100 protein-coding genes, 1 tRNA gene and 2 pseudogenes (2 of these 103 cut by a window edge) are annotated in these 115,343 nt (G+C 46.2%); 37 read left to right on the top strand and 66 right to left on the bottom strand.

The window, feature by feature from the left end; all coding sequences use genetic code 11:
• The 3 genes from DW039_RS05485 to DW039_RS05495 all read right to left on the bottom strand — a co-directional run.
• On the bottom strand, positions 1-2,023 hold the 5' portion of the coding sequence (locus DW039_RS05485; protein WP_118132268.1) for a S46 family peptidase. It extends 137 nt beyond the left edge of the window; the window shows 2,023 of its 2,160 coding nt (coding positions 1-2,023); the start codon lies at positions 2,021-2,023; its stop codon lies beyond the left edge, outside the window.
• 139 nt (positions 2,024-2,162) lie between these two features.
• Positions 2,163-4,328 carry a S46 family peptidase gene (locus DW039_RS05490; RefSeq protein WP_120381784.1) on the bottom strand — a complete coding sequence of 722 codons (2,166 nt, stop codon included), beginning with the start codon at positions 4,326-4,328 and terminating at the stop codon, positions 2,163-2,165.
• Positions 4,329-4,380: 52 nt separating this feature from the next.
• Positions 4,381-5,616 carry an anaerobic sulfatase-maturation protein gene (locus tag DW039_RS05495; RefSeq protein WP_057088086.1) on the bottom strand — a complete coding sequence of 412 codons (1,236 nt, stop codon included), beginning with the start codon at positions 5,614-5,616 and terminating at the stop codon, positions 4,381-4,383.
• 133 nt (positions 5,617-5,749) lie between these two features.
• Here DW039_RS05495 and DW039_RS05500 point away from each other — a divergent pair, with 133 nt between their 5' ends.
• Positions 5,750-6,499, top strand: a complete 750-nt coding sequence (locus DW039_RS05500; RefSeq protein WP_008663699.1) for a DUF4369 domain-containing protein — start codon at positions 5,750-5,752, stop codon at positions 6,497-6,499.
• Between the two features lie 83 nt (positions 6,500-6,582).
• Here DW039_RS05500 and DW039_RS05505 read toward each other — a convergent pair whose 3' ends face one another.
• The 7 genes from DW039_RS05505 to DW039_RS05535 all read right to left on the bottom strand — a co-directional run bounded on the left by DW039_RS05505 (position 6,583) and on the right by DW039_RS05535 (position 12,974).
• Positions 6,583-7,341, bottom strand: coding sequence for a 1-acyl-sn-glycerol-3-phosphate acyltransferase (locus DW039_RS05505; protein ID WP_005826706.1), 759 nt, complete (start codon positions 7,339-7,341; stop codon positions 6,583-6,585).
• A 49-nt stretch (positions 7,342-7,390) separates the two neighbouring features.
• Positions 7,391-8,566, bottom strand: coding sequence for a metallophosphoesterase (locus DW039_RS05510; protein WP_005826704.1), 1,176 nt, complete (start codon positions 8,564-8,566; stop codon positions 7,391-7,393).
• Complete coding sequence (locus tag DW039_RS05515) at positions 8,554-9,180, bottom strand: hypothetical protein (RefSeq protein ID WP_005826703.1); 627 nt, start codon at positions 9,178-9,180, stop codon at positions 8,554-8,556. Before DW039_RS05515 ends, DW039_RS05510 begins: the two co-directional genes overlap by 13 nt.
• A gap of 4 nt (positions 9,181-9,184) precedes the next feature.
• On the bottom strand, positions 9,185-9,670 hold the full coding sequence (locus DW039_RS05520) for an RNA polymerase sigma factor (RefSeq protein WP_005826701.1): 486 nt from the start codon (positions 9,668-9,670) through the stop codon (positions 9,185-9,187).
• Between the two features lie 209 nt (positions 9,671-9,879).
• Positions 9,880-10,794: a vitamin B12 dependent-methionine synthase activation domain-containing protein gene (locus tag DW039_RS05525; protein ID WP_005826699.1), complete on the bottom strand. Its 915-nt coding sequence runs from the start codon at positions 10,792-10,794 to the stop codon at positions 9,880-9,882.
• Positions 10,795-10,827: 33 nt separating this feature from the next.
• Entirely contained in the window at positions 10,828-12,174 is a 1,347-nt protein-coding gene (locus DW039_RS05530; protein ID WP_057252650.1) for a dihydroorotase, read from the bottom strand.
• A gap of 44 nt (positions 12,175-12,218) precedes the next feature.
• On the bottom strand, positions 12,219-12,974 hold the full coding sequence (locus DW039_RS05535; protein WP_005836010.1) for a polyprenol monophosphomannose synthase: 756 nt from the start codon (positions 12,972-12,974) through the stop codon (positions 12,219-12,221).
• Between the two features lie 653 nt (positions 12,975-13,627).
• Between DW039_RS05535 and mfd the strand changes: the two genes are divergently transcribed.
• The 3 genes from mfd (at position 13,628) to DW039_RS21230 (ending at position 18,558) form a co-directional block, all read left to right on the top strand.
• Entirely contained in the window at positions 13,628-17,017 is a 3,390-nt protein-coding gene (gene mfd, locus DW039_RS05540; RefSeq protein ID WP_120381825.1) for a transcription-repair coupling factor, read from the top strand.
• An 82-nt stretch (positions 17,018-17,099) separates the two neighbouring features.
• A complete protein-coding gene (locus tag DW039_RS05545) occupies positions 17,100-17,396 on the top strand; it encodes a nucleotidyltransferase family protein (RefSeq protein WP_044467457.1) in 297 nt (98 codons plus the stop codon).
• Positions 17,374-18,558: a HepT-like ribonuclease domain-containing protein gene (locus DW039_RS21230; protein WP_119958020.1), complete on the top strand. Its 1,185-nt coding sequence runs from the start codon at positions 17,374-17,376 to the stop codon at positions 18,556-18,558. Before DW039_RS05545 ends, DW039_RS21230 begins: the two co-directional genes overlap by 23 nt.
• A gap of 44 nt (positions 18,559-18,602) precedes the next feature.
• Here the strand turns inward: DW039_RS21230 and DW039_RS05555 are convergent, their stop codons facing one another.
• The 7 genes from DW039_RS05555 to DW039_RS05585 form a co-directional block, all read right to left on the bottom strand.
• A complete protein-coding gene (locus DW039_RS05555; protein ID WP_044468383.1) occupies positions 18,603-19,247 on the bottom strand; it encodes a hypothetical protein in 645 nt (214 codons plus the stop codon).
• A 35-nt stretch (positions 19,248-19,282) separates the two neighbouring features.
• The gene (locus DW039_RS05560) at positions 19,283-21,121 is read right to left on the bottom strand and encodes a YgiQ family radical SAM protein (RefSeq protein ID WP_005826685.1); all 1,839 of its coding nucleotides are present in this window, start codon (positions 21,119-21,121) and stop codon (positions 19,283-19,285) included.
• Positions 21,118-21,336: a sulfurtransferase TusA family protein gene (locus DW039_RS05565; protein WP_005826683.1), complete on the bottom strand. Its 219-nt coding sequence runs from the start codon at positions 21,334-21,336 to the stop codon at positions 21,118-21,120. The genes DW039_RS05560 and DW039_RS05565 overlap by 4 nt, the downstream gene beginning before the upstream one ends.
• Positions 21,337-21,651 (bottom strand): hypothetical protein, encoded by a 315-nt coding sequence (locus DW039_RS05570; RefSeq protein WP_009036810.1) that lies wholly within the window; start codon positions 21,649-21,651, stop codon positions 21,337-21,339.
• Positions 21,652-21,767: 116 nt separating this feature from the next.
• Complete coding sequence (locus DW039_RS05575) at positions 21,768-24,698, bottom strand: xanthan lyase (RefSeq protein ID WP_120381785.1); 2,931 nt, start codon at positions 24,696-24,698, stop codon at positions 21,768-21,770.
• 148 nt (positions 24,699-24,846) lie between these two features.
• Positions 24,847-25,725, bottom strand: coding sequence for a DUF4886 domain-containing protein (locus tag DW039_RS05580; protein WP_005836017.1), 879 nt, complete (start codon positions 25,723-25,725; stop codon positions 24,847-24,849).
• 169 nt (positions 25,726-25,894) lie between these two features.
• Complete coding sequence (locus DW039_RS05585; RefSeq protein ID WP_005826674.1) at positions 25,895-27,886, bottom strand: glucosamine-6-phosphate deaminase; 1,992 nt, start codon at positions 27,884-27,886, stop codon at positions 25,895-25,897.
• Positions 27,887-28,383: 497 nt separating this feature from the next.
• Here DW039_RS05585 and DW039_RS05590 point away from each other — a divergent pair, with 497 nt between their 5' ends.
• Entirely contained in the window at positions 28,384-29,085 is a 702-nt protein-coding gene (locus DW039_RS05590) for an SIMPL domain-containing protein (protein WP_005826670.1), read from the top strand.
• Here DW039_RS05590 and DW039_RS05595 read toward each other — a convergent pair.
• From DW039_RS05595 to DW039_RS05605, 3 genes are read right to left on the bottom strand one after another with little or no spacing between them, the layout of a single operon-like run.
• Positions 29,057-29,863: an amidohydrolase gene (locus tag DW039_RS05595; RefSeq protein ID WP_117887548.1), complete on the bottom strand. Its 807-nt coding sequence runs from the start codon at positions 29,861-29,863 to the stop codon at positions 29,057-29,059. The genes DW039_RS05590 and DW039_RS05595 overlap by 29 nt on opposite strands.
• A gap of 22 nt (positions 29,864-29,885) precedes the next feature.
• Entirely contained in the window at positions 29,886-30,440 is a 555-nt protein-coding gene (locus DW039_RS05600) for a 1-acyl-sn-glycerol-3-phosphate acyltransferase (RefSeq protein WP_005826663.1), read from the bottom strand.
• Positions 30,437-30,712 carry a hypothetical protein gene (locus tag DW039_RS05605; protein ID WP_120381786.1) on the bottom strand — a complete coding sequence of 92 codons (276 nt, stop codon included), beginning with the start codon at positions 30,710-30,712 and terminating at the stop codon, positions 30,437-30,439. The genes DW039_RS05600 and DW039_RS05605 overlap by 4 nt, the downstream gene beginning before the upstream one ends.
• 303 nt (positions 30,713-31,015) lie before the next feature.
• Here DW039_RS05605 and DW039_RS05610 point away from each other — a divergent pair, with 303 nt between their 5' ends.
• Genes DW039_RS05610 through DW039_RS05620 form a run of 3 tightly spaced genes read left to right on the top strand, consistent with a single transcriptional unit; the run spans position 31,016 to position 36,802 of the window.
• Positions 31,016-32,290: an efflux RND transporter periplasmic adaptor subunit gene (locus tag DW039_RS05610; RefSeq protein ID WP_120381787.1), complete on the top strand. Its 1,275-nt coding sequence runs from the start codon at positions 31,016-31,018 to the stop codon at positions 32,288-32,290.
• A gap of 7 nt (positions 32,291-32,297) precedes the next feature.
• Entirely contained in the window at positions 32,298-35,408 is a 3,111-nt protein-coding gene (locus DW039_RS05615) for an efflux RND transporter permease subunit (protein WP_005826654.1), read from the top strand.
• A gap of 17 nt (positions 35,409-35,425) precedes the next feature.
• Positions 35,426-36,802, top strand: a complete 1,377-nt coding sequence (locus tag DW039_RS05620) for an efflux transporter outer membrane subunit (RefSeq protein ID WP_005826651.1) — start codon at positions 35,426-35,428, stop codon at positions 36,800-36,802.
• A 90-nt stretch (positions 36,803-36,892) separates the two neighbouring features.
• Here DW039_RS05620 and DW039_RS05625 read toward each other — a convergent pair whose 3' ends face one another.
• Both DW039_RS05625 and DW039_RS05630 read right to left on the bottom strand, forming a co-directional pair.
• The gene (locus DW039_RS05625; RefSeq protein WP_005826650.1) at positions 36,893-37,390 is read right to left on the bottom strand and encodes a cold-shock protein; all 498 of its coding nucleotides are present in this window, start codon (positions 37,388-37,390) and stop codon (positions 36,893-36,895) included.
• A gap of 79 nt (positions 37,391-37,469) precedes the next feature.
• Positions 37,470-37,775: an RNA-binding protein gene (locus DW039_RS05630; RefSeq protein ID WP_005826648.1), complete on the bottom strand. Its 306-nt coding sequence runs from the start codon at positions 37,773-37,775 to the stop codon at positions 37,470-37,472.
• Positions 37,776-38,082: 307 nt separating this feature from the next.
• On the opposite strand from DW039_RS05630, the gene DW039_RS05635 reads away from it, so the two are divergent.
• Both DW039_RS05635 and DW039_RS05640 read left to right on the top strand, forming a co-directional pair.
• Positions 38,083-39,729, top strand: a complete 1,647-nt coding sequence (locus tag DW039_RS05635; protein WP_005826644.1) for a diphosphate--fructose-6-phosphate 1-phosphotransferase — start codon at positions 38,083-38,085, stop codon at positions 39,727-39,729.
• Positions 39,730-39,798: 69 nt separating this feature from the next.
• Positions 39,799-40,671, top strand: coding sequence for a glycoside hydrolase family 25 protein (locus DW039_RS05640; protein ID WP_005836022.1), 873 nt, complete (start codon positions 39,799-39,801; stop codon positions 40,669-40,671).
• A 54-nt stretch (positions 40,672-40,725) separates the two neighbouring features.
• On the opposite strand, the gene prmA is transcribed toward DW039_RS05640, so the two are convergent.
• Positions 40,726-41,568 carry a 50S ribosomal protein L11 methyltransferase gene (prmA, locus tag DW039_RS05645; protein ID WP_005836023.1) on the bottom strand — a complete coding sequence of 281 codons (843 nt, stop codon included), beginning with the start codon at positions 41,566-41,568 and terminating at the stop codon, positions 40,726-40,728.
• A 281-nt stretch (positions 41,569-41,849) separates the two neighbouring features.
• On the opposite strand from prmA, the gene DW039_RS05655 reads away from it, so the two are divergent.
• Both DW039_RS05655 and DW039_RS05660 read left to right on the top strand, forming a co-directional pair.
• On the top strand, positions 41,850-43,232 hold the full coding sequence (locus tag DW039_RS05655) for a hypothetical protein (RefSeq protein WP_061412054.1): 1,383 nt from the start codon (positions 41,850-41,852) through the stop codon (positions 43,230-43,232).
• A gap of 36 nt (positions 43,233-43,268) precedes the next feature.
• Positions 43,269-44,927, top strand: a complete 1,659-nt coding sequence (locus tag DW039_RS05660; RefSeq protein ID WP_120381788.1) for an OmpP1/FadL family transporter — start codon at positions 43,269-43,271, stop codon at positions 44,925-44,927.
• A gap of 111 nt (positions 44,928-45,038) precedes the next feature.
• On the opposite strand, the gene DW039_RS05665 is transcribed toward DW039_RS05660, so the two are convergent.
• The 6 genes from DW039_RS05665 to DW039_RS05690 all read right to left on the bottom strand — a co-directional run bounded on the left by DW039_RS05665 (position 45,039) and on the right by DW039_RS05690 (position 48,570).
• Entirely contained in the window at positions 45,039-45,944 is a 906-nt protein-coding gene (locus DW039_RS05665) for an outer membrane beta-barrel protein (RefSeq protein ID WP_005826629.1), read from the bottom strand.
• Positions 45,945-45,964: 20 nt separating this feature from the next.
• Complete coding sequence (locus tag DW039_RS05670; RefSeq protein WP_005826627.1) at positions 45,965-46,435, bottom strand: DUF4252 domain-containing protein; 471 nt, start codon at positions 46,433-46,435, stop codon at positions 45,965-45,967.
• 12 nt (positions 46,436-46,447) lie between these two features.
• Complete coding sequence (locus tag DW039_RS05675) at positions 46,448-46,906, bottom strand: hypothetical protein (protein ID WP_005826626.1); 459 nt, start codon at positions 46,904-46,906, stop codon at positions 46,448-46,450.
• Positions 46,903-47,427 (bottom strand): RNA polymerase sigma factor, encoded by a 525-nt coding sequence (locus tag DW039_RS05680; RefSeq protein ID WP_005826624.1) that lies wholly within the window; start codon positions 47,425-47,427, stop codon positions 46,903-46,905. The genes DW039_RS05675 and DW039_RS05680 overlap by 4 nt, the downstream gene beginning before the upstream one ends.
• A 124-nt stretch (positions 47,428-47,551) precedes the next feature.
• Entirely contained in the window at positions 47,552-48,109 is a 558-nt protein-coding gene (locus DW039_RS05685; RefSeq protein WP_005836026.1) for an NADH peroxidase, read from the bottom strand.
• A 26-nt stretch (positions 48,110-48,135) separates the two neighbouring features.
• A complete protein-coding gene (locus DW039_RS05690; protein WP_005826619.1) occupies positions 48,136-48,570 on the bottom strand; it encodes a Fur family transcriptional regulator in 435 nt (144 codons plus the stop codon).
• A 295-nt stretch (positions 48,571-48,865) separates the two neighbouring features.
• Here DW039_RS05690 and DW039_RS05695 point away from each other — a divergent pair, with 295 nt between their 5' ends.
• Complete coding sequence (locus DW039_RS05695; RefSeq protein ID WP_120381789.1) at positions 48,866-50,791, top strand: NAD(+) synthase; 1,926 nt, start codon at positions 48,866-48,868, stop codon at positions 50,789-50,791.
• Between the two features lie 273 nt (positions 50,792-51,064).
• On the opposite strand, the gene DW039_RS05700 is transcribed toward DW039_RS05695, so the two are convergent.
• The 20 genes from DW039_RS05700 to DW039_RS05800 all read right to left on the bottom strand — a co-directional run bounded on the left by DW039_RS05700 (position 51,065) and on the right by DW039_RS05800 (position 73,495).
• Positions 51,065-51,895: a transporter substrate-binding domain-containing protein gene (locus tag DW039_RS05700; RefSeq protein ID WP_120381790.1), complete on the bottom strand. Its 831-nt coding sequence runs from the start codon at positions 51,893-51,895 to the stop codon at positions 51,065-51,067.
• An 11-nt stretch (positions 51,896-51,906) separates the two neighbouring features.
• On the bottom strand, positions 51,907-54,114 hold the full coding sequence (locus DW039_RS05705) for a putative porin (RefSeq protein WP_120381791.1): 2,208 nt from the start codon (positions 54,112-54,114) through the stop codon (positions 51,907-51,909).
• 254 nt (positions 54,115-54,368) lie between these two features.
• Complete coding sequence (locus tag DW039_RS05710; protein ID WP_057281798.1) at positions 54,369-54,914, bottom strand: 2-oxoacid:acceptor oxidoreductase family protein; 546 nt, start codon at positions 54,912-54,914, stop codon at positions 54,369-54,371.
• A 22-nt stretch (positions 54,915-54,936) separates the two neighbouring features.
• The gene (locus DW039_RS05715) at positions 54,937-55,698 is read right to left on the bottom strand and encodes a thiamine pyrophosphate-dependent enzyme (protein ID WP_005826605.1); all 762 of its coding nucleotides are present in this window, start codon (positions 55,696-55,698) and stop codon (positions 54,937-54,939) included.
• A gap of 11 nt (positions 55,699-55,709) precedes the next feature.
• Positions 55,710-55,883 (bottom strand): hypothetical protein, encoded by a 174-nt coding sequence (locus DW039_RS05720; RefSeq protein WP_005826603.1) that lies wholly within the window; start codon positions 55,881-55,883, stop codon positions 55,710-55,712.
• The gene (locus tag DW039_RS05725; protein WP_016273409.1) at positions 55,880-56,965 is read right to left on the bottom strand and encodes a 3-methyl-2-oxobutanoate dehydrogenase subunit VorB; all 1,086 of its coding nucleotides are present in this window, start codon (positions 56,963-56,965) and stop codon (positions 55,880-55,882) included. Before DW039_RS05725 ends, DW039_RS05720 begins: the two co-directional genes overlap by 4 nt.
• Positions 56,966-56,984: 19 nt before the next feature.
• Positions 56,985-57,212 (bottom strand): ferredoxin family protein, encoded by a 228-nt coding sequence (locus tag DW039_RS05730; protein WP_005826600.1) that lies wholly within the window; start codon positions 57,210-57,212, stop codon positions 56,985-56,987.
• A 16-nt stretch (positions 57,213-57,228) separates the two neighbouring features.
• On the bottom strand, positions 57,229-57,504 hold the full coding sequence (locus DW039_RS05735) for a tetratricopeptide repeat protein (protein WP_005826598.1): 276 nt from the start codon (positions 57,502-57,504) through the stop codon (positions 57,229-57,231).
• A gap of 175 nt (positions 57,505-57,679) precedes the next feature.
• Positions 57,680-58,117 carry a ribose 5-phosphate isomerase B gene (gene rpiB, locus DW039_RS05740; protein ID WP_005826596.1) on the bottom strand — a complete coding sequence of 146 codons (438 nt, stop codon included), beginning with the start codon at positions 58,115-58,117 and terminating at the stop codon, positions 57,680-57,682.
• Between the two features lie 91 nt (positions 58,118-58,208).
• Positions 58,209-60,218 (bottom strand): transketolase, encoded by a 2,010-nt coding sequence (locus tag DW039_RS05745; protein ID WP_009036826.1) that lies wholly within the window; start codon positions 60,216-60,218, stop codon positions 58,209-58,211.
• Between the two features lie 190 nt (positions 60,219-60,408).
• Positions 60,409-61,953, bottom strand: coding sequence for an alpha-N-arabinofuranosidase (locus DW039_RS05750; protein WP_009036827.1), 1,545 nt, complete (start codon positions 61,951-61,953; stop codon positions 60,409-60,411).
• A gap of 23 nt (positions 61,954-61,976) precedes the next feature.
• Positions 61,977-63,575, bottom strand: a complete 1,599-nt coding sequence (locus tag DW039_RS05755; RefSeq protein WP_120381792.1) for a xylulokinase — start codon at positions 63,573-63,575, stop codon at positions 61,977-61,979.
• Between the two features lie 124 nt (positions 63,576-63,699).
• A complete protein-coding gene (gene araA / locus DW039_RS05760) occupies positions 63,700-65,208 on the bottom strand; it encodes an L-arabinose isomerase (RefSeq protein WP_005836040.1) in 1,509 nt (502 codons plus the stop codon).
• Between the two features lie 38 nt (positions 65,209-65,246).
• Positions 65,247-65,933: an L-ribulose-5-phosphate 4-epimerase gene (locus DW039_RS05765; protein WP_005826585.1), complete on the bottom strand. Its 687-nt coding sequence runs from the start codon at positions 65,931-65,933 to the stop codon at positions 65,247-65,249.
• Between the two features lie 42 nt (positions 65,934-65,975).
• Positions 65,976-66,653, bottom strand: a complete 678-nt coding sequence (locus DW039_RS05770) for an NUDIX domain-containing protein (protein WP_005826583.1) — start codon at positions 66,651-66,653, stop codon at positions 65,976-65,978.
• Between the two features lie 59 nt (positions 66,654-66,712).
• Positions 66,713-68,407: a sodium:solute symporter gene (locus tag DW039_RS05775; RefSeq protein ID WP_120381793.1), complete on the bottom strand. Its 1,695-nt coding sequence runs from the start codon at positions 68,405-68,407 to the stop codon at positions 66,713-66,715.
• Between the two features lie 27 nt (positions 68,408-68,434).
• Positions 68,435-69,574: an aldose epimerase family protein gene (locus tag DW039_RS05780; protein ID WP_120381794.1), complete on the bottom strand. Its 1,140-nt coding sequence runs from the start codon at positions 69,572-69,574 to the stop codon at positions 68,435-68,437.
• A gap of 266 nt (positions 69,575-69,840) precedes the next feature.
• Positions 69,841-70,995, bottom strand: a complete 1,155-nt coding sequence (galK, locus tag DW039_RS05790) for a galactokinase (protein ID WP_120381796.1) — start codon at positions 70,993-70,995, stop codon at positions 69,841-69,843.
• A 49-nt stretch (positions 70,996-71,044) separates the two neighbouring features.
• Positions 71,045-72,355 (bottom strand): MFS transporter, encoded by a 1,311-nt coding sequence (locus DW039_RS05795; RefSeq protein ID WP_117680486.1) that lies wholly within the window; start codon positions 72,353-72,355, stop codon positions 71,045-71,047.
• A 42-nt stretch (positions 72,356-72,397) separates the two neighbouring features.
• Positions 72,398-73,495 carry an aldose epimerase family protein gene (locus DW039_RS05800; protein ID WP_034528954.1) on the bottom strand — a complete coding sequence of 366 codons (1,098 nt, stop codon included), beginning with the start codon at positions 73,493-73,495 and terminating at the stop codon, positions 72,398-72,400.
• A gap of 198 nt (positions 73,496-73,693) precedes the next feature.
• On the opposite strand from DW039_RS05800, the gene DW039_RS05805 reads away from it, so the two are divergent.
• Positions 73,694-74,665 (top strand): type I phosphomannose isomerase catalytic subunit, encoded by a 972-nt coding sequence (locus DW039_RS05805; protein ID WP_120381797.1) that lies wholly within the window; start codon positions 73,694-73,696, stop codon positions 74,663-74,665.
• Between the two features lie 74 nt (positions 74,666-74,739).
• On the opposite strand, the gene DW039_RS05810 is transcribed toward DW039_RS05805, so the two are convergent.
• The 4 genes from DW039_RS05810 to DW039_RS05825 form a co-directional block, all read right to left on the bottom strand.
• Positions 74,740-75,000: a hypothetical protein gene (locus DW039_RS05810; protein ID WP_005826570.1), complete on the bottom strand. Its 261-nt coding sequence runs from the start codon at positions 74,998-75,000 to the stop codon at positions 74,740-74,742.
• Positions 75,001-75,012: 12 nt separating this feature from the next.
• Positions 75,013-75,366 (bottom strand): phage holin family protein, encoded by a 354-nt coding sequence (locus DW039_RS05815; protein ID WP_005826569.1) that lies wholly within the window; start codon positions 75,364-75,366, stop codon positions 75,013-75,015.
• 19 nt (positions 75,367-75,385) lie between these two features.
• Entirely contained in the window at positions 75,386-75,595 is a 210-nt protein-coding gene (locus tag DW039_RS05820; RefSeq protein WP_005826568.1) for a YtxH domain-containing protein, read from the bottom strand.
• A 93-nt stretch (positions 75,596-75,688) separates the two neighbouring features.
• Positions 75,689-76,966, bottom strand: coding sequence for a DEAD/DEAH box helicase (locus tag DW039_RS05825; protein ID WP_005826566.1), 1,278 nt, complete (start codon positions 76,964-76,966; stop codon positions 75,689-75,691).
• A gap of 174 nt (positions 76,967-77,140) precedes the next feature.
• Here DW039_RS05825 and DW039_RS05830 point away from each other — a divergent pair, with 174 nt between their 5' ends.
• The 9 genes from DW039_RS05830 (at position 77,141) to DW039_RS05870 (ending at position 86,233) form a co-directional block, all read left to right on the top strand.
• Positions 77,141-77,545, top strand: coding sequence for a lipocalin-like domain-containing protein (locus DW039_RS05830; protein ID WP_008663657.1), 405 nt, complete (start codon positions 77,141-77,143; stop codon positions 77,543-77,545).
• A gap of 48 nt (positions 77,546-77,593) precedes the next feature.
• A complete protein-coding gene (locus DW039_RS05835; protein ID WP_117749527.1) occupies positions 77,594-78,094 on the top strand; it encodes an SPOR domain-containing protein in 501 nt (166 codons plus the stop codon).
• Positions 78,095-78,628: 534 nt separating this feature from the next.
• Positions 78,629-79,453: a 3'(2'),5'-bisphosphate nucleotidase CysQ gene (gene cysQ / locus DW039_RS05840; RefSeq protein ID WP_005826562.1), complete on the top strand. Its 825-nt coding sequence runs from the start codon at positions 78,629-78,631 to the stop codon at positions 79,451-79,453.
• Positions 79,454-79,460: 7 nt separating this feature from the next.
• Positions 79,461-81,014, top strand: a complete 1,554-nt coding sequence (locus tag DW039_RS05845; RefSeq protein ID WP_035448034.1) for an SLC13 family permease — start codon at positions 79,461-79,463, stop codon at positions 81,012-81,014.
• Positions 81,015-81,035: 21 nt separating this feature from the next.
• Positions 81,036-81,641 (top strand): adenylyl-sulfate kinase, encoded by a 606-nt coding sequence (cysC, locus tag DW039_RS05850; RefSeq protein ID WP_120381798.1) that lies wholly within the window; start codon positions 81,036-81,038, stop codon positions 81,639-81,641.
• 6 nt (positions 81,642-81,647) lie between these two features.
• A complete protein-coding gene (cysD, locus tag DW039_RS05855) occupies positions 81,648-82,559 on the top strand; it encodes a sulfate adenylyltransferase subunit CysD (protein ID WP_005826557.1) in 912 nt (303 codons plus the stop codon).
• Between the two features lie 40 nt (positions 82,560-82,599).
• Entirely contained in the window at positions 82,600-84,072 is a 1,473-nt protein-coding gene (cysN, locus tag DW039_RS05860; protein WP_120381799.1) for a sulfate adenylyltransferase subunit CysN, read from the top strand.
• A gap of 63 nt (positions 84,073-84,135) precedes the next feature.
• A complete protein-coding gene (locus DW039_RS05865) occupies positions 84,136-85,242 on the top strand; it encodes a sulfotransferase (protein WP_044468152.1) in 1,107 nt (368 codons plus the stop codon).
• A 25-nt stretch (positions 85,243-85,267) separates the two neighbouring features.
• A complete protein-coding gene (locus DW039_RS05870) occupies positions 85,268-86,233 on the top strand; it encodes a PCMD domain-containing protein (RefSeq protein ID WP_044468156.1) in 966 nt (321 codons plus the stop codon).
• Between the two features lie 82 nt (positions 86,234-86,315).
• On the opposite strand, the gene DW039_RS05875 is transcribed toward DW039_RS05870, so the two are convergent.
• The 6 genes and pseudogenes from DW039_RS05875 to DW039_RS21075 form a co-directional block, all read right to left on the bottom strand.
• Entirely contained in the window at positions 86,316-87,068 is a 753-nt protein-coding gene (locus tag DW039_RS05875) for a YjbH domain-containing protein (protein WP_118930937.1), read from the bottom strand.
• A 125-nt stretch (positions 87,069-87,193) separates the two neighbouring features.
• Positions 87,194-88,333 (bottom strand): OmpA family protein, encoded by a 1,140-nt coding sequence (locus DW039_RS05880; RefSeq protein ID WP_120381800.1) that lies wholly within the window; start codon positions 88,331-88,333, stop codon positions 87,194-87,196.
• Between the two features lie 40 nt (positions 88,334-88,373).
• Entirely contained in the window at positions 88,374-89,258 is an 885-nt protein-coding gene (locus tag DW039_RS05885) for a DUF3869 domain-containing protein (protein WP_057281805.1), read from the bottom strand.
• A 13-nt stretch (positions 89,259-89,271) separates the two neighbouring features.
• Positions 89,272-90,519: a hypothetical protein gene (locus DW039_RS05890; RefSeq protein WP_120381826.1), complete on the bottom strand. Its 1,248-nt coding sequence runs from the start codon at positions 90,517-90,519 to the stop codon at positions 89,272-89,274.
• A gap of 341 nt (positions 90,520-90,860) precedes the next feature.
• A pseudogene (locus tag DW039_RS05895) lies at positions 90,861-91,984 on the bottom strand (tyrosine-type recombinase/integrase).
• Positions 91,985-92,235: 251 nt separating this feature from the next.
• A complete protein-coding gene (locus DW039_RS21075) occupies positions 92,236-92,388 on the bottom strand; it encodes a hypothetical protein (protein ID WP_195300097.1) in 153 nt (50 codons plus the stop codon).
• A 435-nt stretch (positions 92,389-92,823) separates the two neighbouring features.
• Between DW039_RS21075 and DW039_RS05900 the strand changes: the two are divergent.
• The 11 genes and pseudogenes from DW039_RS05900 to rplT all read left to right on the top strand — a co-directional run bounded on the left by DW039_RS05900 (position 92,824) and on the right by rplT (position 103,586).
• Positions 92,824-93,826: pseudogene (locus tag DW039_RS05900) on the top strand (hypothetical protein).
• 13 nt (positions 93,827-93,839) lie between these two features.
• Positions 93,840-94,757, top strand: coding sequence for a DUF3869 domain-containing protein (locus tag DW039_RS05905; protein ID WP_057281807.1), 918 nt, complete (start codon positions 93,840-93,842; stop codon positions 94,755-94,757).
• Between the two features lie 45 nt (positions 94,758-94,802).
• Positions 94,803-95,927: an OmpA family protein gene (locus DW039_RS05910; RefSeq protein ID WP_057281808.1), complete on the top strand. Its 1,125-nt coding sequence runs from the start codon at positions 94,803-94,805 to the stop codon at positions 95,925-95,927.
• Between the two features lie 126 nt (positions 95,928-96,053).
• Positions 96,054-96,806, top strand: a complete 753-nt coding sequence (locus DW039_RS05915) for a YjbH domain-containing protein (RefSeq protein ID WP_035448038.1) — start codon at positions 96,054-96,056, stop codon at positions 96,804-96,806.
• 116 nt (positions 96,807-96,922) lie between these two features.
• Positions 96,923-97,348, top strand: a complete 426-nt coding sequence (gene ruvX / locus DW039_RS05920) for a Holliday junction resolvase RuvX (RefSeq protein WP_005836066.1) — start codon at positions 96,923-96,925, stop codon at positions 97,346-97,348.
• Positions 97,349-97,391: 43 nt separating this feature from the next.
• Positions 97,392-97,949 carry a peptide deformylase gene (gene def / locus DW039_RS05925; RefSeq protein WP_005827872.1) on the top strand — a complete coding sequence of 186 codons (558 nt, stop codon included), beginning with the start codon at positions 97,392-97,394 and terminating at the stop codon, positions 97,947-97,949.
• A 117-nt stretch (positions 97,950-98,066) separates the two neighbouring features.
• Complete coding sequence (locus DW039_RS05930) at positions 98,067-100,127, top strand: tetratricopeptide repeat protein (protein ID WP_005827873.1); 2,061 nt, start codon at positions 98,067-98,069, stop codon at positions 100,125-100,127.
• A 79-nt stretch (positions 100,128-100,206) separates the two neighbouring features.
• Positions 100,207-102,147: a threonine--tRNA ligase gene (thrS, locus tag DW039_RS05935; protein ID WP_005836068.1), complete on the top strand. Its 1,941-nt coding sequence runs from the start codon at positions 100,207-100,209 to the stop codon at positions 102,145-102,147.
• A gap of 120 nt (positions 102,148-102,267) precedes the next feature.
• On the top strand, positions 102,268-102,870 hold the full coding sequence (gene infC, locus DW039_RS05940; RefSeq protein WP_005827878.1) for a translation initiation factor IF-3: 603 nt from the start codon (positions 102,268-102,270) through the stop codon (positions 102,868-102,870).
• Positions 102,871-102,937: 67 nt separating this feature from the next.
• On the top strand, positions 102,938-103,135 hold the full coding sequence (rpmI, locus tag DW039_RS05945; RefSeq protein ID WP_005827880.1) for a 50S ribosomal protein L35: 198 nt from the start codon (positions 102,938-102,940) through the stop codon (positions 103,133-103,135).
• 100 nt (positions 103,136-103,235) lie between these two features.
• On the top strand, positions 103,236-103,586 hold the full coding sequence (gene rplT, locus DW039_RS05950) for a 50S ribosomal protein L20 (protein WP_004289896.1): 351 nt from the start codon (positions 103,236-103,238) through the stop codon (positions 103,584-103,586).
• Positions 103,587-104,124: 538 nt separating this feature from the next.
• Here the strand turns inward: rplT and DW039_RS05955 are convergent.
• From DW039_RS05955 to DW039_RS05985, 7 genes are all read right to left on the bottom strand, one after another.
• Positions 104,125-105,432, bottom strand: coding sequence for a phenylacetate--CoA ligase family protein (locus DW039_RS05955; RefSeq protein ID WP_044467509.1), 1,308 nt, complete (start codon positions 105,430-105,432; stop codon positions 104,125-104,127).
• Between the two features lie 30 nt (positions 105,433-105,462).
• Positions 105,463-106,044 carry an indolepyruvate oxidoreductase subunit beta gene (locus DW039_RS05960; RefSeq protein ID WP_009036846.1) on the bottom strand — a complete coding sequence of 194 codons (582 nt, stop codon included), beginning with the start codon at positions 106,042-106,044 and terminating at the stop codon, positions 105,463-105,465.
• Between the two features lie 4 nt (positions 106,045-106,048).
• The gene (locus DW039_RS05965; RefSeq protein WP_016273438.1) at positions 106,049-107,641 is read right to left on the bottom strand and encodes a thiamine pyrophosphate-dependent enzyme; all 1,593 of its coding nucleotides are present in this window, start codon (positions 107,639-107,641) and stop codon (positions 106,049-106,051) included.
• A gap of 76 nt (positions 107,642-107,717) precedes the next feature.
• Positions 107,718-108,749, bottom strand: coding sequence for an endolytic transglycosylase MltG (gene mltG, locus DW039_RS05970; RefSeq protein ID WP_044467511.1), 1,032 nt, complete (start codon positions 108,747-108,749; stop codon positions 107,718-107,720).
• A gap of 66 nt (positions 108,750-108,815) precedes the next feature.
• A complete protein-coding gene (locus DW039_RS05975; RefSeq protein ID WP_005836075.1) occupies positions 108,816-109,727 on the bottom strand; it encodes a TolB family protein in 912 nt (303 codons plus the stop codon).
• 325 nt (positions 109,728-110,052) lie between these two features.
• Positions 110,053-110,274, bottom strand: a complete 222-nt coding sequence (locus tag DW039_RS20880) for a hypothetical protein (protein ID WP_165853101.1) — start codon at positions 110,272-110,274, stop codon at positions 110,053-110,055.
• Positions 110,275-110,719: 445 nt separating this feature from the next.
• Positions 110,720-110,792: transfer RNA gene (locus DW039_RS05985), tRNA-Thr, on the bottom strand.
• Positions 110,793-110,991: 199 nt separating this feature from the next.
• On the opposite strand from DW039_RS05985, the gene DW039_RS05990 reads away from it, so the two are divergent.
• From DW039_RS05990 to DW039_RS06000, 3 genes are all read left to right on the top strand, one after another.
• A complete protein-coding gene (locus DW039_RS05990) occupies positions 110,992-112,665 on the top strand; it encodes an SDR family NAD(P)-dependent oxidoreductase (protein WP_057097971.1) in 1,674 nt (557 codons plus the stop codon).
• Positions 112,666-112,805: 140 nt separating this feature from the next.
• The gene (locus DW039_RS05995) at positions 112,806-115,274 is read left to right on the top strand and encodes an SLBB domain-containing protein (RefSeq protein WP_117962626.1); all 2,469 of its coding nucleotides are present in this window, start codon (positions 112,806-112,808) and stop codon (positions 115,272-115,274) included.
• Positions 115,275-115,282: 8 nt separating this feature from the next.
• On the top strand, positions 115,283-115,343 hold the start of the coding sequence (locus DW039_RS06000) for a Wzz/FepE/Etk N-terminal domain-containing protein (RefSeq protein ID WP_044468719.1). It continues 1,046 nt past the right edge of the window; 61 of the gene's 1,107 nt are visible here — the first part of the coding sequence; it begins with the start codon at positions 115,283-115,285; its stop codon lies beyond the right edge, outside the window.

Below are 115,343 nucleotides of genomic sequence, written 5' to 3' on the forward strand. Positions count from 1 at the left end.
AATTGCGGTCAAAGCCGGTACCTATCAGTTCTCCTTTGGCATTGAACACTGGGCTGCCGGAGTTTCCACCGGTATTGTCTGTGTTGACAATGAAGCAGATGGGCATTTCGCCGTTCGGCATGGCATAACGTCCGAAATCCTTTGCCTGGTACAGCTGTTTCAGTTTGGCGGGGACTACAAACTCCCAATTGTCGGGATCTTCCTTCTCCATAGCTCCTTTCAGAGTGGTGTAGTAATCATATTTCACACCGTCTGCCGGAGCGTAGGGGAGCACTTGACCGTAGGTCAGGCGCAAGGTGGAGTTGGCATCCGGATAGATGGGCTGACCATTGGCAAGTTTCATGTCCATCATGCCCTTTACCCATACCTTGTGGGCGGCATTGTAGTTTTTATTGGCATCCATCATGGCAATGGAGGTCTGAAGCAGGCCGTCCGTGATGGAATATTTCAGCAAGACCATCCAGTCTGTATTAATCTTGTAGAGGCTGGGCTTGCGGATGAACTTGGCAAAGTTCTCCTTGTTGCCGAAGATGGAATGTTCAAAGCAGGCGTCGATGAAAGCGTCGCTGTTGCCCTTGAAACGCTTGTCTATGATTTGGAAAATACCGATGCGTTGTTCGGCAGGGATATACTTCATGTAGATTTTCAGCATTTCCTTGCCAACAATACGTTCCACTTCGGGGAAGGGGACAGAGGCAAAGTAGCGGTCGGCTGCCTTCTGAAGGCTGTCTTTAGCTGCTGCAATCTGTTTCTTGTCCTTGTTCTTCAAGGCAGATACCAGTCCTGCGGTGCTGGGGATACGCATGAAATCGAGTCCCGTCACCAGTGCTTCCTGAATGGCTTGCTGGTGGTAGAGGGCTGGACGGCGTTGCTTTACGATGGCGCGTATCTGGTCGAATGCTTGCTGATAGCTATTGTCGTTCAGCGAGCGTCCGCGTGCCAGGAGTGCCTCTTGCTGTGCACGTTTAGTGTCCAATACTTTCAGACGGACGAGACCTTCGTTCATACCGATGGCATTTTTCCAGTAGTTGGCAGAAGATGCATACTTGCTGGCATAGTGGATGCGTACGGCATCGTCTTGCAACATTTGTTTCATCAGAGCTTTCTGGCGGACATCGCGCACGTGGTGGCGCATGAAGTTGGTGGTTTGCATACGCTCTTCCACCTCGTCGGAAATCATGTAGCGCCAGTTGCGTCCGGGGAATCCCATGACGAAGGTAAAGTCGCCCTTGCGATAGCCGTCAAGGCTGATGGTGAGATGTTTCTTCACTTTTAGGGGAACGTTGTCTTTGCTGTAAGCGGCGGGTTTCCCGTCTTTGTCGGCATAGATGCGGAAGATGGAGAAATCTCCCGTGTGGCGGGGCCACATCCAGTTGTCGGTGTCTGCGCCGAACTTGCCGATGGAGGAGGGGGGAGCGCCTACCATGCGGATGTCGCTATAGGTGGTCTTTACGAACAGATAGTATCTGTTTCCACCGTAGAAGGCTTTCAGTTCCAGCTTGCGGCCGGGTGTCAGGGCGATGCCTTCGGACTTGGCGAAGCGGTCGGCTACTGTCTTCAGGTATTTGGGAGACAGATAATTGGTGCCGTTCGGGTCGTCGTCGGTTTTCAGTTGTTCGTTTACGTAGTCTGTCACGTCCAGTATCCGGTCGATGTAGGTGACGGTGAGTCCCTTGCAGGGAAGCTCCTCTTCGCGGGACATAGCCCAGAAACCGTCGGTCAGGTAGTCGTGTTCCACCGAGCTGTGTTGCTGTATGGCGCCATAGCCGCAGTGGTGGTTGGTCAGTACCAGGCCTTCGGCAGAGATGACTTCGCCGGTACAGCCACCGCCGAAATGCACCACGGCATCCTTCAGGGCAATGCCGTCGGGATTGTAGATTTGGTTGGTGGGGATGAGCAGTCCGAGTTCCGTCATGGCTACTTCGTTCTGCTTTTGCAGGTCGGTGAGCATCCACATACCTTCGTCGGCGTGTGCGGCAAGGACAGAAGATGTAATGAATAATGATAATAGGATCCTTTTCATGGTGATGTGCGTTAGAAGAGCATCTGAGAGGGGGGCTATTCAGTATACGACTGAATAGGGTTAAGTATACGACTGAATGGCATTCACTATACGACTGAATGCCATTCAGTATGGGAGGTAATCTCTCAGAGGCTTTAATTTATTCTATAATGTTCATTTCTTTTATCAGATGACTGCAATTGCCCAGTTTGTCGAGGATGAAGAGCACGTAGCGTATATCCAGTGCAATGCAACGCTGCAGGTCATTGTTGAAGTTGATGTCACCGCTCAGAGATTCCCAGTTGCCGTCGAAAGCAGTACCGATGAGCTGTCCTTCGCCATTGATGACGGGGCTGCCGGAGTTACCGCCGGTGATGTCGTTCGTCGTGAGGAAGCAAACCGGCATGGTGCCGTCTGCCATGGCGTAGCGTCCGAAGTCTTTCTTTTGAATCAGTTCTTTCAGCTTGGCGGGTACCACGAATTCACGGTCTTCGGGATTCTCTTTTTCAAGGATACCGTCGGTAGTGGTATAGTAGTCGTAGTGTACGGCATCGCGTGGGCTGTATGATTTTACATTACCATAGGTCAGACGCATGGTGAAGTTGGCATCCGGATAGGAGGGGACGGGCTGTTTCATTTCACCCAAGCCACGGATGTAGGCCTTGTGGAGCAGTTCCATTCCGCTTTCCAGTTCCATGTATTGCTTTCCGAGTTCCTGCAGCTTTTCGTTCTTGGAGCGCGAGTAAGCCGTAGCAGGGTCTTTCTCGATGGCTTTCACGGTGGGCTTTGCCAGGAATTTATCCAGGTTCTTGCGGTTGGAGAGGATGGAGTTGTCGTAAATGTTGTCTACGTATGCGTTGTAGTCGCCCTTGAACTCTCCGTTGATGGTTTGGTAGAAGGAGGGCAGCTCGTCGGCGTTCAGTGCCTTGGCAAGGGCGGGCAGGATGGCTTTGGCTACGGCGCGGTCCACTTCGTGGTCGTAGTCTTTATTGTGGATACCATCGTATGCATTTTCCAACTGCTTCTTCGAAGCTTGCAGCAATGAGTCGTTCTTCTCTTCGAGCGCTTTCTTTATGTTATCCATGATAAGGTAGGTACTGCCGAATTCGATAGCACCGCGCAATGCTTCGTTGGTATAGTAGAGCTGGCGCAGCGTGGGGGTGCTTTTCTCGATGATGGCATCAATTTTCTCTACCACACCCTCGTATTCGGGTTTTCCTTGGGCAAAGGCGGCATACTTTTTCTCGATTTCGGCTTTGGCGCCCAACACGTCATTGTCGATGATTGCCTTGTTCATACCAATGGAGTTCTTCCAGTAGTTACTGCTTCCGGCAAACTTGCTGGCATACTGGATGCGGGTCTTGTCACTGGCATCCATATACTTGCGCAGCACTTCGAGGCGTACGCCGCGCATATCAATCATTGCCTGATTCACGGCGTTCATGCGTTGTTTCACTTCGCTCTGGGTGAGGTAACGTTCTGTGCTGCCGGGGAAGCCCATAATCATGGCGTAGTCACCTTCGTTCAGACCTTTGATGGAGATGGGCAGGAACTTCGGGGTTTTCAGGGGTACGTTGCTTTCACTGTATTCAGCCGGCTCTCCGTTGGCATCGGCATAGATACGGAACATGGAGAAGTCGCCCGTGTGGCGCGGCCACATCCAGTTGTCGGTCTCACCGCCAAACTTACCTACCGAGGAGGGAGGAGCGGCAACCATACGCACGTCGCTGTATACCTTATAATAGAACATATAGAATTTGTTTCCTGCATAGAAGGGGAGTGCGCGCACTTCAATGCCCGGTTTACCCTTCAAATCGCTCTTCTCCAGTTCCTCTTTTGCCAGTTTGTTGAGGAACGGGGAAGTCAGTGCATCGATTTCCGTCACTTCGCCTGCCTTTATTTTAGCGTTGACAAGGTCGGTGATGTCTACAATGCGGTGCACGAAACGGAATTTCAATCCCGGGGAGGGCAGTTCTTCACTGCGGTTCATGGCCCAGAAACCATCTGTCAGATAATCGTGTTCCACGCTGCTGTGCTGCTGTATGGCACCGTATCCGCAATGGTGATTGGTCAGAATCAGTCCTTCCGGAGAGATGATTTCGCCGGTACAGCCACCGCCAAAGATACCTACAGCATCTTTCAGTGACACGCCGTTGGGATTGTAAAGGTCGTCAGCCTCCAGCTTCAGTCCTTGCTTTTTCATCATGTCGATGGAGTTCTGCTGCTTCATCAGTTGCAACAACCACATTCCTTCGTCTGCACGCGCAGAGCAGACTGTCAGTGCGGCAATGGCCGCAAGCAAACCTTTCTTAAATGTAATCTTCATATAATCAATTATTAAGTAATGTCTTTGAATTTCATTGTCATCGCTTGTGGGCTTATGGCTTTATGGCATTGTTTCTTATTGCTTCCATAATGTTTGCAGGCGGACGCTGGTTCATCAGTTCGTTCTTCATAAAGTCCATGTATGGGGCTGCGTGACTGAAGAACTTATGATATCCTGCACAAAGGTAATTCAGTCCCGGCTCTCCGTCGGCTGTACGTGCAAAACGGTTCTTTGGACATTCGCCGTTGCAGGCAAACAGCCATTCGCACTCCCTGCATTGGGTGGGGAGAGATTGTTGCTTCATCAGTCCGAAGGCTTGTTGCCGTTCTCCGTACATCATCTCCACCAGTGTATTCTGATGGATGTTGCCCAGTTTATATTCGGGGAAAACAAAATGGTCGCACGCATATACGTCTCCGTTGAACTCCATGACGCCTGCATGGCCGCAAGTCTTTGCCATGGAACATACACCCGGTTGTTCGCCTATCCAGTTGGCAAGGGTAGAGTCGAATAACTGTATGTAGTAAGTACCCACGTCCTGCTTTACCCATTCGTCGAACAAGGCGCATAGGAAGTCTCCCCATTGTTCCGGCGTGACGGAAAAGTCTGCCAGCTGCGTGCTCTTTTCCTTGTCTGCCAGGGAGGCAAGATGGCGTCCGTCCCCATGAGGGGCAATGCGCTCCACGATGGGGGCAAACTGGATGTAATGGCATCCTATCTCCTTGAAGAAATTATAGAAGTCCAGCGGATAGTCGGCGTTGTAGTCATTGACCACTGCCATTCCGTTCCATTCCACACCGTGCTTTTTCAGCAGGTTGATGCCCTGCATCACCTTGACGAAAGAGGGCTTGCCCTGCTTGTTCTTCCGGTATTCGTCATGGAACTCCTGAGGCCCGTCTATGGAGACACCCACCAGCCAGTTGTTTTCTTTGAAAAACCGGCACCATTCATCGGTCAGCAACGTGCCGTTGGTCTGTATGCAGTTGTCTATGGTGCGTCCGTTGGCATATTTCTTTTGCAGCTCCATGGCACGTTTGTAGAAAGAGAGCGGACGCATCAGCGTCTCTCCGCCATGCCAGGTGAACAGAACCTGGGGCATGGTCTGCGAGTTGATGTACTCCTCGATGAACTTTTCCAGCAGTTCCTCGCTCATCACATGCTTGGGGTTGTCTCTATATAGTTTGGATTTCTCCAGATAATAGCAATAATCGCATGCCAGATTGCATACCGCACCTACCGGTTTCAGCATTACATAGAGCGGTTTGGCAAAAGGTGCATAGGTTGACATGTATATTTTCTCTATTTTTATGATTTATAATTGTGCAAAAATACGTAAACCGAATGAAAAATCCTTTCTTTCTATTCGGTTTATAAGGAATATTAATACCTTTGCTGGGTGTAATTCAAAAATCGTTTCTTGCATGATTAGAATGAGTGTGAACCGCATTTTACCCTTTTTGCTCCTGCTTGTGCTCTTTACTTCTTGCAACCGCAAGTATAAGATAGAGGGCAGTTCCTCGGTAACCAGCCTTGACGGAAAGATGTTGTTCCTCAAGACGCTTCGGGACGGGCAATGGGTGAACGTCGATTCGGCAGAGGTTATCCATGGGCATTTCAAGATGAAAGGCCGGGCCGATTCCGTGATGATGGTGACTCTTTATATGGACCACGAGGGCATTATGCCTTTGGTGCTGGAAGACGGCAAAATCGTGGTTTCCATCTCCAATACTCAGTTGATTGCCAAAGGGACTCCTTTGAATGACAAACTGTACGAGTTCATAGACAAGCGCAATTCCCTGGAAGTGAAGATAGAGGAGCTGGAACGGAAAGAGGCGCGTATGGTGCTGGACGGTGCCAATCTGGATGACGTGCATGGGCAGTTGGCAAAGGAAGGCGAAGCACTTGTGAAGGAGATGAACGACTACGTCCGGCAGTTCATTGTAGATAACTTTGAGAATGTGCTGGGCCCCAGTGTATTCATGATGATGTGCAGCACACTGCCCTATCCGGTGATGACTCCGCAGATTGAGGACATCATGAGAACTGCTCCCTTGTCTTTTAAAGAGAATACTTTGGTGAAGGATTTCCTTACAAAGGCGAAGGAGAACATGCAGCTGATTGAAGAGCAGAAACGCATGAAGCAAAATGCTTCTGTAGGAGGACAGAAATAAACAGGAATGAGTTGATAATGACAAACGGGAATGCCTGAATATCTTGATAGGATATTCAGGCATTCCCGTTTGTCATTATGTCTTTATCTGTCCTGGTCTTCGTTCTTCACCATCCCTTTATACTTTTCCGGCAATGCACTCTCCACCGCCGCATAAGCCTCGTTCATGCTTGCCTTGATGTTTTCTGCCCCTTTCCCTTTGGGAGGAATAGGTTCATGGATGGTCAGTATCATCCGGTGACGGTGTATCCACTTTCCGGTGCGTGGAAGAATCTCGAACGAGCCGTCTATAGTGACGGGCACCACTTCCAGTTGCAGTTCATCTGCCAACTGGAAAGCACCTCTCTTGAAGTACCCCATGTGTCCCGTGAAGGTACGTGCCCCTTCGGGAAATACTACCAGTGACACGCCGTCTTTCAAAGATGATTCTGCCTGCCGCATGGTGGCAAGCACCTTCTTGGGGCTGGAACGGTCGACGAAGATATGTCCTGCGCTCTCGCATGCCTTGCCGACAAACGGGATTTTGCGCAGGCTCTTCTTCATCATCCATTTGAAGTTCCGTCCCAGGAATCCGTATATCAGGAATATGTCGAAGGCACCTTGGTGATTGGGCACAAACACGTAGGAAGTACGTTTGTGTATTTTCTCCCTTCCATGTACCTCCACCGGAATAAGCAGTATATAGCAGATGAGCTGTGACCAGATTTTACCGGGATAGTAACCCCAGATATGCGCTCCTCCTATCAGCGAACCGATGATGGTGACCAATGCTGTAAGGATAGTCAGTACCAATAAAATGGGCAACGCAAAGCAAACCTGATAAATAATATAAAGTATCTTCATAGGTGTCGGATTTTTTATTGCTACAAAGATATACCTTTTTCTTATTTCGTCACTCTTTCTCTCTTACTAATTTTAGTACTGTAATTTCCGGCCATGCCCCGAACCGGAACGGCAGTCCTACATAGCCGATGCCAATATTTACGTACAAAGCCCTCTTGCCTTCGTAGTACATTCCTCTCCATTCCGGATAGATAAGTTCGGCAAGGGAATGTCCGAACAAGATGCCTTGCATGGCGTGGGTGTGTCCTGCAAGCATCAGTGAAATATCCGATTGGGGCAGTACCTCGCGCCTCCAGTGGGTAGGGTTATGGCTGAGCAATATTTGGAACATTCCCTCCGTGCCCTGCATGGCTTGCGGCAAGTCTGCAAATTGGGAGAAAGGAGGCTCCCCGTCGTTTTCCACACCGATGAGGGCTATGCTGTCACCTTTGTGATGAAGGATGTCATGCTCATTGTTCAGCAGTTTCCATCCCATTGCTTTCTGCTGCCGGATTAAATAGTCCAGATTGGCGATTTCTGCTTTCGGGCTTTGCCAGTGATAGTATGAGCCATAGTCATGGTTGCCGAGGATGGAGTATACTCCGTCCGGTGCATATAGTTGGGAGAGTATTTCTTGGAAACCATCCAGTTCGTGGCTCTGCTGGTTCACGAGGTCACCGGTGAAGACAATCAGGTCCGGCTTCTGTCCGTTGACTAAATCGACCAACTGTTTGATGGGTTCCGGATTGCCTTGCCAACTGCCGATGTGTATGTCCGATATTTGCACGATGCGGTAGCCGTCGAAACCTTCCGGAATATTGGCAGAACGGTATTCCACTTCTTTTGTATCGAAACGGGTGATGCCTGCCAGGGTACCGTAAAGGATATTGAAGAAGCTGACGACAGCCAAAACCAGTCCTATAGCGGTGAACGGGCTGCGGGGACAACGACGGATGATGAAGTGCGCCAGTACTCCCACCAGCGAGCAAAGCATGAATATGGTTTTTGGAAAGACAAACAGCATGATGGTAATTGCCAGTCTGCCTATGGCCTGCGTATGGTTTGACATCGCATTGTCGCCCGTAAGGAATATGAAGTAAACATAGCCTGCCGCTAATAGCAAGGTGGGAAGCCAATAAAGGCAGTGAAGGACTGCCTTTCTGGTTTTTCTTACTACATAAACCAAGTAAATGTAAAGGTCGGGGATGAGAAGGAAAAGGATGAAAACAAGAGTTACTCGGTGCATATATCTTTCAATTCTTCAATGTTCTTTTTAATATTGTCCAGATGTTTGTAAATCACTTTTTTGTAGAGAATATAGATAATTAGCGCGTCAAATACTACGAAAAGGGTAATCAGTAGGGCTTGTACGCTGGCTGGTGCCAGATGATATTCCATCACCCAATAGTTGAGGATATTGAAAAGGATAATCCAAATGGAGATGCCCATCACTTCATATCTGGTCCATTGGCGGAAGGTGGTCATACGGCGACTGACTTCGGCAACCCCCATTTCATCAATACGCGTGTCCTTGTTCCAGCGGTATGTTTTCCAGTCCCACCACATGCCTATGAGGATGCTTATAGCGATGAATCCCAGTAAAGCGACAATCTTGCCTTGCAGCTGCTCATTGAAGCCGAAGGTGGGCAGCAACAGCCATATAAGCAGAAGGGCTGCCAGACCTACCGCTCCCATTCCGATAGAGAAACGCTGTATGACTACGAGTCGTCCCAGACTTTTGCGGGTATTGGCCTTGTAGCCGGCAATCAGTTCGGTAATCTGCTGTTCGTCAGCAATCGGTTCTTTCTGCAACTGTTCATTCAGTGCGTTCCATGATTTCTTCAGTTCATCCAGTTCCATATATTTATTCCTCCTTATTCATTTTTTTCAATTTGTCCTTGATGCGGCTGAGTTTGGTGGCAACGTTTGTCAAGGTCAGCCCGGTGATTTCAGCAATTTCTTCGTAGCTTTTCTCTTCCAGATAGAGCAGTATGATGGACTTTTCCAATTGTCCCAGTCGGTTTATCATCCGGTAGAGCTGCCGTAGCATGGCTTGTGTCTCGTCGGTTTCTTCAGTCCGGTCGGCTTCCTGGGTGAGGGTGACGATTTCGGGGATGTTCTTTTCTTTGCGGATAAAGCTGATGCACGTGTTCAGTGCGATGCGGTAAATCCATGTGGAAATCTTACACTCCCGCCGGAACTTGGGAAATGCTTTCCATAAGTTGAGCACCACTTCCTGATACAGGTCGTTGAGGGTAGCATTGGGCGTGGTGTACAGATAGCACACCTTATATATCACGCGCTCATACTCCCGTACCACGGATACAAACTCTTGTTCTGCATTTTCCATCTTTTAGCTTCTTTCGAATTGCTTTTGCACTGTTAGTCGCATTGTGTGGCGATAAATCACAGTTCAAAAAGGATTATTTTAATGTGTTAATGTGCCTATATGCTAATGTGCCTATATGCTAATGTGCCAATGACCTGCGGCATGGTAGCACAATATACATATAGCGCAGCCAATTGGCACATTAGCATATAGGCACATTAGCACATTATTCATATTGTAGTGGCTAAAAACTTCCGCATATCCCCTATTGGCATTCCCCGGCGGCGGGCGTAGTCGTCCAGCTGGTCTTCTCCAATCTTGCCCACTGAAAAGTATCGGGATGCGGGATGTGCCAGCATCATGCCGCAGACGGAGGAGTGAGGGTGCATGGCTCCATGTTCAGTCAGCGTGATGCCTATCTGCTTCATGCCGAGCAGTTCGTCCAGCAGGAAATTCACGGATTGGTCGGGTAGGGAGGGGTATCCCACAGCGGGGCGGATGCCTTGGTATTTCTCGACCAGCAGATCCGGAATGGACAAGGATTCGTCGGGGGCATACCCCCAAGCCTCCTTGCGGACATATTCGTGCATCTTTTCTGTGGCGGCTTCAGCAAGGCGGTCGTTCAGAGTCTGTACAAGGAGATGTTTGTAAGGGTCGCTTTTATAAGTCTCTTCGGCCTCTTCACTGATGGTGGAGGCGAAAAGTCCTACGATGTCGGGCGTGCCTGAAGAGAGGGGACGTACAAAATCGCTCAGACAGAGAAATGGACCGCCATCGGGTTGGGGTGTCTGCTGGCGGAGCAGTGGGAAGGTTGTTCCTTCTATCAAGAGGTTATCTCCGTCTGCATTTGCCTGGCAAAGCCTGAAGATGCAATGGATGGAGATTGTTTCGTCCAGTCGGTCGAGCATTCTATTGGCCTCCTTGAAGAGCTGCATGGCTTCGGAAGCCTTGGTGCGTTCCTCTTCGGGAAAGGTCGTCAGCCAAAGTGCACGGCAAGAATCGCAGCCATGGATGTTTGCGATAGCTGCAAAGCGAGGCTGGAAGCCCCAGGCATGGAAGAAATAAATCCAGTTGATGTAAGGGGTTACTTCATGAATCCGATACGAAAGCAATTCATGCCCCAGTGCCAATATTGTCCTTTTCATCCCATTTCATCCCTAATCCTTAATCCCTAGCCTTCACTCTCCAAATCTCAGTTCCTCGCCACGATAAGCATCGTCCACCATGCCGTCGCTATAAACGGGATGTCCGTTGGCAAAAGTCCTTTCCACTTTCCAGTTGAAGGTATGTCCTTCCAATGGGCTCCAGCCGCATTTGCTCAAAACTTTGTCGGCTGTCACTTCCCACGGGGTATCGGGGCGTACCAGCACAAGGTCTGCCCGGTAACCTTCACGGATATAGCCGCGCTCGTTGATGCGGTAAATTTGTGCGGGAGCATGGCACATTTTTTCAACGATGGTCTCGAGTGTGAATATTCCCTCATCTACCAGTTGCAGCATGCTGACAAGCGAAAACTGTATCATCGGCATGCCGGACATGGCCTTCAAGGCACCTCCTTCTTTTTCGGAGAGCAGATGGGGCGCATGGTCGGTGGCTATAACGTCTATCAGGCCGGAGTTGACGGCTGCACGCAGGGCATCGCGGTCGGCTTGCTTCTTAATGGCAGGATTGCACTTGATACGTGTGCCCAACGTGCGATAGTCACTGAGCGTGAAGAGGAGATGGGCAACGCATGCTTCGGCGGTGATATGCTTCTCGGAAAGTGAATAGTCATTGAACAGTTGCAGTTCCTTGGCTGTGGACACATGCAGAATATGCAGCCGTGCACCGGCAATCCTTGCCAGCCGTACTGCCAGTTCAGAGGATGCATAGCATGCTGCCGAAGAGCGGATGTAGGGATGCTTGCCTATGGGAATATCATTCTCTCCGGCAAACATTTCCTTATACTTGGCAATATTGTTCTTGATGGTTTCCTGGTCTTCGCAGTGGGCGGCAATCAGCATGTCTGTACCGTTGAAGATGTTCAGCAGGCTGTTCATCTTGTCTACCAGCATGTTTCCGGTACTGGAACCCATGAATAGCTTGATGCCGCAGACGCGGTGCTTGTCCAGCTTGCCGAATTCGCTGTAATTGTCGTTTGTAGCACCGAAATAGCAGGAATGGTTTACGATACACTTCTCGTTCAGTAAATCAAGTTTGGCGTTCAAGGCATCCAGCGTAGTGGTCACCGGATTTGTATTGGGCATATCCATGATGGAGGTTACACCACCTGCGGCAGCCGCACGGCTTTCGGTGAGGATGTCCGCTTTGTGGGTCAGCCCGGGATCGCGAAAATGTACATGGTCGTCGATGATGCCAGGCAACAGATAGCATCCGGTGGCATCTATGGTCTCGTCACAAGGGGCGGAGAGAGGTTTCCAGTTGGTCAGTACCTCTGCAATGCGCCCGTCTTCTATCACTACGGAACCTTTCACGGATTGTCCTTCGTTGACAATCGTAGCGTTATGTATCAATGTTCTTTTCATATCTTCCTAATATTTATAGTAAACCCCTATCACTCTATCACCTATCACTTCATCTCCTTATCTACGGTAGGATATTTATGGAACCAACTGTTCCATTTCAACCGAATCACTCCGAATACGGCTTCACCAAAAATACTGCTGTTCATTTTGGAGGTGCCCAGTTCGCGATTGATGAAGATGACAGGCACTTCCTTTACCTTGAAGCCGCATTTGTAGGCGGTGAATTTCATTTCTATCTGGAAGGCGTATCCTTTGAAGCGGATGCCGTCCAGATTGATAGTCTCCAATACCCGGCGGCGGTAACATACAAATCCGGCTGTAGTATCGTGGATGGGCAGCCCGGTGATGAAGCGTACATACTTGGAGGCAAAATAAGACATCAGTACACGTCCCATGGGCCAGTTCACTACGTTCACACCACTCACATAACGTGAACCGATGGCTACATCGGCACCCTCTTCGGAGCAGGCGCGGTAGAGTCGCGGCAAGTCTTGGGGATTGTGGCTGAAGTCGGCATCCATTTCGAATACATACTCATAACCTCGTTGCAATGCCCACTTAAAGCCGGCTATGTAGGCTGTACCCAGTCCTAACTTTCCTTTGCGCTCCACCATGAAGAGGCGTTCGGGAAACTCCTGCTGCAAGGTCTTTACAATGGCAGCTGTTCCGTCGGGCGAACCGTCTTCAATGACAAGGATGTGAAAACCATGTTTCAGAGCAAAAACGGCACGGATGATATTTTCTATATTCTCCCGTTCATTGTAGGTGGGGATGATGACAATGCTGTCTGATGTTTGCATACTTATAGGTAATGGGGGTTATAACTGGGAACAAATGTAATACATTTCTTTTTTATCTGGCAGCATTTTCACACAAATCTTGATTTTGCAAAGTTCTGGCGCCACGACTCTTTCATTTATGTAGCTCCTTCTAACTCCTGACTATAAGGAATGCAGGTTAAATCAAAGAACCATATGCTTGACTTTGAACTTTAGCCTCAATCTTTAGCTATTCCCGTTTCAATCATTAACAGAAAACATTCAAACTATTAAAGAAAAACTTTCGAAGTATAAAGGATAAAGTGGGTAGATATAGGGAGAAAAAGTGCTCTTCAGTCTTGGTCTGTCTATCCCAAGCCTTGGGATAGACAGACCAACCCCTGGGATACATGTCCGCAGGCTGGGGATAAACTTTGTGTAACATAACTCCTGAATAGGGATTGTGCAGGCTGTGTTATTCATAATTGGAGGAAAAGAAGTTTCATTGCCTTCCCCGATAAATAGGGCGATACAGAAAAAAGGTGAAGGATGTGCAGGCTGACAGCAGAAAGATTATTTCAGAGAACATAGTTGCCGACAGGTCAAAGCTAAAGATTATTTGTGTATTTTTGCACCGAATTTATTTCGGTAGGATACCTTATGAGAGGCAATACCGGGGGAAAAAGCGCAAAGCAATGAATATAACTGAACTGCAACAATCTTATGCTTCCCATCCCAATGTAGAGGGGGTGTGCAGGCTTCTGAAAGATAACTCTGTCCGTCACCTATATTGCGGAGGTTTATATGCCTCTGCCGCTTCTTTGTTTTCGTCTGTATTGGTTCAGCGGGCTACTTGTCCGCTCGTTTTCATTCTGGGCGATATGGAGGAAGCCGGTTATTTCTATCATGATTTGACGCAGATATTGGGGACAGAGCAGGTATTGTTTTTTCCTTCTTCGTTCCGCCGCGCCATCAAGTACGGGCAGAAGGATGCGGCAAACGAAATACTCCGTACAGAAGTGCTGAGTCGCCTGCAAAAAGGAGAAGAGGGGCTTTGCGTGGTGACCTATCCGGATGCGCTGGCCGAAAAGGTGGTCTCTCGTAAGGAACTGGGAGAGAATACACTGAAACTGCATGCAGGCGAGAGGGTGGATATGAACTTCGTGACGGACGTATTGCGCAGCTACGGTTTCGAATATGTGGACTACGTCTACGAGCCGGGGCAGTATGCCGTTCGTGGCAGTATTATCGACGTCTTTTCCTTCTCTTCCGAATATCCCTTCCGTATAGACTTTTTCGGCGATGAGGTGGAAAGCGTCCGTACCTTCGAGGTGGAAACACAGCTCTCGAAGGAGAAGAAAGAAAGCATCGTGATAGTTCCCGACTTGAGCCATAGCCTGGAAAAAAAGGGAAGCGGCGGCATGGTGTCGTTCCTCGATTTCCTTCCGTCGGACAGCTTGCTTGCCATGCGCGATTTTCTCTGGCTACGCGAACGCATCCAGACCGTGCACGACGAATCGCTCACCCCACAGGCCATCGCCGCCCGTGAGTCGGAGGAGAATGGAGCCATCACGCTGGAAGGCAAGCTGATTGATGGTGGCGAGTTCACCCTGCGCGCCCTCGATTTCCGCCGGATGGAGTTCGGTAACAAGCCCACCGGAACGCCGGATGCTACCGTCTCGTTCCATACTACGGTACAGCCTATCTTCCATAAAAACTTCGACATGGTGGCAGAGAGTTTCCGCGAATACCTCTCCCGTCACTACACCATCTACATATGCAGCGACAGCCTGAAACAGACTGACCGCATCCGTGCCATCTTTGAGGACCGTGGAGACAACATATCCTTTACCGCCGTGGAACGGACGCTGCACGAAGGCTTTGCCGACGACACTTTGCGTATCTGCGTCTTTACCGACCATCAGCTGTTCGACCGCTTTCACAAGTATAACTTGAAGAGCGACAAGGCACGCAGCGGCAAGGTGGCCTTGAGCCTGAAGGAGCTGAACCAATTCACCCCCGGCGACTATGTGGTGCATACCGACCACGGTGTGGGGCGTTTTGCCGGACTGGTACGTATCCCCAACGGTGACACCACGCAGGAGGTGATGAAGATTGTCTATCAGAACGAAGATGTGGTGTTTGTCTCCATCCACTCTCTGCACAAGGTTTCCAAGTACAAGGGAAAGGAGGGTGAAGCGCCCCGCCTCAACAAGCTCGGCACCGGAGCCTGGGAGAAGCTGAAAGACCGCACCAAGACGAAGATAAAGGATATTGCCCGCGACTTGATAAAACTCTACTCGCAACGCCGCGAGGAGAAGGGGTTCCAATACAGTCCCGACAGCTTCCTGCAACGGGAGTTGGAAGCCTCCTTCATCTATGAGGATACCCCCGACCAAAGCAAGGCTACTTCCGACGTGAAGGTCGACATGGAGAGTGCCCGTCCGATGGACCGCCTGGTGTGCGGTGACGTGGGCTTCGGCAAGACGGAGGTGGCTGTTCGTGCCGCTTTCAAGGCTGTGGCGGACAATAAGCAGGTGGCTGTACTGGTGCCCACTACCGTACTTGCCTATCAGCATTTCCAGACCTTCAAGGAGCGCTTGAAAGGCTTGCCTTGCCGGGTGGAGTATCTGAGTCGTGCCCGCACCGCTGCTCAGGCAAAGGCTGTAGTGAAAGGGCTTGCCGAAGGGGAAGTGAATATTCTTATCGGTACCCACCGTATCCTGGGAAAAGACGTTAAGTTCAAAGACCTTGGTTTGTTGATTATTGATGAGGAGCAGAAGTTCGGCGTCTCCGTCAAGGAGAAACTCCGCCAATTGAAGGTGAATGTGGATACGCTGACCATGACGGCTACACCCATTCCCCGTACCTTGCAGTTTTCGCTGATGGGTGCGCGCGACTTGAGCGTCATCCAGACACCGCCGCCTAACCGCTATCCCATCCAGACGGAAGTGCACACCTTCAACGAGGAAATCATTGCCGACGCCGTCAATTTTGAGATGAGCCGTAACGGGCAGGTATTCTTCGTGAATAACCGTATTTCCAATCTGTTTGAGTTGAAGGCCATGATAGAGCGGCACATTCCCGACTGCCGTGTCTGTATCGGACACGGACAGATGGAGCCTGCCGAACTGGAGAAGATAATCTTTGATTTCGTCAATTACGATTACGACGTGCTGCTTGCCACTACCATCATCGAAAGTGGCATCGACATACCCAATGCCAATACCATTATCATCAACCAGGCGCAGAACTTCGGCCTCAGTGACTTGCACCAGATGCGCGGACGTGTGGGGCGGAGCAATAAAAAAGCTTTCTGTTACCTGCTGGCACCGCCTTTGTCCTCCCTTACTCCCGAAGCAAAACGACGCCTGCAAGCCATCGAGAACTTCTCCGACCTGGGCAGTGGCATCCACATTGCCATGCAGGACCTTGACATCCGTGGCGCAGGCAATATGCTCGGTGCCGAACAGAGTGGTTTCATTGCCGACCTAGGCTACGAGACGTATCAAAAGATTCTCTCCGAAGCTGTGCACGAACTGAAGACCGACGAGTTTGCCGACCTTTATGCCGAAGAACTGAAAGCAGACGGAGGCGTCATCAGTGGCGAGCAGTTTGTGGACGAATGCCAGGTGGAAAGCGACCTCGAACTTCTGTTGCCTGCCGATTACGTGACTGGCAGCAGCGAGCGTATGTTGCTCTATCGCGAGTTGGACGGATTGACACTCGACAAGGATGTGGATGCTTTCCGTTCCCGCCTCGAAGACCGCTTCGGCCCGATTCCTCCCGAAACGGAAGAACTGCTGCGCATCGTTCCCTTGCGACGCCTGGCTGCCCGGCTCGGTGTAGAAAAGGTCTTTCTGAAAGGGGGACGCATGTCTCTATTTTTTGTTTCCAATCCGGATAGCCCGTACTATCAGAGCCAGGCTTTCGGCAAAGTCATTGCCTACATGATGAAGTACACCCGCCGTTGCGACCTGCGCGAGCAGAACAACAAACGGAGTATGCTGGTGAAGGATGTCAGGACGGTGGAAGAAGCTGTCTGTGTGTTGCAGGAGGTAGTGGCAATGCAGGTGGAGGAGTGAACAGGTATCGGAAAGAAAGACTACTGCATATTTGTTTTATTGGAATATTCTTTTTTACTTTGTATAAACCAAAAAATGTCGTATGAGATCCTTAAATGAATATATCGAAATAATAAGGAAATGTAGTGACGTGCTACGTTCATATTTTGGGGTTACTTCTTTGCGTATCTTTGGTTCTGTAGCCCGTAATGAACAAAAAGAGGATAGCGATGTGGATGTTTGTGTAGATATGAAGCCTAATTTGTTTTTGCATGTAGAACTAAAGAAGTTTTTAGAGGAACAATTTGGCTGTCCGGTAGATGTTGTTCGCTTCCATAAAAATATGAATGATTTTCTCAGACGACAGATAGAAAAAGATGGAATCCTTATCTCCCTATAAAAGAGAAGTAGCTTTGGGTATTCTGAAGCAGATTGAGCAGGCGATTATACGTTTGCAGGAAAGAACTGTGAATATCCATAGTGTGGATGACTTTCTTTTGTCTCCTGCTGGCATGGAAAAGTTGGATGCGGTTTGTATGTTACTCATTGCAATAGGGGAGAGCTTGAAAGGCTTTGATAAAGTAACAGAGAAAAAGGTCTTAATCAATTATCCTCGGATACCTTGGAGTAATGTAATGGGAGTCCGGGATATTATAGCCCATCATTATTTTAATATTGATGCAGAAGAAATATTCGGTATTGTCCACGGTGAGTTATCTTCTCTTTTGGAGGCTATTCGTTATTTAATTCAAGAATTATCTTGCTCTGTCATCACATCTGGTACAAATGAAGTCTATAAGGATAAATTGAATGCTGTGGAGTGGAAGAAAAAATGTGAGGAGATTAAAAGAAGGGATAACTATCGTTGTGTAAATTGTCAGAATCAAGTTCTAATTGAATTGGATGGAATAGATGACTTGGAGAGATATTTAGGCGAAATAGAATTAAAAAACTTTGGAATAATTAAAAATGTTTTTCAGCAAAGAGAAAATATATTTAATGATAGAACTGGATTAACTGTACACGAAGAACATGAGTTGATAACAAAAGAAAAACGTAGTTCCTTAGATGATTATGGCTTGTTTCTTTATGAAATGAAGAAAAACATTCCATGTCCTTTTGCTCCTCTTGAAAAACGTGTATTAATATCAACTAAAGAAATAGAGTCTTTGGGAGAATTTGTGAATCAGCTGTATGTTGTAAAAATTCCAGTTTATTATGGTGGGAAAGATTATAAATTAAAAAGTGATAATATCGTAACATTGCAATTTAATGAATTGAGTGATACTGGTAATAGATGTTTCCTTTATCGTTGCTTTGCTTGGTATTATCCCGGTTCATACCTTGGCCAAGGGATACTTGCTTATAATCAATATTCCATTATTTTTCCTTTATACTCATTAGACTTTAAACAATCATTGGATGTCCATCATAAAGTATATAGAAAAAAGAATGGACAGATAATTGAACCGTGGGAGTATGATGATAAGGATTTAGAGACTCTTTGCCATAGTTGTCATTTGAAAAAGCATAAACTCCCAATCTATGTCATTAATGAATAGTTTTATGGAGTTAGAGATTCCTTTGAATTTTTCTATTTTTGTTATTATTTTCCGAATTGTAACGCGAATCCCAAATTGAAGAAAGTGATGTTGTTCTTGAACCAGCTATGGTTCACTCCGTCATCATACCCGTCTGTGTTATAAAGTCGTGCATCGGGGTTGGCAAACCAGTCTGCTGTCAGGAAATCACAGCGAATCATGCCCGAGAGTTTACGGCTGATGCGGAACTCATAGCCTGCTGCGAAAGTTATTCCACAATATCCTTTATGGAAAAGGTGTCCGTTCCGTTCACCGCGTTTATATGTCCGTTCCTGATAGTTCATATACCCGATGCCGAACGAGAGGAACAGTCCTTGATTCCCGTTGCTCCACAAGGGCCGGTATGTGATGTTGGGGCGTATGCAGTGCAGATGTGCCTTATCCGGCAGGCGTGCCATGCGTAGATAGTCATATTGAAGTCCTGCGGCAAATAGGGGCGTGATGTAGTAGCGGCCTTCTGTCATCAGGTCATATCCCACCCGGTTGCCATTCTTGCTGAAGAAGTCGTTACGGTTTCCCTCTACATGAGGTAAGGATACACCGCCACCGAAGATGATACTGTAATTTTGCGGCAGGCATTCGCTTTGTGCCAGCAGACCTGTCGCTCCAATGGGGAGTAGGGATAGGCAGAGGAGGAGGAATCGTTTCATGCAGTTGCTGTGAGTTTCTTGGAAATATCGTATTTTTATCGTTTCCCGTATAGCTTGTCTATCAAATCCGTCCGTCCTATCCGGCGCAGTTCGTTTATGATGTTCCTGCGCTCTTCGGGTTTGTACCAGAAGAAGAATTGGCGTTGAGCCAGTTTCTCGCGCTGCGTTTTGGCACTGAATACCGGTTCCAGCGTATAAGGATGGAAGCCCGTGTACCATGCTTCGGTGGCAACGGTCATGGGAGTAGGGGTAAAGTCTTGCACTTGTTCCAGATGGAAGTCCAGTCGCTTGGTGATGACGGCAAGTTCTGCCATATCTTCCTCCTTGCATCCGGGATGGCTGCTGATGAAATAAGGAATAAGCTGCTGGCGTAGTCCTTCTTCATGGTTAATCCTGTCGAATATCTTCTTGAACTCACCGAACTGGCTGAACGGAGGCTTGCGCATGATGTTGAGCACGCGGTCTGACGTATGCTCCGGTGCTACCTTCAGGCGACCGCTGACATGGCGGGCAATGAGCTCGCGGGTATATTCCTGCGTACTTTTGTTAGTGTTCGGGTCCTTGCTCTGGTGCAGCAGCAGGTCATAGCGTACACCGCTGCCAATGAAGGACTTCTTGATGCCGGGCAGGGCATCTACGGCATGATAGATGTCGAGCAGCGGACGGTGGTCCGTATTCAGGTTGGGGCATACCTTGGGGTAGATGCACGACGGGCGTTTGCATTTCCTGCAGACGGCCTCATCCCGTCCCTTCATGCGGTACATATTGGCCGACGGGCCTCCCAAATCGCTCAAATAACCCTTGAAGTCTGGCAGCTCCGTGATGGCTTTCACCTCTTTCAGAATGCTCTCCTTGCTGCGGCTTACGATGAATTTGCCCTGGTGTGCGGAGATGGTGCAGAAGGCACATCCTCCGAAACATCCGCGATGCAGGTTGACGGAGAACTTTATCATGTCGTATGCCGGAATACGTTTTCCCTTGTATTTGGGATGGGGCAGGCGCGTGTATGGCAAGTCGAAAGAACGGTCGAGTTCAGCTTCCGTCAAAGGGGGATAGGGAGGATTGACTACTACCGTCAGCTTGCCGCTCTTTTGCAAGATGCGGGATGCTGTATATTTGTTGCTTTCCTCCTCGATATGACGGAAGTTGGCAGCTTCTTTCTTTTTATCTTTCAGACATTCTTCATGGGAAAAGAGGGTGATATCCCCTTCTTGTACCACTACTTCCTTGTCAAGGTAAACCATTTGGGGAATATCGGCGATGAGCTTTTTGAAGCTTGGGGCGTCCATCTGTGTCTGTTGGCGTTTCAGCCTTTCCGCAAGTTCCACCACCGGTTTCTCTCCCATACCGTAGATGAGTGAGTCGGCTCCGCTGTCGAGGAGGATGCTGGGGCGTACACGGTCCTGCCAATAGTCATAGTGCGTCAGGCGGCGCATGCTTGCCTCGATGCCGCCCAGTACGACGGGGACATCGGGGAATAGCTTCTTTAATATCTGGGTATATACAATGGAAGGGTACTCCGGACGCATATCCGGACGTGCATCCGGGGTATAGGCGTCATCACTGCGCAAGCGTTTGTTGGCAGTATATTTGTTGACCATCGAATCCATACAGCCGGGACTGATGCCGAAGAACAGACGGGGACGTCCCAGTTTTTTGAAGTCGCGCAAGTCGTCGCGCCAGTTGGGTTGGGGGATGATGGCTACGCGCAATCCTTCTGCTTCGAGGATGCGGCCTATGACGGCGGCTCCAAAAGAAGGGTGATCCACGTAGGCGTCACCGCTGAAAAGTATTACATCCAATTCGTCCCAACCACGCAGTTCCACTTCTTTCTTGGTAGTAGGAAGCCAGTCTGTAAGGCGATATTCTTTCATTTGCACATTAAAAACTGTAATGTCATCCGTTCTCCGTCGTAAATCTCACGGAAGCCTATCTGCTGCTCGGAAAGATACTCTTTCATGTCATTGAAGGCAGCAGCGTCGTCCATGATGATTTCCAGCTTCTCGCCTTTTCCGGCCTCGCACATGGCTTTGATGGCAGGGATTAAAGGGCTGTAATGCTGTTGTCCGCAGGTGTCGATGGTTTTCATTTATTCTTCTTCTATGGTGTCTTGTTGGGAAAGCCATTGCAGATAGAGCTTGATGAGCTGTTGTAGTCCGAAGGCCTTCATGTTGTTGTGATAGATAACGTCGATACAGAGGTCGAGCAGGTCTTTGCTGTCTTCCTCTTGCGAGGCGATGAGGGAGCGGATGTTCAGTTTCAACTTGTCGAGCACGGTTTCGTCCACAATACCGTTGCTGTCGATGAGATGGCGGAAGAGGCCGTATTTCTCGATGGTGGCAAGATTCTCTTCAGAAACTTCTAAACTACGGGTTCCGCTGGGGTTGGCTTGTATAGTGTACATGATGTTTAATGTTTAGTGGTTAATGTTTAATGATTAATGGAAGCAAAGATAGTTTTTTCACTACAGATTACACAGATTTTCACAGATTATTTATAGGGATTGCTATTTTGTCTGTGTTAATCTGTGTAATCTGTGGTGAGAAAGCGGAGTATGGATGCCATAATTACATTTCTGGATGTTTCTTCCCGGATGCTTTCAAAAGGGAATCCCATGACAAAAGTGCGATAATCACTGCCTTGATAGGCTACGGCGGCGGGTGTGTTGCCGATGGCATAGGTCATGACTGGAAAAGCGGGAGACATGGGCAGGATGCAATCAGGGGAAGTGACCGGATAGCTTTGCTCATTCGGCAGGCGGGGAAGGGTGAAGGTATGCCCCAGTCCCCGGACAGCGATTTTGTCCCCGTCTGTTTTCAGAGAGTTGCCATGCCGGTACTTCAAGATATTCTGAATAAATTCTTTATTGCCCTGCGAGCTGTCCATATCGCTGCCTACATAGGCACCGCTGACCAGGAGATGACCTCCCGACTGGCAATAGGAAGTCAGTATGCGCTGCATGGGCGAGGAGAATGTTTTGTAGTAGGTATTGCGTGCCGGATTGCTGGAATTGTCTTCTTTCTCAAGTCCGAGGATATAGTCCACTATCGGATAATCCTCTAATGAGAGGATGCCCTTTTCCACAGCCTCGTCGCTGCATGAGACGAAGCTGTAATTTCCGGCTGCCTGGATGGCTTTGCCATGTACGAAGGGGTAATCGAAAGTGTTTCCGATGATTTTCATGCCTTCGTATTCGTCACTGCTCTCTCCCAGACGTCGTCCTGCTTCCTTCCGGCTAAAATTCTGCTGGGCGCCGCAGAGGGAGATGTCATAGAGATAGGGTACGCCGGGATCTTGTGACAAGTCGAAGCCTGCCGCATCGGGGGTGTCTATAACGGCAGGCCCGCTGATGCGGTCGAATCCGTTGACGATAAGTATCTGTCCTTTTTCACGCTTTGCCTTGTAGGCGGCAAGAATTTCCGAAGGGAAGCTTTCGCCACCCCGGTTTACGGCGGTTACTTTAAAGGAATAGACGATGCCCGGTTCTATTTTTACGGTGTGGGATGAGGAGCTGACGCGTACGCCATTGTCAAATCCTCCACGACCGATACGTGTATATACAATGTATTCACGTGGTTTGGCAGTCGGCTCCAACGGGTCTTCCTCTCCTTGCCAGGAAAGCTCTAAAGTATTCTTCTTTTGACCGAAGCGGATGGCAAAGTGGCTGACGGGAAGGGGTTGGACAACGTAGTCTCTGCCGTGCTGGCTGCATATGTATTGCAGAATGGCTTTATAGAGCGCACGCCCGACGGTGAACTTGAAGTTAGGGTCATGTCCCAAGCGCATATCTGCGAAGTTCTGGTGCGACAACAGTTCTACGATGGTGGAAGGGACGGCGGGCAGGCGTGTTTCACTGTAGTTGCGGTTCCATAGGCTGCGGCGTGTCCAGTCTACGTTGAAGGTAGAGCGGATATCACGCTGCAACTGCGTTAGCAGAATGTCCGAAAGGTCACGGGAGGCATGGCGGTCTGTACCGGCATGCAGTCGGCCGTTGTTGAAGTTGGTGGTATAAATGCCGAGAGTGCCTATAATCTCATCTTCCTTACTGAAACCGGCATCGCTATGCAGGGCCATACTCATTTCAAAGGGGATGCCCAAACCTTCTTCCGTTGGGTTGGATAGTGATTTTCCTGCAAGGTAATTCACTGTACGGGAACGTACGTTGATGTCGTCGTTCATATCATTCTTTCCCTCATAGCCTCCATAGACGGGATAGGGCATGCCTGCCCATTGGGCAAAGTAGCGTGCGCCTTCCAGGTATCTGGGCAAGCCGCTGGTTTGTCCTCCGCGGGCAATGTTGCCCATGCCTCCTCCAAAGCGGACGGCATCGGCACAGACCACGCCTTTCTCTTTGCTTTCGTTGCTCAATACCACCATGCCATAGTCATTCCGGCCTTTGTCGAAAGTGAATGTGCCGAGGTACACCCATGTGCCGCCTCCTATTTGCTGGTTCACCTTGAACTCCGTGACGCCTCCATTGTGAAATACAAGATATTTGGCATCGCTTACGCTGCCCGGCAGTGTTTGGTAAGATACGTATACAGCATATTCTCCCGTTTCCGGAATATCGGGTACCCATTCGGCAAAAGCCTTGTCTTTCTTCTTTTCAGTTTTGGCAAAGCGTGCCGTGCCGGAGAGGAAAGGGTTTTCATTGTCCTGATAGATTCGTTTCCGTTGGGCAAATCCGGGTCGGGAGGTCTGTTCCCAACGTGCTTTCCGGCTTTTCACGTCCAGATAAAGGGAACCTTGTCCTCCATGTCCGCTCAGGCTACCGTCATTGTCTACGATGACTTCCTGCTTCTGCGTGTCCCTTTCGCGGGGAGTGAATACATTGGCTCCTGCATTCTCTAGCATGGGCAGGAGGTAGGGCAGGATGAAGGATTGGGTGAACTGGTCTTCTGTAGTGCAGAACAGCCTCGGGCGTTGCCATCCCCATTTGTCCTTGTCATTGATATAATATTTCCCGTGGCTTTGCCAAAGGGCGATGTGGCGTCCTTCCAGTCCGCGGGTGATGTCGTAGGGGCGCGAGGTACGGGTTACCCAGGGGGTACCTTTGTATTCCAGGTGGCTGAACAGACGTGCCTTGTCTTTCTTCCCTTTCCGGTAGAGGTTGGGGATAAGCTCTTCGATGCTCTTCCCGTCAGCAAAGACGGTGAGGTCGAAATAGTTCACCGGTCCTGGCAGGATTTGTCCCAGATGGCGGTAAATGGCATCAACGGTTTCAGGCCGTAGAGGCTGGTAGGCAAAGCGCTCGTTTGTATAGACAAGCAATTTCTTCTTCCGGAAGTCAATGCGGAAACTATCCAGCTTGCAGGTACCGATGTTGGCCGTATGGGTGGTGTATTCCCTAAAGAATGTCTGGAGGCGTTCTTCCACATTCTGCTCTAGTTCTTGTGCCGGAAGGAGGAATCCACACAAGAGCCATATGCCGGTTAGGATAAGTTTTTTCATACTGATGAAATATTGAAGTTGCCAATATCTGCTTTTACCAGACGGTGGTGCGTGCAAAAGTACATAAAAGAAAGCTTCACTGATGAGCGGGTTACTTTCTTTTTATTATTTTGCAGACATATAAGTAAGTCTTAAGAATTAAAAAGCATTAATCGGCAATCTTTTTCAGTTCTGTCAGTTCCGTAACTTTGTCCGGATAGAGGATGGCGTTGTGCGCAGCCATTTGAGCTGCTTTCTTATGGATTGGGTCCATTCCTTCGGGAGAATATGGGTTTTCTGTTACATTCTGATGGGTCAATGCCTCAAACCATGTGCAGGCAGCTGTATATCTGCCTATGGTTAAGTCAAGGTGGTATCCGTCCCTATTCATATGGTCGCCGATAAAGGAGGTACGTGCATTTTGTATGGCGGTTCCCGAAGGGATAATTTTCTTGATACCCACCAGGTTGGCGGCTTTCTTTACTGCATCCACAATGCTGGTGTACATTTTCATTTGGTTCTGGTCATAGTTTTTGAATCCGGTGTGGTTGGCATTGGTAGCATAAGCCCATGTCTGGTGCACCATTAATACGGTTTCCTTTCCAATTCGTTCCCTGATATAGTTAACCAATTCAGGTAGGGAAGCTTTGTAGCTGTCATAGATACCAGACAAAGGGCTGGCCTGCTGAACACTGATATAGTCCCATTTCTCATCGGCCAGTGCTTTCTCAATAGTCATTGACCGGGTTTCTGTTTTTTCCCCGTCTTTCTCTACTTTGCGATAGGCATAGGCCGGAGCGTTGTTGCGTATGTTTTGCACGTGCCGTTCCAGTGAACATCCTCCGATAAACATATTGCCGATAATCATGGTGATACCTTCAGCTTCTCCCAGTTCGTGCAAATATTGCTCTACTGCATCTTGTGAAAAGCTGTTGCCTATTGCCAATACTTTGATGGTGTCGTTATTGGCATGGCATCCATTTGCAAACAATGTAAATGGCGTGAGTAGGAATAAAATGACAAGGATGTTGATAGCATACTTTTTCATAATGGTGTTTGTTTTTAAGTTTTGTCGTTTCGATAAATAAGTAACAAAATTATTTGATTGTTTTTATATCTGCAAATATTCCTTGGGAATATAAGAAGGCTGAGACATGAAAAAATGAGATGCATTGCCGGAGCAATACATCTCATCCTATTGTTAATATTTTATCCGTTTATAGCGGAATGTATTCCACAAAGGCTTCCATCGCCTCATAGGAAGCAAGTCCGAGGCTGTCATACAAGGCAGCTGTTCCGCGGTTACGGTCCTCGCTGCGTTGCCAGAACAGACGTTCGTCATTGCCCAGGAACGGTGCACTTTCCATCTGCGATTGATGCTTCAGGATAGAGTTACGCTTGGCACGCAGTTCTTCCGGGCTGATGGGCACAGCCATCTCGATGTTTTCGATTTCCCATTCGGCCCATGCACCGCGGTACATCCAGATGCGGCATTCCTTCAACCATTTGGCACCTTCTTCTTTTTCCAAGTCAATGGCGGCAAATACGGCGTCCGTACAAACACGGTGTGTGCCGTGCGGGTCGGCCAGGTCGCCGGCAACGAAAATCTGATGGGGTTTCACTTCACGCAATAGGTTGCGTACAATTTCCACGTCTGCTTCGCTGATAGGATTCTTCTGTATCTTGCCCGTTTCGTAGAATGGCAGGTCAAGGAAATGACAGTGATCCAGAGGGATATTATTGTATGTACATGCAGTGCGTGCCTCGCCACGGCGAATCAGTCCCTTAATGGTCAAGATGTCGCGTGTATCCATGTCACCGTCTTTCTTCTCCTTCAAGTATTTACGGATTTCAGTATATTTGTCATTGATGACCTGGTCTTCGCTGTTGTTGAAGATTTGGTTGAACCCGTTGATGAAGTGCAGGAAGCGGATAACTTCTTCATCGCCTACGGCAATGTTACCGGAAGTTTCGTAAGCCACATGCACGTCATGTTTCTGCTCTACCAGACGACGGATGGTGCCTCCCATGGAGATAACGTCATCATCGGGATGCGGAGAAAATACGACCACACGTTTTGGATAGGGCTTTGCACGCTCAGGACGATAGGTGTCGTCAGCATTCGGCTTGCCGCCCGGCCATCCGGTGATGGTATGTTGCAGGTCATTGAATATCTTAATGTTCACGTTATAGGCTGAGCCGAACAATGCCAGCAGTTCGCTCAGACCGTTTTCGTTGTAGTCCTTGTTGGTCAGTTTCAGAATGGGTTTTCCGGTGAGTTGGCACAACCAGACGATGGCACTGCGGATGAGCTTGTCGTTCCATTCGCAGGAGGTTACCAGCCAGGGGCGTTGGATACGCGTCAAATTGGCGGCGGCAGACAAGTCGATAGCTACATGTGCATTGTTGTGAGTCTGCAGATAAGATGCAGGGATAGTATCTGTTACCGGACCTTCAACGCATTCTTTCACCTTTTGCGCTTTCTCCTCACCCCATGCCAGCAGATATATTTTCTTTGCCGAGAGGATGGTGGCTACTCCCATGGTGATGGAGCTGATGGGGGTATTTTCAATGCTACCGAACATCTTGGAAGCTTCATTGCGGGAGTCGTTGTCCAGCAATATCAGACGAGTGGTAGAGTTCAGGCGTGAACCCGGTTCATTGAAACCTATATTACCTACACGGCCAATGCCCAGCAAAGCGATGTCTAAGCCACCGAAACTTTCAATGCGCTGCTCGTAAAGACGGCAATATTCAAAGATGGCGTCTTTGGCGATGGTGCTGTCGGGGGTGAAAACATTCTGTTTGTCAATGTCCACATGGTCTATCAGCATTTCCTTCAATGCGTTGAAGTTGCTGTTGATGGCATTGGGAGCTAATGGATAATATTCGTAGAGGTTGAATATGACTACGTTGCGGAAACTTAATCCCTCTTCCTGGTGCATACGTACCAAGTCTGCATATACATTGCGCGGAGAGTTACCGCCTGCCAGTGCCAAGACACAGAAACGTCCCGCCTTTTGCTTGTCACGGATTAACTGTGCAATGTCAAGGGCAATCTGGTTGGCGCCTTCTTCCGCAGACTCATAAATATCTGTCGGGATTTTTTCCAGTCGGGTCAATACCGACCGTTCAAATGCATTCTCAGGTCTATAGTACCTGGGGGAGACTCTGTTGAGAGTGATTTGAGAGCTTAGATTGGTTTTCATAAAATTTATTATTAATAAATGATTAAGTATTGAACTGTTCTTTCAATCAACAAATATACGAAAAACAATGTTCATCCGCATATTGCTGAAGATTAATTAAGAAATACTGGTCGTCCCATATCTCATATGGGTTTTGACGGTTGTACGGAAAGTGTCTTCGGTCATTCCATAAAGTCACGGCCAACCGCCACCGTGAGTATGGATTTTACGTTGGGTCAACATAGGATTTAGGGGTTAGAATTATTAAATTAATCATGTTGTCGCTTTGACATTGTTTCGAAGGACAAAAATAGGTACTTTTTGGAGAAGATGTACTCCTTCTTTTGGGTATTTTTATTAAATACTCTAAAAAAGAGGATTTGGTGCATTTTGTATAATGTCTCGTTCGTTTGGGGTATAAGTGAGGATAATCATATAAAAATAGACCATTCATCGCACTTTTTGTCGTTTGGGTTTGTTATATTTGTGTGTGTTTATAAACTCTAAAATATCAATGTATGAAAAGCTGGAAAGTAGAAGCAGCCATCATAGCCGTGGGGCTGCTTTTGTTGGGAATCATGGTAAAAGGCGGTATCAACAATTTTGTGAATAAGGACCGTGTGGTCAGTGTGAAAGGGCTGGCCGAAATGGAAGTGCCTGCCGACAAGGTAGTCTGGCCTCTTGTCTACAAAGACATAGGTAATGACCCTGCACTGCTTTATGCCAATATGGAGAAGAAAAACGCTGCCGTCGTGAGTTTCCTTGAAAACAACGGTATTGAGAAGGAGGAAATCAGTATTGCACCGCCCGAAGTGATTGATATGCAGGCCGAACGTTACGTTGACCGCAACGTGGCCTATCGTTATAATGCCACGTCTGTCATCACTGTCACTTCCAAGAATGTGGATAGGGTGCGTAAGCTCATGTCGGGGCAGGCTGAACTCTTGAAGCAGGGTATTGCCATCACGGGAGGGGATTATAAATATAATGTGTCTTATGAATTCACCGGTCTCAACGAAGTGAAGCCCAGAATGATAGAGGAGGCCACGAAGAACGCTCGTGCTGCAGCCGAGAAGTTTGCCAAGGATTCGGACAGTGAACTGGGGAAAATCCGCAATGCCTCGCAAGGGCAGTTCTCCATAAGTGACCGCGATGCCTATACTCCTTATATAAAAAGCGTACGTGTAGTGACTACTGTGAACTATTATTTGAAGAAATAACGAACTCGTCCGCATCTTTCCAAGCGGGAAACTTTAGCCTGAACTCCTGCAGGGAGGAAAGGTTGAGGGAGGCGGTGGCAATCGCCTCTTCGTTGTTGGGCACAGTGGCAAGCACTTCCCCCTTCGGAGAGTAGACCACACTGCCTCCGCTGTGTGGAATGTCTCTGCCGTCCTTGCCGATACGGTTGACACCGCAGACATAACTGATGTTTTCCAGCGCGCGCGCTTGCAGCAGGATGTCCCAGACTTTCCGGCGGGGAATGGGCCAGTTGGCGACGTAAATCAGGAGGTCGTATTCATTGCTCGTATTGCGGCTCCAGACCGGGAAACGAAGGTCATAGCATACAAGCAGCAGTATGTTCCAGCCGCGATATCGGATGATGGGACGCCGGTTGCCGGGGGTGAAATGTTCTGTCTCGTGCCCCATCCGGAAGAGGTGGCGTTTGTCGTAATAGTAAGCATTGCCTTCGGGCGTAAGGAAGAATGCGCGGTTGTAGTAGGATGGCTTTCCGCCTTCCGAGGCTGTTTCGCAGGCAATATAGCTGCCGGCAAGAGCAAGCCGGTACTCTTCGGACCATTGGCGCAGTGTTGCGATGGTTTCTCCCGTTGTGGGTTCGGCCAAGCTGGCGGTGTTCATACTAAAGCCGGTGGAGAATGTTTCCGGTAAAACAACAATCTCCGTTGTTCCACGAAGAGTTTCTAACTTCTCGCGGAGACGACGGAGATTTTCTTGTTTATTTTCCCAGACAATGTCTGTTTGCAAGATGCTTATTCGCATGGCATTAATGCTTAATACCTGATTAGATATTTCCTAAATCAAAATTTTCGGGATTTTTTCCTTTAAAGTTCTTGAAGTACAGTTTTATCTCGCGCATATCCTTTTCGATGTCTCCGGTAGGCATGACAGCCTTGGTAGAGGAGATGGTCTTGGAAGGATAATCAATCCCGATAAGCATGATGGGCACTTGTGCTTTAAGTGCTATGTAATAAAAACCTTTCTTCCAGTTGGGATTGGCTTTACGGGTTCCTTCCGGTGTAATAGCCAGGTGGAAATGCTTGCTGTTTGCAAACTTTTCGGTCATTTGGTCCACTAAGGAAGATTTACGTCCCCGGTTCACCGGAATGCCGCCAACGGCTTTGAATATCAGTCCCAGAGGAAAAAAGAACCATTCCTTTTTCATCATGAAACTGGTCTTGCGGCCGATGGCACCATAAAACAATTTACCGATAAATAAGTCCCAATTGGAAGTATGGGGTGCCGCACAAATTACACATTTGTCGTAGTCGGGCACCGTCACGTTTGTCTTCCAGCCCAGCAGGCGATAATAAATGAAGCTATAAAAGGCTTTCTTCATCTTAATTTCAGTTTGCCCATTGCGTCAATAATTTCGTCTACTTTTGCATTGAAGTCAGCACGAAGTTTTTTGTAGAAACCTTTTACATTTCCTGGCTCGGTGTGGCTGATGCGGCTTATGAATTCATCTTGCATTTTCAGAATTTCAGCCATCAGTTCATCGGCTTTTTGTTTGTCTGTTCCAGGCACATATAAGCTGTTTACAAGACACTCTGTGAACAATTCACCTGCAATATAGTTTATATTCTTCTTTAGTTCTTTTCTACTTGCCATAATCTTTACGTTTAAAATGAATAATCTGAATTATTTTCGGTAAAGATAATGTTTTTCTTTGTTAGTGTAGAGCAAAAAAGGGTTTTTATGTGTTTTTAATTTAGTTGTTTTGTGGAATTATTCCACAAACTGTGGACACATTCCACAGGGAAAAATGGAGGATGCCACCATGAATAAAGAACTGCCGTCTGCTTTTCTGCTTGATATATAGTTTGTTAGACGTAATGGATGAGATGGTGATAGATTGGCATCGGATTTGCTTTAATAGAAAGAAACAGGGTTAAATTTAATATACAAACAAGCATGAGACAGTTTTTTACGAAAAAAGAATTGAAACTAAAGAAGAAGAGGTTGCTGATGATGGTTGCTTGCATGGCGGTATTGTTGGCAGGTTACGTTATTCTGACTTGGCCTAAGAAGGTGGAATCGGAAGCTCCTACCGTGATTGTGGAATCTGCGGAAAAAGGAGATGTGGAGATATATGGCGAGTACGTGGGACGTATTCGCGCTCAGCAGTTTGTAGAGGTACGTGCGCGTGTGGAAGGGTATTTGGAGAATATGCTTTTCGCAGAAGGAACATATGTCACCAAGAACCAGGTACTTTTTGTGATAAACCAGGACCAGTATAGGGCAAAGGCTGACAAAGCTCGTGCACAGTTAAAGAAGGATGAAGCGCAGGCATTGAAGGCAAAGCGCGATTTGGAGCGTATCCGCCCCCTCTATGCGCAGAACGCTGCCAGCCAGCTGGATTTGGACAATGCCCAGGCTGCTTACGAGACTGCAGAAGCCTCAGTAGCGATGAGCCAGGCCGATTTGGACCAGGCTGAATTGGAATTGGGATATACGTTGGTCCGTTCTCCGCTATCGGGACATATCAGTGAAAGAAATGTGGATTTGGGAACATTGGTCGGACCGGGAGGCAAGTCCTTGCTGGCTACGGTTGTGAAAAGTGATACGGTTCTGGTAGATTTCAGCATGACGGCATTGGATTACCTGAAAAGCAAGGAACGGAATATCGATATAGGGCGTCAGGACTCTACACGTTCCTGGCAGCCGAACATTACGATTACTTTGGCGGATAATACTATTTATCCTTATAAGGGGTATGTGGACTTTGCCGAACCTCAGGTGGACCCGCAGACGGGAACATTCTCCGTACGTGCAGAAATGCCGAATCCTGACAGAGTGTTGTTGCCGGGGCAGTTTACAAAGGTGAAGCTGTTGCTGGATGTACGTGAGGGTGCTGTCGCCGTTCCTCAAAAGGCAGTTACCATTGAGAAAGGTGGTGCATATATTTTTGTGATGCGCCGGGACTCTACGGTTGAAAAGCGTTTCATTGAGTTGGGACCTGAATTTGGCAACAATTGGGTGGTTGAGCGTGGTCTGGTTGCCGGAGAACAAATTGTGACTGAAGGTTTCCACAAGCTGACTCCGGGTATGAAAGTACGTGCCCAGGCTGCCGTTCCTAAAAAGGAGGAAGAGCAGACGAGTGATTCTCTGAACAAGCAGGTTGTTTCCGAAACGAAGCAGACTACTCCGGCTGAGAATAAATCAAAGGACAACAACCCTTCAAAGTAATGATGTTATGAAAGTAAGTTTCTTTATAGACCGCCCGGTATTCTCGGCGGTGATATCGATTGTGATTGTAATTGTCGGTATCATTGGCCTGACCATGCTGCCGGTAGACCAATATCCGCAGATAACGCCTCCCGTAGTGAAAATCAGTGCTTCCTATCCGGGAGCCAGTGCATTGACTGTTTCGCAGGCGGTGGCAACCCCTATCGAGCAAGAGATAAACGGTACTCCCGGTATGCTGTACATGGAGTCCAACAGTTCTAATTCCGGAGGATTTTCAGCTACGGTCACTTTCGACGTGTCTGCCGACCCGGATTTGGCTGCCGTAGAAATACAGAACCGTGTGAAACTGGCGGAGAGCCGTTTGCCAGCCGAAGTGATTCAGAACGGTATTTCTGTGGAAAAGCAGGCTCCCAGCCAATTGATGACTATCTGTCTGACTTCCAGTGACCCGAAGTTCGACGAAATTTATTTGAGTAACTTTGCTACTATCAATGTACTCGACTTGTTGCGCCGTATCCCCGGTGTGGGACGTGTTTCCAACATCGGTAGCCGCTACTATGCCATGCAGATATGGGCGTTGCCCGACAAACTTGCCAACTTCGGACTGACGGTGCAGGATTTGCAGAATGCCCTGAAGGACCAGAACCGTGAGTCTGCTGCGGGTGTTTTGGGACAACAGCCGGTGAAGGGACTCGACATTACTATCCCTATCACTACCCAGGGACGCTTAAGTTCGGCAAAGCAGTTTGAGGACATTGTGGTCCGTGCCAATGCCAACGGTTCCATTATCCGTCTGCGCGATGTGGCGCGTGTTTCATTGGAAGCATCTTCATATAGCACGGAGAGTGGCATCAACGGTGAGAATGCTGCCGTTCTCGGTATCTATATGCTTCCCGGGGCCAATGCAATGGAAGTTGCAAAGAGCGTAAAGGCTGCTATGGAGGAAATCAGTGCAAATTTCCCTGAGGGGATGAGTTATGAGATTCCCTTCGACATGACGACTTATATTTCCGAATCCATTCACGAAGTGTACAAGACGTTGTTCGAAGCGCTGATTCTGGTGGTGCTGGTTGTATTTCTATCCTTGCAAAGTTGGCGTGCGACGGTGATACCGATTGTTGCGGTACCTATTTCCCTGATTGGTACCTTCGGTTTCATGCTTATTTTCGGTTTCTCTCTGAACATACTGACTTTGCTTGGATTGATTCTCGCCATCGGTATTGTGGTGGATGATGCCATTGTGGTGGTGGAGAATGTAGAACATCTTATGGAGACGGAGAAATTGAGCCCGTATGAAGCTACCAAAAAGGCGATGAACGGATTGGCAAGTGCCTTGATTGCCACATCGTTGGTGCTCTGTGCCGTGTTTGTGCCGGTAAGTTTCTTGAGCGGAATCACCGGACAGTTATACCGTCAGTTTACCATTACTATCGCCGTTTCCGTATTGCTTTCTACGGTAGTGGCCCTGACGCTTAGTCCCGTCATGTGTTCGCTCATATTGAAGCCCGACAGTGGAAAGAAAAAGAACATAGTTTTCCGCAAAATCAATGAATGGCTGAACTTGGGCAATCACAAATACGTGGCTGTCATTAACCGGGTCATCAGGAATCCCCGCCGCTTGATGAGTGCGTTCGGCCTGGTACTGGTTGCCATTTTCATTATCCACCGGTTGGTGCCTACCAGCTTCCTGCCGGTAGAAGACCAGGGCTATTTTAAGATAGAGTTGGAGTTGCCGGAAGGTGCTACTTTGGAGCGAACCCGTGTGGTGACCGACCGTGCCGTGCAATACTTGGAGAAGAATCCCTATGTGGCCTATGTGCAGAACGTGACGGGTAGCAGCCCCCGTGTGGGTAGCAACCAGGCACGCAGTGAGCTGACGGTTATTCTGAAACCGTGGGAAGAGCGTAAGGGGATTTCCATCGATAAGATAATGGAGAATGTGGAGAAGGATTTGAAGGAATATCCCGAATGCAAGGTCTATCTTTCCACGCCTCCGGTCATTCCGGGATTGGGTACCTCGGGAGGTTTCGAAATGCAGCTTGAGGCGCGTGGAGAGGCGACGTTTGACAACTTGGTGCAGGCGGCAGATACGCTGATGTATTATGCCCAGAAGCATAAGGAGCTGACGGGGCTTTCATCATCCTTGCAGTCTGAAATACCGCAACTTTATTTTGATGTGGACCGTGATAAGGTGAAAATGCTGGGTGTGCCCCTGGCGGATGTATTCTCTACCATGAAGGCCTATACCGGTTCAGTATATGTGAATGACTTCAATATGTTCAACCGTATATATAAGGTGTATATCCAGGCCGAGGCTCCTTATCGTGAGCATAAGGACAATATCAACTTGTTCTTTGTAAAGGCAAAAGACGGAGTGATGGTGCCGCTTACTTCCTTGGGAAATGCCTCTTATACCACCGGTCCGGGCAGTATCAAGCGTTTCAATATGTTTACCACTGCCGTCATCCGCGGTTCTGCGGCACAAGGCTACAGTTCCGGCCAGGCAATGGAGATTATGGAGCAGATTGCACGTAACCACTTGCCGGACAATATCGGTCTGGAGTGGAGTGGCCTTTCCTATCAGGAAAAGAAGGCGGGAGGACAGACGGGTCTTGTGCTTACGCTGGTATTCCTTTTCGTATTCCTCTTTTTGGCTGCGCAATATGAAAGTTGGACGGTGCCTATCGCTGTATTGCTTTCACTGCCGGTTGCCGCTTTGGGTGCCTATCTGGGCGTTGTGATATGCGGATTGGAGAATGATATTTATTTCCAGATCGGCTTGGTGATGCTGGTGGGGCTTGCGGCAAAGAATGCCATTTTGATTGTGGAGTTTGCCAAGGTGCAGGTTGACAAGGGAGGAGACTTGATACAGTCTGCCATCCATGCTGCCCAACTCCGTTTCCGGCCTATCCTGATGACTTCCCTCGCCTTTGTATTGGGAATGCTTCCTATGGTGTTGGCAAGCGGACCGGGCTCGGCGAGCCGTCAGGCCATCGGTACGGGTGTTTTCTTCGGAATGATATTTGCCATTGTATTCGGTATTGTGCTTGTACCGTTCTTCTTTGTCCTGGTATACAAGACAAAAGCCAAAGTGCAGCATAAGATTAAGAAAGACTGATTTTAAAGACAACGTTTATGAAAAGAAAGAACATATATATTATTTTGTTGCTGAGTATGTTTGCCCTTACCTCATGCAAGGTGGGCAAGAGCTATGTGCGTCCGGAGATGGCATTGCCGGATAGCCTGGCACAGCAGCAGGATAGCATGAGCATAGCCGATGAACAGTGGCAGGCAGTTTATACGGACAGCACGCTGCGTGCTTTGATAGACCGTGCTCTGGAATATAACAAAGACATGCTGATTGCAGCTTCCCGTGTCAAGGAGATGGCTGCCCAAAAACGTATCAGTGTTGCCAACCTTCTGCCGCAGCTCACCGGAAAGGTGGAGGCTGAGCGCGAGGTGGAGAATTACGGTGGTCATAGCCGTGATGTAGGCAATACTTACGAAGCCAAGGCGTTGCTCTCTTGGGAACTGGACCTTTGGGGAAACTTGAGATGGAAAAAAGTGGCTGCTGTGGCCGAATATTTGCAAAGTGTGGAGGCGCAGCGTGCGTTGCGCATGACCATCGTTGCCGAAGTGGCGCAGGCTTATTATGAGCTGGTAGCCCTTGATACGGAACTGGAGATTGTGCGCCAGACACAAAAGGCGCGTGAAGAGGGAGTGCGCTTGGCGCGTATCCGTTTTGAAGGAGGGCTGACCTCGGAGACCTCTTATCAACAGGCTCAAGTGGAGTTGGCTCGTACGGCTACTCTTGTTCCGGATTTGGAACGCCGTATCTCTCTGAAAGAAAATGATATATCCTTCCTTGTGGGGGAATTCCCTACCCGTATCAAGCGTGTCAATTTTCTGCAGGAACTGGATGTGCCGGAGTCCTTACCGGTAGGTCTGCCTTCCGATTTGTTGGAACGTCGCCCCGATGTCCGTGTGGCGGAGCAGCAGTTGAGGGCTGAACATGCCAGAGTGAAAGTTGCTTATACCAATATGTTCCCCCGTTTGGCCCTGACCGGACAATTTGGATTGGAAAGTGATGTGTTATCCAATTTCCTGGAATCTCCCTATTCCTTATTGAATGGGGCAGTCTTGGCACCACTTTTCGGTTGGGGAAAGAACCGTGCTGCATTGAATGCACAGAAGGCTTCTTTTGAAGCCGAAGTGCATAGCTATGAAAAGACAGTGCTGAATGCTTTTAAGGAAGCGAAGAATGCCATTGTAGATTTCAATAAGATAAAGGAGGTCTACCAACTGCGTGCCAAACTTGAACGTTCTGCCAAGGGATATGTGGATTTGGCACAGTTGCAATACATCAACGGCGTCATCAATTATATGGATGTGCTCGATGCCCAGCGTGGTTATTTCGATGCCCAAATAGGGGTGAGCAATGCCATCCGCGACGAACTTATTGCCATGGTAAATGTCTATAAGGCATTGGGGGGTGGCTGGCAAACCGAATGACGTGTGATTAAAGAAGACAGCAAGGGCGTGTATGTACCGAAATATTTGATGGTATATACACGCCCTTGTTCTATAATTGGCTTATTTCATCTAGGATTCTGTATTTAGAGTCTCCTTGTTTTCTTTCTTTTCCTTTGCCTTTTCTACTTCAAGAGCTACGTTTACAGCATTCATGCCTTTAAGGCCACGTTCGAGGTCGAACGTCACAATATTGTTTTCTGCTATATCTGTCAGCACATTGTTAATGTGGAAAAAGTATTTTTCGACCCCGGATAAGTCCTTGATGAAGCCGAAGCCTTTCGATTCATTGAAAAACTCGATACGTCCTCTGCGGATGACCGGTTCTTCCTTGTCTTTTTTGGGAGTTGATATGACGATTTCTTCCAGCTTTATTTCTTCTTTGGGAGTGTTTTCTGCCGGAGGAGTAGAGGTTATCATGCCGTTTTCGTCAACATAGGCAATCATATCTTCAAAGCTATTGGCTTTGTTGGATAGTTTTTTTTCTTCTTTCTTTTTTTGTTTTTCAGCTCGTCGGGCGAGTCTTTTCTTTTCATTTTCACGCTTGTCTGCGGAGATGGATTTGGCCATGTATTTTTATTTATTGAGTTATAAAAAAAGCAGGGGGCATTGCTACAACACCTCCTGCTTTTGTCAGTAGTTAAGAATATTAATATCTTCTAGAGTTGTAACCGCCTCTTCTGTCGCGATTGCCGCCATTGGAAGGTCTTTCTTCGCGGGGGCGTGCCACGTTTACCGAGATTTGTTTGTGGTCAAATTCAGCACCGTTCAATTCGTCAATGGCTTTTTGGCCTGCTGCATCGTCCGGCATTTCTACGAAACCGAAACCTCTGGATCTTCTTGTTTCTCTGTCTGTAATGATTCTTGCAGAAGAAACTTCTCCGTACTCTGAAAATAAATCGTTTAAGTCAGCGTCTGTTGTGCTGAAATTTAAACCTGAAATGTAAATGTTCATTTGAAATTTTAATTAATTGTAATTATTAAATTGGAGTATGGAGAATAATTATGGAAGAGACCGCCTAATAATAGTTGTATATTAAAAGAAGAACAATGCGATAACGACTCGTAACTCAAACTTTGCGGCAAAGATAACACAATAAATCAGTTAATTGCTTTCTTCTCCTTTTTATTTTAGGATAAAAAACGATAAATGTCATTTTATACATTATTTCGGCCTCTCGTTTGCATATCTTACGAAAAAAAGCGAAATTTGCGACGCTTTTAAACGGAACTTTACTAACACCTTTAAATAATTAAGAGAAATGACTAAAAGTGCATTGCAAATTGCAAGGGCTGCCTATCAGCCCAAACTTCCGAAAGCGCTGAAAGGAACTGTTAAGGCTGCAGAAGGCGCAGCTACTCAGTCTGTTGCTGACCAGGAAGAAATCAAGAAATTGTTCCCCAATACGTACGGAATGCCTTTGATTAAGTTTGAAACTACCGATGAGGTGGTTAACTTCCCCGCAATGAACGTGGGTGTTATCCTTTCCGGTGGACAGGCTCCTGGCGGTCACAATGTGATTTCCGGTATTTTCGACGGTATCAAGAAGCTGAACAAAGACAGCAAATTGTATGGCTTTATTCTGGGTCCTGGCGGCTTGGTTGACCATAATTATATGGAACTGACTGCTGACATCATTGATGAATACCGCAATACGGGTGGTTTTGACATCATCGGTTCGGGCCGTACCAAGCTGGAAAAGGAAGAACAGTTTGAGAAAGGTTATGAAATCCTGAAAGAACTCGGCATCAAGGCATTGGTTATCATCGGTGGCGATGACTCCAACACTAATGCTTGCGTACTGGCTGAATACTATGCTGCCAAGAATTATGGCGTGCAGGTAATAGGTTGCCCCAAGACCATCGACGGTGACTTGAAGAATGATATGATTGAAACTTCTTTCGGTTTCGATACTGCTTGCAAGACTTACTCTGAAGTAATCGGCAACATCCAACGTGACTGTAACTCTGCTCGTAAATACTGGCACTTCATCAAGTTGATGGGACGTTCCGCTTCTCATATCGCTTTGGAATGTGCATTGCAGGTTCAACCCAATATGTGTATCATCTCTGAAGAGGTTGAAGCTAAGGATATGTCTTTGGACGACATCGTGACCAGCATTGCCAAGGTCGTTGCTGAACGTGCAGCCCAGGGTAACAACTTCGGTACGGTTCTTATCCCCGAAGGATTGGTTGAATTCATCCCGGCCATGAAGCGTCTGATTGCTGAGTTGAACGACTTCCTTGCTGCCAATGCAGAAGAGTTTGCTCAAATTAAGAAATCTCACCAACGCGATTATATCATCCGTAAACTCTCTCCGGAGAATGCGGCCATCTACGCAAGCTTGCCCGAAGGCGTGGCTCGCCAGTTGTCTCTGGACCGCGACCCGCACGGAAACGTACAGGTATCTCTGATTGAAACAGAAAAGTTGCTGTCCGAAATGGTTGGCACTAAGCTGGCTCAGTGGAAAGAAGAGGGCAAGTTCGTAGGCAAGTTTGCTGCACAGCACCACTTCTTCGGTTACGAAGGACGTTGCGCTGCTCCGTCTAACTTCGACGCTGACTACTGCTACTCTTTGGGTTATGCAGCATCTGCATTGATTGCTAACGGAAAGACCGGTTACATGTCTTCTGTACGCAACACTACTGCTCCTGCCGAAGAATGGATTGCAGGCGGTGTGCCCATCACTATGATGATGAACATGGAACGTCGCCACGGTGAAATGAAGCCAGTTATCCAGAAGGCTCTGGTGAAGCTGGACGGTGCTCCGTTCAAGGCATTCGCTGCTCAGCGTGACCGTTGGGCTATGGAAACAGACTACGTTTATCCAGGCCCTATCCAGTACTTCGGTCCGACAGAAGTTTGCGACCAGGCTACGAAGACTTTGCAGCTGGAGCAGGCTAAATAAGTTGATGCATCAACAAGTTGACAATAAAACGGAGGGGCGGTTCATTCCGCCCTTTCTTTTCCTTTGCTCATGGCAACCAAGACCTCCACAAATATCCGGCGTAAAACTACTGCCGCCCGTCGTTCTTCCTCTCCGCGGAGCAAGAAGAAAATGCAGCCGCGTACCATGCCCGTATGGTTGCGCAATCTTTTGGCGGTCTGTATCATTCTTGTTTTTTCTACCGGCTTTTACTGGTTTTTCATTCGTCCTTATGCTTATCGCTGGAAGCCTTGTTATGGTCAGAAAGGTTACGGTGTATGTATGCCTTGCAACTATGAGGTGCATGGCATAGACATATCCCACTATCAGGGAAAGATAGATTGGGAACTCCTGACACATAATAGAGAAGCCCAATTTCCCATTCACTTTATTTTTCTGAAAGCTACCGAAGGCGGCGATCATGGTGACGATACGTTTACGCAGAACTTCGGCCAGGCGCGTAAATACGGTTTTATCCGTGGTGCCTATCATTATTTTATCCCTAAGACCGATGCCCGCAAGCAAGCCGATTTCTTTATCCGTACCGTGCAGCTGGCAAAGGGAGACCTGCCTCCCGTACTTGATGTGGAGACTACCGGCAAGCAGTCACCGCAGGAACTTAAAACGGCAGTCAAGACTTGGCTGGATAGGGTAGAGGCGCATTACGGCGTAAAGCCTATTCTTTATACTTCCTATAAATTCAAGAAACGCTATCTCAGCGATTCCATTTTCAATGCTTATCCTTATTGGATAGCCCATTATTATGTAGATTCCGTGCGTTATGAGGGCAAGTGGCACTTTTGGCAGCACACGGATGTAGGCACTGTGCCCGGTATTGAAGAAGAGGTGGATTTGAACGTCTTTAATGGTACAATGGAGGAACTTTTGGAGCTTACGTTGAAAACTCCTTGTATAGAACGCTAAAGGTCAACTTTAGCTTCCTGATATTGACCTTTAGCTTTTTAGTATTGACCTTTATTATTTTTGGAATTTCACTGCTGCCCACCGGTTCTTCTCACGATGGTGGACAAAGTGCAGCCCGTTGCGTTCGGCTTCTTCGCGGATGACGGGAATGTCATCTATGTAGAAACCGCTCATCAACAATTCCGCTCCGGGATTCATGCGGGCTATGTAGTGCTTCATATCTGCCAGGAGGATATTGCGGTTGATGTTGGCGATAACCATATCAAAAGGACCTTTGCTTTCCAGAGAGGAGGCATCGCCTTGGGATACGGCAATATTGTCCACTCCATTCAATTCTATATTTTCGAGGGAGTTGCGCACACACCATTCATCTATGTCGATAGCTGTACAAGGGGAGGCTCCACGCATGCGTGCCAGTATGGCAAGGATGGAAGTCCCACAACCCATATCGAGCAATGCTTTGCCTTGCAGGTCACTATCCAGCAGTTCGCCTATGATGAGGCTTGTTGTCTCGTGGTGCCCTGTGCCGAATGCCATTTGCGGATTGATGACGATGTCATATTCTGCTTGTGGGACATCGTTGTGAAAAGTGCTGTGAATGACACAACGGTCTCCGATAACGATGGGCTGGAAGAAGTTCTTCTCCCATTCCTCGTTCCAGTCTTTGTCTTCGGCTTCTACGAAATTATATTCTATCTGTGTATCGGGCAGAGGGAAGTCTGCAAGTGCTTCTTTGAGTAGAGATTCGTTATACAGCTCTTTCTGTATATAGGCAGTGATACCGTCGGTCTGCTCAACAAAACTTTCAAAGCCAGCTTCACCCAAGACTCCGGAAAGTACATCGTTGACTATTTCTGTGCACGGAACAGTGCGGAATGTAAATTCTAAATATTTCATCGGAATATGATTGTTTGTTAAATGCAGAAGAAGATTTTAAAGAACAAATCTATTTCTGCGTATCTTTGTTTTCACACTGCAAAGGTAATGTAAACCGAGGGCAGAATAAAATGAACTTGTTCATTTTTTATGCGGAAGTGCCGCTTGCCTCGTCAAAAGGCGGGGTATTTAGGGAATTCCCTATAAATCTTTGGGGAAAATCTGCTGCATGGGATAAAATCCGGCGTTATCTTTGTGACGTGAAGAAATAGATAAACGTAAAATCCATAAACCAAACTAATATGAAAAAGATTGTTTTTTTATCGCTTTTTGCCTTGTGCCTCCCATGGACACTGGTGGCACAAAGTATAGATGACGACCTTTACTACACTCCTTCCAAGAATAAGGAAGAGAAAAAAGAAGAGGTGAAGCAGGAGAAGAAAGTCGCTGCTCCCGTAGAAGAGATTGTAGTAAAGTCGAATGTACCGACCACTGTCTATTCATCGCCGGGAAGCACTACTGTTGTAGTAAAAGACCGTAAGGGAAACACCCGCGATGTGGACGAATATAACCGCCGTTATGACTCCCGCGACAATGATTTCGTGATGGAGAACGATACCCTTTACATCAATGAAAAAGAAGATGACGGCCTGGACGGCGAATGGGTGAACGGTGAATTTGAAGGTTCGCAGGATGATTACGAGTATGCTACCCGTATCATCCGTTTCCGTAATCCCCGTTATGCCATCAGCATCAGCAGCCCGCTATATTGGGATGTGGTCTATGGCTTGAATTCCTGGGATTGGAACGTGTATACCGACGGATTATATGCATATGCTTTCCCTACATTCACCAACCGCTTGTGGTGGGATTGGCGCTATAACTCTTATGGTTGGGGCGGTTATCCTTACTATGGCTGGGGATGGAACAGCTGGTACGGTCCGAGCTGGAGCTTTGGCTGGGGCGGCTGGTACGGCGGTGGCTGGTGGGGACATCATCATCACCATCACTATCATCCCGGATATTATCCCGGTGGCGGTGGTCATTGGGGAGGCGGCCATTGGGGAAATGCATATACCAATAGACGTTCTTATGGTCCGAGCCGTTCTTCTTATGCCGGAAACAGAGTATCGTCCTCTACTTCCCGCCGTTCTTCTACTGTAAATGGAGGGCAGGCTGTACGTCGTAGCAGTACTACTTCCGGTCAAGTGAGACGTAGCAGTACCGGTACGTCAACCCGTCGGGTGGTAGGTACAAGAAGTTCGTCTACAGTTCGTTCAAGTTCTTCTGCAACTCGCTCAAGTGTAAACCGTTCGAGTGCGGCTTCTACCCGCCGTTCCACTTACACCCGTCCAAGCAGTACGCGTAGTAGCTCATATAATAGTAGCGTAGAAGGAGTTCGTAGCAGTCGTTCTTCCGGTGTACGCTCTTCTGTTGGAACTTCCACTCGTAGCAGGACTTCATCGACTTATAACAGAGGTTCAAGCGCCGCACCGGCACGCAGCTACTCCAATGACAACAATCGTAGTAGCAGTCGTTCATATTCTGCTCCAGTACGTTCATCCAGTAGCACCCGTTCTTCTTCTAGCTTCTCTTCAGGCAGTAGCTCACGTTCCAGTTACTCCAGTGGTGGTGGCGGTGGTGCCAGTCGTTCCAGTGGCGGCGGTGGTTCCAGAAGACGGTAAGTATAAGTATGTTTTAATCTAACAAGACTAAGAATTATGAAGAAGATAACCATGATAGCCCTTGCTATGTTTACAGCTGTAGGCGCAGGGGCACAGACAATATATGATGCAACGAATATAGCACAGAAGGAATTGAATGGAACCACCCGTTTTGTCGGAATGGGCGGAGCTATGGGAGCATTGGGTGGTGATATTTCTACCATAGGAACCAATCCTGCCGGTATCGGTATTTATCGTAGCAATGATGCTATGTTTACCTTTGGCTATTCAATGACGGGCACAGAAAGCAATTATGTAGGTAATAAATTTGAAACGAACAAGAACCGCTGGAGTTTTGATAATGCCGGTTTTGTGATAGCTTCGAAGATAGGCAATCATACTCCTTTGCGGTATGTGAATTTTGGTTTTAATTACCACAAATCAAAGTCATTCTATAAGAATATGACGATGCAGGGGTTGATGGGAAGCATAGATAATCAATATGTATCTCAAGTGCGGAGTATGGCGCAGCAGGCTACGGATGCAGCTTATGCGTTCTATCATCGTCCTCAATATGATTACCCGGATCAAGGAGCTTATTTGGACTATGGTCGCAAGGATATTTATCAACATAATTATGCTGGATGGCTGGGGACTATGGGGTATCAAGGTGCACTTGTTCTTGAGGATATAGAAAGTGAGGACTATAATACTTATCTTCCTTATATTCCTTCCGAAGCGGATGCTTATTTCTTGTCGCGTGAGCGTGGCGGTATTGACCAATATGATTTCAATATCTCCTTTAATATAAATGACCGTTTTTACTTTGGTGTTACTCTGGGTGCTTACGATGTGGATTACAACAAATATTCTCTCTATGATGAAATGTATGCCTACAAATGGGAGGGCGACGGGCAGATTTATGAGGAAGGCTACTCTTTGGAGAGCTTTAACCGTATACACGGTTCGGGTTTCGACTTCAAATTCGGTGCCATCTTCCGGCCGATTGAGGATTCTCCGCTTCGTATAGGTTTGGCTGTGCATACTCCTACTTATTACAAACTGACTTATACTACGGGAGCGTTGCTGACTTCGGATTTGTTTTTACCGAATGAGGCTGGGGATGAAACTCTTACTCGTACCACTGTGGATACTTATTCTGCATTAGGCGGTAGAGATATGGACCGTGATTTTAAGCTGCAAACCCCGTGGGTATTTAATGCAAGTTTGGGCTATACAGTCGGTAATAATCTGGCTTTGGGAGCTGAATATGAATATGAGGACTACTCAAGCATGAAGTTCAAATATCCTGAAGGTGACGAGATGGCATGGGAAACGGGTGAGGCTGACCTCTGTATGAAGGGGGTAAGTACGCTTCGTTTAGGAGCAGAATACAAGCCGATACCTGCTTTCTCTCTGCGTGCCGGTTACAATTACAGTACTGCAGCCTATAAAAAGGATGCTATTAAGGCATTGCCTTCCAATTCTATAAATACAGATACGGATTTTGCCAATAGCAAATCGATGAATACTTTCACTTTAGGTATCGGTTATCGCTTTTCTTCGTTTTATGCGGATTTGGCTTATAAATTCGATACTTATAAATCTGATTTCTATCCGTTTTATAATGATATAAATGGCTTGGTAACACCGCCAACAACGGAAGTTACCAACACTCGCAGTAAAGTGCTATTTACATTGGGCATGCGTTTTTAGAAGAACAATTTTCATTGCAGATAACCTTTCATTGTCAATACCTTAGGGTATAAAAGAACTCCCCGGAATGTACAAATACATTTCGGGGAGTCTTGTGTTATAGGGGAGGGATTACAGATACCATGCCACGCCAAATGAATAGGGAGATACTTCCGGTCCCTTGTCTTTCTGGAATAATCCGTATGTGGAGTAGCGCAGGTAAATGCCGATATTACCATAACCGGCTTGTGCCAGCAGGTTTATGCCGACGGGCTGCACATACATACCTTTGCCTACGGTTTTCTTCTTGCCTCCGTTGATGTGTGAGAATGACTTCACGCTGTGACGTATCTCAAATTCGGGACCGGCATTGAAGAACACTTTGTTTCTTCCCACTCTTTGCTGCCATTCCATCAATACGGGTACACGGAAGAAGAAATGGCGCAGACGGCTTTTATTGTAACTGGTGTCTTCGTTGCCTGCGGTGAAGATGCTGGTTCCGTTTTCCTTCAGCAAGGCATAGTTACCGTCGATATTGAAAGAACGGTATCCCCAGCTGACTCCCAGGTTGATTCCCCAATGCGGGTTCTTCTTGAAGTTGTGATATACGGAGAGGATGTTGAAGCCGAATTCCCATGACTTGGATAAGTCGAGTCCCATCTTGTCGCTTGCTCCGAAGGAAAGGAAGTCGTTAGCCAGCCGGCTGTAGCCAATATACAGACCGGAACAGTGCGGTTCGTAAGCATTGTATCTTCTCTTTTTGGGGATGAATGGCAGGGCGTCGAGGAAAGTGCGCTTGTCTGCATCCACTTTCTCGAGATAGACTCCTTCATAAATTTGTACTTCTTTCTTTTCTCCGTCTTCCAACTGCTCTTCGTACACCTTGATGCGCATGTCTCCTTTTCCTTTCCGGATGATGATGGAGTCGCCTTGTGTCTGTACTGTAGCTTTCTGTTCAGGGTCAGTCTGTTGTTGTGCTGCCATGCGGCCGGCCGGCACAGCAAGCAGGCAGGCCAAAATCATAATTCTGGTTTTCATATCGTATATTGTTTTTAGTGTTATTCCGATTTGTAAAGCATATCCATCATTTCCTTTTCACTGAGCAGACCCTCTATGTAAATCAAAGTGCCCATGGAGTCTTTTCCTATCTTGAAAATGATGTAGCGGTTCAGCTTCTTTCCATTGCGTTCCACCTCTTTCAGTTGGTAATAAGCGCTGCGCAGCACACCGCTTTCCATTACCTCCTGCGCCTTCTTTGCGTTATCTTGCTTGTCGTGTACAATGGCCTGCTGAATTTCCCGGCGATAGGGGGATACATTCTTGAACACAAGGCTCTTGTAGGTAGTCATGCGGTAAGATTTCAGGATACTGCCGTTCAGTTCTACCCTGGTCACGTCCTTTTGCTCGCCATACTTGCTGAATAGGTCGGCTATTTGCAGTCTCTCTTGTGCATGTACAAAGGCTGGCAGGCAAATCAGCAGGGAAAAGAGGCACAGACTACGTATGCAAATCAGTATAGATGTTTTCATAACCTTGTTATATTAGTGTTGAAACAGTAAGTTGCTTAAATCTTCATCCGTGAAGCTGGCGTTCTGCAGGGCTTCTAGTGCTTTGGCTTCCACCAGTTTCTCGTCTGTATACCGCTGGCCGTCGATGACGACATAATTTTCGGGAACACCGGAAAGCGGAAATATAATCTTAGCTACCCCGAGAAGCAGGAGCAATCCGGCGGCAATGCCGCTGACAGCATAGAATGTGCGATAGAGACGGAAAGGCTTCCGCTGTGCGGGTACTTCCTTTGCCGATTCTGTTGTTACGGATTTTTCCTCTGTCGGTTCTGCCATTGAAGTTGCTTCCCGGTTCAGATAAGCGAATAGGGGGCGGTACGTTTGCAGGTGCTCCGGCACTTCCTCTTCGGTAAAGAAACGGCGCAGTTCACGCTCTTCTTCGCAGGAAGTTTCCCCTTCGAAATATTTATCCAGCAGTTCATCTATCTTCATGGCTCATTTCTCCTTTCTTTTCTTTCTTGTATGGTTCGCAGGTAAACGTCTCTCACTTTCTTCCGGGCTCTTGACAGATTGCTGCGGATGGCTTCCGGTCCGCATCCCGTGATTTCGGCGATTTCGTCCGTTTCGTATCCTTCGATGTCCTTCATCCGCATGATGGTGCGTTGAAGATTGGGCAGCGAGTCGATGATTTCGTGCATCAGGTGGATTTCATCTTTGATTTCCAACAGCCGTTCCGGTGTTCCGGTGGGGGATGCCGCCTGCACAATGTCGAGAGATAGGGTGTCGTTGCGTTTGCAGCGCCACATATCTATACAGATGTTGTGCGTCAACGTCATGGCAAATGCTTCGATGCTCCGGTATTGCTCCAGTTCAAGCCTTTTGTTCCATAGCTTGAGCAGTACCTCCTGGACGGCATCTTCTGCATCCTCCGGTTCGTCGGTCAACTTCCGTGCATAGTTCAACAGCTTGGCACGGAGTGGAAGAACGGTTATTTTGAATTCTTTGAGTTCCATTTACACAGATAAGACGAATGGGAAATACAAACGTGACATTGTAAAGTGAAAAAAGTTGGAATAAAAAAAGGGACTTACTAACATTAGCAGTCCCTTTTCTTCACATTACTATAAAAGTATAGGATTATTTCTTGAAATAGCGGTTGTACAGACCTTCGAAACCTTTACCGTGACGGGCTTCGTCCTTAGCCATTTCGTGAACGGTGTCATGGATAGCGTCGAGGTTCAATGCTTTGGCACGGGTAGCGATACGCTTCTTGTCTTCGCATGCACCTGATTCTGCGTTCATTCTCTTTTCGAGGTTTGTCTTGGTGTCCCATACGCAGTCACCCAGCAGTTCAGCGAATTTAGCAGCGTGTTCTGCTTCTTCCCAAGCGTAACGCTTGAAAGCTTCTGCAACTTCAGGATAGCCTTCACGGTCTGCCTGGCGGCTCATTGCCAAGTACATACCAACTTCTGTACATTCGCCCATGAAGTGGTTGTTCAGGTCTTTAATCATTTCGTCGTCGCAACCTTTGGCTACGCCGATTACGTGTTCGTCGGCAAATACCAGCGGGCCGTCAGCTGTTGCTTCTTCAACTTCTACGAACTTGCTTGCGGGAGCTTTACACAATGGGCACTTTTCGGGAGCTGCATCTCCTTCGTATACGTAACCGCATACAGTACATCTAAATTTTTTCATTTTCTCTCAGATTTTAATTAGTTGAATTAGTTATTCTTTGTTGTTCTTAAACGTTCTTCTTCTATGCAATGTTTACAGATTCCTTTATAATAGTAGTGGATTTCCTGCACATCGTGCCCGTCCATATCCATGTCGACCACTTTCTTGATGTTGTTATTGCACATCAAGTCATAAATCTTTCCGCAACGCTTGCACAAGAAATGACCGTGCGGGCTGGTATCGGCATCATAACATGTGTTACGCTCGTCGATAGTCAGGGTTTGTGCGGCACCTTGCTCGCTCAGTAGTTTCAAGGTATTGTATACCGTTGTTTTAGACAGTGTCGGTATGGAGGGAGACAGTGCCGTATAGATTTCATCCACCGTGGGATGCGTACGATGCTCTATCAAGTAATTCATGATGGCTATGCGCTGTACTGAAGGCTTGATATTATGATTCTGCAATCGTTTTACTACATCCATATAATCTAAAGTTTCAAACTTGTAATTATTACATTTTTAATTCACTTGCAAAGATAGGAAGTTCCTATAATTCTCCAAAAGATTTTGGAAAATTTTTAGTTGCGGTCATTAAAATTGTTTATATATGTTCCTCTTCTTGTAGGCAGGTTGCCGTATTTTTGCCATAAAAGCGAAGGCAGGATGCACCCGGCTTCAGTCGGTTTCTCGTGCCGATATAGAGAAAACGTTTTTCTCTTATCTCTCTTAATCAGAATTTTGCCGTATCTTTGCACCGAATAAATAATATAGCATCCTTATGAATTACGGATATGTAAAAGTAGCGGCGGCTGTGCCCCGTGTCAAGGTGGCTGACTGTAAGTTCAATGCCTCAGAGATTGAAAAAGAGATTATTATAGCCGACGGGAAAGGTGTGCAAATCATTGCTTTCCCCGAGTTGTGCATTACCGGATATACCTGTGGCGACCTCTTTGCCCAACAACTTCTGCTCGAAGAGGCAGAAATGGGATTGATACAGATTCTGAACAATACGCGCCAGATGGATATTATCTCGATATTGGGCATGCCCGTCGCACTGAACGGCGTGTTGCTGAATGCGGCGGTTGTCATTCAGAAGGGGAGAGTGCTGGGCGTTGTCCCGAAGACTTATCTTCCCAATTATAAGGAGTTTTATGAGAAGCGCTGGTTTACTTCCGCATGTGATGTGGCAGAAAACAGTGTGCGCCTTTGCGGGCAGATTATTCCGATGGGGAGAGACCTGCTGTTCGAAACGGCGGATACCACTTTCGGAGTGGAGATATGCGAGGACTTGTGGGCACCCATACCGCCCAGCTCCACGCTGGCGCTGCAAGGTGCGGAAATCTTGTTCAATCTTTCGGCCGACAATGAAGGTATCGGCAAGCACAATTATCTGCGCTCGCTCATCAGCCAGCAGTCGGCACGATGCATTGCCGGTTATGTATTCAGCTCATGCGGTTTCGGAGAATCCACTACGGATGTGGTGTTTGCCGGCAACGGACTGATTTATGAGAACGGGACTCTGCTGGCGGCAAACGAACGCTTCTCTTTCGAAGGGCAGGTGGTCATCAGTGAAATTGATGTGGAACACTTGCGTACGGAGCGCCGGGTGAATACGACCTTCGCGGCTTGCCATGCAAATTGTGTTTCGGCCCTTCCGGTACGAATCTCTACGGAGTATGTCAACAGCAGGGATTTGAACCTGACACGTACTTTTGAACCGCATCCATTTGTTCCGCAGAGGATAGCGTTGGACGAACGCTGTGAGGAGGTATTCTCCATCCAGGTGTCCGGACTGGCGCAACGTCTGGTGCATACTAAAGCGAAGAGTGCCGTTATCGGCATTTCGGGTGGACTGGATTCTACGCTGGCGCTGCTGGTTTGCGTAAAGACTTTCGATAAGTTGGGATGGTCCCGCCAGGGTATTGTCGGTGTCACCATGCCGGGATTCGGAACGACCGACCGTACTTACACGAATGCCATCGACCTGATGAACTCCCTCGGTGTGACTGTCCGCGAAGTCAGTATCAAGGAGGCCTGCATACAGCATTTCAAGGACATAGACCATGATGTCCATGTGCACGACGTGGTTTACGAGAATGCGCAGGCACGGGAGCGTACCCAAATCTTGATGGATATTGCCAACCAGACCTGGGGAATGGTTATCGGTACGGGCGACCTTTCGGAACTTGCTTTAGGATGGGCCACTTACAACGGCGATCACATGTCGATGTACGGTGTGAATGCCAGCGTCCCCAAGACTCTGGTGAAGCACTTGGTGAAATGGGTGGCAGAGCATGATATGGACGATGCTTCACGTGCTACCTTGCTCGATATTGTGGATACTCCCATCAGCCCGGAACTGATTCCGGCAGATGAGAACGGTAATATCCAGCAGATTACCGAGGATTTGGTGGGGCCGTATGAGCTTCACGACTTCTTCCTTTATTACTTCCTGCGCTGCGGTTTCCGTCCTTCCAAGATATTTTTCCTGGCAGCACGCACATTCAAGGGGATGTATGATGAAGAAACCATCAAAAAATGGTTGCAGACTTTCTGCCGTCGTTTCTTCAACCAGCAGTTCAAGCGTTCCTGTTTGCCGGATGGTCCGAAGGTGGGCAGTATCTCTCTGAGTCCGCGCGGTGATTGGAGAATGCCGAGCGATGCTTCGTCGGAGATGTGGCTAAGGGAGGTGGAAGGACTCTAATTCTTTACTTCGGGTATGCCGTAATATCGATATGGGTATTTGATGACTGCATCTTGTTTGCATTCTTGCTGCATGTATTTTGCAGTGCGACTGCAAACGTGTTGCAGTATCACTGCATAACTGTTGCAGTCGTACTGCATATCGGTGTGCAGTGCCACTGCAACGGCTTTGCAGTGGCACTGCAAAATGTATGCAGGATTTTGCAGTAATAAGCTGTTGATTGATAACTAGTTGTAAAAGTAGGGATATGCTGCGTGTATGGAAAAGTGCAGCTTAGTTTCGTTTCCCGTAGTATCGTTTGTAGATTTTCTTGTATTCTTTTCCCTTTTTGAAACTATCCAGCCATGTGTTGAGGCTGTCCAGCAGGATAGGGGACTGTTTGCTTACCCCCCAGGAATAGAATTGCGTGAAGCTGATGGCGGTATTGATGTCTATTTGAGGAATGCTGTCGGCTGCGGTACGGGCAATGCTTTCGTCGCATACGGCATAGTCGATGTCTCCATGGGCTACCAAGGCAATCAGTTGTTCGGAACCGTACTTCTCTATTTCCTCAACGTAGATGGTGTCGCCTATCTCATTTCCCAGGTTGCGGATGCGTAGTATGGAAGGGGAGCCTTTCACTACGTGCAGTGTCTTTCCAGCCAGGTCCAGTTGGCTTTTGATGAATAATGACGAGTCGGAAATATTCTCAAGCTTGCGTTGCACCAGCACTTGCTTGTTCAGCACAATAGGGGTGGTAAGCAGCAAGGAGTCTTTCAGCTCACTGGTGGCGAGGATGCCGTAGGCAATCACGTCATATTGCCCGTCGGCCAGGCCTTCCAGCCGCTTGTTGAAGCTCATTTCCGGTGATATGGCCGCTTGCAGCCCGTGGTCGCGTGCAAAAGCTTCTATCAGCTCGTAGTGGAAACCGGACAAGGTGTCATCATCCACATAGAAACTGATGGAGTTGTATTCCGTCGAAGCATGTATGATGCCTTCGGCAGCTATCTCGGCATAATCGCGCGGATAACCTTTCGGTTTCTCTTCTTTCTCGATGAGATAGTGGGCAATGAGAGCCGCTGCAATTCCCAGAAGTGCGTATTTGAGCAGTCTGCTTTTCGTCATACAGTCATCTGTTAGTCATAGAAATTCCATGAGACGCCAATTTTGAACAAGCGCGGATTGATGGGGTAGTGCGGCACCAGGAAGGAATTGGCGCTTCCCATACCCGCGTTGACGTGATACATCATGGCAAAGATACGCGTCCGCTTCAAGTGCAGGTTGGCATATACGTTTACGATGGGGTAACCGCCTATTTCCACCAAATCGTCCGTAGGTTGCAGATGGAACTGCTGGACGCCGGGTGCATAGGCAGGTGCGTTGTACTTGGTGAAGTAACGGACATCGGCACCCAACTGAACGGTCAGCACCTTCTTGGCGAGTTTAGCCAGTATGTAGAAGTTATGGTAGAGCGAGAGTTGGGGCAATGGAAGTACTGTTTCATTGCTCGTCTTCTGCCAGGTCACCTCATTGTCCAGGTGGAAGACACCGAGGCGGAAGTCTTGTTTCAGTGTGGCGGACAGCACTTGTATGTTGCCTCCGTTCTGTTCGGGCAGGGCGCTTTGGTTGAAGTAGGTGTAGTTCTTGATATTCTCTACGCCGGCACGGAGATTGGTTCCCCAACGGGAAATGTTCAGCTCGCCTTCCACACGCGTACGGAATTCCTTGTCCATGTTGTCGTTGTCCCAGTTGTAGTGGTTGGAGTGGTAATGGCGCATGTAGAAGGAAGGAAGCGTGTTGCTCACATAACCGCGGGCGTAGAAGTTCACCGTATCTTTCCATAGACGGAAGTTCAGGTCCAGATTGGCGTTGACGCGGAACTGCCCGATGGCTTTGTCTACCAACCCCACTTCACCGTTTACGTTGTAGTGCAGCAGTTTGCCTTCGCGCTTGGCGAGTTCGCCACCCAGGAAGATTTCCTGCTCGGTGTAGCGGATGCGGCGCATGTCGGTAAGTGTGTCCGTATTCATCAGGTCGTACCGGCTGAACTTGTGGGAGATATAAGCCGTAAGTCCGGCTTTGGCGTATTTGTTGAAACCTTCCAGCAAGGCTATTCCGAACACGTTCTTTACACTGAATGCCGTGGTGGAGTCGTTGCTGTAATTCTTGTAAAGCTTGTAGTCTTCCGGGAAGAATCCTTCGGGCTCGCTTCCCGAACGGAATTGGTGCCGCGACCGCTCTACTTTCAAGGTATGGATAAAGCTGGTGACGGGGACGAACTCTTCTTCGAAAAGTGAGTCGTTGTCTGCGGTAGAAACAGACGGCAGGCTGTCATTGGCAGCTGCAAGTGTGCTGACCGATTTTGATGCTATGCTGTCGTTTGGCAATGCTATGTCGTTGTTCGAAGCGGATATTTCGGCTTCAGAGGACGGGGAGGATGAGGCTTTGGGTGCGGATACCGTCGGTTTGCCTTCTTGTGTGTTCCGTACTCTCCGCGTACCAAGACGATAGCGCTGTGTCAGATAGATATAAAAATCCTTGTTACGGTTGGAACTCTGTTCCAATTTGACCGGAATAGTGGTGGACTCGTACTCTTTCTTTCCTCCGGACATGTTTTCGGGACGGGTGATGTATTGGTCGTCTGCAATACCGCCGTTCTCGTTCATCTTCAGGAAAAAGTTGTTGTAGACTGCTTGTACCTGGTATTTCTCGCCGATATAGCTACCGAACAGACCTGCATTGAAGTGCGAGGTGGACTGGTTCTGGTAATAACCGCGTCCGTATAGATAGTCGATGTTAAAGCCAAATGCCAACTGCTTGTTGACGTTGACGGAGAAGTAGGACTTGAAGCGTTCTTCACCGTTCACTTTGCTGCCGGCTTTGTAGTAGGTAAGATTGGTGTAAGGCACGTTGCTGTTGGTGAAAAGCACCTGGTCGGGACGTGTGAAAAAACTGGAGAAGGGAGCCATGAAGATGGTAGGTTCGCTTTCCTCCCGTTCGAAGAACAGACGTGAGAGGCGTGGAGAACCTAAATTTCCCAAGTAGTTGTAATGGCCGAACATTCCTTCCACCAGATTGGTGCTCTGGAAGTTGAGGCTGGCTGTGTCGGCAGGTATGATGGTACGGTTGCCCAGTGTCTCACTTAGTTTCCACATGTAAAGCTTGGGTGGAAGACTTTGAATCTCAGTATTGGTACTGTCTTCCAGATTGTCCGGCTGGGTATTCGGGTCAATCTGGTTACCGAACCGGTCGCGATTGTTCATCGGGTTTAAGGTGTTTTGCGCCATAGCCCCCCATATCCCTATAACGGACAGAAATATATATGTCAGTACAATTCGTCTCATAATTAGGCGCAAAGATACAATAAAAAATTATTTGCTTACTGAATTCAGCCTTTTTTGCTTCTTTTAAACTGTCTTGTTTTCTGTTTTGTTCTATACTGCTTCCGGTTCTCTGCCCTTGAATCCATACTTTTTCCGGCTTGAAATGAAATAAGCCCTTGCAATAAATCAATATCACAAGGGCTTATCCGTTTTCCTTTATCTCTTATTCTGGCGTAAAGTTCCTCCTCTTATGGGGAGTGGCTTTACATAGCCTTTCATTTCATTCCCTGAATAAGTTCCATTCCTTTCTTGATAGCTTCTTCGTTCATCGGTATCAAGTGGTGGTGGCGTTCGGGCAGTGTCTTCTTCAATCCTCTGAGTACACTGTCCAGTGTAACCATCGGCTTGATTTTCAATAATCCACCCAATACAATCATGTTGAATGCCTTGGCGTTGTTCATTTCATTGGCGGCATCCATGGCGTTGATGCGGTAAACGTGGATGTCCTTACGCGTCGGCGGGTTGATGATGCCGTAACCGTCGTAGATAAGTACGCCTCCGGGTTTTACCTTGCTTTCGAATTTCTCCAGTGACGGCTGGTTCAGGATGATGGCGGCATCGTACTTGCTTAAGATGGGTGAGGATATTTTCTCGTCACTTACGATGACTGTTACGTTGGCTGTACCACCACGTTGTTCCGGTCCGTAAGCCGGCATCCAAGTCACCTCTTTGCCTTCCATCAATCCGGAATATGCCAAAATCTTTCCCATGGACAATACACCTTGTCCACCGAAGCCTGCTATAATGATTTCTTCTTTCATTGTTCTTCTGTCTTTAGCATGATTATTTATCTTTCAGGTCGCCCAGCGGATAGAAGGGGAACATGTTCTCTACCATCCATTCATTGGATTTCGCAGGAGACATCTTCCAGCCGGAGTTACAGGTGGAAACGATTTCCACAAGGTTGGAACCTTTGCCTGCCATAGAGTTCTCGAATGCTTTGCGGATAGCCTTTTTCGCTTTGCGGATGGCGGGAACGGACTGTACGCTTTGGCGTGTCACGTAAGCGGTTCCTTCCAATTGTGCAGCAATATCGGCCATCTTCAGCGGATAGCCGTGCAGATGCACGTCACGTCCGTAAGGGCTGGTCGATGTCTTCATGCCTACAAGGGTAGTGGGAGCCATTTGTCCCCCGGTCATACCATAGATGGCATTGTTGATGAAGATGATGGTGATGTTTTCGCCGCGGTTCAAGGCGTGGATGGTTTCGGCAGTACCGATACAAGCCAGGTCGCCGTCTCCTTGGTAAGTGAACACCAGGCGGTCTGGCCAAAGGCGCTTGATGGCAGTGGCAAGTGCGGGCGCACGTCCATGGGCGGCTTCCTGCCAGTCGATGTCTATATAATTATAGATGAACACGGCACATCCCACGGGGGAGATGCCTATTGCTTTGTCTTCCAGTCCCATTTCTTCGATAACTTCGGCTACGAGTTTATGAACTACGCCGTGACTGCATCCCGGGCAGTAGTGCATGGGATTGTCGTTCATCAGAGTCGGTTTCTTGGCAACCAGATTCTCGGGCTTTATAATGTCTTCTTTTGTCATAATCACTTCTCCTATCTGTTGGTGAACCGTATGAAAAACTCCATCAACTTGACGAATATCGCCGCGCCGCAGACGTAGATGAACAGCTTGAAGTCATCTTTTGCAGCAAAATATATAATGATAGCTGCCAGGGCAAGTACCATGAAGAGAATGTTCAGTACGTTTCTTATTTTATCAGGATTCATTTCTTAATCAGTTTTTCTTTCAATGCATCTACTATCTCATCCGGATCGGGAACAATGCCGCCGAGGCGTCCGAAATGTTCCACTTTCACTTTACCGTTCACGGCAAGGCGGACATCTTCCACCATCTGTCCGGCATTCAATTCTGTAACGAGCATACCTTTCACCTTGTCGGCATACGCGGCAATGGCTTTGGTCGGGAACGGCCACAACGTGATGGGGCGGAGCATACCTACCTTGATTCCTTCTTCGCGTGCCAGCTCCATTGCTTTCTGTCCGATGCGTGCCATAGAGCCGAAGGCTACAATCAGGTAGTCAGCATCATCGCAATGAATTTCCTCGAAGCGAACCTCATTCTCTTCTATCTGCTTGTATTTGGCCTGGAAACGGATGTTGTTCTTTTCCATTTCTTCCGGTTTCAGTTCCAATGAGGTGATGACGTTGGGTTTGCGGCCATTGGTTCTGCCGGTAGTGGCCCATGGGCATTGTTCGATGACTTCCGCATCGGTGCGGCGTGGCTTTTGTACCGGGAGCACCACTTTTTCCATCATCTGGCCGATGACACCGTCGGCAAGGATGATTGCCGGATTACGGTATTTGAAGGCAAGTTCGAATGCCAGTCCTACGAAATCTGCCATTTCTTGTACGGAAGCCGGAGCAAGGGCAATCAGACGATAGTCACCGTGGCCGCCTCCTTTTACTGTCTGGAAATAGTCGGCCTGGCTCGGTTGGATGGTTCCCAGACCGGGACCGCCGCGCATAACGTTTACAATCAAGCAAGGCAGCTCGGCACCTGCCAGATAAGAGATACCTTCCTGCTTTAGGCTGACACCGGGGCTGGAGGAGGAGGTCATGACCATTTTACCACTTCCGGCACCGCCGTACACCATATTGATAGCTGCCACTTCACTTTCTGCCTGAAGAACCACCATGCCGGTCGTCTCCCAGGGTTTCAGTTCGGCAAGAGTTTCCAATACCTCCGATTGCGGAGTAATGGGATATCCGAAGTAACCGTCTGCACCGCAACGGATGGCTGCGTGGGCGATGGCTTCGTTTCCTTTCATTAATACAACTTCTTCTGCCATATTCTACTGATTTACAGATTTATTCTACTTTTATTTTATATACTGAGATACATCCGTCCGGACATACTGTGGCGCACGAGGCGCAGCCGTTACAAGTATCTTCCAATATCTGGTGGGCATAGTTATACCCTTTCACATTCACCTCCTTGGTGAGGGCTATTACGTTGAGCGGACACGCTACCACACACAAGTTGCAGCCTTTGCAACGTTCGGTGTCTACTACGATTGCTCCTTTGATTTTTGCCATAATTTACGTTCTTTATTTATTGATTGTACATATCCTTGTTGTAGAAGTTCAGGATGTCCATAGCCATTTGATAGGCATGTTGTGCCGGGCTTTCGGGGTTCAGGTCGATGGCATACTGATAGTTGTTCAGTGCTTGTTGCCAGTTGCCTTGTTTCCGATAGGCATTTCCCCGCAGGTAGTAAGCTTCGTCTTTGCCGGGAAAGTCTGTTTGCAGTATTTCGTCAAGCTGCTGGATGGCTTGCTCTACATTTCCCTGGTTGATAAGCTCTTTTATGGTATTCAGTCGTTCCATATCTAAAAAATATCCGGGTTATCGAACCACAAAGATAGTTTTTATTTGAAGACAATGAGCATCTTCACTGTGAAAAATAAGAAAAAGGGGCAAATAAAAAGCCCGAAGTTTCTCACGATTCTATCAGAATGTCAGAGCTTCGGGCGGATATCATAAAGAATGTGATTCTACTGCTTTACAAGTGTACCGGTATCTTGTCCACTCTTCGTTGGTGGCGTCCGCCTTCGAATGGTGTACTGAAGAATTCCCTCATAATCATGTCGGCTTCTTCGGTACTGATGAATCGCCCTGGCATGACAAGCACATTGGCATCATTGTGCTGGCGTGCCAAATGGGCTATTTCTGCTGTCCAGCAGAGGGCTGCGCGGATACCCTGATGCTTGTTCAGCGTTATACTGATGCCTTCACCGCTTCCGCAGATGGCAATACCCGGATAGCACTCTCCGGCTTCAACGGCCAGAGCCAGCGGATGCGCAAAGTCGGGATAGTCGCAACTCTCGGTTGAGTAGGTCCCGAAGTCCTTGTAAGCCCAGCCTTTGGCTTCCAGCCAGCCGCGGACATATTCCTTCAATTCGAAGCCTGCATGGTCGGAACAGATTCCTATTGTTTTCATGATGGTCAGTTAATATACCAATGTGCCAATGTGCTGATGCCTGCAGCTTGTAGGGCGCGGGCAATCAGCACATCAGCACATCGGATAATGATTATAACATTGCTTTTACTTGCTTGTAAACGTTCTCTGCGGTGAAACCGAGCTTTTCGTCCAGCACTTTATAAGGTGCCGAGAATCCGAATGATTCCAATCCCCATACTTTACCGCGGGGACCTACCAGCCCTTGCAGTGTGACGGGCAGACCGGCTGTCAGGCCGAATACCTTGGCACCACACGGGATAATGCCTTCTTGATATCCCGGAGCTTGGCTACGGAACAGACCTTCGGAAGGAACGGACACGATACGCACCTTGATGCCATCCTTGCGCAGCAATTCAGTACCGGCTACCAATGTGGCAACTTCCGAGCCTGAAGCAACGAGGATTATATTTGGATTTTCATCGGAGCCGGCTACAATATAAGCGCCTTTGGCAGCTTGTTCGTAATCGTTGCCTTCGGGCAGGTTGGCGATGTTCTGGCGGGAGAAAATCAAACCGGTTGGGGTTGTGGTATTTTCCATTGCCAGTTTCCATGCCACAGTTGTTTCTTCTGCATCTGCCGGACGGAGTACCAACATGGAATTGTGTCCCTTGTGGTTCTTCAGTTTTTCCATCAGGCGGATTTGGGCTTCCTGCTCTACCGGTTCATGGGTAGGACCGTCTTCACCTACACGGAAGGCATCGTGTGTCCAGATGAACTTCACGGGAACTTCCATCAGGGCTGCCATACGTACGGCAGGTTTCATGTAGTCGGAGAATACGAAGAAAGTTCCGCAAGCGGGGATTACACCGCCATGCAGTGCCATACCGATACAGCAACATGCCATAGTCAGCTCGGCAACACCGGCCTGGAAGAATGCACCGCTGAAGTCACCTTTCTTGAAGGCATGTGTTTTCTTGAGGAATCCGTCTGTCTTGTCGGAATTGGAAAGGTCGGCAGAAGCAACAATCATATTTTCTACTTGAGTGGCGAGAGCACTGAGCACAGTGGCGGATGCTGCGCGGGTGGCAACGCCTGCTTTCTGTTCGATGGCGGCCCAATTCACTTCGGGAGCCTTGCCGGAGAAGAACATTTCCAGTTTGGCAGCCTTTTCCGGATTGGCTTTTGCCCATGCGGCTTTGGCTGCATACTTTTCAGCCATGATTTTCTTCAGCTCAGTTGCACGCTTGGCATATAGTTCGGCCACTTCGGGGAAGATGACAAACGGATTTGTCGGGTCACCACCCAAATTCTTGATAGTGTTTATATAAGCGTCGCCTCCCAGAGGAGCACCGTGCGTGGCACAATCAGCCTCGTAGCTGCTGCCGTCTGCCTTGCGGGCACCTTTACCCATTACGGTATGGCCGATAATCAGCGTCGGACACTCTTTCTCAGCTTTGGCTTCGTTCAGTGCACCGCGGATGGCATCGGGATCGTTACCATTGATTTTAATGACTTTCCAGCCCCAAGCTTCGTATTTCTTGCCGGTATCTTCGATGGTCACATCCTTTGTCTCGGTAGAAAGCTGAATGTCGTTGGCATCATAGAACATGATGAGATTATCCAACCCTAATGCTCCGGCGATACGGCCTGAGCCTTGGGAGATTTCTTCCTGGATGCCACCGTCAGAAATATAAGCGTAGATGGTCTGTGGCATTACTTCTTCGAAACGTGCCTTCATGAACTTGGCTGCGATGGCTGCACCGACTGCAAATGTGTGTCCCTGGCCGAGCGGTCCGGAAGTGTTTTCGATGCCGCGCATGATGTCACGTTCGGGATGTCCCGGAGTAGGGCTTCCCCATTGGCGGAACTCTTTCAGTTCGTCCAGCGTGAACTTGCCGGTCAGGGCCAATGTAGAGTAAAGCATCGGTGACATGTGTCCCGGGTCGAGGAAGAAACGGTCACGACCTTCCCAAGCCGGATTTTCAGGGTCATATACCAGGAACTCTGAGAAGAGTACATTTACAAAGTCAGCACCACCCATGGCACCGCCCGGATGCCCGGAGTTGGCTTTCTCAACCATGGATGCAGCAAGGATACGGATATTGTCCGCCGCACGGTTCATAAGTTTGTTGTCGTTCATATTGAATCTAATTAATTTTGAATATTATCAATAGGTTATTTGGTCCTTGTAGGTTTTCCAAGGGCAAAGATAACTCTTTATGCGTAATTCACAACACTCGAAGAGTGTCTTTTTTATCAGTATTACTGCCTTTTTGCTGCTAAAATGATACTAAACGTATTTAGCTGATTTTGTGCGGTGCACGGTAGTTTTACTGTAACTCAATAGTAACGATTGATTTGGCCGGAAGTTTAATCTTGAGAATATCTTTATTGATTTTTACCTCTTTGAACGGAACGGGTTTCACATTGTCGGGATTTTCAAATGAATTGTAGTCCGTCAGATTGGTGGAAGTCAATATTTCACCAACTGCTTTCTTGGCTTTCGTTCCAGACAGATTGATGGTCACTTCCTGTGCATTGTCTGCATCTACGTTGGACATGGAAATGTGTATCTTGCCGTTTGGGTCTTTGGAGGCGGTAGCGCTGACCATTGGTATTCTGCGGTTGTCGCGTACATCCATCATGTCGCAGTTCAGCTCAAGAGGAATGTAGGTGGCATCCTGGTGTACATTGTACATTTTGAATACATAATAAGTGGGGGTGAGTACCATGTTTTTTCCGCTGGTCAGAATCATGGATTGCAATACATTGACGATTTGGGCAATGTTTGCCATTTTCAGACGGTCGGTATATTTATGGAAGATGTCGAAGCTGAGGGAAGCGACAAAAGCATCACGCAATGTATTCTGTTGGTACAGATGTCCGGGATTGGTACCCGGTTCAGTGTCCCACCAGGTTCCCCATTCGTCAAGCATAAGAGCCACGTTCTTTTGAGGGTCGTATTCATCCATAATGGTGCAATGCTTCTTGATGACATCTTCTATTTCGCGGCATTTGCCCAGTGTCCAGTAATAGTCGTCTTTACTGAATTGGGTGGCGGCGCCTTTACTGCCGTTCCATCCGCTGACGGTATAGTAGTGCAAGGAAAGACCGTGCATACGGCCGCCTACGCGGTCCATCAGCACTTTGGTCCAGTTATAGTCGTAGTCGCTGGCACCGCTGGCTATCTTGAAAAGACTATTGCCGTCATAGTTGCGGCAGTAGGTGGAATAGCGGCGGTAGAGGTCGGCATAATATTCGGGACGCATGCTTCCACCGCAACCCCAGCTTTCGTTACCCACGCCGAGGTATTTTACTTTCCAGGCTTTGTCGCGACCGTTCTGGCGGCGCAGGCGTGCCATGGGGGAGTCTCCTTCGGAGGTCATGTATTCCACCCATTTGGCAAGTTCTTCTACGGTACCACTGCCTACGTTTCCACTGATATAGGGTTCACATCCCAGCATTTCGCAGAGATTGAGGAACTCATGGGTTCCGAAACTGTTGTCTTCGATAGTGCCTCCCCAGTTGTTGTTCACCATTTTGGGGCGGTTTTCTTTAGGGCCGATACCGTCCATCCAGTGGTATTCATCGGCAAAGCAGCCTCCCGGCCAGCGAAGGACGGGTACACGGAGCTCCTTCAGTGCATTGAATACGTCGGTGCGATAACCGTTGATGTTGGGAATATCGGAGTTTTCACCTACCCAAAGTCCACCATAGATACAAGTTCCCAAATGCTCTGCAAATTGGCCGTAGATTTCTTTGGGAATGATTTGCTCGCTCTGGTCTGTGTGTAAAGTGATAGTGGCACTTTTCTGTGCGAAGAGTGACAACGAGGTGGAGAGAAATATGCTACTGATAAATAACTTTGTGTTCATAGTTTTTTAGTGTTATTAAATACTTAGTTCTTGAATCTTACTGCTGCTTCTTCGATGGGCAAACCAGCTTTATAGCTTTCGATGTAGGTGTTGAATCCGCTTACATCTTCGGCTGTCGGTGAGATTTCAATACCGGCATTTCCGGTGAATACATGCTTGTCCAGGAAGTCGGCAAGGGATTGGTCGTTTCCGTTGTTTGCAAGGTAGGAAGCGAGGAGGGCAATACCCCAGGCACCACCTTCGCCGGCTGTTTCCATAACGGAAATGGGTGAATTGATGGCAGCTGCCAGTATTCTCTGGCCTACTCCTTTGGTTTTGAAGAGTCCTCCGTGACCGGTGATTCTGTCTACTCTGATTTTCTCTTCATTGAAAAGGATGTCGTTGCCGATTTTGAGAACTCCCACTGAAGCATACAGATGGGTGCGCATGAAGTTGGCAAGGTTGAACTTGTCGTTTGCCGAACGTACAAACAGTGGACGTCCGTCTGCCAGTCCCGTTATAGGTTCGCCTGATATGTAGTTGTATGAGATGAGGCCTCCGCAGTCTGCATTGCCTGTCAGGGCGTGGTTATAGAGCTTTCCGTAGATTTCGTCCATATCTACGGGGATACCCATCAGTTCCTGGTATTCTTTGAAAATATTGATCCAGGCATTGAGGTCGGAAGTGCAATTGTTGCAATGCACCATAGCTACGAGGCTTCCGTCGGGGGTGGTTACCATGTCAATCATTTCGTAGGGCTTGGACAATTCTTTCTCCAATACAATCATTGAGAAAGAGGAGGTGCCTGCCGATACGTTTCCAGTGCGCTGCTTTACGGCGTTGGTGGCAACCATGCCGGTTCCAGCGTCACCTTCGGGCGGACAGACGGGAATTCCTGCTTTCAGATGTCCCGATACGTCGAGGCGACTGGCTCCTTCGGGAGTAAGGAAGCCTGCGTTTTCACCGGCCGACAATACCTTCGGCAGAATATCTCGAAGCTTCCAGTCGTATCCTTTCGGAGCAATAAGTTTGTCGAACTTATCCACCATTCCAGAAGAATAGTTTTTGGTGATGGGATCGATGGGGAGCATACCGGAGGCATCTCCTATGCCCAGTACCTTTTGACCGGTTATTTGCCAGTGGACAAAACCTGCAAGGGTGGTCAGGTAATTGATGGATGGAACGTGTTCTTCATTATCGAGGATGGCTTGGTAGAGGTGGGAAATGCTCCAACGCAGAGGGATGTTGTAGACAAATAGTTCGGATAGGGCTGCGGCAGCCTGGCCGGTATTGGTATTTCTCCAGGTACGGAAGGGCACAAGGATTTCTTCTTTTTCGTTGAATGCCATATAGCCGTGCATCATGGCACTGACACCGATGGCTGCCAGGGTTTCTATCTCTGTATCGTAAAGGCTCTTTACATTAGCACGAAGGTCTGCGTAGCAATCCTGCAACCCATACCAGACAGCTTCGACGCTATATGTCCACAGTCCGTCGACTAACTGATTCTCCCAAGTATGGCTTCCCTGGGCGATGGGTTTGTTTTCCTGGTCAATCAAAACCGCCTTGATTCGTGTGGAACCGAGTTCTATGCCAAGGATGGCCTTACCTGCTTCAATGGTTGATTTTGCATCTAATTTCATGGTATTAATGATAATTTACGGATTTATAGTACGATTATAAACAACGGATTACTAATTGCAAACTACTAGTTACGTTTGTGGTACGTGTAATTAGTAGTCCGCAATCGGTAATCCGTAATGATTATCAGCAAAGTGCCTTGTTCAGCATATAGTAGACTTCATTCATGCGCAGTTCTTTTTTGAACTCGCTGATGGTGGTATTTTCATCGATGACTACCATTTCGATGCCGGCCATTTCGGCAAAGTCTTCCCAATATTCCACCGTCAGGTCGTAGGAGAAGCTGGTATGATGTGTACCTCCGGCCAGAATCCAGGCTGCAGCGCCCACCTCGAGGTTGGGCATTGGAATCCACAGTGCGCTGGCAACGGGCAACTTGGGCAGAGGCTTGCTCTTGATGCATTCTACTTTGTTCACAATGAGGCGGAAGCGATTGCCCAGGTCTACGATGGTAGCGGCTACACCTTCACCTTGCTTGCTGGTAAATACCAGGCGGGCTGTTTCGCTGTCGATACCGATGCTCAGACGGTGCACTTCCAGTTTCGGCTTCTGTTCGGCAATCAGTGGACAGACTTCCAACATGTGTGCCTGCAGGATGGCGCTCTTTTCTCCGTCGAAGTTCAGCGTATAGTCTTCGAGGAAGGAGCACCCCTTCGGCATGCCTTGACTCATCACCCAAGTGGTACGGTATAGTGCCGCAGTTTTCCAGTCGCCTTCGGCACCGAAGCCGTAACCTTCCGCCATCAGTCGCTGTGAGGCCAGTCCGGGGATTTGGTCAAAGTCGCCCAAATCGTTGAAGTTGGTGGTGAAGCCTTTGGCACCCGTGTCTTTCAGCACGCGGCGAATGGCGATTTCGGCCTTGGCGGAGTTCCATACTTTGGTGTAGGCTTCCGTACGTGCGTCTTCCAGTTCGGGAGCGTGGTCGTAGAGCTTGAAGTATTCTGCTACGAGTGCCTTCACGTCCTCGTCGCTGACAGCATTGTAGTGTGTCATCACATCATTGATGGGATAGTAGTCCACATGATAGCCCAATACTTGTTCGGCACTGACCTTGTCACCGTCTGTCACAGCCACGTTGTTCATCTGGTCGCCGAAGCGGATGATGAGCATATCCTGCGCATCAGCCCATGCGGCAGCTACGCGCATCCATGCGGCAATCTGGTTTTGGGCTTTTTCGTCCTGCCAGTGGCCTACTACCACTTTGCGGTTCTTTCGCATACGTGTCACGATGTGTCCAAATTCGCGGTCGCCGTGAGCCGATTGGTTTAGGTTCATAAAATCCATGTCCATCGTCTCCCAGGGAATTTCCTTGTTGAACTGTGTATGGAAGTGTAGTAATGGCTTCTTCAGTTCCTGCAAACCGTGAATCCACATTTTGGCAGGAGAGAAGGTGTGCATCCAGGTGATGACTCCGATACACTTATCGTCGTTGTTGGCGGCTTTGAAGGTAGCGGTTACTTCTTTGGATGAATTGACCGTACCTTTATATACTACCTTTACGGGCAGTTTCCCGGAATCATTCAGACCTTTCACCATTTCATTACTATGTGCGTCTACTGCGATAACTGCGTCACCTCCATACAAGAGCTGTGCTCCGGTTACGAACCATACTTCATATTGTTCAAATGTGTTCATACAATTTATTTTTATAGTTTATATTTAAAGAATGATAGTTATTTCTGTCCATAATAAGCGTTAGGACCGTGCTTGCGGCTGAAATGTTTTTCTATCAGCAGCGGATTCATGGTCAGATTGGGGTTCACGGCATAGGCTATACTTGCCATTTTTGCCACCTGCTCCATCACTACGGCATTATGTACCGCTTCGTGTGCGTCTTTTCCCCACGAGAAAGGACCGTGGTTCTTTACCAATACTCCGGGAGTATGTACCGGGTTCAGCCCCTCAAAGCGTTTTACGATGACATTTCCCGTTTCCAGTTCATACGCTCCTTCCACTTCCTCCTTCGTCATGTCTGCTGTGCAGGGTATGGCGTCGTGGAAGTAATCGGCATGTGTTGTCCCGATATTCGGTATGTCACATCCGGCTTGTGCCCAGGCTGTGGCGTAAGTAGAGTGCGTGTGCACCACACCGCCGATTTCGGGGAATGCTTTATAGAGAACCAGGTGGGTCGGCGTGTCTGAAGAGGGCTTTAACCGTCCTTCCACGACCTTGCCGTCAAGATTCACTACCACCATATCCTCTGCTTTCATTTCATCGTAACTCACCCCACTGGGCTTGATGACTACCAGACCAGATTCGCGGTCAATGCCCGATACATTGCCCCATGTGAAGATAACCAATCCGTGCTTCACCAGTTCAAGGTTAGCATGGAATACTTTGTCTTTCAGTGCTTCCAGCATATTATTTAAATTACTAATTACAAGTTGTTGAATATTAGGTTCTCAGAGCTTAAATTTCGGAGCTTTGCGGTATGCCTTCTCATTAAACTGATATAAAGCAGCTCCACGTTTGGACCCCGTTTTGTCTATTTTGTCAGTTTTTTCTATATAGTCCATTTCTGCTATGCGTTTTCGGAAGTTCCGTTTGTCAATGCTCTCGCCGTATATAGCTTCGTATAAGCTTTGCAGTTGTGACAGCGTGAACAGTTTAGGTAGTAGATTAAAGCCGATTGGTTCGGTGGACGCTTTTTGTTGCATCAACTTCCGAGCTTTCTCCACCATTTGCGGATGATCAAAGATTAGCGCTGGCAGTTCATTGATATTTACCCAGAAAGCATTGTGTTGCTGTACGGATTCTTTGTCGTATTCGTTGATGTTGATGAGCGCATAGTAAACAATGGAGACTACGCGTTCTCCTGGGTCACGATCTATGGCTCCGAAAGCTTGGACTTGTTCCATATATACATCTTCCAGTCCGGTTAGTTCATTCAGGACTCGTTTGGCTGCATCATCCACGCTTTCGTCTTCCTGCACGAATCCACCCATCAGCGACCATTCGCCCATTGCCGGTTCGAAGTTACGCTTCAGCAACAGCAGGTTCAATTCTCCTTCATTGAAACCGAAAATAATGCAGTCGATACCTACATAAAGTTTCGGATTTGAACTATAGTAATTACTCATATCTTAATTTTTGTTTAAGGGGTATGCTGCATGGATATATATCATAGCAACATACCGATTTACCAGAAATACCAATAAAAAGCAGCAGTAATACCCAGGATGATAAGGGTATGAATGATATCCCATTTATTCCAACTCGCACGTGTAGCTGCTTTTTGTTCAGGAGTTGAAGTTCCGAATACCAGCCCTTGAATCTTTTCAGCGCTTGGGGCAGCTGTAAACATGCTGACTGCGATAACCACTACGATGCAGAACAAGAACATCCATCCGCAGAAAAACAGCCAGTTCATATCATAGAACAGATACTTGAAGGTACTGCTTGACATATCTCCTACATTGCTGTAATATACTTTTGCCCCCAGACGGGTTAAACCGATAATCATTCCGGCAATCAGTCCCCACATACCGCCTTGTGCAGAGGTGCGTTTCCAGCAGATCCCCAAGAGGAAGGCTGCGGCAATGCCTGGTGCTAATACAGATTGTACATCTTGTAAGTAGGTGTAAAGTACATCGCCTACACTGCGCATAATGGGAATCCAGAGTATACCCAATATCACAATCGCAACAGTTGCCATCTGTCCAATTCCTACCAACTTTTTCTCAGAAGTGTTCGGCTTGAAACGTTTGTAGAAGTCAATGGTGAAAAGCATAGCAGATGAGTTGAACAAAGATGCGAGAGAACTCATCAATGCTGCAAGAATACCGCAAACAACCAAACCTTTGACTCCTGCAGGAAGCAATTTTGCTACTAGAGTTGGGAAAGCAGCATCTGCATTGGCATTTCCGTTTGCCAGCATAGGTAGAAAACCTTCTTCCCCGGTTCCGAGATATTTTTGGTGTAATGCGAAAGCAATCATGCCTGGGATAAGGAATAAGAATACGGGCAATAATTTCAGGTAAGCTCCGAAGATGGTACCGCGCCGTGCTTCCTTTTCATTCTTTCCGGAAAGTACGCGTTGCACGATGAACTGGTCTGTACACCAATACCAGAATCCGATAATGGCTGAACCAATCAGTGCACCCAACCAAGGGAAGTTAGGGTCGTTATTACTGCGTATAAGTTCTGTCATTGTGTTGCCATAATCGTTCACTGTGACTGCACCGCAGATTCTCATCATCTCATCCCAGCCTCCCAATTCTTTGAAGCCGAGTACAAGGATTATCAGTGAACCTAACAGCAAGATGGGGGTCTGCAGGATGGAGGTATAAAGTACCGACTTCATTCCTCCGAAGATTGTGTAGAGCGCAGTCAGTATAACCAGACCGATGGCGGCAATCCAAAAGAAGTCGATTCCCCAAAGTTCTTTTATACCGAATACTTGTTGGAATACCAATCCTCCTGCATAAACCGTCACGGCAACTTTTGTCAGTACATAGCTGATTAAAGATATTACAGACAATATTGTACGTGATTGTGGATTATAGCGGCGTTCTAGGAATTCAGGCATTGTGAATACCATACTTCGCGAATAGAACGGTACGAATACCCAACCTAAGATAAGGATCATCCAGCCTTGTATTTCCCAATGTGCCATCGCCATACCGCTGGAAGCACCGGCACCGGCTAATCCGATTAAGTGTTCCGAACCGATGTTGGATGCAAAGATAGATGCACCGATAGCGAGCCATGTGGCATCACGACCACCTAAAAAATAGTCTGCTGAGTCATTCTGTTTCTGTTTGACAACCCAGACAATAATTCCAATTAAAGCCAGGAAAAAGATTCCAATGACTAACCAATCTAATGTTTCCACGATAATAAATGATTTATAAGGTTATTGTTATTTTTCTACGGAAAATTTGAAAACACATTCACTGTTGTAAATTTGTCCGGGTTCCAGTACGACAGAAGGCCATTGGGCTTTGTTGGGGCTATCCGGATAATGTTGTGTCTCGAGGCATACGGAAGCGCGCTGGTTGTAAGTAATGCTTTTTTTACCTTTTACGGTGCCATCCAGGAAATTCCCGGTATATACTTGTATGCCTGGCTCATTGGTATAAACTTCCAGGGTGATGCCGCTTATAGGCGATGTCAGTTTGGCTGCCACTTGGGATAGGTCACCTTTAGTATTCAGTACCCAATTGTGGTCATATCCGTTTCCGTTCTTTATTTGTTCAAAGTCCGTCCGGTTGATGTCTTGTGCCACACTCTTGGGAGTGGTAAAGTCCATTGGTGTTTCTTTGACGGAGATGATGTCACCCGTTGTCATGAAAGTACTGTCTACCGGAGTATAGTTGTCTGCATTGATGTATAAGATGTGGTCTGTTGCTGCCTTTGAAGGGTCACCTGATAAATTGAAATAAGAATGGTTAGTCATATTGATAACCGTCTTTTGGTCTGTTGTTGCACTGTATTTTATATCAATGGTATTGTCATCCGTTAACTTGAAAAGTACTTTTGCCGTAACATTACCCGGGAAATTCTCGTCTCCATCCGGTGAAATGCGGGTGAGCTCCAGAGTTGTGCTGTCAATGGGATTGGCACTGTATACTTGGTATTGCCATCCTTTGGGGCCACCGTGCAGGCAATGTCCGAAATTGTTCTGTGGTAACTGTATGGTATCTCCGTCAAGAACGATTTTCCCTTGGTTAATCCGGTTGGCGTAGCGTCCGATAGAAGCACCAAAGTCACTTGGAATGTTGATGTAATCGGCAATGCTGTCAAAGCCCAATACTACATCCTGCATAACTCCATTTTTGTCGGGTACCATAATGGATACAATACGTCCCCCAAAGTTTGTGATGCATACTTCCATGCCCGCTTTATTCTTCAGCGTATAAAGCTGTGTCTGGGCGTCATTGACTGTTGTTTGGAATTTTACTGGATCAAGACCGGACAGCGTAAGCGTTGTTTCTGTCTTTTGATTGCACGCAGTTAGCATCATTGCGGCAATTCCTGCAAGTAGAACATGTCTTTTCATGGTTTTGTATTTAATGTAAATGAGATGATTATCTTTCTTTGGGTGTAAAAGTAACACTTTTCTTTAGTGTAGGCTGTACACTTTCATATGTTATGCAACATAAGTGTCAAGAAACATATCTGTGCCAACTGGCTGTACAGATAGGTATGTTCGGAATAAACTTCTCGGATAATCTTGGTTTTAGAGTGGAAAACGGTGGAATAAGGGGGAAGAAAAAAGCGCTTCCCATTACTGGGAAACGCCTTTTATTTGAATACTGATGTCTATTATTCTAATCTGCGAGCACCGTCGCTGATGACTACATCATATACTTTCGGGCTTCTGCCGAACTTCTTCTTGAATTCATCTTTAGCTTTTTCGATGAATGTGCTGTACAATTCATCCTTTACCAGATTGATTGTACATCCACCGAATCCACCGCCCATGACACGTGAGCCGGTAACTCCACAATCGAATGCAAGGTCATTCAGAAAATCGAGTTCTTCGCAGCTTACTTCGTACAACTTACTCATGCCATGATGTGTTTCATACATCTTTTGGCCTACAGTTTCATAGTCGCCTTTTTCCAGGGCGTCGCAAACGTCGAGTACGCGTTGAATCTCTTCGATGACATATTCTGCACGCATATAGTCTTCTGCGCTGATGTCGGCTTTTGCTTCTTCCAGCATGCTCATGGTAACGTCACGCAGGAATTCTACGTGTGGATGCTTCTTCTGAACAGCGGCAACAGCAGCTTCGCAGCTTTGACGACGTTTGTTGTATGCTGAAGATGCAAGTTCGTGTTTCACTACAGAATCTACAAGAACCAGACGATAGCCTTGTGGGTCGAATGGGAAATATTGATATTCTAGTGAACGGCAATCCAGGCGGATGAGGCTTCCTTTCTTTCCGAATACAGAAGCAAATTGGTCCATGATACCACAGTTTACGCCACAATAGTTGTGTTCTGTAGATTGTCCCACTTTTGCCAATTCAAATTTGTCTATTTTGTTGTTACCGAACAAGTCGTTCAAAGCATAGGCATAGGTACTTTCCAAAGCTGCTGAAGAGGACATTCCTGCACCCAGAGGCACATCGCCTGCAAAAGCTGTATTGAAACCTTTTACATCTACACCACGTTTCATCATTTCCCGGCACACGCCAAAGATATATCTTGCCCAGCTTGCGCGGGGTGCATCTTCTTCATTCAAGCCAAATTCCACATAATCTTTCAGGTCGATGGAATAAGCTTTTACTGTGTTTGTGCCGTTGGGCTTTATTTCTGCAATCATTCCCTTATCGATTGCTCCGGGGAATACAAAACCACCGTTATAGTCTGTATGCTCACCGATAAGGTTGATGCGACCCGGAGAAGCATAAACAGCTCCCGTTGTTCCGTCAAAGTGCTTGATGAAACGGCTTCTTACGTATTCTATATCCATGATATTTATATTTTATAAGGTGAATAAATAAATTACCTATATTTTCTTGTTAATCGACCTTGATGTCCTTATTGACATTTTTGCAGCCTACCAAACCGTAGAACAACAGATAGCCAAGGGCTGCGATGATAACCCAGTAACTCGGCATGAAACCTGCAATGTCGGCCACCTTATTTTGGATAAGGGGCAAGATGCCTCCACCGCATACCAATACCATGAACAGACCGGAAGCGGCTGCCAGATATTTACCCAATCCTTCTACGGCCAGATTAAAGATACCACCCCACATGATGGAGGTACACAGACCTACCAGTACCAGATACATTGCATTGATAGGTACTTCTGCAAATCCGAAAGAGAGACTGCCCGTAGCACTTTGTTGGAGTACCGGCAGATTGACAAGCGAACCGGTAGATGAGAAGATGGCAAGGAATACCAAAAGCAAACCTAATGCGGAAGTAAAGGTAAGCATTGCCTTACTGGAGATTTTTGCACCAAATGAAGCGCCGGCCAGACGTCCAATCAGCATGAGGAACCAATATGTACCTACAACAAACCCGGAAATAGTGGAAGAAATACCGGCTCCTCCCTTTTCGATCGGGTCGGTCAAGAATAGATTCAGAGTACCCGGTACACCTACTTCCACACCTACATATACAAAGATTGCTATAGCTCCCAAAATGAAGTGGCGGAATTTTAAAGCACCTGACATCAACTTGCCGATAGGCTCTGTTGAAGTTGCGGCATTGGGTTCCGGTATGGGCACAATCAAAAGAACAAAAAATGCGATGGCAAATACAGCCATTGCTGTGTACATAACAGGGAATATCTGAGAGATAGTAGCTTTTTCAATGGAACCGGCAATCAGGATACCTACGAACATCGGAGTAATGGTGGCCATTACGGAGTTGAAAGAGCCGCCCACTTGGATAAGCTGGTTTCCTTTCTTGCCTTCGCCGCCGAGCTTGTTCAGCATCGGGTTGACTACCGTATTAAGCAAACACATGGAGAAACCGGCGATGAAAGCGCCAATCAAATATACGGCAAAAGCCATATCAGGGCTTGAATGACCGGACAAATATTGGATACCTACACCGATAAAACCTACAGCTACTGCTATCAATGCTGTTTTTTTATATCCTACTCGTTGTAATAAGATGCCGCTTGGTATTCCCATCACTGCATATGCAATAAAGTTACCAAAGTTACCCAACATTCCTAACGCATTGGATACTGAAAACTGATTTTTCAGTACGATTCCCATAGGGGCAGCAAGGTTGGTAACAAATGAAATCATACCAAAAAGGAAGATCATCGTGATAATTGCGATGAGTTTACCATTCTGTTTTTGTTGTGTCATGGTTTTGTAAAATTAATAAGTTTATAAATTGGATTAGTTATTTCATTCTTGTACACCAAACTTGTAGATTGTCACTTGCTGGTACTCATCACCCGGTAGTAATACTGCCGACGGAAAATGGGACTTGTTGGGCGTATCGGGAAAACACTGGGCCTCAAAGCAGACTGCACTTCTTGCAGGGAAAGTGGCTCCATGGGCACCTTCAAAGCCCCCGAGCCAGTTTCCTGTGTAGAGCTGGACGCCATTTTCAGTGGTATATACTTCCATCGTTCGCCCGCTGTTGGGCTCTATGCAGGTGGCTGCAAGGCTCAGCTCTCCACTTTCAGTCTTGTTCAGTACATAGCAATGGTCATATCCTGCGCCATTCACAATTTGTGTATGTTTCTCATCAATTCGTTCACCAAGAGTATGGGGAGTACGGAAATCCATAGGAGTACCTTCTACCTTCAATATCTCTCCGGTAGGAATGGATACTTCATCGATGGGTACATAAAAATCTGCGTTGATGGTAACAATATTGTTTAAGACTGTAGGGGAGGGATTGGCTATACCGGCAAGATTGAAGAAACCGTGATTGGTCAGATTGACGATGGTGGCTTTATCGGTAGTAGCCCGGTATTCGATGACCAGAGCATTGGTCTCATCCTCCAGGCGATAAGTCATTTCTACTTCGAGATTTCCGGGGAAGCCCTCTTCGCCGTCAGCGGATGTGTAGTTGAAGATGACTGTTGATGGCTCTGGCTGGACAGCATCCCATACACGGGTATGAAAACCAGTCGGACCACCATGCAGTGAGTTGGGACCATTGTTGATTGCCAATTGGTGCTCTTCGCCGTATAAAGTAAACTTTCCTTTAGCTATCCGGTTACCGTAGCGTCCGATGGTAGTGTTTAGAAAAGGTTCCGGGCTGTTGATTACATGTTCAATACTGTCGTGTCCTAATACAACATTGGCATATTTGCCATTTTTGTCGGGTACCATGATGGAAAGTATTGCACAGCCGTAATTAGTAACTGCAACTTCCATTCCCTGGGCATTCTTCAGGATAAACAAATCTGTCTTTTTGTTATTTATATCCTTTTGAAAGTCTTTTTGGTTCAAACCGGACAAATTACTTTCTGTTGGAGTAGTGTTTATCATATCCATGGTATTAATTAAATTTCTTGCAAATAAAAAGAAATTCTTTTGTTCCCCCAAGTAATTGGAAGGAAATGTGGAGAACATTTTAGGAAAGTTTAGCGTTTAACAAATGGAATACAAATTGATATTTTTTGTATGTTTGCCCCCGGAATCTAAAAAAATCACATCATTAACAGAAAGTTCTAATAAAAACAACGAATGTATCCTCTAAAATTTGAGCCTATTCTGAAGCAGACGCTTTGGGGAGGCGACAAGATTATTCCATTCAAACATTTGAATGATACCCTTGCCAATGTAGGCGAGTGTTGGGAAGTGTCGGCAGTAGAAGGCAGTGAGTCTATAGTGGCCAATGGTGCAGACAAAGGATTGACGCTGCCGGATATGGTCAGAAAATATAAGGAAGACCTGGTAGGAGAAGCCAACTATGCACGTTTCGGAAATAAGTTTCCTTTATTGATAAAGTTTATTGATGCCAAGTTGGACTTGTCGATTCAGGTACACCCGGGTGACGAGTTGGCTAAGAAACGTCATAACAGTTTTGGTAAAAATGAAATGTGGTATGTTATTGCTGCTGACCAGGGTGCCAAGCTGATTTCCGGTTTTGCAGAGCAGATTACTCCGAAAGAATATAAGGAACGAGTGTATAATGGTACGTTTGCGGATGTTCTGCAGACTTGCGCCATTAAACCGGGCGATGTGTTTTATGTGCCTGCAGGTCGGGTACATGGAATCGGTGCGGGAGCTTTTGTAGCAGAAATACAGCAAACGTCGGATATCACTTACCGTATTTTTGATTACAATCGTAAGGATAAGGATGGTAAATCAAGAGAACTGCATACAAGCCAGGCCATTGATGCCATTAATTTTGCAGATGTGCAGGACGATTTTCGTACGGAGTACGAGCAGGTGCAGAATGAACCGGTAGAAATGGTGGCAAGCCCGTATTTCACGACTTCCATCTATGACATGACGGAAGAAATCACTTGTGACTATTCTGAACTGGATTCTTTTGTTATCTTTATTTGTGTGGAGGGTTCTTGCCGTATTATTGATAATGAGAAGAATGAAGTTTCCGTACAAGCGGGCGAAACAATCCTGCTGCCAGCTGCAACCCAAGAAGTGACGATTGTGCCTGAAGGAGCAGTGAAGTTGCTTGAGACGTACGTATAAAAGTGCTCAGACTATATCGGATAAAAAAGAGGGGATGACTGTTATGGCCATCCCCTCTTTTTTTATCCGATATTCTATCTCTTTCTTCCAAATATTTTTCTGAATTTCTTCATTACCTTTACCCCCAATACTATACCGTCAAAAACAGCCATACCCGTGTTGAATGCTCTCATCATGGCATTTGCCTTGTTGGTAGCTGGTTCCAGCGGAGCAAAAATTTCTTGTGTAAGCCCAGTCATGATTTCTTTCTGGAGTCGTATTTCTTGTAGCAGCATGGCTTTTTTCTGGGCGATGCTTTCTAAAGTGACGGGAGTCGTATTGGTCGTATTATCCATGAATATTTCGAATTAATTGTCTAAGAATAATTCTGCGATAAGTTTTACTGTCGGATCAATAATGAGCTTTTTGCGGAATAGGACAAGCAGAACGATGAGTAGGATATGGAAGCACGTGATAAGTGCAAAACTCATCATTAGCCCGCCTACCAGCGGAGCTAAGATATAGACCAGCGTAAACGACAGATGAAACAGAACCACTACGCCGAGTATGACGACCAATAGCACCAATAAAAGTGTAGAAAGCAGTTTGGATAGTTTTTCGGTGACTTCCAGTTTGGTATATTCTTTTTGCAGCTCCAGGTATTTCTTGAATTCAATGAAGAGCTGCTGCATATTTTCTATACTTTTGTCGTCTGCAAACATAGTGGTTCTGTTTTTTACCTTATTCCGTTACCTCACCTTTGATTTCCGCAGCAATTTCATCTACCAAGTCTTCCATTTCGCTTCGGTTCAGACGAATCCCTTTCTTACGGAGAATTTCTGCGATTTTGTTACGGGTGTCTTCTCCTTTTTCAGGAGCAAATAAGATACCGAGGGCTGCACCTACTGCGGCGCCACCCAGGAAAGCTGCTAAAACATTTAATCCTTTCATAATGATATTCCTTTCTTTTTTGAGGTTCGTACGACAAAACTAACAAATTTTTTTGAAACTTTGTTCGGAATATCAGTTTTTTTATGATTGTCTTTATCTTCCAACTCCTTTTGGGGTGTTGTTTTGCGAGGTTTGCTTTTTTCTTCTCCAAAAGTCTCCATTCGTACGGCTCCCGCGATAGATTTTGTTTTCCTTGGTTTTGGCCTTAATTTCTTCAGTCTTGATTTTCTGGGCTTTTAAACCATCGGCGGTGACAAATGGGTGTTCTTTTATTACTGGGATACTTTTCCCTATCAATTTTTGGATATCTTTCAGGTAAGGCAGTTCTTCCGATTCGCAAAAGGAGAGGGCAATACCGTCGTGGCCGGCACGTCCGGTTCGTCCGATACGGTGCACGTATGTTTCCGGAATGTTGGGCAACTCATAGTTGATGACGTGTGATAGTTGGTCCACGTCGATACCTCGTGCTGCAATATCGGTTGCTATCAGTACACGCAGTTCATGGTTCTTAAAGCCGGTCAGTGCTCGCTGTCGGGCATTCTGCGACTTGTTCCCATGTATGGCTTCGGCTCTTATTCCGGACTTACTAAGGGTACGTGCAAGTTTGTCTGCTCCATATTTAGTTCTGGTGAAGATAAGTACGGACTTGATAGCCGGATTCTTCAGCAGATGAATCAGTAAGTCTTTTTTCTCTTTTTTCTCAACGAAATAGACTGATTGGGAGATTGTGTCAACCGTAGACGATGCAGGGGTGACTTCCACTTTCTCGGGGTGCGTCAGCATGGAGTTTGCCAAGGTCTCTATTTCTGGAGGCATTGTGGCCGAAAAGAAGAGAGTCTGCCGTTTTGCGGGCAATAGCTTTAATATGCGTCGGATATCATGTATGAATCCCATGTCCAGCATCCGGTCTGCTTCGTCCAATACGAAGAATTCGAGTGCTTTTAGGTTAATGAAACCTTGGTTGACCAGGTCTTGCAGTCGTCCGGGAGTTGCAACCAGTATTTGTACTCCACGTTTCAGTTCATCTGTCTGTGGCTTTTGTCCTACACCGCCGAAGATGACGGCATGTCTCAGTCCGGTATACTTACCGTATGCACTGAAGGATTCTCCTATCTGTATGGCCAACTCGCGGGTCGGCGTCAGAATGAGTGCTTTGATACTTTTGCGGTTATCCGTTTTATACAACTTTTGCAAGATAGGGATGGAAAATGCGGCGGTTTTGCCTGTTCCGGTTTGAGCACATCCTAATAAGTCTTTTCCTTGAAGTAATATAGGGATCGATTTTTCCTGGATTGGGGTAGGGGTGGAATACCCCTCTTCTTGAAGAGCCTTCAATATAGGTTCTATCAAATTCAAATTTTCAAATGTCATGTAATCAATTAAGTGAGCCTCATGCTCTGTTTATATTTGGCAAATATACGTCAAGTCTTCCGGGAAATCTCTTTTTATGGAGGGGTTTAATTATATTTAACTAAGGATGCTGAGGTATAATCGCATGTTATGGTGTACTTTTGTTCCATATTTAGATAGTGGCATGGAAAAATGATGAAATTGCATTTAAAATATCTTTGGATTGTATTGGTGGCTTGTACTTTGACCGCTTGCATGAATGGTGGTGGTGACTTGGCCGGTAAGTGGCAGTTGCGTCAGTATCAATATGCCGACGGTACATCAGAGAAGGTGGACAGTGTATTCTATAATTTTCAAAAAGGAAGTTTTTCTGCCATATGTTTGTTGAAAGATGGAGGGGTGACTACGTTTTTTGGAAATTATTCTTTGAAAGGTGCTGAAATTTCCATTATTTTGTTGCCTGAAAGTGTTAACGATAAAAACTATGATACTTATTTCGGGTGGCCGGAAGGAAAACGTACCTTTAAAGTGGAAGATTTGTCCTACTCTTCATTGCGTTTGGAATATGAGGGCACGAAATCTATTTTTCGAAAATTTTGAGATAAAGAATAAGAATAGACGATTTTACTAATAAAAACAATAGAAAAGATGAAAAAATTAGCCGTATTGGGAATGGGAGTATGCATAGCTTTGGCATTCTCTTCTTGTAAATCAAGTGAAAGTGCTTATAAGAAAGCATATGAAAAGGCAAAACAGCAGGAATTGGCCGAGCCGCAAACAACTGCCCCTGCTGAAGAGGTGGCTCCAGTGGTTACCGCTCCAGTAGAAGTAAAGGTGGTGGAAAGTGCACCTGCCGGCATGCGTCAGGAAAAGGTGACTGTGGTATCAGGTGGTACCAGCTTGAAAACCTTTAGTGTAGTTTGCGGAGCTTATAGCGTGAAAGCTAATGCGGAAGGTGTGAAGCAGGCATTGGTGAATGAAGGTTATACTGCAATGGTAGTTCATAATGCAGAAAGAAATCTGTATCGTGTAGTTATCGGTACATTCGATGACAGAGCATCCGCCGAGAATCTGCGCGACTCTTTCAAAGCTAAACATCCTTCGAATGATGACTTCCAGAAGGCATGGTTGCTGTATAGCGTCAATTAATAGAATTCTTTTTGGTAATTCATAACAGAAAGGAATGTATGTTTCCTTTCAAGATGAGGCAGTAACTGCGAAGTTACTGCCTTTTTCATGATATGCCGAAAGAATGTGAAGGCTGGCGCTGTCGCGTGTTTGGTTTGGCAAAACAAAGTGTTTCCTTTAACAGAACAGTTTGTTTCATTAAAGAGAACACTTTGTTTCTCTTAACAGAACATCTCGTTCTATCGCATAAAAACAAAATGTTTTTTATACTGAAACAACTTGTTTTTAAGCAGTGAAACAAAGTGTTCAGTACTGTGAACTAACGGACTAATTGAGAAAAGACCCAGATAAACTCATGTTGTCACAGTCTCTTTAGTTCCTCTTCCTTCGTGAATATTTCACTCTATTTCTCTGCTCCGGATTGATTTTCTTGATTGTGAAAAGTGCTTATAATATTCTCTCTTTCGTTTAAAAGAAGTTATAAAACAAGAGGTGGAAACTTTTAGACCTGAAAAAGTTTTTAATTTTGTGCCTTATCTTTGAGAAGAATATAGTATGGAACGACGATATATACTGAATGCGATTGATGCCGCTTTGCAGGCTGGCGAGAAAATTCTTTCCATTTACGATGATCCGGCATCGGATTTTCAGGTAGAAAAAAAAGCGGATAATTCTCCTCTTACTATTGCCGACCGTAAGGCTCATGAAACTATCTGCCGTTTTTTGGCTGATACACCTTTCCCTCTGCTAAGCGAGGAAGGCAAACATTTGCCTTTTTCGGAACGACGGAGTTGGGAAACTTTATGGATTGTAGACCCTTTGGACGGTACGAAGGAGTTCATTAAGAGGAACGGTGAGTTCACAGTGAATATAGCTTTGGTGCATCACTCAGTACCGGTAATGGGAGTCATTTATGTGCCGGTAAAAAAGGAGCTCTATTTTGGAGTGCATGATTCGGGTGCTTATAAGCTATCTGGTATTACTGCACGTGATGGAATGTCGTGGGATGAACTGCTTGCGAAAGCTGTCCGGCTGCCGGAAACAAGCGTGCACGAACGGTTTGTAATTGTGGCTTCCCGTTCGCATCTGACGCCCGAGACAGAAGATTATATCGAGAAAATGAAATGCAGCCATGCGGAAGTTGAGCTTATATCAAGTGGAAGTTCCATCAAGATTTGTCTGGTAGCTGAAGGCAAGGCTGATGTATATCCTCGTTTTGCCCCTACGATGGAATGGGATACGGCGGCTGGGCATGCTATTGCACGTGCTGCCGGAATGGAAATTTATCAGGCGGGGAAGGAAGAACCTTTGCAATATAATAAGGAGGATTTGCTGAATCCGTGGTTTATCGTAGAACCCAAGCATACCGAAATAAAATAACGACTTTATGACATTTGAGATATTGTTTGTGCTGCTGGCATTGTTGGGCATGGTGATTGCCTTGGTTCTGGATAAAATGCGTCCGGGCATGGTGCTCTTTTCTGTCGTAGTATTGTTCTTGTGTGCAGGTATCCTCACTCCTAAGGAGATGCTGGAAGGGTTCAGTAATAAGGGGATGATGACTGTTGCCATGCTGTTTTTGGTCAGTGAAGGCATCAGGCAGTCGGGTGCTTTGGGGCAAGTAATCAAGAAGCTGCTTCCCCAAGGTAAGACTACGGTCTTTAAAGCGCAGTTCCGTATGTTGCCCACCATTGCTTTTATTTCAGCTTTTCTAAACAATACTCCGGTGGTTGTTATCTTTGCTCCCATTATCAAGCGTTGGGCCGAATCTGTAAAATTGCCTGCTACCAAGTTCCTTATACCCCTTTCTTATGTGACGATACTTGGCGGAATCTGCACCCTGATAGGGACGTCGACCAATCTGGTGGTGCATGGTATGATATTGGAAGCCGGATATGAAGGCTTTACTATGTTCGAGTTGGGTAAAGTGGGCATTTTCGTCGCGATTGCAGGCATCCTTTATCTGTTCGCTTTTTCCTCAAGGCTTTTGCCGGATGTTCGTACGGATGCGGTAAAGCTGGATGAGGAACCGGAGGAGCATGGAGATTTACATCGGGTGGAAGCTGTACTCGGCGCCCGTTTTCCCGGTATCAACAAGAAACTTGGTGATTTTAACTTCAAGCGGCATTATGGGGCCGAAGTGAAGGAGATTAAGCGTAGCGGTCAGAGCATTGTTGGAAATCTGGAAAATGAATATCTCCGCGAAGGGGATACGCTGGTGGTGATGGCTGATGACTCTTTTGTAAAGACCTGGGGGGAATCTTCGGTGTTCGTGTTGCTGGCCAATGGCAAGGATACGGAACCGGTGCCCGGAAAGGGAAAGCGCTGGTTTGCCTTGGCTTTGCTGATATTGATGATAGTGGGTGCAACGGTTGGTGAACTTCCGGTTGTCAAGGAAGCTTTTCCGGAAATCAAGTTGGATATGTTTTTCTTCGTTTCCATTACTACTATCATTATGGCCTGGACAAAGATATTTCCGGCCCGCAAGTATACCAAATATATATCTTGGGATATTCTGATAACGATTGCTTGTGCTTTTGCTATCAGCAAGGCGATGGTGAATTCCGGAGTGGCAGATGCTGTGGCGCGTTTCATTATAGGCATGAGCCATCATTATGGCCCCCACGTGTTGCTGGCTGCTGTGTTTATCATAACGAACTTGTTTACAGAGCTGATTACGAACAATGCGGCCGCGGCACTCGCTTTCCCGTTGGCACTTTCCATCTCTTCACAGATGGGAGTCAGTCCGATGCCTTTCTTCGTTGTAATTTGTATGGCGGCTTCTGCCAGCTTCTCCACTCCTATAGGGTATCAGACTAATTTGATTGTACAAGGTATCGGTAACTATAAGTTCACGGATTTTGTACGCATCGGGTTACCTTTGAATATCATTACTTTCCTGATATCCATTTTCTTGATTCCTTTAATTTGGCCATTTTAAAAAAAGAAGAAATAATAACATATGGAAGAAAACAACCACATATATCCGATATTTGACAGAATGCTGATGCGGAAAGACAAAGAAGACTTGTTGAAGCAGCACAGCGTGATGGTTTGGTTTACCGGCTTGAGCGGCTCCGGCAAAAGTACGATAGCCATTGCCTTGGAGCGCGAACTTCATAAAAGAGGATTGCTTTGCCGTATCCTGGATGGTGACAACATCCGCAGTGGCATCAACAATAACCTCGGTTTTACGGAGGCCGACCGTGTGGAGAATATCCGGCGTATAGCCGAAGTTTCCAAACTCTTTCTTGATACGGGTGTTATAACAATCGCGGCTTTTATCAGTCCTAATAACGATATTCGTGAAATGGCGGCTGATATTATCGGACAAGACGATTTTCTGGAAGTTTATGTCAGTACCCCGCTTGAAGAGTGTGAACGCCGTGACGTGAAGGGACTTTATGCCAAGGCACGTAAGGGAGAAATCAGGAATTTTACAGGTATTTCCGCGCCTTTTGAGGAACCGGCTCATCCGGCTCTGACGTTGGATACCTCTGTTCTCAGCCTGGAAGAATCGGTCAATAAACTGTTGGAACTCATTTTACCAAGAATTCAGAAGAAATAAGATATAATGAAAGAAGAATATAAATTGAGCCATTTGAAGGAACTCGAAGCAGAGTCCATTCATATTATCCGTGAAGTGGCAGCGGAGTTTGAAAATCCGGTGATGCTGTATAGTATCGGCAAGGATTCTTCGGTTATGGTGCGCTTGGCCGAAAAGGCGTTTGCTCCCGGCAAAGTGCCGTTCCCGTTGATGCACATCGATTCCAAGTGGAAGTTTAAGGAGATGATACAGTTCCGTGACGAGTATGCCAAGAAGTATGGTTGGAACCTGATAGTGGAAAGCAATATGGAAGCTTTCAATGCAGGTGTCGGGCCTTTTACGCATGGCAGCAAGGTGCATACGGACTTGATGAAAACGCAGGCTTTGCTCCACGCATTGGATAAGTATAAGTTTGATGCGGCATTCGGTGGTGCTCGCCGCGACGAGGAGAAGTCACGTGCCAAAGAGCGTATTTTCTCTTTCCGCGACAAGTTCCATCAATGGGACCCCAAAAATCAGCGTCCCGAATTGTGGGATATTTATAACGCCCGGGTACATAAAGGAGAGAGTATCCGCGTATTTCCGTTAAGTAATTGGACGGAGCTGGACATCTGGCAATATATACGTTTGGAAAACATCCCTATTGTGCCGTTGTATTTTGCCAAGGAACGTCCTTGTGTGGAGATTGACGGAAATCTGATAATGGCGGATGACGACCGCTTGCCGGAACAGTACCGCGACCAGATAAAGATGCGTATGGTGCGTTTCCGTACGCTGGGTTGCTGGCCGTTGACCGGTGCTGTGGAAAGCGATGCCGATACCATCGAGAAGATTGTCGAGGAAATGATGACCACCACCAAGAGTGAACGGACGACCCGTGTCATTGACTTCGACCAAGACGCAAGCATGGAGCAGAAGAAGCGCGAGGGATACTTCTAAAGGAATTAAAAATTAAGAATTAAAAATTAAATCATTAAGGATGAACGATTCTACACTTGATATAAAGGCTTTTCTTGATAAGGATGAGCAGAAAGACTTGTTGCGCTTACTGACTGCCGGTTCTGTGGATGACGGAAAATCCACATTGATAGGCCGTCTGTTGTTCGACAGCAAGAAACTATATGAGGACCAGCTGGACGCACTGGAACGCGACAGCAAGCGCATGGGAAATGCCGGCGACCACATTGACTACGCCCTTTTGCTGGACGGCTTGAAGGCGGAGCGCGAACAAGGCATCACCATCGACGTGGCATACCGCTACTTCTCGACCAACAATCGTAAGTTTATCATTGCCGACACTCCGGGACACGAGCAATACACACGCAACATGATTACCGGGGGCTCTACAGCTAACTTGGCAATTATTCTGGTGGATGCACGTATGGGTGTCATTACGCAGACGCGCCGGCATACTTTCCTGGTGTCGTTGCTTGGCATCAAGCATGTGGTGCTTGCTGTCAATAAGATGGACCTGGTGGATTTCTCCGAAGAACGTTTTAATGAGATAGTCGATGAATATCGGACGTTTATAGCTCCATTGGGTATTCTTGACGTAAACTGCATTCCGCTGTCAGCTTTGGATGGCGACAATGTGGTGGAGAAATCGGAACGTACTCCTTGGTATGAGGGTATTTCACTTCTTGACTTTCTGGAGACGGTACATATTGACAACGACCATAATTTGAAGGATTTTCGTTTCCCGGTTCAATACGTCTTGCGTCCCAATCTCGATTTCCGTGGTTTTTGCGGTAAGGTGGCTTCGGGTATTATTCGTAAGGGAGATGAAGTGATGGCATTGCCTTCCGGTAAGAAGTCGCATATCAAGAGTATAGTTACATACGACGGCGAATTGGATTACGCCTTTCCGCCACAGTCCGTCACCCTGACTCTGGAGGACGAAATAGATGTGTCGAGAGGGGAAATGCTGGTACATCCGGATAACCTGCCCGTCATGGACCGCAATTTTGAAACGATGCTGGTTTGGATGGATGAAGAGCCGATGGATATAAACAAATCATTCTTCATCAAACAGACCACCAATATAAGCCGCACCCGCATCGACAGCATCAAGTATAAGGTGGATGTCAATACGATGGAGCATCTTTCCATTGACAACGGAAAGTTGAGCAAGGAAACATTGCCGATGCAGCTCAATCAAATTGCGCGTGTGGTGCTGACTACTGCCAAAGAGCTTTTCTTTGACCCTTATCGGCAGAATAAGGCTACCGGTTCGTTCATCCTGATAGACCCGATAACCAACAATACCAGTGCTGTAGGTATGATTATCGATAGGGTGGAGGATAAGGACATGCACTTAGCTGAGGACCTGCCTATGTTGAATTTGCCTAAACTGGGTATAGCTCCCGAACATTACGAAGCTATAGAAAAGGCTGTGAAAGAGCTGGAACGCCAGGGCGTGGCCGTACGGATAGAGCGCAGTACTTCTTTATAAGTATTGCAGTTCTCTCTCGGTATCACCGGAAGAAAACCATAACATATTAATATAAAGATAATAATGGGATTGTTAGAATTCAATAAGCTTCCGATAAACACCCTGGTAGGTGCGGATTGGAAAACATTCAAGGATATAACGGGCGGTCGTGACATCGGTGCTGCCTACAAAGGCAAGTATCGGCTGACAAAAGCTGTTTGTCGCTTACTGTCCACTTTGGCTCCTCTGCAGGACAGACGCTATGAAAAGCTCCTGGCAGATAAGCCCTTGGAGCATGATCCGGTATTCATTTTGGGACACTGGCGTAGCGGGACTACGTTTGTGCATAATGTTTTCTCCTGCGACAAGCATTTCGGCTACAACACGACATACCAGACTGTATTTCCGCATCTTATGATGTGGGGGCAGCCTTTCTTCAAGAAGAACATGAGTTGGTTGATGCCGGACAAACGTCCCACGGACAATATGGAACTTGCCGTTGACCTTCCGCAAGAAGAGGAATTTGCTTTGGCAAATATGATGCCCTACACCTATTATAATTTCTGGTTTCTGCCCGAATATCAGCAAGAGTATGCCGATAAATACCTGCTGTTTGATGACATCACAGAGAAAGAGCTGAAAGTATTTGAGGAGACTTTCGTCAAACTGATAAAGATTTCTCTTTGGAATACGAACGGAACCCAGTTTCTTAGTAAGAATCCGCCTCATACGGGACGTGTGAAAGAGCTTGTCAAGATGTTCCCCAATGCCAAGTTTATCTATCTGATGCGTAATCCTTATACTGTTTTCGAAAGCACACGTAGTTTCTTTACTAACACCATTCAGCCGTTGAAACTGCAGGATATCAGTAATGAGGAGCTTGAGAAGAATATTTTGTCCATTTATGCCAAACTGTATCATAAGTACGAAGCGGACAAGGCATGCATTCCTGAAGGAAACTTGATAGAGGTGAAGTTTGAGGACTTCGAAGCGGACGCAATGGGAATGACTGAACATATCTACAAGGCTTTGTCCATTCCGGGCTTTGCAGAGGCGCGTGCCGATATTGAGAAGTATGTAGGCGGAAAGAAAGGATATAAGAAGAATAAATACAAGTATGATGAGCGTACAGTGCAGTTGGTTCAGGATAACTGGAATTTTGCGCTGGGACAGTGGAAGTACGATTTATAATGATTGTCAATTATCAATGAGAGAAATGATTCAAAAGAAAATTCGTATGTTGGGAGTGCTGTCTGCCATGCTCTGTTGTGGAGCTGTTTCTGCGCAGCAGCACGAGGTAGAGTTGATTCCTTTCGGAAATATGGATCAATGGATTGACCGCCAAATCAAGGAATCCGGTATTATCGGCGGTGCCACGAAGAATGTGTATGCCATCGGGCCTACTGCTACTATCACTGAAAGCAAGGCGTACAAGAATATGGGAGGTTCGCCGTGGGCGACATCCAATGTGATGGCCCGGGTAGCCGGTATCACGAAAACTAATACTTCTGTTTTTCCGGAAAAGCGAGGGGATGGTTTCTGCGCCCGCATGGACACCCGTATGGAGAGTGTGAAGGTTTTTGGAATAGTAGATATCACGGTGCTGGCTGCCGGCTCTATGTTTCTGGGTGAGGTGCACGAACCTATCAAGGGAACCAAAAATCCGCAGAAAATGCTGAATTCCGGCATACCGTTTACAAAGAAACCTATCGCCGTACAGTTTGATTATAAAGTAAAGATGTCCGACCGCGAGAAGCGTATCCGTGCAACGGGCTTTAGCCGTATCACAGATGTGGAAGGAAAGGACTTCCCGGAAGTGAATCTGTTTCTGCAAAAGCGTTGGGAAGATGAGAAGGGGAATATCTATGCCAAGCGCGTAGGAACGATGGTCGTAAGATATTATACTACTACCGATTGGCATAATAATGCCACTTATTCCATCATGTACGGTGATATTACCGGTGACCCTGCGTACAAGGCCCACATGATGCGTCTTCAGGTTGAAGAACGCTATGCAGTTAATAGTAAAGGAGAGAGCGTACCTATTAAGGAGGTTGCCTGGGGAACGGAAGATGATGTGCCTACTCATTTGTTGTTACAGTTTACCTCCAGCCACGGTGGTGCTTACATAGGTTCTCCCGGTAATTCGTTGTGGATTGACAATGTAAAATTGGTATATTAGAATAAAAGCAGTTAAAGTTGGATGTCATACTTTAGCTGCTTTTTTAATGGAGTCACTGAGACTTTGGGTTACTTCTTATTTCTTATTTCAGATGAATTTTGTATGTCAGCCCTCCACTGAAATATTTCATCCTCTGCATTTCCACCTGCACATGCAGATGCTTGAACAACAGATAGGTGGCTCCCAAGGCAAAGTCCTTGGAGTCATATTCCGCTATCACCCTCAGCTGCGGATGGAAGGACGGATTGTAGGTGACACCCAGTGCAAAGCCATTCAGCTTGTACTCCTTGCGGTTGTTGTAAAGGTAGGAAAGATGGACACCAATCTCCTCTTTACCCACAACGGGTATATGCTTGGAGGCGGCAATGTAGAAACGGCTGTAATATCCGTTACCTTCCGTGGTGCCGACTTGCCCCCCTCCGGAAGAAGTGAACGGGTCGGACGTCCCCAGCACGACAGCCGGCATGTATTTCCAGAACTGCCCCTCCTTCAACACACGCAGACGGGCGGAAAAGTAACGGTCCTGGTTCGTGAATCCGCTGTATCCGTATGGCTTCAATCCCAACGCCTCCGCCTTGAAAAGTGTACACGTGTAGGCCACTTCCAGAAAGGGAAAGACTGTGACATTCAGGAAGTAGTTGTAGGTATGATAGTACCAGGTGGGTGGTGTGAGCTCCTTGTTCAGGAAGTTACCGCCAACCATGAAAGTCTTGTCACGCTGCATCTCCGCAGAGGGTGCATGCAACAGCCCGGTCGTACCATACGTCAACTGGGAAAAGGCTGAAAGGGAAAGGCTGCAAAACAGAACGATAAAGAATAGCTTAAACTTCATCATCACATATAAATTCAGTCGCTGATAAAAATGGATTGCTTTATAACATGCATCGGACATAGTACCAAAAAAAGGCGTCTGAGTCCCAGACGCCTTCATTTTTAGAGTCTATTTGTCACTTGGAGTTATTATTCCAGGATAACTACACGGTTCAGGAAGTTCTTGCCGAACATGTTTTCAGTACCTCCGAATCCTACGAGCTCAAGTTGGTCTTTACTTACACCTTCTGCAATCAAAGCATCGTAAACAACCTGAGCACGCTTTTCAGACAGTTTCTGGTTCCAAGAAGCGCTACCGGTAGCCTTATCGCAATAACCGGCAACTTTGTACTTCCTATCCGGATTAGCCTTCAGAATCTTGGCAGCCAACTGGATGTTAACCTTGCCATAGTCGTCCAGACGGGCGCTGCCAATCTTGAAGAAGATAGCACGCGGACCGGCAACTTCAACTTCCTTAGTCACTTCCTTAACTTCAGGTTTAGCGTTGGCCAGTGCATTCTTGCAGTTAGCCAGGTCAGCCTGAGCCTGAGCCAGTTCGCTTCTATATCTGTTGATTTCCGCATTGATAGCATCTTCGTCGATATTGGAAGCCTTCACAAATTTCTTGCCACCGAAGATGTAGCTAACACCTGCGGTCAACATGCCAGTGCCTTCAGCCTTACGATGGCTGCTGATGTTACCGAAAATGGACGGAGCGATAGCACCGCGAGCTTCTACGTCAATAGCCCACTTAGTGTTGATATTGAACTTCAAGCCCAAACCGGCAGAAGCACCGATACGTGCACGCATTTCAGCTTCACCGGCAGGAGCCATAGACTGCGAAGTACCGTCAGCACTAATTGTAATATCCACATTTTGAGATTTTGCTACAGAAATTTGAGGTCCCAAGAAACCGTAAACTTCGAAGAAACGGTTAGGATTGGCGCCGGCAAACAATGTAGAAAGATTGATCATTGCATCAATGTTACCACCTACATAAGTCTTGTTGTGTTCCCAATATGCATCATCCAAACACAGATGCTGAGTAATACCGTTTACCTGAGCACGTACACCCCAAGTCGGAGTAATCAGCTTACCAACTGATACGCTGAAATGCGGAGCAATCTTATTGAAACCGTCATTGTTGATAGAGTGAATACCACCACCTACACTGACAAAAATATTATCGCTCCATTTCGGAGTGTAGTAGTTCGTTTTTTCTTGTGCATTCAGATTTGCTGCACAAGCGCCTGCCAATAGTAAGGAGGCTATCATTAATTTACTTTTCATTTTCTCTTTAGTTTAAGATAAATAACAACTAAACGTTCTGTTAATCAGCAACAACAATACCGCCACCAGCATTATCTCCACCATGGCCATGACCATGACCCGCAGGAGCGTGATTGTGACCAGGAATCTGTTGATCAACCAAGATGTCTCCTAAAGCAGTCGCAAAATTCTTAACCTTCATAGAAGCTAAGATTTCTTCCCCTGCTTTTGTATTAGCATCAGCTTTTTTAACAATCTTATAATCAGTAGTTACAACAGTATAAGCGACATTAATTATCGTACGAGAGTGAGCATAAACCGGAATTTCCTCATCTATCTCAACCTCTTCCTCTTTATAAGTATCTTTAAGAGTACTAAAGAAAGAATTAATAGCTCCGATTTCAAGTAAATCTGTTGTATTGATTACCTTTGTATCCTCCAATACCTTATTTCCTGACTTCTTAAGATATTTTCCTGTTGTATAATAATAGTAATCTGTCGTATTATCTTCAAAACCCTCCTTATTCTCAGTATTTGTAGATTCTTGAGGGTCTACAACGATTTTTGTTTCTGCTGTTTCTTTTTGAAGAATGATAGTCGGAGTCAAAGAAGCAAACTGACCTGCTTGCAATGCCGGAACAGCAACTTTAACTTCTACACTCATATCATTATAAGAAGCAGTAACCGTAGCTGTAGTTGCTGCCAAAGTAGGATTACCAGTAAACGTAGCTGACGGACTGATAGTGACCGTAGCAGCAGTTGTTACATCAGTTGTAACGCCATTCTCTACGGCAAGTACAATCGGACTGATAGTAGCTTGCGCATTGATAGGCTCAATATTTACATTGAACTCTTCTTTTTCACAAGAAGTGAAAGTTGTAGCCAAAGCTACTACGGCAAGTGCAAACACTGCATTTATGCCACTTAAAAAACTTTTCTTTTTCATCTCAATTAATTAATTAAAAATTTAACAATTCTGACTTAATAAAATATGGGTTAAAACTATTTTCTTCCATTATATTATCACTTGCCTCTGCTTTGTATTGCTTATAATAAGTCCTTTCATTACCCGCATTATATACAATGCCCATATTGGCAGAGGTGCTTACACGCGGTATATACCCTCTTCTCTTATACTTATAAGGAGGCAATGCCACTTGAAACCGGAATCCTCCATTCGCTTTGGCATGCTCTGCTTTCATAGCATAAAAGCCTATCGAACAATAGCGGAAATGACGAACCATTTCAAATCTGACCCCCTTTTCCTTCATTAGATACTGTTCAGCTTTCAGTGTGAACTGAGTATTGAACTGCGGCCAATAAAAGCTACCCCCCAAAGACCAAGTGGCAACCCATGTAGAAGGATCATAATGCAATTTAAATCCGTCCCAATATCCGGTTCCAGTATATCCTATTCGAGCCAGCAAAGAGAACCTCTCATCATTAAAAGGCCTAAAAAAATCTACATCAAATCCATATTGATCCGCATTAAAATACCCGACAGTAGCTTTACCAAACACATTATACGGCAACCTGAAACGTTGTGAAAGAGTCAAATTTCCCGGATGGGCCTTACCTTCATATTTTCCATACCCATCATTATAAACCGGTATTTTCAACTGTGCCGTTAATTTCATACCTTTCCATAACGAAACTTCTATCGCAGGACTCAAATCAAACAAGACCTGGTAAATCTGTGTAATCACCAGATTCTTGAAAGCTAATTGAGGATACACCAATACATCAATCTTGAACAAAGAACTATTTTTCAACTTTATTTTCCGTGCATTTTTCCAAGTATCACCCAATTCATAGCTTACATTCCAGTCATCACGTTCTGCTTGGAGCACCGAATCACCCTTTATGGGATGATAACAAAGAGAAATCTGGGGTACATTATTGTCCAGAACTATTATCCGGCATGACTTTTCTTCCGGTAAACCCATCTTTTGAATAACATCCACCGCTTTGCCTATGCCTACGCCTTGCAAACGATATGTAGAGTTCTGCAGAACATACACACGTTCATTGCCATCTTCTGTCCATCCAACATTTTCAAATCCCATTTTCACTAAAGCATCTACAGTACTTTCCCCCGTTTGGCAAATCCCTTTTAAAGGGAGCAAACAGTATAAAAAGAACGTTGCATACTGTGCTATTGTTTTAGTATTTAGGCACTTTCTTATGTTAGAGTTTTTATACCTCATCTTTTTCAACCATTTTGTGTGTTCGTATAACACAAAATATGGTGCAAAAATAGGCACATTTTTAATAATACCAAAGATTTTTATATGAAAAAATGAAATAATGTTGTTTTTTCTTCAAAAGCCCCCAACAAAGACTCAGAATGTTTATATGAAGTATATTAGCTGTCTTAAAATCCTTAATATAGCTGTGCATAATTACTATACAGAATGTTGTTTTTGTGCCAAATAGTCATTTTTTAGCTGTTTTTGCTAATTCACTTTTCTCTGAAAAAGGATAAATAGAAGAAATATCTGCAAGAATTAAAGAGAATGACAAATTGCACTTCGTATTTAACCAACCCCTATGATATATTAGGAATTAAATCAATAGCTTTCTTTTTACTTTCATCTACAAGCTTTGCATAAATTTGTGTTGTCTGTATATTGGTATGTCCCAATAGTTTGGAGACTGTATATAAATCTACTCCCAATGTCAGCATCATTGTTGCATGTGTGTGGCGCGCTGTGTGAAATGTTACATGCTTTGATATCCCAGCTTGTTCAATCCATTTGTGTAAAATTACATTACTTCTTCCCAGTGAGACCAATCCAGCAAACACCTTTTCCGTTTCTGGTGCATTTCCTCTGTCTGGCAGATGTTTTATGGCTTCCGAACAGAGTGGAAGTGATATGGCTTCTTTCGTCTTCTTCTGAATAATACTCAATAGTGCATTGCCATTTTCATCATAGTGTATATCTTCCCATCTCAATGCAATAATATCACAATGCCTCAATCCACAAAAACAGCTGAATAGAAATGCTTTCCTTAATAAGATATTATAAAAAGGAGTATGAACCAATCTGGTCAATTCCTTTATGGTAAGATAATCCCTTTCTGTTCGATTACGTTTTGGTTTGTCCTCATTTTTTATTTTACTCATCGGATTAACAGTTATATAATCTTCAGAGACGGCCCTGTTCAAGCAGTAGCGCAGCGTTTTCAAATAATAGAATTGGGTGTTAACATGTAATGTCTTTTCCTTCTTACAATGTTCTTGTTTTGTTTTCTTCAAGTAATCTATAAAACCCAACAAATAAGTCTTGTCCACCTTCCTTAGCAATATTCCATTCGGAGTCATACAACAGCATGTATGGCATTTTTCCGTACTCTATTGTTCACACTTTGTTCTGCTATTAATTTCATATAGCCAGTCAGCTTCATATTAGACAATCTGTTATGATTAAATCCGTAAGCTTGATTATATATTTCCAAAATCTTCTGAGCCTTTATCGCATTTGCCAAATTTAGCGTCTCGACATTTCTTTTTTTATCAGTTTGATTATGTTCAGGGATAATATACAACTTTAAGAATTCGTATTGTCGCCTTCCATTCATATAAATATCCAGATATATGGATTGGCATCCATTAACCAATTTTTTTGTTCTCACCTTTATTGGCTCTTTTAGTTTCAATTGTTTTTTCATATTCTTTAAATAAAAACATACAGTTTATTATTAGTAGTAACAAAACAGTAACAAAAGTCAATCCTAAAAATTGCTTTCATGTTCTATCACTCTTGTCTTTTTTATAATTACCTTATTAACTATCAAATATTTACAGTGTAGAACACAGCGTTACTGAAAGAGCAAATATAATAATAAGCCAGTAACAATAAACTATCAAGAGTGTGGCTATTGCTATGACGACAGCTTCAGCTCCGGAAATTTATTTTCCATCACTTTGCTTCCACACTTCCACCCACCTCCTGCATCCCCCTATCCATCGGCATTTGCCCTGCGGTGGAAGTAACCCGAAAAGGTGGAAGCAAATTTTGCTTCCACCTGTCTGAAACGCCTGAGTTTTGCAGTAACCCACTGTCTACTACCATAATATTACGCAAGAGCTACATAAATCAATCAGTTCGGTTTTCCTGCATTTTCGAGTTTGCCTTCCTACGAAGTCGGTGGATATCGAGTTGAGCGGTAGGACGCATCATTCCGCAGAGGCTATGAAAAGTACCGGTAGAGTGAGCCGTTCAAGCGGATGATTCTAACTCACGGCTATGAATAATGCCGTCTAATATCCTTTAAGTTGTTGTACAATACATTTGCGCCCTATCCACAATAGATGCGGGCTACGTACTTCATCCGTAAAAGCCTTGGAGTTAGTGACGCCTAACAGCCATGAACAGCCCTGCTTACGGCCATAAAGCAATCGCTTGACGACCATTAGCAGGGCTGTTCATGGCCGTTAGGCGTCATTAATTCCCTATGTAACAGCAGACAAACAAAAGGAGAGAAGCAAAGGATTGTCTGTGTTTTAGATAGAAAGCCCATTTATTAGCAGGTGTATTCCGGAAGAAAAGTCATGCCGGATAATAGTTCTGGACAATAATGTACCCCAGATTTCTCTTTGTTATCATCCCATAAAGGGTGATTCGGTGCTCCAAGCAGAACGTGATGACTGGAATGTAAGCTATGAATTGGGTGATACTTGGAAAAATGCACGGAAAATAAAGTTGAAAAATAGTTCTTTGTTCAAGATTGATGTATTGGTGTATCCGGAATTCTCTTTCAAGAACGTGATTATTACGCAGATTTATCAAGTTCTATTTGAGTCCTGCAATAGAAATTTCGTTATGGAAGGGTATGAAAGCCACAGCACAAGTGAAGATACCAATTTATAATGATGGATATGGAGCTCGGGAAGGAAAGGTTCATCCGGGGTTTCTGACTCTTTCACAACGTTTTCGATTGCCTTATAACGTTTTTGGTAAATTCTCAGTAGGTTATTTTAGTGGCAATCGATATGGTGCTGATGTAGATTTTTTTCGACCCTTTAATGATGAGCGCTTTTCTTTGTTGGCAAGAATAGGATATACGGGAGCTGGACGTTGGGACGGATTTAAGTTCCAATATGATCCTTCATTATGGCGTGTGACGTGGTCTTTGGGTGGAAATTTCTATTGGCCGCGATTTAATACACAGTTCACACTGAAGGCTGAACAGTATTTGTTGAAGGAAAAGGGGGTTCGGTTTGAAATGATCCGTCATTTCCGCTATTGTTCGATAGGCTTTTATGCGATGAAGGCGGAGCATGCCAAAGCAAATGGAGGATTTCGGTTTCAAGTGGCATTGCCTCCTTACAAATATAAAAGAAGGGGGTATATCCCACGTATGAATACTTCTGCTAACATGGGCATTGCTTATAATGCGGGTAATGAAAGGTATTATTATAAGGACTATAAGGCAGAAGCAAGTGATAATATAATGGAAAAAAATAGTTTTAACCCATATTTTATTAAGTCAGAATTGTTAAATTTTTAATTAATTAATTGAGATGAAAAAGAAAAGTTTTTTAAGTGGCGTAAATGCTAAATTAGCATTAGCTGCAGTGGCTTTGACAAGTGTGATGTTCACAAGCTGCGAAAAAGAAGAATTCAATGTTGCGCCTGTAGAATTGGACCCTGCAAGTGCTACTGTTGCTATTACTGTATATGATTTATCAGATGGTTCTATCATAAATGGTGCAAGCATTACAGAAAATGGTGCTGCTATTACTAGCAATCCTTTCGTAATAGAAGCTAGTTCAGATGGAAAGATTGCTGCTGCAACAAGAACTTTTGCAGCTACAAAAGACGAGTATCTGTCTGGAGAAGGTCAAGCTACTGTTCCAGCTTTGAATAAAGGACAATTTGCTTTGATTCCGGTAAGTATTTTCTTGCAACAAGAACTGAATGCTGCTAAAGATGTTGTTGTTGATCAGGATGAGGAAACTATTACCCCTAGTGAAGTTGAAGGAGAGCAAGAAGGTGGTGAAAATACAAGTAGTGAAGCAAAAGAAATGGATTTGCCATATACAGCAAAGGTTGGACAAGAAGTTACTAATATTGCTGCTGTAAATGCATCGATTGATGCTATGCCTATAACTAGAGGATTGTCTGGTGATGAAGTAAAGAAGGTGTTGAAAGCATTGGTTAAATCATATAATCCGGGTATCACAGATGTAACTTATACTAAGAAAGTTACAGTTCCTGCTTATACTATTGTAACTTTGAAGACTACTACAGAATACGAAACTTCTGATAATACAATCTCTACAGTGGTGGATGGCAAACTGTACACTATTCCTAATGTAAAGATTAAGAAGGTGGTTAAGACAGTTGTAGATCCTGTCTTTACTTCAACTGAACATGGTCATGGTCACGGTCATGGCAATGGTAACAATGCCGGTGGTGGTGACGGTGCTGCTGAATAATAATAATAGTTTTAGTTATTATTTTAATTTTAAACTAAAGGAATAATGAAAAGTAAATTAGTAATAGCCTCCTTATTATTAGCAGGCGCTTGTGCAGCAAATCTGAATGCACAAGAAAAAACGAACTACTACACTCCGAAATGGAGCGATAATATTTTCGTGAGTGTAGGTGGTGGTGTCCACGCTATCAACAATGATGGTTTCAATAAATTGGCTCCGCATTTTAGCGTATCAGTTGGTAAGTTGATTACTCCGACATGGGGTGTACGTGCTCAGTTCAATGGTGTTACTCAGCACTTGTGTCTGGATAACTCATATTGGGAACATAATAAGACGTACTTTGGTGGTAACATTGATGCAATGATCAATCTTTCTACATTGTTCGCAGGCGTTAATCCTAACCGTTTCTTCGAAGTTTATGGATTTTTGGGTCCTCAAGTAACTGTTGCAAAGTCAGCTAATGTGCTGATTCAAAACGATGGAACAATGATTCCTGATGGGGATGAAAAGACTAGAGCACGTGTAGGCGCTTCTGCTGGTTTGGGCTTGAAGTTCAATATCAACACTAAGTGGGCTATTGACGTAGAAGCTCGCGGTGCTATCGCTCCGTCTGTATTCGGCAATATCAGCAGCCATCGCAAGGCTGAAGGTACTGGAACTTTGACTGCAGGTGTTAGCTACATCTTCGGTGGTAAGAAGTTTATTCCGGTTTCTAAGATTGATGAAGACGCAGTCAATGCAGAAATCAACAGATATAGAAGTGAACTGGCTCAGGCTCAAGCTGACCTGGCTAACTGCAAGAATGCACTGGCCAACGCTAAACCTGAAGTTAAGGAAGTGACTAAGGAAGTTGAAGTTGCCGGTCCGCGTGCTATCTTCTTCAAGATTGGCAGCGCCCGTCTGGACGACTATGGCAAGGTTAACATCGAACTGGCAGCCAAGATTCTGAAGGCTAATCCGGACAAGAAGTACAAGGTTGCAGGCTATGCCGACAAGGCTACCGGTAGCGCTTCTTGGAACCAGAAGCTGTCTGAAAAGCGTGCTCAGGTTGTTTACGATGCTTTGATTGCTCAGGGTGTTGACAAAGACCAGCTCGAACTCGTTGGATTCGGTGGTACTGCCAATATGTTCGGCAAGAACTTCTTGAACCGCGTAGTTATCCTGGAATAATATACTCCAAGTGACAAATAGACTCTAAAAATGAAGGCGTCTGGGACTCAGACGCCTTTTTTTGGTACTATGTCCGATGCATGTTATAAAGCAATCCATTTTTATCAGCGACTGAATTTATATGTGATGATGAAGTTTAAGCTATTCTTTATCGTTCTGTTTTGCAGCCTTTCCCTTTCAGCCTTTTCCCAGTTGACGTATGGTACGACCGGGCTGTTGCATGCACCCTCTGCGGAGATGCAGCGTGACAAGACTTTCATGGTTGGCGGTAACTTCCTGAACAAGGAGCTCACACCACCCACCTGGTACTATCATACCTACAACTATTTCTTGAGTGTAACTATCTTTCCCTTTCTGGAAATAGCCTACACGTGTACACTTTTCAAGGCGGAGGCGTTAGGATTGAAGCCATACGGGTACAGCGGATTCACGAACCAGGACCGTTACTTTTCCGCCCGTCTGCGTGTGTTGAAGGAGGGGCAGTTCTGGAAATACATGCCGGCCGTGGTGCTGGGGACATCTGACCCGTTCACTTCCTCTGGCGGCGGTCAAGTTAGCACTACGGAAGGTAACGGCTATTACAGCCGTTTCTATATTGCCGCTTCCAAGCAGATACCCGTTGCGGGTAAAGAGGAGGTTGGCGTGCATCTTTCCTATCTGTATAATGACCGCAAGGAGTACAAGCTGAATGGCTTTGCACTGGGTGTCACCTACAATCCGTCCTTTCATCCGCAGTTAAGGATGATAGCGGAATATGACTCCAAGGACTTTGCCTTGGGAGCCACTTATCTGTTGTTCAAGCATCTGCATGTGCAGGTGGAAATGCAGAGGATGAAATATTTCAGTGGAGGGTTGACATACAAAATTCATTTGAAATAATTAGTGAAAAAATCAGAGGAGGGGATGTTTGATACTATCAGACATCCCTTTTTCTGTATTATATATGTAAGATTAACGGCGGAATTCAAATTTTAATCGTAATTTTGTAGCCCATTATGAGTAGAATAATAGCCATAGACTACGGTCGGAAACGTACGGGAATAGCCGTGAGTGATACATTGCAGATGATTGCGAATGGACTGACAACTGTGCCTACACACCAATTGTTGCAGTTTCTTCTTGATTATGTGGCTAAGGAGCCGGTAGAGCGTATCTTGGTAGGCTTTCCTAAGCAGATGAACAATGAGGCTTCGGAAAATATGAAGAATATCGAACCTTTTGTCCGTTCGCTGAAGAAGAAACTGCCTGACATGCCGGTTGAATATGTAGACGAGCGTTTTACTTCTGTTCTGGCTCATCGGACGATGCTTGAGGCCGGATTGAAAAAGAAGGACCGCCAAAACAAAGCGCTGGTGGATGAAATCAGTGCAACTATTATTCTGCAAACTTATTTAGAGAACAAACGTTTCTCTTTTTTATAATGTATAGAAAGTAATTTGTAATTAGTAATTTGTAGTAAAGGAAATGATTTTACCCATTTATGTGTACGGCCAGCCCGTATTGAGAAAGGTAGCAGAGGATATTGCCCCGGACTATCCGAATTTGAAAGAACTTATTGAGAATATGTTTGAAACGATGGACAATGCTGAAGGTGTGGGACTTGCTGCACCGCAAATAGGTTTGCCTATCCGCGTAGTAACCATTAATCTGGATGTCTTGTCTGATGATTTGCCAGAATATAAAGATTTCCGCAAGGCGTATATCAATGCCCATATTCTGGAAGTGTCCGGTGAGGAAGTTTCTATGGACGAGGGTTGCTTGAGCCTTCCAGGAATTCATGAATCAGTGAAGCGTGGCAACAAAATACGCGTGCAATACCTGGACGAGAACTTGGAACCGCACGATGAGATTATCGAAGGTTACCTGGCACGCGTGATGCAGCACGAGTTCGACCATCTGGAAGGAAAGATGTTCATCGACCATTTGTCTCCGTTACGCAAGCAGATGATTAAAGGAAAACTGAATGCCATGTTGAAAGGCAAGGCACACTGCACTTATAAGGTGAAAACCGTAAAGAAATAAGTTTAACCATATAATATGGTATAAAAGGCTCAAAAAATATAAAAAGTGTTCCGCTAATCCCGACAAGTAAACGAAAAACGTTACTTTTGTTTCGTTTACAAGCATTTATAAAACAAGATGATAAAAAAAATACTGACGGCTATTTTGCTGTTACCCACATTGTTGTATGCACAAATCAATACGGAACGGGTGATGACCATTGCTCGGAATGCATTGTATTTTGAGGATTACGTGCTTTCTATCCAATATTTTAATCAAGTAATCAACGCGAAACCTTATTTATATGAGCCTTATTTCTTCCGTGGACTGGCAAAAATCAATTTGGATGACTATCAGGGAGCGGAGAGTGATTGTGATGCTGCGATTCAGCGGAACCCTTTTGTGGTAGGTGCTTACCAAATCAGAGGACTGGCACGTATCCGTCAGAACAAGTTTGACGAGGCGATTGAAGATTATAAAACCGCTATCAAATACGACCCGGAGAATGTGGTGCTTTGGCATAATCTTTCCCTTTGCCATATTCAGAAAGAAGATTATGAGGCGGCTAAGGAAGATTTGGGTACGCTTCTGACAATTGCCCCCAGATATACACGTGCCTATCTGATGCGCGGGGAAGTCTCCCTGAAACAGAATGATACGATACAAGCTTTGCGTGATTTTGACAAAGCCATCGATATGGACCGTTATGACCCGGATGGATGGGGGGCAAGAGCCATTGTACGCCTCCAGCAGGGGAAGTATAAAGAGGCTGAAGCTGATTTGGACCAGTCTATCCATCTGAGTGCAAAGAATGCCGGTAACTATATCAACCGTGCCTTGGCGCGTTTCCATCAGAATAATTTGAGAGGCGCCATGAGTGACTATGATTTGGCTTTGGATATTGATCCGAATAATTTTCTCGGGCACTACAACCGCGGTTTGCTACGTGCCCAGGTGGGCGATGACAACCGGGCAATAGAGGATTTTGATTTTGTGTTGAAGATGGAACCGGATAACATGATGGCCACCTTCAATCGTGGTTTGTTACGTGCGCAGACGGGGGATTACCGGGGAGCTATCAGTGACTATTCCAAAGTGATTGCAGAATATCCTAACTTTATGGCCGGCTATTATCAGCGTGCCGAAGCCCGTAAAAAGATTGGCGACCATAAGGGAGCCGAGCAGGATGAGTTCAAAATCATGAAGATGCAGATAGACAAGCGTAACGGTGTTTCTTCCGGTGACAAAAAGGAAGGTGACGACAGTAAGGATGTTGCGGATAATTCCTCGGAAAACTCCAATGGAGATGGCGGGAAGACCCGTAAGAAATCCGACAAGAACATGGAAAATTATCGGAAAATTGTAATAGCGGACGATTCGGAAGCTGACCAGCGTTATAAGAGCGATTATCGCGGACGTGTACAAGACCGGAATGTGACCATCAAGCTCGAGCCGATGTATGCTTTGACTTATTATGAGAAACTGAGCGATGTGAAGCGTATCGTACATTATCATAAGTATATTGAGGAACTGAACCATTCGAAACTGTTCCCGAAGCCACTGCGCATCACCAATATGGAAGCTCCGTTGACGGAGGAACAAGTACGCTTCCACTTTGCTTTGATAGACGCTCATACGTCTGATGTGGTGGCTGACGAGAAGAACGCCAAGAAACGTTTCATGAGAGGTCTGGACTTCTATCTGGTTCAGGATTTTGCCAGTTCCATAGATGACTTTACAAAGAGTATCTTGTTGGACGACACTTTCTTTCCGGCATACTTTATGCGTGCTTTGGTGCGTTATAAGCAACTGGAATATAAAAAGGCCGAAGCCACAATGAGTGAAGGCGCCACTTCGGGTACAACGGAAATGAAGAAGCCAGAAGTGACGGCCATCGATTATGAAGTTGTGAAGAATGACCTGGACCACGTTATTCTATTGGCTCCTGATTTTGTCTATGGCTATTATAACCGTGGCAATGTGTCTTCGTTACTGAAGGATTACCGTGCCGCCTTGGCGGATTATGACAAGGCGATTGAGCTGAGTCCCGATTTTGCTGAAGCATACTTTAACCGTGGGTTGACGCACATCTTCCTGGGGAATAACAAACAAGGTATTGCCGATTTGAGTAAAGCCGGAGAGTTGGGCATTGTCTCGGCCTATAATATCATAAAGAGGTTTACAGATACACGGGAATAACATTTTTTTGCTAAAAAATAGAATATCAAAAAGAATTAGCTATTTTTGCGTTCTGAAAAATGAAATATACATATAAACTATGATAAAGATAACATTTCCAGACGGCTCTGTTCGTGAATATAACGAAGGAGTAACGGGACTGCAGATTGCAGAAAGCATCAGTTCGCGATTGGCACAAGACGTGCTGGCTTGTGGCGTGAACGGAGAAATTTATGATTTGGGGCGTCCTATCATGCAAGACGCTGAAGTGGTTCTTTATAAATGGGAGGATGAGCAGGGTAAGCATGCCTTTTGGCATACCAGTGCCCACTTGCTGGCCGAAGCTTTGCAGGAACTCTATCCGGGCATCCAGTTCGGTATAGGTCCTGCTATCGAAAACGGTTTCTACTATGATGTGGACCCGGGTGAAACGACTATCAAGGAAGCTGACCTGCCAGCCATTGAGAAAAAGATGGCTGAACTGGTGGCTAAGAAAGAAGCGGTTGTCAGACAAGACATTGCCAAGGCGGATGCTTTGAAGATGTTCGGTGACCGTGGAGAAACTTATAAATGCGAGCTGATTTCCGAATTGGAAGACGGCCACATCACAACTTATACGCAGGGTGCATTTACCGACTTGTGCCGTGGCCCTCACTTGATGACCACAGCGCCTATCAAAGCTATCAAGCTGACTTCCGTTGCCGGTGCTTATTGGCGTGGACAGGAGGACCGTAAGATGATGACCCGTATCTATGGTATCACCTTCCCGAAGAAGAAGATGCTGGATGAGTATCTTGTTCTGCTGGAAGAAGCCAAGAAGCGTGACCACCGCAAAATCGGTAAGGAGATGGACTTGTTCATGTTTTCTGACACCGTAGGTAAGGGGCTCCCGATGTGGCTACCCAAAGGTACTGCACTGCGTATCCGCTTGCAGGACTTCTTGCGCCGCATTCAGGCCCGTTACGATTATCAGGAAGTAATGTGTCCGCCCATCGGCAACAAATTGCTTTACATCACTTCCGGACACTATGCAAAATATGGTAAGGACTCCTTCCAGCCCATCCACACACCGGAAGAAGGAGAGGAATACTTCTTGAAACCGATGAACTGTCCTCACCACTGTATGATTTACAAGAACTCACCCCGTTCTTACAAAGACCTGCCTTTACGTTTGGCAGAGTTCGGTACGGTTTGCCGTTACGAGCAGAGTGGCGAGTTGCACGGTTTGACACGTGTACGTAGCTTTACGCAGGATGATGCGCATATCTTCTGCCGTCCGGACCAGGTGAAGGATGAGTTCCTCCGTGTAATGGACATTATCTCCATCGTGTTCGAATCTATGGACTTCGAGAACTTCGAGGCACAGATTTCCTTGCGCGACAAGGTGAACCGCGAAAAATATATCGGTAGCGACGAGAACTGGGAAAAAGCAGAACGAGCCATCATCGAAGCTTGTGAAGAAAAGGGTCTGAAGGCAAAAATAGAATATGGAGAAGCCGCTTTCTATGGTCCTAAATTGGACTTCATGGTGAAGGATGCCATCGGTCGCCGTTGGCAGCTGGGTACCATCCAGGTGGACTACAACCTGCCGGAACGTTTCCAGCTGGAATATACCGGTGCCGACAATCAGAAGCACCGTCCCGTAATGGTTCACCGTGCTCCGTTCGGCTCCATGGAACGCTTCGTGGCTGTGCTTATTGAGCATACGGCCGGTAAGTTCCCGTTGTGGCTGACTCCCGACCAGGTTGCCATCTTGCCTATCAGCGAGAAGTTCAACGACTATGCGCATGAAGTGAAACAATACTTGAAGCGATATGACATCCGTGCCATTGTGGATGAACGCAATGAAAAGATTGGTCGTAAGATTCGTGACAATGAGATGAAGCGTATTCCGTACATGCTGGTTGTAGGTGAAAAGGAGGCTGAAAACAAGGAAGTTGCTGTCCGCAAGCAGGGAGAAGGTGATAAAGGAACCATGAAATTTGAAGAATTTGCCAAAAAAATGAACGAAGAAGTTCAGAATATGATAAATAAATGGTAACTTTGCGCCCAATTGTAGAAGCATAGCATATATTAGATGTTCTAAAGTTCGCTTTTACTTAACAAAAACATTAATTTGGGAATAGTAAATAAGAAACAAACTGGAAGTAAACGTTATTTAATGAAGAATGACAGCTTAAAAGGGCAACATCGGATTAACGAACAAATCCGGGCCAAAGAAGTCCGCATAGTGGGCGATGAAGTAGAACCAAAAGTGTATCCGATAGCGCAGGCTTTAAGACTTGCTGAAGAACATGAAGCGGATCTCGTGGAGATTTCTCCAAATGCACAACCCCCTGTTTGTCGTATTATTGATTATTCTAAATTTCTTTATCAGTTAAAGAAGCGTCAGAAAGAGCAAAAGGCAAAGCAGGTAAAAGTGAACGTGAAGGAAATACGTTTTGGACCTCAGACAGATGACCATGACTATAACTTCAAGTTGAAGCATGCTAAAGGCTTTTTGGAAGATGGTGACAAGGTGAAGGCCTACGTATTCTTTAAAGGACGTTCCATCTTGTTCAAAGAGCAAGGTGAAGTGTTGCTGCTCCGTTTTGCCAATGATTTGGAAGACTATGCGAAGGTAGACCAGATGCCGGTTTTGGAAGGAAAGAGAATGACAATCCAGCTCTCTCCGAAGAAAGTGGCGGCACCTAAGAAGAGCGCGGCTCCCAAGCCTGCAGAAGATGCGCCAAAGGCTGCGTCGGCTGAAACCGAAGAAGAATAAAGAAGTGAGTAACGCCATAGGTATAGTGCGTTGCCATATAATTTAATAATTAAAAAGTTTAAAAAAGATGCCAAAGATGAAGACTAACTCCGGTTCTAAAAAGAGATTTACTCTTACCGGAACAGGTAAAATCAAAAGAAAGCACGCTTTTCATAGTCACATCCTGACTAAGAAAACTAAGAAGCAGAAAAGAAACTTGTGCTACTCTACACTTGTTAGTACAACAGATGTAAGCCAGGTGAAAGAGCTCTTAGCAATGAAGTAATTGAAAAGCGTACAAAAGTATTAAAGTTATTAACCGAATGCATTAGCTTTAAGTCCGCTGCGTGAAGTAACGGCGCTAACATTCAAAAACAAGTAAAACTATGCCAAGATCAGTAAATCATGTTGCTTCTAAAGCAAGAAGAAAGAAAATTTTGAAATTGACCAGAGGTTACTTTGGTGCAAGAAAGAACGTTTGGACCGTTGCCAAGAATACTTGGGAAAAAGGTTTGACCTATGCGTTCCGTGACCGTAAGAACAAGAAGAGAAACTTCCGTGCTTTGTGGATTCAGCGTATCAACGCTGCCGCTCGTCTGGAAGGTATGTCTTACTCTAAGCTGATGGGCGCTTTGCACAAAGCTGGTATCGAAATCAACCGCAAAGTGTTGGCTGATTTAGCGATGAACCATCCGGAAGCTTTCAAGGCTATCGTTGCTAAAGCAAAGGCTGCATAGAAACAGTTAGCAGATAAATTACGAGGTGCTGATTACTCTTTTGGTAGTCAGCACTTTTTGTTTTCTGATACTCCGGGGAGGGGTTAAAACTTGAAAAGGACTTGAAACAATTTACTGCTTTTACTTGTTTCTTTCATAGAAACTCATTACCTTTGTTATAGAAAAAATAGCCGCATTGATTGGATCGGGAAACTCATCAATTTTTATGAAATACCGAGACAAGCTTCGCTTCTCAATGGCGGGCCACGCCCTTCGGGGTAACTCTTGAGTCGGTGGATTACAAAGAGGAGGAGCACTCAAATCATGTCATACGGAGTTTCATCACATCATCGGTGCGGCTTTCTATAAAAGAGGAACGGTAATCTGTTTGGATAACCGTTCCTCTTTCGTTTTATGCGGATGTGGGTGATTGTGAAACGATGATACGTGATGCTGAAACAGATGATGTGTCAAGGGAAGATAGATGATGTGTTTATACAAGACAGACCATCTGTATCGGGTGAACAGATGGTCTGTTTTGAAAAGAGTTTTTTTAAGTTTATTTGTTGTCCCGTAAGTCTTTTACCCTGACGGCTTTTCCTTCGCTCTGCGGCAAGGAACCTTTCTTTACCAACCGTAACTTCGGAGTTACCAGAATCTCGTCTTTCAGCTGGCGGGTAATGGCTTTGCTAATCTTTTGTAGCTCGATGTAATTGTCAGTAGAGAGGTCGCTAAGTTCAACTTCCACAATCATCTCATCCTGGTTATTGACCGTTTCGAGCGTGATGAGGTAATTGCTGCCCAATTCGGGGAATTGTACCAGCACCTTTTCCACCTGCATGGGGAAGATATTGACTCCCTTGATGATGAACATATCGTCGCTACGGCCTTTGATGCGGTCTATACGGATGTGGGTACGTCCGCAAGGGCACTTGCCGGGCAGGATGCGGGTAAGGTCGCGTGTACGGTAGCGGATGAGGGGCATCATCTCTCTGTCCAGCGTTGTCAGTACCAGTTCGCCGATTTCACCTTCCGGTACGGGTTCGCCGGTTTCCGGGTTAATGATTTCGACCAGGTAGCAATCTTCCCAGAAGTGCATGCCGTCTTGTTCGGTGCACTCGAAGGCTACGCCGGGACCGTTCATTTCAGTCATACCAAAGCTGTTATAGGCTTTGACGCCAAGCATGCGTTCAATCTTTCTGCGTTGCTCGTCTGTGTGGGGTTCGGCACCGATAACAAGCGTTTTCAGACTTGTGTCGGCGGGGTCCATCCCTTCTTCCTGGAATACCTCTGCCAAGCGGATGGCATAGCTGGGAATGGCATGCAGGGCAGTGGTCTTGAAGTCGGTGATGAACTTTATCTGACGCTTGCTGTTTCCGGCAGCGGCAGGAACAGTCAGCGCACCCAGACGTTCGGCTCCATACTGAAAGCCCAGTCCTCCGGTGAACATGCCGTAACCGGAGCTGTTTTGGAAAACATCCGTCTTACGGATACCTACCATATAGAGGCAGCGTGCCACTAAGTTAGCCCAAGAGTCCAAATCGTGTTGGGAGTGTACGATGACCGTCGGCGTGCCCGTAGTACCACTGGAAGAATGGATACGTACTCCGTCCTCACGCATATCGCCTGCTACTAATCCAAAAGGATAATTGGCGCGCATATCGGCCTTGGTGGTAAACGGTATCTTACGTATGTCTTCTACAGACCGGATGCTGTCGGCAGTGATGCCATGCTCTTGGAATACCTTTTTATAATAAGGAGAGTTGGCGGCAATGCTGACAGTCTTTTTTAACCGTTGCAGTTGCAGTTCGCGCAACTGCTCACGGGGCATCGTTTCAATCTCTTCTTCCCAGTATTTGTTATTCATGGTATGTTGAAATTTAGAGTCAATTATAGTTTACATCAGTTTTTCAGCAATCTCTTTGCCGGCAGCCAACGCTTTGAGGTTCAGCTCTACAATGGCGTCGCCCTTGCGTTGGAAGATTTCGCGGATGCTGTCTTGCACCTTTGCGTAGTCGATGCCGAGGAAGGGGATGGTGGCGCCCAGCAGTACGATGTTCGCTACGCGGGGAGAGCCGACTTCTTTTGCCACTTCGTTTACGTTCAGCATGATTTTATGCGGCAGCTTGTTGATTTCGGCCTTGATGTCTTCTTCTGCCGGATAGTTGGGAATGTTGATGAAGGGGGCTTCATTGGTCACCAGCCAACCTTCGGGGCTGAGGTAGGGGAGGTAGCGCAGTGCTTCCATCGGTTCCAGGGAGATGATGAGGTCGCATTTTCCTGTGGGAATGAGGTCCGAAGCGATGGGTTGGTCGCTGATGCGCAGGTTGGACTGCACGTCGCCGCCTCGCTGGCTCATGCCGTGTACTTCTGCCTGCTTCATGTAGAGTCCGTCCTTGAGGGCTGCTTTGCCGATTACAGTGGCGATGGAGAGGATACCTTGTCCTCCTACGCCGGAAAGTATGATGTCTTTTTTCATGGCTTTACTTGTTTCTTTTTTTGCGTGCTAATGTTTGGATACATTCTCTGCGGGGGATGATGACGGATACGCCGTGGTGCTCGATTTCTTCCCGGATGATTTGCTTCATCTCTTCGTAGTTTTTCTTCAAGGGCACTACGACGCGGATGTGTTCGGGAGCTACACCGATGCCGGCGCAGATGGCTTCCAGACGTCCGGTGCCGGCAGAATCTTGTCCTCCGGTCATGGCGGTGGTTTCGTTGTCGGAGATGACGATGGTGACGTCGGCGTTTTCGTTGACGCAATCCAGCAGTCCCGTCATGCCCGAGTGGGTGAAGGTGGAGTCGCCGATGACGGCTACGGCAGGATGCAGGCCGGCATCCGAAGCACCCTTCGCCATGGTGATGGAGGCGCCCATATCCACGCAAGAGTTAATGGCGTTGAATGGGGCATTGGCTCCCAGCGTGTAGCAACCAATGTCGCTGAACACCTTATAAGTGGGATATTCTTCTTTCAATACTTGGGTCAGCACCGTGTACATGTCGCGATGGCCGCAACCCTCGCACAAAGCGGGCGGGCGCATCTCTACCAGAGAAGGAACGCTGAATTCAGCCTTGTTCTCCTTGCCTACGGCACGTGCCACGCTGTCCGGGTTCAGCTCTCCGTCTTGTGAAAGAGTGCCGTCCAAACGGCCTTTTACTTTGATGCCGATGCCCAGATAGCCTTTCAGCTGTTTTTCTACGAACGGTTGTCCGTCTTCCAGTACCAGAATCTCGTCACATGCTTCTACCAGCTGCATCAGCTGTTTCTTGGGCAACGGGTATTGTCCGATTTTCAGTACCGGATATTCGCAACCTTCGGGATAGTTCTCCATCAGGTAGTTGTAGCCGATGCCGCATGCCACGATACCCAGCTTTTTGTTGGGGCCGTCGGTATATTTGTTGTAAGCGGAGTTTTCAGAAGCTTTGATAAATTCGTCCTGGCGTTGCAGCAATGCTTTGTAACGTTTGCGTGCATTACCCGGCAGGAGGATGAACTGACGCGGGTCTTCGCTGAAGGAAATCTCATTCTGCGGTTGTTGCTCCTTGCGCTCTACGCCGGAACGGGAGTGTGCCAGGCGCGTAACCATGCGCATCAGGATGGGTTCGCCGGTCTGTTCGGAGAAGTTGAATCCGTTGTACACCATGTCGTATGCTTCCTGCTGGTTGCTTGGTTCGTACATCGGGATGAGAGAGAAGTCGCCATAGAAACGGCTGTCCTGCTCGTTCTGAGAGGAATGCATGCTGGGGTCGTCGGCAGCAATGATTATAAGACCACCTTTTACGCCGGTAATGGCAGAGTTGATGAAACAGTCGGCAGCCACGTTCATACCCACGTGCTTCATGCACACCAGTGAACGCTTGCCTGCAAAGGACATGCCCAGGGCAGCCTCCATTGCAGTTTTCTCGTTGGAGCACCAGCGGTTATGGATGTTCTTTTCGGCAGTAATCGGTGCCATCTGAATATATTCGGTGATTTCCGTAGAAGGAGTGCCGGGATAGGCATATACACCCGAAAGTCCGGCGTCTAATGCAGCTTGTGCAATGGCTTCATCGCCAAGTAAGAGTTGCTTGCTCATATCTGAATATTTAAGTGTTAGTCATGGATTAATATTTGACGCAAATATAGGATTTTGCTTTTATTTTATCAGCAGATTACTTGAAAATCTTTCTTTCGTTTAATGCATTCCAATATTTTCTTGCATTTTTCATGTGCTCGGCATAATTGGATGCAAAGTTATGGGTGCCCGAGAAGTCCTCTTTGGCACACATGTAGAGGTAGTTGTGTTTCGTATGGTTCAGCACAGCATCCAGCCCGATGGGTGAGGGGATGCGTATGGGACCGGGAGGTAGTCCGGTGTTGAGATAGGTATTGTAGGGGGATTCTACTGCCAGATGGGCATTCGTAATTCTCCGCAAGCCGAAGTCCTGCAAGGCAAATTTGATGGTAGGGTCGGCTTGCAGAGGCATGCCGGTGTGCAGGCGGTTGATGTAGAGCCCTGCCACCATTGGTTTTTCGGGATTGTTGTTTGTCTCTTCCTCGACGATGGAGGCGAGGGTGCAGACTTCCGTCGGGGTCATTCCGATGGCGGTGGCTTTGTCTAAGCGTTCCTGGTTCCAGAACTTCTGGTGCTCTTTTTGCATTCTTTCGAAGAACTCTTCTGCACTCATGTCCCAATAGACTTGGTAGGTTTCGGGGATGAAGAGGCAGGGCAGGGTCTCTTTGTTGTATCCCAGTTTTTGTTGGAATGCGGAGTCGTTCATCAATCCGGCTATTTCGGTGGAGTCTATCATGAGCTGTTTGCCTACGCTGCGTGCCAGCCGGTCCAGTGTGCGTACGCTGCCGACGGTGAGGTTCGTAGGTTCTTGATATCCGCGGTACAGACGGCTGAATACGTGATATACGTTTTCCCCCGGCCGGATGGCGTAGCGTCCGGTGTGTATATTTTCGGAATATTTCTTGTATTGGGCCATCCAGCGGAAGCCGGTGAAGCTTCGAGGATGGCCTTGTTGTTCCACCTTATTATATATGGAGTCGGCGGTGTCGTCGCGGTCTATATAGATATAGACTGTCTTTTTCGGATGGAATTGCGGGGCAAACAGATAGTAGTATACTGTTCCTGCACAAGCTGCTCCAATAAGAATCAGTGCGACGAATGTTCCGATAATGATTTTCTTCTTTTCCATTTTGTTTTACTGCATCTTTAGTCGGGCAAAGTTAGTAAAAAATGGAGTGAAAACCATCAAGTCATATCAGTTAATTCGATAGCTGACAAAGGCTATGCGTTTGCTGTCCGGTGCCCATGAGTTGACATTGATGGTGCCTTGTCCACCGAAAAGCTTTAACAATGTCTTGGGTTCTCCACCGTTTGCGGGCATTAGGCGCAGCTCTACGTTCTTGTTTGCCAGGTGCTCTCCCGGTTCCAGGTCACCTTTGTAGTAGGTGATGAATACAACGGATTTTCCGTCAGGGGAGATGTGGGGGAACCAGGAGTTACGGGTTTCGTCAAAGGTCATCTGGGTCTGTTCGGAGCCGTCTGCCTTCATGCGCCAGACTTGCATGAGTCCGGTGCGTACGGAATTGAACCAGATGTATTGTCCGCAGGGGGAATATTCCGGTCCGTCATCCAGACCTTCGGCAGTGGTCAGGCGGGTTTCTTCACCTCCTTCCGCTGGGATGGTATAGACGTCATAGTTGCCGTTTCGTTCGGCGCAATAGGCAAGCTCTTTGCCGTCGGGGCTCCAGCCGTGGAGGTAGCTGGGAGCCATAGGTGTTATTAAACGGGGAGTGCCGCCCGTGATGGGAAGTGTATAAATGCGCGATTTATAGTCTTCTTTCGTCCCGTGGCTGATGGCTATCTGCTGTCCGTCGGCCGAGAGGACGTGGTCGTTGTTGCAGTTTTGGGCAAATCCGGTGTTTATCAGTTCCGGTTCGGCAGGCGAGGTGGGGGAAAGGCGGTAAAGCTTTCCGTCGCTGTTGTATAGCAGCCATTGCCCGTCGGGCGTCCAATTGGGAGCTTCAATCCGGTAGGGAAATTCTTTTACGACAGTCCGGTTACCGTTGGTTACATCCAGTATTTCGAGGACGCTGGTAATCTCGTTTTTTTGTTGAGCGGTTGCGGTCAGTGCAACAGTTGCAAAGAAGGGGATTAGATAGGGTTTCATGTTCATATCGTATTTAATAAATCTCCGCAAGATACATTTTTTATTGGAAACTACATAGTCGGAGCATGCTTTTTTCAGAGAGAATCTGTAGTGATGGTCGAATGCGTAGTGCTTATCATATGAATAGTTTCCGGTATTGCGCTGAATACCTTTGAGGGCTACGATAGATTATGTTTTTCCTTGCAGAGAATTATTCGTCCGACGGTTGTTGCTTATTCGTCCGACATCTGTTGCATTATCGTCCGACAGCTGTCGGACGATAATGCAACAGATGTCGGACGAATAATTCTTAGTAAATGTGGAAATAAAGCGTAGTAAGGCTAGCTCAAAATCTCTCAAACATCCATTCATCTACCTTCAGCTCCTTGCCTTTAAACACGAAATAAAGGTCGTGAATGCCGTCTTTGTCTGTGTCTATCTCTGTAGAGACAGTCTGCAAAGAGTCTGAATTGAAGGAGGTGGAAGCAGCGGGTTGGCGTTTCCACTGAAGAATTGGGGTGATTTTACCGGACGCGTGTCTTTCTTTCTTGAATCGGAAAGCGCCCACACATCGTTTCCTGCGGATATAGCCGCCAGCAGCAAAGCCGCTGTAAATAATTTGATTCTTTTCATTTGTTTATAGTATGTTATAGAAACCTATGGTAGCCTTTTGATTTTGGCTTGTGTTCTTCAATCACCTCAATCCTTTATTTAAGATTGAAAAATCGGGTTATTGAAAAGTTGCCGCAAATATTGGGAATTACTATGTATAATATAAGGTGTATTATGTTTTTAATAATGTGCCTATATGTTTCAAGTTATCATTGTAATCAGATGGTGCTGTTTTAAACTTGCTTTACTTGCTTTGGGATAATTATGCGGCTATGGATTAAACTGTTTGGAAGGGCATTATGTTTTATGCAAATATATTGGTAGAAGAGCGTTTTTTTATTCTAACGATTCTTGAAAAGAAAAAGCACTGATTATTCCAGATAATCAGTGCTTGAATATCGAGCCGCTAGCCAGACTTGAACTGGCGACCTACGCGTTACGAATGCGTTGCTCTACCAACTGAGCTATAGCGGCAATAAGCTTTTGTTTACGGGGTGCAAAGGTACATCTTTATTTGAAAAGGCAAAAAGAATCTCTGTTTTTTTTAGAAATATTTTAGTGGGATAATTTTCTATTTGAATGTCTTGAACTTTATTGCCATAAAAATTGGATAATAAAACGAAAAGAAGCATCTTTGTCGTAGGTCCTATAGCAAATAAGTCTGATACTGATTATGAATTTAAGAATCTATTATAAATATCTTTCTTCACGCATAGCGTCCAAATGGACGGTGCTGTTGGTAGATGTAATTATCGTTGTGATTTCCATGCTTTCTGCATGTTTTTTGCAATATAGGCTTTCGTCCGTATCTTATGAAATTTCTTTATATGTATGGCTGACCATTTGGGCTGTCTTGTGTAATATCTGTTTCTTTCATATTCTCCGTACTTATGTGGGTGTTATCCGTTTTTCCTCTTTTGTAGATATTTATCGTGTGTTTTGGAGTCTTACGATAAGCTATGTTGTACTGTTTTTAGGGAATTGCTGTTGGTCTGTTTCGGGGCTTGGAGAAACTTTGCCGAACAGCATTCTGTTTATGGCATATATGTTCACCTTCTCTCTGATGGCTTGTATGCGCATTGCTGTGAAGATGCTTTATGAAGCTATTGCTTTTGATGCACGTCATTGCGTGAATGTTTTTATTTATGGATTCCATGGGACTGGAGTCAATGTTGCAAAATCCTTGAGAGTTAGTCGTAATAATCATTATCGCCTGCGTGGCTTTATTTCGGACGAACCTGATATGATAGGTAAACATACGATGGGATGCAGGGTATATCCCAATGATGAGCAGCTGTTTGACCGTCTAAAGAAAAAGAAAGTGGATACAATCATTATCTCTCCAAGCAAGGTGTCGGATTTGGAAAATTCCGGAATGCTGGATAAACTGTTCTCTCATGATATTCATGTAATGACCGTTCCTCCCTTAAGCGATTGTATGGACGATGGACTGATAAAGGACATTCAAATAGAAGATTGGCTCCGTAGAGAACCGGTGCAAGTTGACATGCGTAAAATTACGGCCCATATCGAGGGGCGTAGAGTAATGGTTACGGGAGCGGCGGGAGCTGTAGGAAGGGAAATCGTTCGCCAGTTGGCTACACTGAATCCTTATCAGTTGATTCTGGTAGATCAGGCAGAATCCCCATTGTATGATGTACAGTTGGAATTGTCTGATCATTGGAAGAATCTGGAGGTCCGTGTATTGGTTGCAGATGTTGCTAACCGTACGCGTATGGAGGCTATATTTGAAGAAACACGTCCTCAACTTGTTTTTCATTCTGCTGCGTATAAGCATGTACAACTGATGGATGATTTTGTATCGGAGGCAATTCAAACGAATATATCGGGGACAGTGAATATTGCGGACCTGGCGGCAAAGTATAGAGTGTCCCGTATGGTTATGATATCTGCTGCTAATGCACGTCATCCGGAGAATGCTATGGAATATAGTAAGCGTGTGGCGGAAATATATGTGCAATCATCTGATTGCAGGTTGAAACGCGACACAAGGGAAACTGATATGTTCATAGTACGTTTGGGTGAGGTGTATCCGACGAATACTCATTGTTTGATTACCTTGTCTGAAGCTTGTATGCTCACCCTGGAAGTGGGAGTCATGGGGGATGGGGGAGAAGTGTACATTGTGGGAGGGCCTGGGGATGGACTTTTGGATTCTGTAATCGGTGAAAAGATAAAGCGTGAAAAGGCATCTGTTGATGATTATGAACATGTGCGGGAAGAAGTGCTGGCCTTGGTGCAACATAGTTATACTGAAAAAAAGGCTATTTTGATTGGACTAATGAAAAAAATAGTGCCAATTTTTCCGCTTTCTTCTACCCGATGAAAAGACGTGAAAGTGACAGCTTTTTAATGCTTTTTCTGAAACTTAGAGGTGGAATAAATGTATATTATAAAAATAATATATTACCTTTGTGCCCGATTTATATTTATTACAAGAACTCAAAAGATTAATCAGAATATCTTATGCGTAGATTAATAACACTATTCTTTTTGGTATTTACTTTGTCAGGGGTAGCTTTTGCTCAGCAGATGTCAGATGATCAGGTTGTTCAGTATGTAAAAAGCGCTCAGCAGATGGGCAAAAATCAAAAGCAGATTACTACTGAATTAATGCGGCGGGGAGTGACAAAGGAACAAGTTGAAAGAATTCAGAAAAAGTATGAAAACTCTAAATCTGGAAGTCCGCAGAGCAATACCCAAGATGAGAAGCGTTCTCGTCAACGTGGTGAAATGAGTGGCGTAGTCAAAGGGCTGCGTACAACTTCGGAAACTTATTCTGCCAGACAAACGGATGTTGCAGGGGATTCTTTACAAATGATGGATAATCGTTCCTTGTCTCAAGAGAAGGAAACAGAGGATCCGACTTCGCAAATTTATGGTCATAATATTTTTACTAACGATAATTTGACTTTCGAACCCAATGTGAATGTTGCTACTCCCGAGAATTATCGTCTGGGACCTGGTGACGAGGTGATTATTGATGTGTGGGGAGCTTCTGAAACAACGATTCGACAAACAATCTCTCCGGAAGGAAGTATTCTTGTGAATAATTTAGGACCGGTTTATCTGAGTGGCAAAACTGTAAAGGAAGCCAATAATTATTTGAAACAAGAATTTGCCAGAATATATTCTGGAGTAACCGGAAATGTTCCGTCTACCCAAGTTAAACTGACATTAGGAGAAATACGTTCTATTCAAGTAAACGTTATGGGTGAAGTTGTGGTGCCCGGAACTTATACCCTCTCATCATTTGCTTCCGTATTTCATGCTTTATATCGTGCAGGTGGTGTGAATCCGATTGGTAGTTTGCGCAGTATTAAAGTGATTCGCAATGGAAATACAATAGCGGATTTGGATGTTTACGATTTACTTATGAAAGGAAAAATGAAGGATGACATCCGTCTGCAGGATGGTGATGTAATTCTTGTGGATCCTTACCAGTCACTGGTACAGATATTAGGTAAGGTAAAACGTCCGATGTTTTATGAAATGAAACCCACTGAAACCGTAGGTACATTATTGAAGTATTCAGGTGGTTTTACGGGTGATGCTTATAAGAAAGCATTACGTATAATCCGTAAAAGTGGACGTGAGCATCAAATTTATAATGTGGATGAGATGGATTATTCCGTATTCCGCGTAGATGACGGTGATAAGATAACGGTTGATTCCGTTTTACAGCGTTTTGAGAATCGTGTGGAAATCCGCGGTGCTGTATATCGTGAAGGTTTGTATCAGTTGGACGGTACGATGAATACAGTGAAGCAGCTGATTAAGAAAGCGGAAGGACTTCGCGGAGATGCATTCTTAAACCGTGCTATAATCGATCGTGAACTTGAAGACTTGTCGCATGAGGTTATACAAGTAGATGTGAAAGGTTTGCTGAACGGGACGGCTGCAGATATTCCTTTGCAGAAGAATGACATTTTATATATTCCAAGTATTCATGACTTGAAGGAAGAAGCTACACTTACCATTCATGGTGAAGTTGCCAATCCGGGTACATATCTTTATTCTGATAAAATGACAGTAGAGGATTTGGTGTTGCAGGCTGGTGGCTTGTTGGAGGCGGCGGCTACAACAAAGGTTGAAGTTGCACGGCGCATGAAAGATCCGAAGAGTACATCTTTCAGTACTACAGTAGGCCAGAATTTCTCTTTTGATTTGAAAGATGGCTTATTGGTGGGAGAAGGAAGCCAGGATTTCCATCTTGAGCCTTTTGATGAAATTTATGTTCGTAAGAGTCCGTCCTATTTTAAACAACAGAATGTTATGGTGGGTGGAGAAGTCCTTTTTAGCGGTAATTATGCACTATCGAAAAAGAATGAACGTTTGAGTGACTTGATAGCTAAGGCTGGTGGAGTAACTCCCGATGCTTATATAAAAGGAGCGCGTCTTATACGTAGGATGACCGAAGAAGAATTCCGCCGTAAGGAAGATGCTCTGCGTATGGCGCAAGCGGGAGGCGGAGATTCCATATCTGTAAAAAGATTGGATTTGTCCGATACCTATTCTGTAGGTATAAATCTGGGAGAGGCCTTGAAAAATCCTGGTTCAGATGCTGATATGGTGCTTCGCGAGGGAGATGTATTATTTGTTCCGGAGTACGTAAGTACAGTGAAAATCAACGGTGCTGTAATGTATCCGAATACAGTTTTATATAAAAAGGGTGAAAGCTTGAAATATTACATCAACCAGGCTGGTGGTTTTGGTAATGACGCCAAGAAACGCAAGGTCTATGTAATATACATGAATGGTACAGTTTCTCGTTTAAGAGCAGGAAACAAGAAAGCCATTGAACCAGGTTGTGAAATAATTGTTCCAAGTAAAGAACAGAAAAGGAAGATGACTACCACTGAAATTCTGGGAATGGGAAGTACGACAGCTTCTATTGCAGCGATGATTGCGACTATGGTTAATCTCTTTAAGTAATTTGAATTATGAGCGAAGAAAAAATACAAAACATAACCTCTCCACAACCTGAGGAACAAGAAATAGATT

The sequence above is a fragment of the Bacteroides sp. AF39-16AC genome (assembly GCF_003602735.1).
In the GTDB taxonomy this organism is placed as follows: Bacteria; Bacteroidota; Bacteroidia; order Bacteroidales; family Bacteroidaceae; genus Bacteroides; species Bacteroides uniformis.

What these genes read in the sequence shown, in the direction of transcription:
- DW039_RS05490 (WP_120381784.1), bottom strand. Translation starts at nt 4,328, where the DNA reads ATGAAGATTACATTTAAGAAAGGTTTGCTTGCGGCCATTGCCGCACTG.
- DW039_RS05495 (WP_057088086.1), bottom strand. Translation starts at nt 5,616, where the DNA reads ATGTCAACCTATGCACCTTTTGCCAAACCGCTCTATGTAATGCTGAAA.
- DW039_RS05500 (WP_008663699.1), top strand. Translation starts at nt 5,750, where the DNA reads ATGATTAGAATGAGTGTGAACCGCATTTTACCCTTTTTGCTCCTGCTT.
- DW039_RS05505 (WP_005826706.1), bottom strand. Translation starts at nt 7,341, where the DNA reads ATGAAGATACTTTATATTATTTATCAGGTTTGCTTTGCGTTGCCCATT.
- DW039_RS05510 (WP_005826704.1), bottom strand. Translation starts at nt 8,566, where the DNA reads ATGCACCGAGTAACTCTTGTTTTCATCCTTTTCCTTCTCATCCCCGAC.
- DW039_RS05515 (WP_005826703.1), bottom strand. Translation starts at nt 9,180, where the DNA reads ATGGAACTGGATGAACTGAAGAAATCATGGAACGCACTGAATGAACAG.
- DW039_RS05520 (WP_005826701.1), bottom strand. Translation starts at nt 9,670, where the DNA reads ATGGAAAATGCAGAACAAGAGTTTGTATCCGTGGTACGGGAGTATGAG.
- DW039_RS05525 (WP_005826699.1), bottom strand. Translation starts at nt 10,794, where the DNA reads ATGAAAAGGACAATATTGGCACTGGGGCATGAATTGCTTTCGTATCGG.
- DW039_RS05530 (WP_057252650.1), bottom strand. Translation starts at nt 12,174, where the DNA reads ATGAAAAGAACATTGATACATAACGCTACGATTGTCAACGAAGGACAA.
- DW039_RS05535 (WP_005836010.1), bottom strand. Translation starts at nt 12,974, where the DNA reads ATGCAAACATCAGACAGCATTGTCATCATCCCCACCTACAATGAACGG.
- mfd (WP_120381825.1), top strand. Translation starts at nt 13,628, where the DNA reads ATGAATATAACTGAACTGCAACAATCTTATGCTTCCCATCCCAATGTA.
- DW039_RS05545 (WP_044467457.1), top strand. Translation starts at nt 17,100, where the DNA reads ATGAGATCCTTAAATGAATATATCGAAATAATAAGGAAATGTAGTGAC.
- DW039_RS21230 (WP_119958020.1), top strand. Translation starts at nt 17,374, where the DNA reads ATGGAATCCTTATCTCCCTATAAAAGAGAAGTAGCTTTGGGTATTCTG.
- DW039_RS05555 (WP_044468383.1), bottom strand. Translation starts at nt 19,247, where the DNA reads ATGAAACGATTCCTCCTCCTCTGCCTATCCCTACTCCCCATTGGAGCG.
- DW039_RS05560 (WP_005826685.1), bottom strand. Translation starts at nt 21,121, where the DNA reads ATGAAAGAATATCGCCTTACAGACTGGCTTCCTACTACCAAGAAAGAA.
- DW039_RS05565 (WP_005826683.1), bottom strand. Translation starts at nt 21,336, where the DNA reads ATGAAAACCATCGACACCTGCGGACAACAGCATTACAGCCCTTTAATC.
- DW039_RS05570 (WP_009036810.1), bottom strand. Translation starts at nt 21,651, where the DNA reads ATGTACACTATACAAGCCAACCCCAGCGGAACCCGTAGTTTAGAAGTT.
- DW039_RS05575 (WP_120381785.1), bottom strand. Translation starts at nt 24,698, where the DNA reads ATGAAAAAACTTATCCTAACCGGCATATGGCTCTTGTGTGGATTCCTC.
- DW039_RS05580 (WP_005836017.1), bottom strand. Translation starts at nt 25,725, where the DNA reads ATGAAAAAGTATGCTATCAACATCCTTGTCATTTTATTCCTACTCACG.
- DW039_RS05585 (WP_005826674.1), bottom strand. Translation starts at nt 27,886, where the DNA reads ATGAAAACCAATCTAAGCTCTCAAATCACTCTCAACAGAGTCTCCCCC.
- DW039_RS05590 (WP_005826670.1), top strand. Translation starts at nt 28,384, where the DNA reads ATGAAAAGCTGGAAAGTAGAAGCAGCCATCATAGCCGTGGGGCTGCTT.
- DW039_RS05595 (WP_117887548.1), bottom strand. Translation starts at nt 29,863, where the DNA reads ATGCGAATAAGCATCTTGCAAACAGACATTGTCTGGGAAAATAAACAA.
- DW039_RS05600 (WP_005826663.1), bottom strand. Translation starts at nt 30,440, where the DNA reads ATGAAGAAAGCCTTTTATAGCTTCATTTATTATCGCCTGCTGGGCTGG.
- DW039_RS05605 (WP_120381786.1), bottom strand. Translation starts at nt 30,712, where the DNA reads ATGGCAAGTAGAAAAGAACTAAAGAAGAATATAAACTATATTGCAGGT.
- DW039_RS05610 (WP_120381787.1), top strand. Translation starts at nt 31,016, where the DNA reads ATGAGACAGTTTTTTACGAAAAAAGAATTGAAACTAAAGAAGAAGAGG.
- DW039_RS05615 (WP_005826654.1), top strand. Translation starts at nt 32,298, where the DNA reads ATGAAAGTAAGTTTCTTTATAGACCGCCCGGTATTCTCGGCGGTGATA.
- DW039_RS05620 (WP_005826651.1), top strand. Translation starts at nt 35,426, where the DNA reads ATGAAAAGAAAGAACATATATATTATTTTGTTGCTGAGTATGTTTGCC.
- DW039_RS05625 (WP_005826650.1), bottom strand. Translation starts at nt 37,390, where the DNA reads ATGGCCAAATCCATCTCCGCAGACAAGCGTGAAAATGAAAAGAAAAGA.
- DW039_RS05630 (WP_005826648.1), bottom strand. Translation starts at nt 37,775, where the DNA reads ATGAACATTTACATTTCAGGTTTAAATTTCAGCACAACAGACGCTGAC.
- DW039_RS05635 (WP_005826644.1), top strand. Translation starts at nt 38,083, where the DNA reads ATGACTAAAAGTGCATTGCAAATTGCAAGGGCTGCCTATCAGCCCAAA.
- DW039_RS05640 (WP_005836022.1), top strand. Translation starts at nt 39,799, where the DNA reads ATGGCAACCAAGACCTCCACAAATATCCGGCGTAAAACTACTGCCGCC.
- prmA (WP_005836023.1), bottom strand. Translation starts at nt 41,568, where the DNA reads ATGAAATATTTAGAATTTACATTCCGCACTGTTCCGTGCACAGAAATA.
- DW039_RS05655 (WP_061412054.1), top strand. Translation starts at nt 41,850, where the DNA reads ATGAAAAAGATTGTTTTTTTATCGCTTTTTGCCTTGTGCCTCCCATGG.
- DW039_RS05660 (WP_120381788.1), top strand. Translation starts at nt 43,269, where the DNA reads ATGAAGAAGATAACCATGATAGCCCTTGCTATGTTTACAGCTGTAGGC.
- DW039_RS05665 (WP_005826629.1), bottom strand. Translation starts at nt 45,944, where the DNA reads ATGAAAACCAGAATTATGATTTTGGCCTGCCTGCTTGCTGTGCCGGCC.
- DW039_RS05670 (WP_005826627.1), bottom strand. Translation starts at nt 46,435, where the DNA reads ATGAAAACATCTATACTGATTTGCATACGTAGTCTGTGCCTCTTTTCC.
- DW039_RS05675 (WP_005826626.1), bottom strand. Translation starts at nt 46,906, where the DNA reads ATGAAGATAGATGAACTGCTGGATAAATATTTCGAAGGGGAAACTTCC.
- DW039_RS05680 (WP_005826624.1), bottom strand. Translation starts at nt 47,427, where the DNA reads ATGGAACTCAAAGAATTCAAAATAACCGTTCTTCCACTCCGTGCCAAG.
- DW039_RS05685 (WP_005836026.1), bottom strand. Translation starts at nt 48,109, where the DNA reads ATGAAAAAATTTAGATGTACTGTATGCGGTTACGTATACGAAGGAGAT.
- DW039_RS05690 (WP_005826619.1), bottom strand. Translation starts at nt 48,570, where the DNA reads ATGGATGTAGTAAAACGATTGCAGAATCATAATATCAAGCCTTCAGTA.
- DW039_RS05695 (WP_120381789.1), top strand. Translation starts at nt 48,866, where the DNA reads ATGAATTACGGATATGTAAAAGTAGCGGCGGCTGTGCCCCGTGTCAAG.
- DW039_RS05700 (WP_120381790.1), bottom strand. Translation starts at nt 51,895, where the DNA reads ATGACGAAAAGCAGACTGCTCAAATACGCACTTCTGGGAATTGCAGCG.
- DW039_RS05705 (WP_120381791.1), bottom strand. Translation starts at nt 54,114, where the DNA reads ATGAGACGAATTGTACTGACATATATATTTCTGTCCGTTATAGGGATA.
- DW039_RS05710 (WP_057281798.1), bottom strand. Translation starts at nt 54,914, where the DNA reads ATGAAAGAAGAAATCATTATAGCAGGCTTCGGTGGACAAGGTGTATTG.
- DW039_RS05715 (WP_005826605.1), bottom strand. Translation starts at nt 55,698, where the DNA reads ATGACAAAAGAAGACATTATAAAGCCCGAGAATCTGGTTGCCAAGAAA.
- DW039_RS05720 (WP_005826603.1), bottom strand. Translation starts at nt 55,883, where the DNA reads ATGAATCCTGATAAAATAAGAAACGTACTGAACATTCTCTTCATGGTA.
- DW039_RS05725 (WP_016273409.1), bottom strand. Translation starts at nt 56,965, where the DNA reads ATGGCAGAAGAAGTTGTATTAATGAAAGGAAACGAAGCCATCGCCCAC.
- DW039_RS05730 (WP_005826600.1), bottom strand. Translation starts at nt 57,212, where the DNA reads ATGGCAAAAATCAAAGGAGCAATCGTAGTAGACACCGAACGTTGCAAA.
- DW039_RS05735 (WP_005826598.1), bottom strand. Translation starts at nt 57,504, where the DNA reads ATGGAACGACTGAATACCATAAAAGAGCTTATCAACCAGGGAAATGTA.
- rpiB (WP_005826596.1), bottom strand. Translation starts at nt 58,117, where the DNA reads ATGAAAACAATAGGAATCTGTTCCGACCATGCAGGCTTCGAATTGAAG.
- DW039_RS05745 (WP_009036826.1), bottom strand. Translation starts at nt 60,218, where the DNA reads ATGAACGACAACAAACTTATGAACCGTGCGGCGGACAATATCCGTATC.
- DW039_RS05750 (WP_009036827.1), bottom strand. Translation starts at nt 61,953, where the DNA reads ATGAACACAAAGTTATTTATCAGTAGCATATTTCTCTCCACCTCGTTG.
- DW039_RS05755 (WP_120381792.1), bottom strand. Translation starts at nt 63,575, where the DNA reads ATGAAATTAGATGCAAAATCAACCATTGAAGCAGGTAAGGCCATCCTT.
- araA (WP_005836040.1), bottom strand. Translation starts at nt 65,208, where the DNA reads ATGAACACATTTGAACAATATGAAGTATGGTTCGTAACCGGAGCACAG.
- DW039_RS05765 (WP_005826585.1), bottom strand. Translation starts at nt 65,933, where the DNA reads ATGCTGGAAGCACTGAAAGACAAAGTATTCCATGCTAACCTTGAACTG.
- DW039_RS05770 (WP_005826583.1), bottom strand. Translation starts at nt 66,653, where the DNA reads ATGAGTAATTACTATAGTTCAAATCCGAAACTTTATGTAGGTATCGAC.
- DW039_RS05780 (WP_120381794.1), bottom strand. Translation starts at nt 69,574, where the DNA reads ATGAAAAGACATGTTCTACTTGCAGGAATTGCCGCAATGATGCTAACT.
- galK (WP_120381796.1), bottom strand. Translation starts at nt 70,995, where the DNA reads ATGGATATAGAATACGTAAGAAGCCGTTTCATCAAGCACTTTGACGGA.
- DW039_RS05795 (WP_117680486.1), bottom strand. Translation starts at nt 72,355, where the DNA reads ATGACACAACAAAAACAGAATGGTAAACTCATCGCAATTATCACGATG.
- DW039_RS05800 (WP_034528954.1), bottom strand. Translation starts at nt 73,495, where the DNA reads ATGATAAACACTACTCCAACAGAAAGTAATTTGTCCGGTTTGAACCAA.
- DW039_RS05805 (WP_120381797.1), top strand. Translation starts at nt 73,694, where the DNA reads ATGTATCCTCTAAAATTTGAGCCTATTCTGAAGCAGACGCTTTGGGGA.
- DW039_RS05810 (WP_005826570.1), bottom strand. Translation starts at nt 75,000, where the DNA reads ATGGATAATACGACCAATACGACTCCCGTCACTTTAGAAAGCATCGCC.
- DW039_RS05815 (WP_005826569.1), bottom strand. Translation starts at nt 75,366, where the DNA reads ATGTTTGCAGACGACAAAAGTATAGAAAATATGCAGCAGCTCTTCATT.
- DW039_RS05820 (WP_005826568.1), bottom strand. Translation starts at nt 75,595, where the DNA reads ATGAAAGGATTAAATGTTTTAGCAGCTTTCCTGGGTGGCGCCGCAGTA.
- DW039_RS05825 (WP_005826566.1), bottom strand. Translation starts at nt 76,966, where the DNA reads ATGACATTTGAAAATTTGAATTTGATAGAACCTATATTGAAGGCTCTT.
- DW039_RS05830 (WP_008663657.1), top strand. Translation starts at nt 77,141, where the DNA reads ATGAAATTGCATTTAAAATATCTTTGGATTGTATTGGTGGCTTGTACT.
- DW039_RS05835 (WP_117749527.1), top strand. Translation starts at nt 77,594, where the DNA reads ATGAAAAAATTAGCCGTATTGGGAATGGGAGTATGCATAGCTTTGGCA.
- cysQ (WP_005826562.1), top strand. Translation starts at nt 78,629, where the DNA reads ATGGAACGACGATATATACTGAATGCGATTGATGCCGCTTTGCAGGCT.
- DW039_RS05845 (WP_035448034.1), top strand. Translation starts at nt 79,461, where the DNA reads ATGACATTTGAGATATTGTTTGTGCTGCTGGCATTGTTGGGCATGGTG.
- cysC (WP_120381798.1), top strand. Translation starts at nt 81,036, where the DNA reads ATGGAAGAAAACAACCACATATATCCGATATTTGACAGAATGCTGATG.
- cysD (WP_005826557.1), top strand. Translation starts at nt 81,648, where the DNA reads ATGAAAGAAGAATATAAATTGAGCCATTTGAAGGAACTCGAAGCAGAG.
- cysN (WP_120381799.1), top strand. Translation starts at nt 82,600, where the DNA reads ATGAACGATTCTACACTTGATATAAAGGCTTTTCTTGATAAGGATGAG.
- DW039_RS05865 (WP_044468152.1), top strand. Translation starts at nt 84,136, where the DNA reads ATGGGATTGTTAGAATTCAATAAGCTTCCGATAAACACCCTGGTAGGT.
- DW039_RS05870 (WP_044468156.1), top strand. Translation starts at nt 85,268, where the DNA reads ATGATTCAAAAGAAAATTCGTATGTTGGGAGTGCTGTCTGCCATGCTC.
- DW039_RS05875 (WP_118930937.1), bottom strand. Translation starts at nt 87,068, where the DNA reads ATGATGAAGTTTAAGCTATTCTTTATCGTTCTGTTTTGCAGCCTTTCC.
- DW039_RS05880 (WP_120381800.1), bottom strand. Translation starts at nt 88,333, where the DNA reads ATGAAAAGTAAATTAATGATAGCCTCCTTACTATTGGCAGGCGCTTGT.
- DW039_RS05885 (WP_057281805.1), bottom strand. Translation starts at nt 89,258, where the DNA reads ATGAAAAAGAAAAGTTTTTTAAGTGGCATAAATGCAGTGTTTGCACTT.
- DW039_RS05890 (WP_120381826.1), bottom strand. Translation starts at nt 90,519, where the DNA reads ATGAGGTATAAAAACTCTAACATAAGAAAGTGCCTAAATACTAAAACA.
- DW039_RS21075 (WP_195300097.1), bottom strand. Translation starts at nt 92,388, where the DNA reads ATGGTAGTAGACAGTGGGTTACTGCAAAACTCAGGCGTTTCAGACAGG.
- DW039_RS05905 (WP_057281807.1), top strand. Translation starts at nt 93,840, where the DNA reads ATGAAAAAGAAAAGTTTTTTAAGTGGCGTAAATGCTAAATTAGCATTA.
- DW039_RS05910 (WP_057281808.1), top strand. Translation starts at nt 94,803, where the DNA reads ATGAAAAGTAAATTAGTAATAGCCTCCTTATTATTAGCAGGCGCTTGT.
- DW039_RS05915 (WP_035448038.1), top strand. Translation starts at nt 96,054, where the DNA reads ATGATGAAGTTTAAGCTATTCTTTATCGTTCTGTTTTGCAGCCTTTCC.
- ruvX (WP_005836066.1), top strand. Translation starts at nt 96,923, where the DNA reads ATGAGTAGAATAATAGCCATAGACTACGGTCGGAAACGTACGGGAATA.
- def (WP_005827872.1), top strand. Translation starts at nt 97,392, where the DNA reads ATGATTTTACCCATTTATGTGTACGGCCAGCCCGTATTGAGAAAGGTA.
- DW039_RS05930 (WP_005827873.1), top strand. Translation starts at nt 98,067, where the DNA reads ATGATAAAAAAAATACTGACGGCTATTTTGCTGTTACCCACATTGTTG.
- thrS (WP_005836068.1), top strand. Translation starts at nt 100,207, where the DNA reads ATGATAAAGATAACATTTCCAGACGGCTCTGTTCGTGAATATAACGAA.
- infC (WP_005827878.1), top strand. Translation starts at nt 102,268, where the DNA reads ATGAAGAATGACAGCTTAAAAGGGCAACATCGGATTAACGAACAAATC.
- rpmI (WP_005827880.1), top strand. Translation starts at nt 102,938, where the DNA reads ATGCCAAAGATGAAGACTAACTCCGGTTCTAAAAAGAGATTTACTCTT.
- rplT (WP_004289896.1), top strand. Translation starts at nt 103,236, where the DNA reads ATGCCAAGATCAGTAAATCATGTTGCTTCTAAAGCAAGAAGAAAGAAA.
- DW039_RS05955 (WP_044467509.1), bottom strand. Translation starts at nt 105,432, where the DNA reads ATGAATAACAAATACTGGGAAGAAGAGATTGAAACGATGCCCCGTGAG.
- DW039_RS05960 (WP_009036846.1), bottom strand. Translation starts at nt 106,044, where the DNA reads ATGAAAAAAGACATCATACTTTCCGGCGTAGGAGGACAAGGTATCCTC.
- DW039_RS05965 (WP_016273438.1), bottom strand. Translation starts at nt 107,641, where the DNA reads ATGAGCAAGCAACTCTTACTTGGCGATGAAGCCATTGCACAAGCTGCA.
- mltG (WP_044467511.1), bottom strand. Translation starts at nt 108,749, where the DNA reads ATGGAAAAGAAGAAAATCATTATCGGAACATTCGTCGCACTGATTCTT.
- DW039_RS05975 (WP_005836075.1), bottom strand. Translation starts at nt 109,727, where the DNA reads ATGAAACCCTATCTAATCCCCTTCTTTGCAACTGTTGCACTGACCGCA.
- DW039_RS05990 (WP_057097971.1), top strand. Translation starts at nt 110,992, where the DNA reads ATGAATTTAAGAATCTATTATAAATATCTTTCTTCACGCATAGCGTCC.
- DW039_RS05995 (WP_117962626.1), top strand. Translation starts at nt 112,806, where the DNA reads ATGCGTAGATTAATAACACTATTCTTTTTGGTATTTACTTTGTCAGGG.